Source organism: Catellatospora sichuanensis, assembly GCF_007483665.1.
Classification (GTDB): Bacteria; Actinomycetota; Actinomycetes; order Mycobacteriales; family Micromonosporaceae; genus Catellatospora; species Catellatospora sichuanensis.
Genome location: NZ_ML660188.1, coordinates 170,225 through 283,672 on the forward strand (window position 1 = coordinate 170,225; position 113,448 = coordinate 283,672).

Genomic DNA, 113,448 nt, shown 5'->3' on the forward strand with positions numbered 1-113,448 from the left:
TCGGCGAGCTGGCGGCGGGCCCGGGACAGCTCCATGGCCAGCCGGATCAGCCGCTGCTGCGGGCCGTCGTGGATGTCGCGCTCCAGCTTGCGCAGGGCCACCGCCTCCGCCGACACCGCCGCGGCACGGCCCTCGGTCAGGTCGGAGATGCGCCCCTGCAACTGGGCCAGCCGGGTCAGCAGCATCGAGGCGAAGCCGGCGTGCAGCGCCGCCACGCCGCGCTGCACGCCGTACACGGTGAGCAGGGCGAACACGCCGACGAGGGTGTTGAACACGGTCCGGGTGGACTCGTTGTCCGCGCCGAGCAGCTTCTCGATCACGATGTTCTGGCCGTCGGTCTCCGGGACGAACCGGCCCCAGATCCAGTACGTCAGCCCGCCGAGCACCATCGCCCACCAGGTCACGGTGAACACGAACGCGATGATCGCCACCGGCAGGTTGAGGATGCCGTGGAGCAGGTCGAGCCAGCTCTGGCCCTGGCGCAGCGGGTTGGTCATCCGGCGGATCCAGCCGGCGCCCTCGGGTGCGGCCTGGTAGCGCGGGCGGGGCACCGGGCGGCCGTACAGCTTCTGCAGGCGCAGCCGCTCGATGTCGGCGAAACCGCGGGCGACCAGGAGCGCGGCGGCGAGCACGGCCACCCCGATGAAGAAGGTCACCAGGGTGCCGACGCCCGCGGCGAACAGCGCCACGCACAGCGCGAAGGAGGCCACCGCGAGCGGCAGACCCAGCAGGTTGTACGCGGCGTCGAGCCCGAGGCGGCGAAGGATCGTCATGCCGCAGACGTTATGCGTCCGGCCGGCCCGTTCCCATCCCGCTGCCCGCCGACGTGATGGTGGGGACAGCCCTACCGTCACGCCCGGACCGGTCCGATGTCAGCGGCGGGACGTAGGCTGCCGCCGTGGCACGGTTCGATGAGGTCAAGGCGACGTTCTGGGACACCGCGGACAGCCCGATGACGCTTCCGCCCCTGACCGACGAACTGCTCCGCGAGGCGGAACGGGAACTCGGGGTGACGCTGCCGTCGTCGCTGGTGGCCCTGCTGCGGTTGCGCAACGGCGGGGTCGTGGCGGACGCCTGGAACGCGTTCCCGACCGACGAGCCGACCTCTTGGGCGCCGGACCATGTGCCGTTCGAGCACCTGGCCGGCATCGGTCGCGACGACGACACGATCACTCTGTTCGACAACGCCTACCTGGTGCAGGAGTGGGAGCTGCCGTCGCCGGTCGTGCTGCTCTTCGGCCACGGGCACTACTGGGTGGCGCTGGACTATCGCGCCCGCGGCGTACCCGCCGAACCGTCGGTGACCTGGCTCGACCCCGCGTTCGGCACCGAACTGCACCTCGCCGACGACTTCCGTGCTTTCATCTGCGGGCTCACCCGCAGCGACGACTTCGACGACGAGGACGACGGCTGAGCACCGCCGAAACCCGCACGACGCGCGGCCGGCGTACGGCCATCATGGTCCGATGGATGCGGATCAGGTCGAGGTGCTGTTCATCGGCGGTCGCTCGGGCGTCGGCAAGTCGACCGTCGCCGCCGAGGTGTGCGCCCAGCTGGAGGCGGCCGGGATCGCGCACGTCCAGCTGGAGGGCGACTTCCTCGGCCAGGTCTTCCCGCCGCCCGCCGGGGACCCGGACCGGTCCCGGATCGTGCTCGACAACCTGGCCGCGATCTGGCGCAACTTCGCCGCGCTCGGCTACCGACGGCTGGTCTACACCAACACCGTGAGCGTGCTGTACGCCGACGAGCTGGCGCAAACGCTGGACGCACCGGTGCGGATCGTCCGGGTGCTGCTCACCGCGTCGGACGAGGTCGCCAACGCGCGGCTGGCCGTCCGCGAGCTGGGCGGCGGCCTCGACGTGCACATCGCCCGGAGCGCGCGGGCCGCCGCACGGCTGGACCGCGACGCCCCGGCCGACGTCATTCGGATCGGCACCGACGGCCGGTCGGTGGTCGACATCGCCGCCGACGTGGTCACCGCGACCGGCTGGTCGGCACCCTGACCCGCCCGAGCGGAGAGGTCCGGCCCGACGAGGGCTGCGCGGGACCGCACACCGGCCTGCGGCGGCTACGAGGCGTGCACGCCCCACTGTCCGCGGTGGATGACCTCGCCGGTGCCGCGGCGGCGCTGAGCGACGTGGGAGCCCTGGGCCGGGGCGTCCTCGGCGCGGTAGCCGATGCAGATGCCGCCGATCGGCACGTACTCGGCCGGGATGCCGAACTCGGCGCGCAGCGCGTCGGTGTGTGCCGGGACCTCCTTCACCGCGTCGAAGTCGGGGCCCTGCTGCGGCATGATGCCGAAGAAACAGGCGCTCAGGCCCTCGTCCACTGCGGACAGCAGCATCATCAGCGAGGCCATCCCGGTGTCGATGTGCCAGTAGGGCACCGGCCAGCGGGCTTCGGCCTGGTCCTCCCAGCCCTTGTCCGGCTGGGCGTACCGGGCCAGGTAGGCGGCCTTGTGGGCCAGCGGGATGACGACCAGCGGGGCGAGCTGCATCGTGGGTGTCTGCGCCTTGCGGGTCGGCACGAACGGCCAGAAGCGCGCCCGGTCGGCCGGGTCGGTCAGCGCCAGGAATGCCCAGCCCTGCGAGAACCCGGCGGAGGGCGCGCGCAGCGCGCTGGCCAGGATGCGCTCGACGACCTCGGGGCTCAGCGGCCGGTCGGCATAGTGGCGCACCATCCGGCGGCGGCGGATCACCTCTTTGAACTCCATGCGGCGAATTTTGCCACGTGACCTGCGGCGGCGTCCGCCCCCATGATCGTCGCACCGGGCCAGGCCCGGTCGGTACGCTACTGCGTGAGGGCACCCATCGAACGGGAGTGGTCGTGGTCGACGAGACGGATCTGGCGCACCTGCGGCGCTGTGTCGAACTGGCGGAGCTGGCACTGTCGGTCGGCGACGAGCCGTTCGGGTCGGTGCTGGTCGACGCGGACGGCCAGGTGCTGTTCGAGGACCACAACCACGTCGCGTCCGGGGACGAGACCCGGCATCCGGAGTTCGAGATCGCCCGGTGGGCAGCCGAGCACCTCACTCCGCGGCAGCGCGCCACCGCGACCGTCTACACCTCCGGCGAGCACTGTCCGATGTGCGCGGCCGCCCACGCCTGGGTCGGCCTCGGCCGCATCGTGTACGCCGCCTCGTCCGCGCAGCTCACCGCCTGGCGCAACGAGATGGGCCTGCCGTCCGGCCCGGTCCGACCGCTGCCGATCCAGGAGGTCGCGCCGGGCGTGCCGGTCGACGGCCCGGCCCCGGAACTCGCCGACGTGATCCGTGGACTGCACCGCAGGCTGCACGCCGTTTGAGCGTCAGGACGGGCGCCTTTGGTCGGGGCCGTCACACCGGATACGTCAGTGCCCGACCGGCCAGGGCCGGAAGGTACGGGCGTCGAAGCGGCGGATGGCGGCCGGGTCGCCGCAGACGAACAGCGCCCGCCGACCGGCCACCTCGAGTTCGCAGAGGTCCACCACGTAGAAGTCGGCTCCGCAGTCGATCGGCTCGCCGACCGGTTCACCCGTCGCGGCACGGTACCGGTGCAGTTTGTCGTCACAACCCACCACGAGCAGGCGGTCCGCGCCCTCGCCGGTGAGCAGCGCGGCCAGCGGCACCTCCCCGAAGTACCTCGTCTCGCCGATCTCGTCGCCGGTCAGCGCGTCCCACCGGCGCACCGTCTGGTCGATGCTGCCGGTGACCAGCTGGGGACGTCCCTCGACGAGGTACGCGACGATCCAGCGGATCGGCCCCTGGTGCGCCGCGATCTGCCGGCCGACCTTGCGGCCCGTGGCGGCATCCCACCGGTGCAACCGGCCGCTCGCGTCCCCGCTGGCGATGTGCCGTACGCCGTCGACGGCATAGACGGCCAGCGCGTCCACGGACACATCGTGGCGCAGCGGCTCGGCGATCTCCCGTCCGGTGGCGGCGTCGTACCGGCGTACCAGCGCGTCGTGACCGCCGAGCAGCAGCACCGTACGCCCCGCGTCGGCGTAGGAGGTGATGGCCTTGATCCAGCCCCAGTCCGATTCCGGCAGTCTCCGGGCGCGCGTCGCCTGCCTCCGGGTCGCCAGGTTCCACTGCCGGACCAGCCACTCGTCGTGCGTGGTGACCAGTCGCGGGCCGCCCGCCGCCTGGTAGACGTGCGAGGTCAGGAAGGTGGAGTACCAGGACGTCTTGCACACCCCGAGCCAGCGGCGCGGCACCACGGTGAAGCCGGCCGCCGGCGTGCCGTCGAGCGCGTCGATCAGGTGCACCTCATGCCCGGGATCGTTGGTGACCCGTACCAGCACGGGCCGGCCGGCCACCTTCGCACCGAACAGCCGCACCCCATGGACGTTGCTGCGATCTTGGGGCACCGCGAACGGTTCCCCCAGCTCATACCCCGTCACGTCCGCCTGCTCTCTGCTCGCTGCCACGCTCCGGAACGGGCCGCCCGGCCGGGTTCCGGAGCGTGAAGCTACCAGCCGACCGGAACGGCCGTATCGTGCCCGTCCATGGCTCTGTTCCTGCCCGGTCGCACCAGGTGCGCGGCGTGCCGCGAGGTCATCGGCCACGACGACGAGGTCGTGATGTTCCCGCCGGGCCTGTTCGCGGACCGGTCCGTGCTGGCACGGTTCAACGACGCCAGCGCGCACCGCGCCTGCCTGACCGGTGACGAGCTGTGGCTCGAGGCGCTGGAGGCCCGGGATTTCTTCCTCAGGGACCCGGTGGCGTTCATACGCAGCCTCGAAGACCGCTGACGGCCGTCAGCTCATGTGGGAGCCGATGGTGTGCGGGGTGAAGCACGCGCCGTTGCGGGTGATGAGCCCGTCGGTGCCGACACCTTCACGGATGCCCATGCCCGCCGGTTCGCCGTCGATCATCCAAACCCCCAGGACCGGGTGGTACGGCCCGCCGGGTCCGTCGAAGGTCGGCAACTCCGCCAGGCCTTGGACGATCATGCCGGCATCGCCGTAGTCGCCCCCGGTGCTGGCCAGCACGGTGCCGTCACGGACCAGTTCCACGTTCGCGCCTTCACGGGACCAGATCGGTTTGCGGGCGTAGCTGGTCATGTCCGCGGGCCGCTCGTCGGCGAAGTAGGCGGGCAGCAGCAGTTCGCGGTGCACCGGGTCGTCGCGGTACAGCTCCCACAGCACCGGCAGCAGCGCCTTGTTCGACCACAGCGCGGCCGTCCACGGGGGCTCGATCCAGACGGTGCCGCGTTTGGTGGGATCGGCCATGTTCGCGAAGATGGGCCGGCCGCCCTCCTCGTGCCACAGCCACTCCCACGGATACAGCAGGAAGATGACGTCGATCGGGGTGGCGGGTGCGCCCTTGCTGGGCTCGTACACGATGCGCCCGTCGGCCATGTCGACGCCGATCTGCGCCACCTCGATCAGCTCGACCGGGTAGCCGGCCTGCCGGGCGGTCTCGGCGAGGTAGCCCGCGTTCATCAGGTCCTCGCCGGAGGCCTCGGTGCCGTCGTAGGCGAAGTACACCGTGGGACGCTGCGGAAGCCAGGGGCGGGCGGCGACGAGTTCGGCCAGGTTGCGCCGCCAGGCCTCGATGAGGCGCTCGTGCACGCTGGTCCACTGCCGGTCGTAGTGGTGGGTGTGGCCGGTCTCCTCCAGCCACCGCCACTGCACCACCGCCGCCTCCAGCAGCGACGTCGGCGTCTGCGCGTTGTACTCCAGCAGCTTCGGGGTGGTGCCGCGGCCGCCGTACCAGATGTCGAAGCGCCCGTAGACGTGCGGCGAGAAGTCGGGACTCTGCCGGGTGTGCGCGTGCGTGCCGAACAGGTCCTTGTCGCCGTGCGTCCAGGTCTGCGGGCTGTTGTCGTACCAGGTGCGGATGACCTGCTCGTGCACGTACTCGGGCACACCGGCGCGGCTGAGCAGGCACGTCGCCGGGGTGCACACCGAGGTCAGGTAGGCCTCGCGGCGCACCGCGGCATCGGTGCGCGGGCAGCCCTCGACGATGCGGTCACCGGCGGCCACGCACATGTGGTGCAGGGTCGCGGCGGCCTGCTCCAGGGTCAGGATCTCGTCGAGGTCGAAGTCGTAGAACGGCCCCTCGCGCCAGTACGACGCGACGGTGCCGTCCTCGGACACGGTGTCGTTGAACACCAGGCCGAGTGAGCGGTTGGTCTCCGCCCACCCGGGCCTGGGTGTGCCATGGTCGATGCGGCGCACCGCTCAGCTGCCCGCGGTGGTGCCGGAGCCGGTGCCGCCGACGATGCCGGAGCGCACGGTGCTGCCGTTGGTGATCCGCGACGGCAGGCCCCAGTCGGACCGGGCTGAGCTGTCGCCCGCGTTGAACATGTCACCGCCGGTCGGCACGCGCTGGCCGATGCGAAGGGTGCGCGGGTATGCCGTGGAGTAGGCGAGGTAGTAGGGCCAGTCGGTGGCGTACGCGCGGGTGCCGTCGCACTCGATCGGGTCGACGATGACCTCGTTCTCGTCGACGCAGTAGAAGACGTAGGTGTCGTCGTCCACGGGCTGCACGACGACCGGCTGCGGCGCGGCGGTCGTGCGGATCGGCGACGGCTTGGCGGCCGGGGTCGGGCTCAGCGAGGTCACCGGCGTGGGCGACGGCACGACCACCGGCTGGGGCTGGTACGAGGGCTGCTGGTAGTCGACCGCGCTGGGCTGGTAAACCGGGTCGTCCGGGGCGTCCGAGCCGAGCCCGCAGGCGGCCGAGCTGCCCGCCAGTCCCAGGAACGCTGCGCCCAGCATCACGCTGCGTGATCTGAGCCGTACGCCGTCTGCCATGTCTGCTCTCCCCGTGTCCCGGATGTGGGCCATCACTGTGACAGGGGCCCGCAAGCCGATCAAGGTTGGCTTAGGGTGGTCCGAATGGACGACAAGCCTGTGCAGCTGGCCGTGGTGATGCTGGTGAACCGTGAAGGCGAGCTGCTGCTGCAGCTGCGCGACGAGCACGCCCCGCACTTCCCGAACATGTGGGCCCTGCCCGGCGGGCACATCGAGCCTGGCGAGACCCCGGAGCAGGCCGCGCCGCGCGAGCTGATGGAGGAGGCGTCGCTGCGCCCGGACCAGCCGCTGCGGTTGTTCCTGGTCCAGCCGGTGCCCGAACACCACCGGGTGAAGCACTACTTCTACGGGGTGACCTCGGCGGTGCAGGACGACGTGGTGCTCGGCGAGGGCGCGGCGATGGTGTTCACGCCCGTCGACCAGGTGTTCGCGGGACGCGAGTTCACCCCTGGCACGGCCCGGGCGATCACCGACTTCCTGGCCTCCCCCGAGTACGCCGAGCTGCGGGCGCAGGCGTGAGCGCGAACCGGTTCCTGTACCTGGTCCGCCATGGCGAGGCGAGCGCGGACGGGCGGCTGACCGACGCCGGGCGGGAGCAGGCCCGGTTGACCGGCGAGCGGCTGGCGTCGGCGCCCTTCACGTCGGTGCAGCACAGCCCGGTGGAACGGGCGGCGCACACTGCCGCTCTGATCACCGCGCACCTGCCTGGCGTGCCCGTCGAGCAGTCACCGCTGGCCGGCGACTACGTGCCGTACGTGCCGCCCGCGGCAGAGCTGCCCGCCTTCGCGAAGGGTTTCCTCGACGGATACTCCCCCGCCGAGATCGCCGCGGGCGCGGCCCTGATCGAGGCCGCGCAGGCCCGCTACACGGCTCCCGCCGAGCGCGATACGCACGAACTGGTGGTGACGCACAACTTCCTGATCGGATGGCTGGTGCGGCACGCGCTGGATGCTCCGCCCGCCCGCTGGATCGGCATCAACCAGGCCAACTGTGCGATCACCGTGCTGCTCTACCGCGCGGACCGGCCGCCGTCGCTGGTGTCGTTCAACGACATGGCGCACCTGCCCGACCGCCTGCGCTGGACCGGTTTCCCGCCGAGACTGCACGTCTGATCCTGGACGCGGGGCTGGCGTTCGATCCATGGCAACCACTAACCTGCCCCCGGAGCGTGCAAGCTGCAGGCGGAGAGGGGCGGCGTCATGGACCGGGCCCTGCGCGGACCGAGCCGGCGCTGAGAGGTCTGGCGGATCGTCGTGTTCTGCATCCATTTCACGCCGCGTGACCTCATGCAAACGCGGATCGTCACCGCCCCGGATCCGCTGTGGGAGATCACTCTCAGCTCCCACCTGCTCGCCCGGCGAAACGAGGATCCGCTGCTGCTGGGCTGGCATCGCGCCGCGTCGCAGTCGCTGCGGGCCGGGACTGCGCTGCGCGGGCGCGCCGATCTGTTCCTCGGCGTCAACTGGTCGCACGGCGACTTCCCCGACTTCCTCACCCCGGGCCCGCGCGAGGGCGGCGTCGACGACGGGCTCGACGCGATCGGCGGCACCTGCCCGCGCCAACTGCGCCGCGATGTGGCGATGGTCGCCGCCGACCGCGGGACGCTGCCCGCGGCGGCCCAGGCCCTCGGCGCGGGGCAGGCGACCGCGCTGCGCGAGCTGACCACCGGCATGCGCGACTACTTCGAGGCCGTGGTCCAGCCGCAGTGGAACTGGGTGACCGCCTCCTTCGCCGCCGACCACGCCTCGCGTTGCCGCGCGGTCGCCGCCGGTGGTCTCGCGGCGCTGCTCAACTCGTTGCATCCGTCGATGAGCTTCGAGGACGGCGTGCTGCGCATCGCCGACTATCCCCGCGACCGGCACCTGCACCTCGGCGGCCGGGGCCTGGTGCTGGTGCCGTCGTTCTTCAAACGCAACACCCGGCCGATCACGATGATCGACGACGCCCTGCCGCCGGTGCTGGTGTACCAGGTCGACCGCGGGGCGGGGTTGCTCGCCGTCCGCCACCAGGAAGCGCTGTCCGCGCTGGTCGGCCGGACCCGGGCGGCGATCCTGGAGCTGTGCGCGGAAGGCGGCTCGACCAGCTCCATCGCCGCGCGGCTGAACCAGTCGCCGAGCACCGCGAGCGAACACCTGGCCGTGCTGCGCCAGGCCGGGCTGGTGTACAGCGAGCGGCGGCGCAACAGCGTCGAGCACCGGCTCGCCCCGCTCGGCATGGCGCTGCTGGAGGGCAGGCCCGGCCAGCCCGAGCAGTGACCGGCGGGCGGGCTCAGGTCGGGCGCGGGGTGGCGAACAGCAGCGCGAGCAGCACCGGGAACTCCAGATACGCGTGGTAGCTCGCGAGGGCCTGGTACATGGTGCGGCCCTGACCGTAGTCGACTCCGAACAGTACGCCGAGCACGAGCGCCGCGGCGATGCCGAGCGCCCACGGGCGCCACCCGGCCAGCCAGGGGACGCGCTGCTCGAACGCCGCCACGGCGTCGGGTGCGTGGCGCGGCAGGAAACCCAGCCACACCACATAGTGCATGGCCTGCAGGAACGCGAAAACGGCGAGAAAGCGCAGCCCGGCGGTGGGGCCGGGTGGGCTGACCGGTGCGGCGATGGCCTGCGGCGTGCCGGCGAACTCCACGACCGCCGCCGAACCGTCGGCCAGCAGCGGGTCGAACACCCCGGCCAGCAACAGCGCGGGCACCACCAGCACCCAGCCGAGTTGTGCGGCGCGGAACAGCGTGCGGTCGCGTCCGCCGAGCCTGCGCGACCACTCCCACAGGAAGAACAGCGGCACCACGTTGTGCAGGTGGGCCAGGACCACGAAGTGGTACGCGGGCCAGGTCAGCGACACCGCCGCCGCCCCGGCCAGGCCGACGCCCGCCGGCAGCAGCCACCGGCGCGGCACGGCGTGCCACACCCCGGCGGCCAGCACGCCGTAACAGAGCACGATCTCGGGCCCGCGCAGCGCCAGCAGGCGGCAGAACACGATCGCGGTGACCAGCGCCAGCGCGGTCCACAGCAGCCGTCCGGTGAGAATGTGCGCGAACCTGCCCGCGACGTAGCGCAGCTCCAGCACGTTGTGCAGCACCCCGAACGCGATGAGCCCGAGCACCGTCGTCGCCAGCGGGGCCCGCAGCGCCGCGGCCAGCGCCACGGCGGCACAGGCGGCGAATCCGAGGGCGAGGCCGGTCGCGCGCGGCGGCGCGGGGGTGCGGGCGGCGGGCAGGGTGGCTACCGTCATCCGATGCTCCGTTACCCGGCCGCGCTCGCGCTGACGCTGGCCGTCGAGATCCCCGTGTACGCGGCCGCGCTGCGCTGGGGCTGGGCGGCGTCGTGGCGCCGGGCGGTGCTGTGCGCGCTGGGCGTGAACCTGGCGACGCATCCGCTGCTGTGGTGGCTGCTCGCACCGTGGACGGCGCGGGCGGCGTACCCGCTGGTCCTGGTCGGCGCGGAGCTGGTGGTGTGCGGCGCGGAGGCGGCGCTGCTGGCCTGGTGGCTGGGTCGCCGCGACCCGCTGCTGGCCGTGCTCGCGATCACCGCGAACGCCGCCTCGGTGTTCGCCGGGCTCATTTACGCGAGCGCTTGACCAGCACGACCACCAGGACGATCGCGGCCACGACCGCGAGCATGCACACGCAGACCGCGGCCAGCCCGAGGCCCGTGTACTCCGGGGGAGGGGCGGCGTCGGCGAGAATTCTCGGCATCGGTCCAGTATCGCGATCGCGGCGCGGCCGTCCACCGGCCGAACGTGGCGTCCACGATGGCCGGTCGCCGCGACATCCGCCCGCGGGCCGCAGCGCGCGCGGGTGGATCATGTGATCAGATGAGCCATGGGTGACGGGTGGCGCGAGGTGGCGCGCGAGGTGGCGGACTGGCTGGCCGAGCTGCGGCCGGACGGCGCGTTGACGGGATACGACCCCGGCGCGCGGCCCGACGCGGCGTGGATCCTGCACGCGATGTACGAGTGGGAGTCGGGTTCGACCCAGACCACCCACCACGACCTGCGGCGCAGTCTGCTCGACGCGCATCTGGTCGAGCCGGAGCTGGTCGGCGGGATCAACCTCGACGAGTGGGGTGTCGTCGACACCGGCGGGGCGGTGGGCCGCTCGCAGCACCCGGGGCCCGGCTGGCGGCGGCTGCGCTGGGCCGAGCTCGCGGCGCGCACCGACGAGCCGGTCGTGCCGCCCGGCAGCGCACCGGATTTCCGGAGCCTGCCGGGCTCGCATCCGGACGGCAGCTGGCCGGCCAGCATCGAGCCGCCTGCGGAGGGCTCGCTGGACCGGGAAGGCTGGGTGCGCCTGGTGGACCTGCTGAGCGCCTGGTCCGGCCCGGACACACCGTGCTTCGCCTACATCGCCCGCGGCGCGGCGCCCGACCAGGAGCCGCATGTGCTGGCCGGACCGCTCGGCGAGGCCGCTGTGCTCTACGACGACGAGCGCGGCAGCGGCTCCCCCGCGAACCTGTGGCCCGCCGACCGGTCCTGGGTCACCTGGTCCGACTGGGACCTGTGGGGCACCAAGGTCGCCGGCCCGCCCGCCCTGATCGAAACCCTGCTCGCGGACCCGGACCTGGAAGCGATACGCCTGCCCTGGGCTTGACCCGGTCAGGGTTCGGTGACCTCTATCGCGGCGGCGGGGCAGTTGTAGGCGGCCTCGCGCACCGCGTCGTACTCGGACTCGGGCGGTTCGGCCTGGCGCAGCACGACCAGGCCGTCGGCGTCGTCCTGGTCGAAGACCTCGGGTGCGGTGCGTACGCAGTTGCCCGAGCCGCAGCACGCGTCCCGGTCGACGGCCACCCGCAACGGTGCGCTCACCACGTCACCGGCAGCCGTTGCACCCCGAACACGACCGCGTCTCGGTAACGGACGTCGTCGGGGGCCACGGCCAGGGCCAGGCCCGGCAGGCGGGTGATCATTTCGGACAGGGCGATGCGCAGCTCCGCGCGGGCCAGCGGCTGGCCGATGCACTGGTGGATGCCGAACCCGAACGCCATGTGCTGGTGCGAGCCGCGGTGCAGGTCGAACTCCTCGCCGTCGGGGAACACGTCGGCGTCGCGGTTGGCGGCCGACAGCAGCGCGATGACGCCCTCGCCAGCGGCGATGCGGTGCCCGCCGACCTCGGTGTCGGTCACCGCGACGCGGGTCAGGCCGGTGCGCACGATGGTCAGGTAACGCAGCAGCTCCTCGACGGTGTCGTCGATCAGCTCGGGCCGCTCCCGCAGCTGGCGCAGCTGCTCCGGGTGCTTCAGCAGCACCAGCGTGCTCAGGCCGATCATGTTGGAGGTGGTCTCGTGGCCGGCGATGAGCAGCAGCACGGACAGGCCGACCAGCTCCTCCTCGGTCATCTCGCCGGTGGCGACGCGTTCGGCGGCGAGCCGGCTGATCAGGTCCTCGCCGGGTTCGTCGCGGCGCGCGGCGATGAGCCGGGTCAGGTAGTCGCGCATCTCCTCGATCGCGTCGCGGACCTGCTCGGGCGGGCTCGACCAGGCCAGCAGGATGCGGCTGCGCTCCTGGAAGTAGTCGTGGTCGGCGTACGGGACGCCGAGCAGGTGGCAGATCACCATCGACGGGACCGGCAGCGCGAAGTGCTCGACCAGGTCGGCGGGCTGCCCGCCGGCGCGCATCGACTCCAGCGCGACGACGACGGTCTGCCGGATCAGCGGCTCCAGGGTCCGGATGTGCTTGATCATGAACTCGGGGGTGAGCATGCGGCGGAACTTCGTGTGCTCGGGCGGGTCCATCCGGATCAGCGAACCGTCCGGGCGGCGCGGCATGTCCTCCGGAATCGGCCTGATCAGCGGGAACCCGGGCCGGGTGAAGTCGCTGGAGAAGTCCGCGCTGCGCAGCAGTTCGCGCAGGTGCTCGTGCCGGGTGAACAGCCACGCCTGCTGGCCGGTCGGCAGCTGCACCCGGCCCACCCCGTCCGCGCCGAGGTCGGGCAGCAGCGGTTCGAGCCCGGCGTTGCCGAACGGATACGTCGGGACGTTCGTAGCCAGCGTGTCGGACATGTCAGACTCCCCCGTCGAACCCCCAGGACCTCTCCAAGTTACTAGGATTTGCCCCGTTTCGAGGAGTTCTGGCCGACCGGCCGGCTGGTCAGGGGACCACGACCACCGGCCAGCGGCCCTGCTTGACCAGCCGGGTCGCCACCGAGCCGACGAACCGGTGCCCCGCCTGCGCGGACGCCCCGACGACCAGCATGTCCGCCTTCAGCTCGTCGGCGGTGGCTCGCAGCTCCGCGTACGGATCACCGCGGCGCACCACGAACGAGACGGGCAGGCCCATAGAGACGGGCAGGCCCATCTCCTCAGCCGCTCGGCGCACCTGTTCCCGCAGCTCCCCGGCCAGCTCCTCGGCCGTCTCCAGCGCCGCCACGGCGGCCTGGCCGTAGACCGCGGCGACCAGCCCGGCCGACTCCCCCACGAACACCACCGCCAGGCGGCTGCGCTGGCGGCGGGCCAGCCCCGCGGCGTAGGCGGCCGCCCGCTCCGAGGGCGGGCTGCCGTCCACGCCGACCATGATCACGCGTGGTCCGTCGGTGCCGCGCTCGAAGGCGCACGGGGCGGCCGCCGGGCCGTAGTGCTCGGCGCGCTGCTGCGGGATGTCCACGATCCGGCCCGTCCCGCTCAGGCCCGGCCCAGCACCGGGGCGGACTCGGCGAACCCGGCCGCAGCGGCGGTCGGCGCGTACGGTGCCGTGGTGGGCAGGTCGCCGGGGACCGGCCCGAACCCGTTGGGCACCCGCACCGCGGTCGGCGCGTAACCGTACGACCCCTGCGGCGACCGCTCGCCGGCCTGCGCCGGCACCTGGGCGTTCGGCACCTGGCCGTGGGCCGGCGCGGGAGCCGCCATGCGGGTGTCGCCCTGCGACGGCCACGGGGCAGACGGCGCGTAGGCGAACGCGGGTGCCGGGACGTGCAGGTGGGCGTCGACCCGGGACGGCGTCGGGGCGGCAGGCGGGTAGGCGTACACCGGTGCCGGTGTGTGGGAGCGGGCGTCGGCGTGGGACGGCGCCGGTGCGGCGGGCGCGGGGACGGCCGGCGCGGGCGCGGGGGCCTCGGCGCCGGAGCGCAGGGTGATGTCGGGCAGCAGCAGTGCGGCGATGACGCCGACCGCGCCGATGGCCGCGGAGATGAGGAAGATGTGGCCGGTGGCGTCGCCGTACGCCTCGCGGACGATGGCCTGGGCCACCGGCGGCAGAGCATTGAGGTTCAGCGAGCCGCCGCCTGAGCCCGCAGGCAGGCCGGCCGCAGCCAGGTGCTCGGCGATGATCGACTGGACCCGGTTGGCCAGCGCGGCACCCAGCACCGAGACGCCGATGGTGCCGCCCAGCGAGCGGAAGAAGGTCACCGAGCCGGTGGCCGCGCCCAGGTCCTTCATGGCGGCGGTGTTCTGCACCGCGAGCACCAGGTTCTGCATGGTCATGCCGACGCCCAGGCCGACGAGCAGCATGCCCACGCTGATCACGGTCAGCGGCGTGGCGTGGTCGATGAACGACAGGCCGAGGAACCCGGCGACCAGCACGATCGCGCCGGTGACGATGTACGGCTTGACCTTGCCGGACTTGGTCACCATGCGGCCGGTGACCGTCGAGGAGATCAGGACGCCGAGCATCAGCGGCATGGTGAGCAGGCCGGCCTCGGTGGGGGTGTAGCCGCGGCCGATCTGGAAGTACTGGCCGAGGAAGACCGAGCCGCCGAACATGGCCATGCCGACCGCCAGGCTGGCGAGGATGGACAGCGCGGGGACCCGTTTGCTGATCACGGTGATCGGGACGACCGGGCTCTCCGCCCGCAGCTCCACCCACACCGCCGCGGCCAGCACCAGCAGCGACGCGCCGACCATGGCGAAGGTCTGCCAGGACAGCCAGTCGAACGAGTTGCCGACGAACGACACCCAGACCAGCAGGGTGCTCACCCCGACGGCGATCAGGGTCGCGCCGAGGTAATCGATCTTCGCCTTGACCCGGGGCCCGTGGGGCAGGTCGAGGGTCAGCCACAGCAGCGCGAAGGCGATCGCGGCGATGGGCACGCCGATGAAGAAGCACCAGCGCCAGCCCAGCCACGAGGTGTCCACGATCAGGCCGCCCAGCAGCGGCCCGGCCAGCGTCGCCACGGCCATGACGCCGCCGAGGTAGCCGTTGTAACGGCCCCGCTCGCGCGGCGGGATCATCGCCGCGATCACGATCTGCACGAGGGCCTGCAGGCCGCCGACGCCGATGCCCTGCACGGCGCGGGCGGCGATGACCTGGCTGGTGTCCTGGGCGAAGCCGCTGAGCAGCGAACCGATCACGAAGATCACGATCGCGATCTGGACCAGGAGTTTCTTGCTGAACATGTCCGCCAGGCGCCCCCAGACCGGGGTCGTCGCGGTGGCGGCGAGCAGGGTCGCGGTGACGACCCAGGTGTACTGCGTCTGCGTGCCGTTCAGCTCGCCGACGATCCGGGGCAGCGCGGTCGACACGATGGTCGAGCTGATCATGGCGACGAACAGCACGAGCAGCAGCCCGCTCAGGGACTCCAGGATCTCGCGGTGGCCCATGCGCAGGTGGCGGGGGGTATGGCCGGGGTTGCTCATGACATCGAATATGACACTCAATTTGCGCAGTGTGCAAAGTTTCCCGATGTGCATTCCACCACGGCGCCCGGTATCGTCTCCTGCTCGTGGAGCCGACGACGACCCTGCGCGAACGCAAGAAGGAAGCGACCCGGCAGGCCCTGCACGACGCCGTGCTGCGCCTGGCCGTCGAGCGCGGCCTGGACGCGGTGACCGTGGACGCCATCGCCGACGAGGCCAACGTGTCGCGGCGCACCTTCTCCAACTACTTCGCCAACAAGGAGGACGCCCTCCTGTACGGCGACCGGGTGCGCGTCAACGCGCTGCTGGAACTGCTGCGCGCCCGCCCCGCCGAGGAGTCTCCGTGGCAGGCCCTCACCAACGCGGCGGTGACCCACTTCGAACAGATCGGCGAGGTCGACCCGAACTGGGTCGCGCAGACCCGGCTGCTGCGCCGCCACCCGTCCCTGCTCGCCCAGCAGGCGGCGGCCCAGACCTTGCTGGAGCAGGAACTCGCCGTGGAGGTCGCCGCGCGCGACCCCGGCCATCCCGACGAGCCGATGCGCTCCCGGGTGCTCGCCGCCGTCTTCATGACCGCGCTGCGCACCGTGTTCGGCCTGTGGGTCGAACAGGGCGGCGGGACCGCCCTGCCCGTCGCCGTGCGGGCCGGGCTGGACCGCGCCGCCGAGCCGTTCGCATAGCCGCATGCGTCCCCCGACATCGGCCGTCCGGGATCGGCATTCAGCAAACTTTGCGCTGTGTGCAGCATTACGAGTCGCTCGACAAGCGACCCGCGAGCGGTATGGTCCGTGATCGTGAAGGCTCTTCGCCGACGTAGCGCGCCGAAGGCATGCCGACGCCTGGCCCGGCCGTACCGGTCCCCGCGCCGGCAGGTCGCGGCACCCCGGGAGCGGGCCGTGGTGCGTCGGGACCCGCGCCCTCCCGCCGTGTCGGAGCAACCGTCGCCGGAGGGCTCCAGACCCTCCACGCCCCGCTGGCGACGCTGGCTGCGCAGACTGCTGCCGGTCGTCGTGGTCGTGCTGGCGCTGCAGACGGTCCGCGATCAGATCCCCGGCCTCGCCCAGATCGAGCCTGTCGTGGCCGACGGCGAGCTGGCCTGGATCGGGGTCGCGCTGCTGGCCGAGATCCTGTCGATGTCGCTGTTCGCCCGCCAGCAGACGAACCTGCTCAAGGGCGTCGGGGTGCACGCGGGGCTGGGCGGGGCGCTGGCACTGGCATACACCCGCTCCGCGCTCTCGATCAGCATGCCCGCCGGCACGGCGGTCTCCGCCGCGTACGCCTTCCAGCGATTCCGCCGCTGGGGCGCGAGCCGCGAGGCGGCGACGGCTGTGATGATCATGTCTGGCGTCAGCTCGTTCATCTCCCTCGCACTGCTCTATGTCGCGGGCTACCTGCTCATCTTCCTCGCCTCGCCCGTGTCGACCTGGCGGGACCAGCCGGTGCTGACCCTCGCGGTCCTGGCCGTCAGCGCCGGCACCGCCGGCCTGCTGGTGCGCCACCGGCTGCGGGCCCGCGCCTCGCTGACCATCGACGGGCCGGTGGACGAGGAGGACCTCGACTTCCTGACCACCGCCCCGGACCCGGCCGCCGACGACTCCGGACGGCCCGTACGCTCCGGCCTCGTCCGCACGCGACTGCGGCGGCTCGGGCAACTGCTGCGCGACGTGGCCGCAGTCGCCGAGAGCATGCCGCGACGCCACCGCACCACTGCGCTGGGCCTGTCGGCGCTCAACTGGCTCGCCGACCTGGCCTGCCTCGTCGCCGTCGCGCAGGCCTTCCACCTGCCGCTGGACCTGCTCGAACTCGGCACGATCTACGTCGCCGCGCAGCTGGTCCGGCAGATCCCGATCACCCCCGGCGGCATCGGCGTCATCGAGGCGACCCTGCTCGCCGCGCTGACCGCCGCGGGCGCGGAACCGGCCGCCGCCGCGGCGACCGTGCTCGGCTACCGGCTGCTCTCCTGCTGGCTGGTCATCCCCGCCGGCCTGACCACCTGGGCGTTCCTGCGCCGCGCCGACCGCCGCACGCCCGCCGAGCCGGCAACGGCGCCCGAGGCCGGATCGGCGGCGACAGGTCCGGTTCAGGCGACGGCAGCGGTGGCGACGGCTCCCGCAACGACGGTGATCGCGGCAGCCGGGGCGAAGGCCGGCGCGGCGAAGGGCTGACGCACCGCCTCACCGGCGCCCCCGCCCCGGGCAGGCCGGCAGGTGTTCGTGATCAGCGGCCTGGTGCTGTGACGGCGACCGCGTCGCCGTCGGGCGCGGACGACGCCCGCCACGCCCACCGGCCCAGCGCCAGCACCGTGAGCACCTCGAAGACGGCCAGGCCGCGCTCCACCGCCCCCAGCGGGATGACATCCCACCACGGCCGTCCGGTGTACGGCGTGAGCAGGTATGCGCCGGCGATGACGCCGAAGAAGGCGAGGGCGGCCAGAGCCGGGATCGCGGTCAGCCAGACACTGCCCCGCCACCGGCGCTCCCGCCGCCACATGACGGTGACCAGCAGTGCCCCGAGCGGCAGGCTGAGGAACGCGACCAGGCTGGCCATGCGGTGAATGGTCCCGTGCGTCGACGGCCCGACCGACCAGTCGTGTTTCGGGAAGTACACCACCGCCGCCAGACCCGCCGACCACAGCAGCAGCCCGAGCGCGGCGAACGACGCGGGCCGCACCAGCCGGGCGTACGCCAGCGCCGCGAACACGGCCAGCGAACCCGCGGCGAGGATCAGCACCCCGAGGTTGAACACCCAGCCGGTCTCGTAGTAGGCGTACTCGCTGATCGTCCGGCGGATCGGGCTGACTCCGGCCGTCGGCGGCAGCACATGCAGTGCGGACACGGCCAGCACCCCGGTCACGACGGCGGCGACCCCTGCGGCGGCGAACGTTCGGGTGAGGGAGACGGTCGGCATACCCCGATCATCCCGCATCGGCCACGCGGCGCCGGTACCTCAGCCGATCCTCGGGGACCTGCATGGCCACCAGCGCCCCCAGGCCGGCGAGCCCCGCGACGCCGAGCAGGTATCCCGCCCCGGTCCAGCTCTCGAATCCCTGCCCGTCCCTGACCCGCAACCAGCCCAGCCGGTCGGCGTACGCCGTCACCCGGTCCCCCGCGACGAGGTCGTGGTCGGCGTGGAACCAGACGTCGCCGAGTTCTTCGCCGGTGTCGGCGGCCTTCAACCGGACGAGCTGCGGACCGGGCCGGTCGAACCCACCGGGTAGGTCTGCGGCGACGACGGCCTCGATCGGGCGGACCGTGACCCCGTCGTACCACGGCGGAACCAGCACCAGCGCGGACACGAACACCAGGAGCGGGCCCGACGCGGCGAGCAATCCCCACCGGTCGTGGATGTCGTCGGGCGATGTGTCGCCCACGCGCATGAGAAACGGCATCAACATGGCCACGACGAACCCGGCCGCTCCCAACGGGATGGCCAGCCACAGTCGGCTGCCGTATCCCGCGAGCGCAGCGAGGGCGGCGACGGCGGCACAGCCACCGACTGCCAGGACCGGCCGCACCAGCCGCCGTACCAACGGATATCGATCAGTGCCCACCCCTCGATTCTCGCCCCACCCGTCCGACGGCACCAGCCGACGCCGTCTGCCCTGACTCAGGCGAGGAACGGTTCCGTGGCGTCGGCCTCCGCGGGAGCCGCCCGGCCCGATCGCCACGCGAGCAGTCCAGCACCGACGGCGAGCACGGCGCACACGGGCCAGAGCGCGGCCGGGGCGACGCCGTAGAGCAGCGCGCCCAGCGGAGCCGCCAGCATGGTGCCGCTGGTCGCCGCGCCGCTGTAGAGGCCCTGGTACTGGCCGGTCAGCTCGGCCGGGGCGCGGTCGAGCACGTGCGCGGTGGCGGTGGTCTTGTAGAGGATCTCGCCGGCGGTCAGCACCACCATCGCGGCGATCACCACGGCCGCGGTGGAGCCGAGGCCGAACAGTGCCATGCCGACGCCGACCAGGGCGTATCCCACCGCGACGATGCCCGCCGCGGGCAGCCGCCGCAGCAGCATGGTCACCGGGATCTCCAGCAGCAGGATGAGCCCGGAGCCGACGGCGAGCACGGTCGCGTACACGGTCAGCTGCTGGCCGTTGTCGCGCAGGTAGACGGGCAGCGTCGAGTACAGCTGGCGGTAGACGGCGTCGACCACGACGATCGCGGGCAGCAGCATCAGCAGGCCGCGGTCGGCGAGCACGCTGCGCCACAGCCCGGCGGGACGGTCCCCGGCGGTCGTGGTCTGCCGCTCGGGTTCGGCCCGCAGCAGCGCCGCGGTGACCGCCCGGACGGCCAGGATGACCAGGCCGTCGATGACGAACAGGGCCGTGAAGTGCTCCACCGCGAGCAGCGCGCCGACCGGCGGTCCGATGACGCAGCCGGCGTTGAACGCGGCCCGGCTGATCGCGACGGCCCGCCGCCGGTCGCCCGCCGGCACGGCCAGCGCGGTCAGCGCGCCCTGCGAGGTGCCCGCGGTCGCGCCGCTGTACCCGAGCAGCGCGGTCGACACGGCGAGCAGCGCCACCGGCGTCCACGGGATGAGCAGGGTGACCACGCCGGCGACGGTGGAGGCGAGCAGCATGACCCGGCGGTGGCCGTACCGGTCGCCGAACCGTCCTCCGGTGAAGTTCCCGGCCAGCAGCCCGACGCCCAGCGCGCCGCTGATCAGCCCGGCCTGTTCCAGCGTCAGTTGCCGCGGACCGGTGAGGTAGAGGAACAGGAAGGTGAAGACGAAGGATCCGGCGGCGTTGACGAACCGCCCGACGGCAAGGATCCACACGACCCGGGGTATGTCACGCACGCACGCACCCTAGAACGCGTGATCATGCTCGTGCAAAGGCGTTACCACCGTGCGAATGGATCGCTCCCGCACTCGACCCGGTCGCCTACTGTGCACCCGGCCCCGTTTCCCCGTCCGAAGGAGACCCCGTGCACATCTCTGCGCATCTGGATGTCGACGTCGTCGCCGTGGAGACCGACGACCAGTTGTCGGTGCTCATCGAGCTGACCGCGCCACCCGCCCCGGCCACCGCCGGCCCTCGGCCGCCGCAGACGCTGGAGGTGGTGCTCGACCGCAGCGGCTCGATGCGCGGCGCGCGGCTGGAAGGCGCGAAGACGGCGCTGATCGGGCTGATCGACCGGCTCGACCCGCAGGACAACTTCGGGCTGGTCGCCTTCGACGACCGGGTCGAGCTGACCGTCCCGGCCGGGAAGCTGACCGACAAGCTCGCGGTCAAGCGGGCGATCGCGGAGCTGCAGGCGCGGGGCAACACGGATCTGTCCGCCGGCTACCTGCGCGGGCTGCAGGAGGCCAAGCGGGTCGCCGGGGCAGGCGGGGCGCGGCTGCTACTGGTGTCGGACGGGCACGCCAACGCGGGCGTCACCGATCCGGAGGCGCTCGGCGGCGTGGCCGCGAAGGCGTACGCGGACAAGGTCACCTCGTCCACGCTCGGGTTCGGACTGGGTTACGACGAGCGGCTGCTGTCCGCGATCGCCCGGGGCGGCGTGGGCAACGAACTGTTCGCCGAGGAGGCCGACACCGCCTCCGCGCAGATCGCCGGCGAGGTCGAGGGGCTGCTGTCGCAGACCGCGCAGGCGGCGTCGCTGCAGATCACGCTGTCGCCCGAGGTACGGGCGGTGCAGATCGTCAACGACCTGCCGGTGACGGCGACGGGCAAGACCGTGCTCGCCGAGCTGGGCGCGTTCTACGCCGACGAGACTCGCAAACTGCTGCTGGTGTTCGACATCCCGGCGATCGCCGCGCTCGGCCTGGCCCAGGTCGCGACGTGCGAGTTCACCTGGGTCGAGCTGCCGGGCCTGACCCAGCACACGGTGACCGTGCCGCTGCACGTCAACGTGGTTCCCGGCGACCAGGCCGCGGGCCGGGTCCCGGACCCGGTGGTGCGCACCGAGCTGGTGTACCTGCGCGTGCAGGAGGCCAAGCGCCGGGCCTCGCGGCACCTGAGCGCGGGAGCGTCCGACGCGGCGCTGGGCGAGATCCGCCGGGCGCAGGGCGCGGTGACCGGCGCGCTGGCCGACGCGCCCGACTACCTGCGCGCCGATCTGGACGAGGAGGTCTCGTCGCTGAACTACCTGGCGCAGCAGACCGAACGCGGCATGATCGCGCGGGCGGCGAAGTATTCGTCCTCGGATTCGTCGTACAAGTCCCGCAGCCGCGGCCGGAACCTGCCCCCGGCCGCACCCGACCGCACGAACGAGCCGCCGTCGGGTGAGCCGCCGACCCGCGGCGGAAACTGACCACCGGGCGCAGCACCGGCACCGCCCCGCCGGAGGGGGTGCCGGTCAGCTGCTCGACAGCACGATCACCCGGTCGATGGGCGGCATGACCTGCTCCTTGTCGGGGTTCAGGACCACACCGTGCTCGTCGCCGCTGTCGGTCACCCGGTAGCCGATGGCGACCTCCCCGCGCCGGGCCGCCGCGGCGACCACCGTCGCGAACGTGATCGTCACACCCGCCCGCAGGTAGTAGCTCGCGGGACGGATGTAGATCTCCGCGCCGTCGGCGTCGAACAGGTCCGCGAAGACCGACTCCAGGTGGCGGTTCTCCGAGATCTGCGTCATCAGCAGGCTCACCAGCTGCTCGCTCACCACGAAGTCGTCGGCCTTGGTCAGCTGGGCCAGGGCCCGGTCGCGGTCGTCGCGCATCTCGCTGACGATCGAGCCGGGCCCGCGCCCGGCCAGGATGTCACGCAGGTGCAGCAGGGTGACCAGCACCCGCGAGTCGGCGGTGAGCGCGTCCAGGTCGTCGTCGGACAGCACGATGACGTTCTGGTACGACGCCACGTCCAGGGTCTCCAGCACCCCGCGGTCACGGGTGTCGCCCGCCTTCGACCGGATCACCAGGCGGCGCAGCCGGGGCGCCAGCCGCCCCACGGCCGGGGTCGCGTCCGCCCGGTCGGTGACCACGTCCACCGTGGACCCGGCCGCGACATACACGTCGAGCTGCTCGACGATCCGGGCGGCGCGCCGGTTCCAGCCCAGGATCAGCGTGCTCTCCGGGGCGGCGGGGCCGCGTACTCCGTGCACGATCGCGGTGTCGTCGACGGCGAACGGCGCGGGTGCCAGGGTGATCATCGAGTCGTCGCGCGCCAGCAGCACGATCCGGTCGCCCGGGCTGATCACGGTGCCCGGCGGCGGGTTGAGCACGGTCTTGCCGTCGGCCAGCAGCAGGCCCAGCGGGCAGCACTGCTTGTACGCCAGCAGCGCCTGCGCGAACGGCCGCCCGACCAGGCTCGGCTCGACGGTCATGTAGATCTCGTCGCCGCCGAAGTCGAACAGGTCGTGGTAGACCACCGACAGCTTGGACTGCCGGGCGGTCTGCACGATGAGCCGCGCGCCGATGTCGTCGCCGTCGAGCACGACCGCGTCGCCGCCGGCCAGCTTGGCCACGGCCCGGTTGCGGCTGTCGCGCACCGCCGCCACGACGTGGTGCGGGCGGCCCCGGAACGCCGGGCCCTTGTTGATCGCGAGCAGGGTCTTGAGCACGTACGCGTCGGCGTCCTCGGCGCTCGCGCCGTCCGGGGCCAGCACGATGATCGACCGGGCCTCGTTGAGGTTGACCATCTCCAGGTCCTTGAGGTCCAGCGGGCTGCCCGTGCGGAAGATCAGCCGGGTACGGCCGGTGTCGCCGATCCGGTGCTCGACCCGGTCCTCCATGGTGACCTTGTCCTGCTCGGCCAGTACGACCACGGCGGCGCGGCGGCGGCTCGCGTTCGCCTCCACCATCTCGGTGATCACCGTGTAGATCTGGTCGGACCAGCCGAGCACCACGGTGTGGTCGCGTTCGAGCACCGCGGAGCGGCCCTTGCGCAGCTGCTCCAGGCGGCGGTTGATACCGCTGGTGAGCAGACCGATCAGCGCGCTCGCCACGAAGATGCCGCCGAGGGCCAGCACGAACCAGAACGGCAGCACCACCCACCCGTCATCGGTCGGCGCAGACAGGCTGAAGGCGGTGACGAAGGTCTTCCACAGCAGCCGCAGCGGGTCTTCGCCCGCGCCGGCCGGGTCGACGATCTCGATGGCCACCGTGACGACGAGGACCAGCCCGAAGGAGGCGACGGCGAGCCAGCCGATGAGCCCGGTGGTGCCGCGCGACATGGTGTTGTCGAACCAGTAGCGCAGCCGGGCGCGGAGGCTCACCTTACGGGCCATGAGCTGGAATTCCTTTGAACGCAGGGAGGGGGCATGCGTTGCGCTCGATCCAGGTGCGCGCTCACTCTAATGGCGGCTGTACGCGTTACGCGGCGGGGTGCCTGACCGGCCGGTAACGACGGAGCGGGCCGGTGCCCGTGGCACCGGCCCGCTCGCCCTTCCCTGCAATCTACGGCTGCTGCACCAGCCGGAACGACTGCGCGCCGGTGCCGTTGCAGGCGTACTGCACGAGCTGGACGCTGTCGGCGATGGACGCGGCGGGCACGTCGAGGCACTTGCCGCTGTTGCGGTTGACCAGGTGGTAGTAGCCGCCGCCCTCGGCGACGGGCTGCCACTGCTGGTTGAGGCCGCCGCTGTAGGTCCACAGCTGGATCGGCGCGTTGTCGGCCGTGGACACGTTGGTCACGTCCAGCGAGCGGGCGCTGTTGAGGCGGCTGTCGAGGTGGGCGTACCCGCCGGTGGTGGGCTGGAAGCGGAACTGCTGCGCCGTGGAGTTGTTGCAGGTGTACTGCTGGATCGCGGTGCCGTTGGCCGACGCCGCGGCGCGGGCGTCGACGCACTTGCCGCTGTTGCGGTTGACCACGCTGTACCACGCGGTCGGCGAGATCGGCCCGGATGACGCCGACGGCGCCGGGGAGGCCGAGGGGCTGGGGCCGGTGGTGGCCCCGCCCAGCCACAGCAGGCCGTCGATCAGCCAGCGGTTCTGCACCTCGCTGGCGAAGGTCGAGGACAGCCGGGTGTTGGTGCTGTAGTTCATCGCGTTGTGCCCGAAGTTCGCGTACAGCATCCGGTAGTTGCGGTTGGTCCAGATGAGCGGGTGGTAGCCGCTGTACCAGGTCTGGTTCGGGTCGGTGCCGACCGGGTAGCTGCCGGGGTCGATCGAGGCCAGGATGTCGATGCTCGGGTTGTTGCGCAGGTCGTTGCGCCACGAGTACCACTCGCTGACCGCCGAGGTCCAGGTGGCGGGCAGCCGCGAGGTGGACGGGTGGGCGCGTTCGGTACGCATGGTGACGCTGGTCGGTCCCCAGGTGTTGGAGACGAAGGCGCCGGTGCCCAGGAACGTGTTGTAGTACCAGCTCCAGGTGTTCGGATCGGTGTTGAACGCGGCGACGTGGAAGCCCATCCACGCACCCCCGTTCTGCATGTACTGCTGGAACGCGGCCCGCTGCCCGGACGGCGGTGCGTCGTCCAGGAACATGATCACCTTGTACTGGGCGAGGTTGCCGGTGTTGAGCCGGCCCCAGTCGGTGGTGGCCTCCCAGGTGAAGTTGTGCTGTGCGGCGGCCTGCGGGAACCAGACCAGCGCCTCCTTGTCGAAGTCGATGTGCGCGGCGTCCCAGGTGCCGTTGTAGAAGGCGAGCACCTTGAACGCGGGTGCGGCCTGCGCGGTGCCCGGGCCCGCGACGACGGTGGCGGTGATCGCGGTGAGCAGGGCGGCGAGCGCGGCGAGCCACCACCTGGCGGCGGCATGCAGAGTTCTGGACACGACGGTTCCTCCGGTTTCGTGCATAGCGGGCCGAGGAACGGGTTCTGCCCCTCCAGGACCACCTGGTGAAACCGTTCGTAAACATTCTTAACTGAACATCCGTCGATAGGCAAGATTGGTTTCCTATTCGGAGCGGCCGTCCATCCCGTGAGGAGACCTCACCTCCGGGTCACCGCAGTGGACCGGCGGCGCTATCCTTGCGGCTCGTTGGTGGATCATCGGGATTCAGGAGGGCAGATGGGCGGCACGGCGCACGACCCCGTACCCGACGTCAGTCCGCTGACCGGCCACGATCCCCGCACCCTCGGCCCGTACCGGCTGCTCGGGCGGCTCGGCAAGGGCGGCCAGGGCGTCGTCTACCTCGGCGCCGACGGCAGCGAGCGCCGCGTCGCGGTCAAGACGATCAACGTCGACCTGCAGCACAACCCCAAGGCCAAGGCGCAGTTCGCCAAGGAGATCGCCGCCGCCCGGCGGGTCACCCCGTTCTGCACCGCCCAGATCCTCTACGCCGAGATCGACACCGAGCTGCCGTACGTCGTCAGCGAGTACATCGCCGGACCGACGCTGCACAAGCAGGTCCGCGACCACGGGCCCCTCGCCGACAACGCGCTCTACCGGCTCGCCGTCGGCACCGCGACCGCGCTCGCCGCGATCCACCAGGCCGGGATCGTGCACTGCGACTTCAAACCCGACAACGTCATCCTCGGCGGCGACGGTCCGCGGGTCATCGACTTCGGCATCGCCCGCGCGCTCGGCGCGGAGACCATGTCCGGGCACGTCATGGGCACCGTGCCGTACATGGCCCCGGAGCGCTTCCACAACGTGGACGTCGGTCCGGCATGCGACATCTTCGGGTGGGCCGCGACCATCGGGTTCGCCTCGTCTGGTCGCGGCCCGTTCGGGCACGACTCGATGGCGACCGTGATGGCGCGCGTGCTGTCCGAGCCACCCGATCTGGACAACCTGTCCGGGACCCTGCGCGAACTGGTCGTCGATTGCCTTGCCAAGGACCAGCAGGCCCGGCCGACCGCGCAGCAGCTGCTCATGCGCCTGCTCGGCCACGAGGCCACCCCGGCCGCGCCGGTGCCGCTGGTCGAGGCGCTCCAGGAGGGCAGCGACGCGGCGACGGCCCTGCTCCAGCCGGGCCACGACTCCGCCACCGCCACAGCGACCGCGCCGACGGCGACCGCCCCCCAGCCGACCGTCACGGCGACCGCCGCACAGCCCGCCGCGCCGACCGTCACCGCGCCCCGCCTGCCGACCGATCCGAACGCGGCGCCGCCGCAGGCCCCTACGGTGCCGCAGCCCTCGGCCACCAGGACCGCGCCCCAGCCCACCGCGATCACGCCGCAGTCGGCGGGCGGACACGACCAGCACTCGCCCGCGCCGGGCGGGCGGCAGTCGGCGTCCGTAGGCCGGGCGTCCCGGTCGCGGCGGCTGTTGCGGCAGGTCGGCGACCCGGTCGGCATCGCCACCGCGCTCGTGCTCGGCGCTGGCGGCTTCGCGGCCGGTTACGTTCCCTCCGCGCAGACCAGTACCGGAGCGGTGGTCGGCGGGGGCGTGCTCGTCGTCGTCTACCTGGTGCGCCTGTTCACCGCCGTCGCGCTCGACGACGGCGCACCCGGCCCGGCCGAGCGCTGACCCCACCGCGACACAGGAGGAATGCCATGGCCTCGCGCCGGACCCAGAGGTGGCTGCCGGTCGCCTTCGCCGCGACCGTCGGCTTCGCCCTGATCGCGGGCTCCTACGTATACGTGTCCGCCGTGGCCGGTGACCGCAGCGACTGCGTCGCGCTCGACGTCGTCTCCTCCACCGAGAAGAGCGACCTCGTCGAGGACCTGGCCGAGCGCTACAACGGCAGCAGACGGCGCTTCGACGGCCGGTGCGCCGACATCGCCGTCACCGGCATCACCTCCGGGCAGGCCATGGAGGCACTGGCCGGTGATTGGACCGCGCTGTCCGGCAGCCGTAGCCCGCGGCCGCAGGTGTGGCTGCCGACTTCGACGCTGTGGACCGGGCAGCTTCAGTTGCTCGACCGGGCCAACAAGCGCGAGGAGCAGACTGCCGGCGAGTACGAGTCGATCGCCAACAGCCCTCTGGTCATCGCCATGCCCGCCACCAAGGCGCGGTACCTGCAGCAACAGGGCGCACTGGGCTGGGGCGACATCCTCGGCATGTCCGGCGAGAAGGGCTGGGCCGAGTTCGGCAAGCCCGAATGGAAGCGGTTCACCTTCGGCAAGGACAACCCGAACCTGTCCACCTCGGGTCTGGCCGCGACCATCGCGACCTACTACGCCGCGACCAACACCTCCAGCGACCTGACCGCCGCCGACGTGCGCGACCCGAAGGTGACCAGGTTCGTGCGCCAGATCGAGGCGAACGTCTCGCACTACAGCGACGACGTGGTCGACCTGCTGCGCGCACTGGCCGCCGCCGACCTCGCCGAGGTCGACGGGAACGCCGCCGGCTCCGACCTGAGCGCGGTCGTCACCCAGGAGGAGCTGGTCTACCTCTACAACACCGGCGCGCTGAGCGACAATCGCAAGCCCCGCGAGCCGCTGGTGGCGCTGTATCCGAAGGAGGGCACCTTCAACCTCGACCACCCGTACGTGGTGCTGCCGCAGGCCAGCGACGTACAGCGGGCGGCCGCCGCGGACTTCCTCGCGTTCCTGCAGGACGAGCCCCAGCAGCGGGAGTTCGCCGCGATCGGGTTCCGCGACCACGAGCAGGCCGCGTCCGACGAGTTGGTCCGGGTCGTGGGGGGAAAGCAGGCCGCGGGCGTCTACTTCGACCCGCCGTCGCCGGAGGTCGTGCAGGGCATCAAGACGAGCTGGGCGACCCTGCGCAAGAAGGCCAACATCCTGATGGCGGTCGACGTGTCCGGCTCGATGACGGCCAACAAGGTGACCGACACCAAAACCCGCCTCCAATACGCGACGGACGCCGCCAAGAACGGCATCAAGCTCCTCAACAGCGAGGACCGGGTCGGGCTGTGGGCGTTCTCCAACAAGCAGGGCGGATCGTCGCTGCCCTACCGCGTACAGCTGCCGCTGTCGCGACTGGACGACCGCCAGTTCGGCGCGAAACTGGACACGATGCGCTCCGGGGGCGGCACCGCGCTGTACACGACCATCCGTGCGGCTCACCAGCACATGCTCGAGAACTACGACCGCAACCGGATCAACGCGGTGGTGGTGCTGACCGACGGGGAGAACGAGTACCCCGAGGACAACGACTTGGCCAAGCTGCTGCGCGACATCGAACTCGACCCCGACCGGCCGGTGAAGGTGTTCTGCATCGCCTTCGACGAGGCCTCCGACCTGCCGACCCTGCAGAAGATCGCGGCCGCCGGCGCGGGCAAGGCGTTCGACGCCAAGGACCCCGAGAAGATCGACGAGGCCTTCGTGAAGCTGCTCAGCAGCTTCTGACGAACACACCGGGGCCGACTTCGCGCCACCCTCGCCATCGGCACACCACCGCCTGTACGGCCTTCAGCGGCGGTGCCTTGGCACCACGCTGCCCGGTGCGCCGGCCGGCGCCACCGCCGAGCAGACTTGCGGAGTTTCGCCACGCCGATACGACGATTGCGGCCACGCGTCATCGAGAATGGACAGTAGCCAACAACTCGACTCTGCTCGATCACGATCGATTCCGAAAACGCCCCACGCGGCCGACACCGCGTGAACACGGGTCACCCACTCCTCAGAGACGGGCACCGATTCTGATGATTGAGACGGCTTCCGGCCAGATCGTGACGTTCTACTCCTTCAAGGGCGGGACGGGCCGCACCATGGCGCTCGCCAATGTCGCCTGGATCCTCGCCGCCAGCGGCAAGCGGGTGCTGGTCGCGGACTGGGACCTGGAGTCACCCGGGCTGCATCGATTCTTCAGGCCCTTCCTCAGCGCGGAGGCCGTCCGGAAGGCGCCAGGCGTCATCGACATGGTCCGCCAATACGAGGACCAGGCACGCAACAACACGCAACGTCCATCGGACTGGCTGATCGAGTACGCCAAGGTGTCGCACCTCGCTTTTCCCGTGCAATGGGAGTTCCCCAACGGCGGCAGGATCGACTTCCTCGCGGCCGGCAACCAGAACACCTATTACGCGGTCGCCCTCAGCGGGCTTGACTGGGACACCTTCTACAACCGCCTTGACGGCGCGGACTTCTTCACCGCCCTGCGAGCGAACATGAAGCAGAACTACGATTACACCCTCATCGACAGCCGCACCGGCCTGAGCGACGTGGCCGACATCTGCACCCTCCACCTGCCGGACACGCTCGTGGACTGCTTCACCTTCAGCGAGCAGGGCATCGACGGGGCGGCTGAGGTCGCGACCCAGGTGGCCATGGCCCAGCAGCCACGCAAGATCCGGGTGCTGCCCGTTCCGATGCGTATCGACACGGCCGAGAAGGAGCGGGCCGACGCCGGGCGCCGGCTGGCCAAGCACCGCTTCATGGACCTGCCGGTGCTGCCCACCCCCGAGGATCGCGCCGAGTACTGGAGGACCGTGGAGGTGCCCTATCGGGCCTTTTACGCGTACGAGGAGATCCTGGCGACCTTCGGTGACGTTCCCGGTTCTCCGAACTCCATGCTCGGCGCCTACGAGAAGCTCACCGCGTACATCACCGACGGCCTGGTGGACCACATGCCGCCGATGGAGGAGGCGGTGCGCATACGCGAACTCGAACGATTCAAGCGGCGGGTGGAGACGCACGAGATCCTTCTGTGTTACAGCCCGCGCGACGAGGTGTGGGCGGAATGGATCGAGAAGCTGCTCGTCGCCGTAGGGCTCAGGGTGAGCCTCGCCGGCAGCGACACCGTCGCCGTGCCCTCGGACCAACCGGGCCGGCGCAGACTGTCGATCATCTCGTCGGACTACCGGGCGGCTCCGGTGCTCCCCGAGCCCGTGGGGCAGGCCGCGCCGCTGGCGGTCTACGTCGCCGACGTGCGTGCGTGGAGCAGCGTGGCGCTGGAAGACTCGGCGTTCATCGCGGGCCATTCCGCCGCTGATGCGGCTGCCCGCGTCCTGCGCCTGGTCGGACGCCCTCCCGGCGACCAGCTGGCGTCGGCCAGGATCCGGTTCCCCGGCGAGGCCCACCGCGTGTTCAGCGCGCCCGCGCGCAACCCGCGGTTCACCGGCCGGGACAGCGTGCTGCGTGACCTGCGCGCCCAGCTGCGATCTGCGGGTTCGGCCGTCGTGCTGCCGGTCGCGGTTCAGGGCCAGGGCGGGGTGGGCAAGACCCAGCTCGCGTTGGAATACGCGTACCGCTTCGGGGCCGCATACGACGTCGTCTGGTGGGTTACCGCCGACCCGCCGCAGTTCGTCGACTCCGCGCTGCTCGAACTCGGTGATCGGCTCGGCGTCGGCTTCGACCCCGGCGCGACCGACAACATTCGCCACGTCCTGCAGGCGCTCAGCGGTGCCGAGCACTCCGGGCGCTGGCTGCTGATCTTCGACAACGCCGAGGACCTCGCGCGGGTGAGCCCCCTGCTACCGCACGGCGGTGGTCACGTGCTGATCACCTCCCGCAACCGGGACTGGAGCGACCGGGCACAACCGCTGCACATCGACGTCTTCAAGAGGGAGGAGAGCGTCGCCCACCTCCGGCTCAGGCTTTCCTCACTCACCGCGGACGAGGCGGAACGGATCGCGACGGCTCTCGGCGATCTTCCCATCGCCATCGCCGCCGCCGGGGCGCTCCTCGCGGAGTCCAGCACCCCCGTCGCCGATTACCTTCGCGCCGTCGAGGACGGCACCGCCACCACGCACTCGGTCCAGACGACGTGGACCCTGTCGCTGAACCGGCTGGCGGAGCGGTCCCCCGCCGCGTACCGCATGTTCCAGCTGTGTTCCGTGCTCGCTTCGGAGGTCGCGTTCGACCTGCTCAACAGCGACCGCATGGGGCTCGCGCTGGCGTCGACCGAGCCGGCCATGTCTGACCCGCTCATGCGGGGCGTCCTCACGAACCACCTCAACAAACTTGCGCTGATCAAACTCGACACGCACTCGAAGCAGATCCACGTCCACCGCCTCCTGCAGCAGATCGTGCAGGAACGCATGACACCCGAGGAGCTGATCGACACCCGGCACGAGGCGCACCTCATCCTCGCAGCCGCCCGGCCGGACGGCTCGGTCGACGACCCGAAGAACTGGGAGGCCCTCCGCCTGCTCTGGCCGCACCTGGTGGTTTCCGAGGCGGTCACCTGCACCGACGCGAAGGTTCGCCGGCTGCTGATCGACCGGGTGCGCTTCCTCGACCAGAGCGGTGAGCCCCGTGAGGCGGAGAGTCTGGCCGACCGGATTTCCGCAGACTGGCGCCGGCGCCTGGCCGACGACACCGAACCCGACACGGGGCTGCAGCACCAGCTGTTGGAGCTTCAGTTCAACATCGCCAACATCCTGCGCGCCACCTCGCGGTTCCAGGCCGCACGCACGCTCGACGAACTCGTCCTGGACGAGCAACGCCGACTGCTCGGCGCCCACCACCCGCAGACCCTGCGCACGAACGGCAGCCTGGCCGCCGACCTGCGCGGGCTCGGCGAATACGCGGCCGCTCTGGAAATGGACCGCGTCCTGTATGACGCCTGGGTCGATGTATTCGGCGAGCACGACAACCTCACACTGAACGCGTCGACCAATTTGGCGGTCTCCCTCCGGTTGATGGGCGACTACCAGGCGGCCCTTGAGCGCGATCAGACAACCCTCCAGAGCAAGCAAGAACTACTGGGCGAGGACCATCCGGCCACCCTGCACTCGGCCTCGTGCCTGGGCCGCGACCTTCGCGACGCGGCCAGGTACGCCGAGTCGGTCAGCCTGCTGCGGAGGGTGTATGGCGACATCGTCGCCAACCGCGGACCCGACCGCGTCGAGGCCTTCAACGCCCAGACCAACCTGGCGGTGTCCGTCCTGGCGGCCGGTGACGCCACCGAGGCGCTCACGCTGCTGCAATCGGCCTACGAGCAGCTGCGCTTCAGTTTGGGGCCGGACCACCCGCAAACCCTGGCCTGCCGGCTCAGCCGTGCGCTCACACTGCTCGCCACCGGCCATAACAGGGCCGCGGAACTGGAGCTGCGAACCATCGTCACGTCTTTCAGCGCATTGCTCGGTGAGGAGCATCCGCACACCCTGATCTGTATGAGCAACCTCGCGGCGGTCTGCCGCTCGACCGGCAACGCCGACGGCGCGCGGGAGTTGGCCCAGCGGGCGGCCGAACACCTCGCCCTGAAGCTTGCTCCCGACCACCCGTTCACCCTGGCCGCACAGATGAACCACGCGGTGTGTCTGGCCGAGAACGACGACCTGGCCAAGGGAGCCGCGCTCACTGCGGACACGCTCACCTTCCTTGCCTCGACGCTCGGGCGACGACACGCAGACACGTTGCGCTGCCGGGCCAACCTCGCGCTGATGCGGCAGGCACAGGGCGGCACCGGCTCGGATGCCAGGCCGGATCCTGTGATCAGGGAGCTGGCCGATGCGATCGGCGATCAGCACCCCAGCGTGCAGGCTCTTCGCCTGGGCACATACGTGCACCGGGTGGTCGACCCACACCCGTACTGATCGATCGTCCGCCCGCGCGGCTCGGCAGCTCGCCGGGCCGCGCAGGATTCAGTCAACGGTCGGCCGTCGATCGAACGCTGGCAGTCGCGTGAACAGTGTGTCGGTCAGCCAGTCACCAGCGCGCGGCCTGCTGCCCCGGGAGCGCGGAGACCAGTGTGGACGTCTCCGCCGGCTCGTCGGCACCGGCGAGCGACGCCGCTGCGGCATCGGCGACCAGCTGCGGGATGCGCTCGGCGGGCACGGCGGGCGAGAGCAGGTAGCCCTGCATCAGCGAGCAGCCCGCCGCGCGCAGCTGCCGCCGGGTCTGCGCGTCCTCGATGCCTTCGGCGACGGTACGCAGCCCCAGGGTCCCCGCGAGCGCGATGACCGACGACACGATCGCGCTGTCGTGCTGGTCGGAGGTCATGCCCGAGACGAACGACCGGTCGATCTTGATCTCGTCGAGCGGGATCATCCGCAGGTGCTGCAGGGACGAGAACCCGGTGCCGAAGTCGTCCAGCGCCAGGCCGACCCCGAGGTCGCGCAGCTGGTCGATGGTCCGCATGGCGCGGGCCGGGTCGGCCATCAGAGCGCTCTCGGTGATCTCCAGCTGCACCAGACGGGCCGGTACGCGGTGCTCGGCCAGCCGATCGCGCAGCCGCGCGACGAGGTCGTCGCGGAACAGGTCCCGGATGCTGACGTTGACCGACGTACGCAGGTCGAGGCCCGCCGCCCGCCAGCGCCCGGCCTGGGCGACGGCGTCGTCGATGATGCGGTCGGTGAGCTGGTGCATCACCGGCGTGTGCTCGACGACCGAGATCACGGTGGCGGGCGAGACGGGCCGGCCGGTCGGGTCGGTCCAGCGCAGCAGTGCCTCCACACCGACGATCCGGCCACTGACCAGGTCGGCCTGCGGCTGGTAGTGCACGGCGATGCGTTCGCGGTCCTCGGTAACGATGGCGTGGCGCACCTGGTCCAGCAGGGCCAGGCGCTGCGGGTGCCGGTCGGTGCCGGGGCGGTAGAGGGCCACGCAGACGTTGTCGCGCTTGGCCTCGTACATGGCGATGTCGGCGTGGCGCATCAGGGTGGCGAAGTCCTCGCCGTGCTGCGGGCTGACGGCGACCCCGACCGCGGCCGTGACCTCGACCTCGAGGCCGCTGAGGCGCACCGGGCCGTTGACGGCGGCGCTGATGCGCTGGGCCGCCAGCAGTGCCCGGTCGGCGTCGGACTCGTCGAGCAGTACGCCGAACTCGTCCCCGCCGAGCCGGGCGACCAGCGCACCGGTCGGCAGCCCGCCGCGCAGCCGCTCCGCGACTGCGGTCAGCAGCTGGTCACCGGTCTCGTGGCCGAGCGAGTCGTTGACGTACTTGAAGCCGTCGAGGTCGAGCAGAAGCAGGGTCGGGCCCTGGCCGTGGCGCAGCGGCTCGGCCAGCGCCTCGGTGTACGCCGACTGCAGGCTGGCCCGGTTGCCCAGGCCGGTCAGCGGGTCGGTGAGCGCGGCTCGCTGGCGTTCGGTCGACAGGCGCGCCATGCGCTCGACCGCGTACAGCGGCATGATCACCAGTGGCACGAAGCCGAGGCTGACGTGGCCGGTGACCGCGAGCACGGGGCTCAGCATGGTCAGCGCGCCGAGGTGTACGGCCGGGTCGCGCATGTTCGTCAGGCGTTCGCGCAGGCTCTCCGGCGGCTGGGCGCGGCCGCCAGCATGCGCCGTGCGCGGCTGGGTCACCATGACCAGCCAGCCGTAGACGGCCACGAAGGCGAGCGCCGCGCCGGCAACGGCGAGGGTGTCGTTGATCAGGTCGGCCGAGGTCACCGTGTGGAACGGGTCGGGCTCGCCGACCAGCAGCACCAGGTATGCGGCCCCGAAGGCGGCGGCGTAGCGGGCGGCGCCGAGCACGGCGTCGCGCCATGGCTGCCGGGCCCGGATGGCGATCACGGCCACGGCCAGCGTCTGGACCACGATCGCCGGGCCGAGTTCCCAGCACAGCAGGATCGCGAAGGTGAACACCAGGGACGGGCTGATCACCGCGCCGGTGGCCTTGCCGGAGGCCGGCAGGTAGGTGACGGTCGCGGCGGCCAGCGCCAGGAACGTCATCACCCAGAACGGGGTCTTCTCCATGGCGAGCGGCACTTGCGCCAGGGTCACGGCGGCCAGCACTACTCCGGTCAACGTCAGCACGGCCGGCACCATCGCCGGTCGTCGGATCAGGGGCAGGCCGCCCACGGCCAGTGGCGTCACATCGCCCTCCCAAGGCACCTTGCGGGCTGAGATCACACGAGCCGCCAGCCTAACCGACCAAAACGGGAAATCTGAGTATTCTGCGCTTTACTCAGATTTCTCCCACATCCTCGTTTCTTCGGGAATGCCCTCCGGACGGAGATCACGCCGGGTCGGGGCGTGACTGGAGCAACAGCGGCCACAGCCGTACGGCAGGTTCGTCACCCGCGCTCCCCATCAGCCCGATCGGGCGATTCACGCGGGATGCCGGATGCGCCGGGTCAGCTGTCCTCGATCAACCTGTCGAGGCGGCGTACCAGGGCGGCGTGCTCGTCGGCGAGGCGCCGCACGCGGGCGGTGTCCCGCGGGTCGAGCGTGCGCCGCAGCTCGGCGACGGCTTCGAGCTCGTGTTCCCACTGCGACAGCCGGCCGGCGTCGGGAGCGGGGCGGCCTTCCTCCTGCTCGATCAGGACGGAGTAGCACACGATCGCGATGCCCATGATGTCCAGGGCGGTCTGGTGGCTCACCGCCAGCCCTGCCGGCAGGGCGCTTTCCGGCGCGTTGTGCGCCACCGACTCGGTCACCGACACCTCCATGTCGACCGGTGCGCCGCACGGATGATCGGCCACCGTGCTGGACGATACGCCCTGCCCGGAGCGCTGCGGCAGCAGCATCGATCATTCGGCGAGCGAGATCATCCGGGCCGCCGCGGCAGGCCTGGGACCGGTGGCAGGACACTTGCGCCGGACCGCCGCCCGCGCCGGACCGGGAACACATGACGGCCGACGGGCGGTCTCACCGGCGGATCATCGGCATCGATTGACATCACGATGGTGGCCGCGTAGGTTGCGGCGGAAAGCGCTTTCCATTTCGTGCGGCGTCCCGCTGGGACGCCGACGCCCCACAGAGTGGAGCCGACACATGTTCATCACCGACCTGCTCCGCCGCGCCCGATGGCGGCCGGTGGCGACCGCCGCCGCCGGCCTGGCCCTGGCCACCGCGATGGCCACGCTGACCTTCACCGCCACCGCCGCGGCGGCCACGCTCTACGCCGACGACTTCGAGGACGGCAACTCGGCCGGCTGGACCTCCTCCGGCGGGAGCTGGAGCGTCGCCACCGACGGCAGCAGGGTGCTGCGCCAGTCCGGCACCAGCTCGGACGCCCGCGCACTGGCCGGGTCGTCGTCGTGGCGGGACTACACGGTCACCGCCCGGGTCAAGCCCACCGCCTTCAACGGGGCCAACCGCTTCACCGCCGTCATCGCCCGGGCCCAGTCGAACACCAGCTACTACTACCTGGCCCTGCGGTCCAACCACACCGTGGAGCTGAAGAAGCTGGTCGGCGGCTCGTCCACCACCCTGGCCACCGCTTCGGCCACCGTCACCACCGGCGCTTGGCACACGCTGTCGCTGTCGGTGTCGGGCACCGCCCTGCGCGGCACGGTCAACGGTGCGATCGTGCTGACCGCCACCGACGCCCAGTTCGCCACGGGGGGCATCGGTCTCGCGACCTTCTACGCCGCCGCGTCCTTCGACGACGTGACCGTGTCCGACAGCGCCGCGCCCTCCCCCAGCGCCTCTCCCCCGGCCACGCCTTCGCCGTCGAGCAGCCCGTCGGCCCCGCCGTCGGCCAGCCCGCCACCCGTCGGCGCGATCGTGGTGGCCGAGGACGGCAGCGGCCACCACACCACGGTGCAGGCCGCCGTCGACGCCGTGCCCGCGAACAATACGAGCCGCGTCACGATCAGCATCAAACCCGGCACCTACCGGGAGCTGGTGACGGTGCCCGCGAACAAGCCGTTCGTGTCGTTCGTCGGCACCACCGGCAACGCCGCCGACGTCGTCATCACGTACGACAACGCCAGCGGCACGCCCAAGCCCGACGGCAGCGGCACCTACGGCACCACCGGCAGTACCTCGGTGATGCTGGAGGGCAACGACTTCACGGCCCGCAACCTGACCTTCTCGAACACGTTCGACGAGGCCGCCCACGACTACAGCGCCGAGCAGGCCGTCGCCGTGACGACCCGTGGTGACCGCCTGGTCTTCGACAACGTGCGGATCCTCGGCAACCAGGACACGCTCCAGCCGAGCTCCCCCAACGCGGCGACCGTCAGCCGGGCCTACTACCGGAACTGCTACATCGAAGGCGACGTCGACTTCATCTTCGGCCGCGGTACGGCGGTCTTCGACCGCTGCGAGATCCGCTCGCTCAACCGCGGATCGACGAGCAACAACGGGTACGTCACCGCGGCCTCGACCACCATCACCAACCCGTACGGCTACCTGTTCACCCGGTGCACGCTGACCGCACCGGCCGGCGTCGCCGCGCAGAGCGTCCACCTCGGACGGCCGTGGCACCCCAGCGGCGACGTCAACGCGATCGCACAGGTGCTCCTCCGCGACTCCGTGCTGGGCGCCCACATCAAGGACGCCCCGTGGACGGACATGTCCGGCTTCTCCTGGCGGGACGCCCGGTTCTTCGAGTACCGCAACACCGGGCCCGGCTCCACCGTCACCGCGGACCGGCCACAGCTACCCGACGCGGACGCGCCGCAGTTCACCGCACAGGCATACCTGGCCGGCAGCGACGGTTGGAACCCCGTCAGCTGACTCCCGGGCCCCGGGCTCCTGATCATGCCTGCGGCGAGGCGTGGTCGGCCCGGGGTGTGTGCCCGCCGGAATCCCCGGCGGGCACACACCGCCCGGCTGACGACGACCGTCCGCCGGGCCAGCGGCGGATCAGAAGGTCAACGGCCGCAGGAAGTCGTCGACGGCGGCGCGGAACGCGGCCGGCTGCTCCACCCAGGGGTGGTGTCCACAGCGCTCGATGACGGTGAACTCGGCTGACGGGAAGAGCCGGGACAGCGCGCGCACCGGAGCCAGCCCGGCGCTGCAGTCCTGCGCTCCCGCGAGGACCAGCACGGGCGCGGCGACCTCGCCGAGGCGCCGCGCGAGGTCTGCCGGCGGTTCGACGCTGAAATACGCCCGGTTCGCCGCGAAGCTGTACAGCGCGGTCGCCGCGTGGACCTGCTCCAGCTCACCCCAGGCGGCGTAGCCGAGCGGGGCCACCTGCCGGTACCACGCGTTGAACCCGGCGTCGTCATGGCTGCCGGGCCCGGTGGCCCAGGCCGCGACCGCGGTGTCGAAGACGGGGTCACCGCGCCGCGCGTCGATCAGCGCCGGGGTGTCGGACGGCTCGTCGACCAGGTAACCGGCCGGCGGCGTGACCAGCACCAGTCCGGCGAGCCGGTCCGGGAAGCGCGCCGCGTAGCTGATCGCGAGCCGGGTGCCCGCCGAGTGGCCCAGTAGCACCATCCGGTCCAGGCCCAGCTGGACGCGCAGCTGCTCGATGTCCTCGGCCTGTCGCCAGAAGGACGCCGTCTCCGCGGACTCCGGCAGCGGGGAACGTCCCACACCGCGCAGGTGGGGCAGGATCAGCCGCCGGGCGTCGCCGAGTCCGGCCAGGTCGCCCAGGTATCGCGGATGCATGGCCGCACCACCGGCGAGCGCGACGACCGGCGGTCCGCCGGCTCGGCCGTGGTTCAGCTCGTCGTAGTGCAGCATGGCTCCGTCGGAGCCGAAGTAGGTCGTCATAGGTGATTCGCCTTCCGGGATGCCTCACGGGCGCCCCGACGGCCACCTACGTCAGATGGACCGCACTGCCTGGCGGAGGGGGAGCACCCAGCCTGATGTCGCGTTGATGGGTCTCACCTCCTCGAATCGGTCGCGTGAGCGGTGACGTTACCAGACGATCATGCGGTGGTCTCGGCCGCGGCAAGCTCGGCGACGATGTCCAGGTGGCCGGCGTGACGGGCGTACTCCTGCAGCAGGTGGAACAGGACGCGCTCCAGGGTGGGCGGCTCGGCCCCTTCCCAGCGCTCGCTGGGGCGGCCCACCGTGGCCAGGTCCGTGGCCAGGACGACCTCGCGGGTGTGCTCGCCCTGCGCCAGCAGCACGGCGACCAGCTCGGTCACCGACTCGGACGGGTCGACGTGCCAGCGGTCGTCGCGCCGGTCGCCCCACGGGTAGCCGACGTCACGGCCCTCGAAGCCCCACGCGATCCACCGCAGCTCGACGAAGCGCAGGTGTTTGAGCAGCTCCACCGGCGTCCAACCGGATACGAGCCGGCTGCGGCGCTGATCCGCCTCGGACATCTGCTCGACGGTGGTGATCACGGTGGCCCGGTAGTGGTCGAGGTAGGCGGTGAACACCTCGTTGCGGGAGCCGATCGGCGCGGTCGGGCTGGGCGGGGAGTCGGTCACCCGTCGAGTATGCCGTCAACCGCCTGCGCTCCCCCAGGCTGCGGATCTCGACGCGCCGTCGACGGCTGGGACCACCGGCGACGCGAACCGTGCCGCGTGCGGTGTGCCGGTCGTGAGACATCGGCACACCGCACGGGACCAGCCCTCGTACGTGACGCGGATCCGGGATCAGAAGACCGGGACGCCCTCGCGCACCAGGCGCCAGTTCTGCTGGAAGAAGTCGGCCGGGTCGATGGAGCTTTTGGCCTGCGCCCAGTCGATGAGCAGCTGGCGGATCTCCTGCTGCTCGTTGTAGACCTGCGTCTTGACGATGCCGGGGAAGCCGCCGCCGCCGCTGCGCCGGTAGTTGTTCACCGCCACCACGAACTGGTCGGTGTCGGCGACCGGGGTCGTCGTACCGGCGTGGTTGAGGACCGTGATGCGCTGGCCCACCGGCTTGCTGATGTCGATGTCGTAGTCGACGCCGGAGAACGTGTCGTAGTTGTAGTCCGGCACGCCCGGCTCGCTGATCGCGGCCGGGTCGACCGGCGCGCCCGGGGCGAGCGTCCGGAAGTACTTGGCCGAGAACTCCAGGTAGGCCCGGACCTCGGCGCCGGTGAGCACCACAGCCTCGAGGGTGTTGTCGTAGATGTACAGCCCGGCCAGGTCCTTGATCTTCACGTCGCCGGCCGGGAACAGCGCGGTACGGCTGAACGGCGCGGAGATCGACAGCACCGGCAGCCCGGCCTGCGGGGTGCCGACCATGGCCGCGGCCACCGTGTCGGTCTGCACCTTGTTGATGAAGTCGAGAATGGGGGTGTCGACGTAGCGGGACTGCTCCGCGGACAGTTCCACCACCGAGGTGGCGACCACCTGGTTGATGTAGGCCACGGTCTTGTCGTGCTGCGCCTTCACCGCAGCGACGACCTTCGGGTCCTCGACGACGGTGTTGGTGTTCAGCATGGTGGCGTGCTTGGCGGTGACCTTCCAGCGGCCGCGCTCGCGGCTGAGCGTGAAGTCCATCCGGGTCACCCGCTGGCCCCACTTGGACGGCTCGGTAAGCAGCACCAGCTCGCCGGTGGTCTCGTTGGCGACGAACTTCTCCACGACCTCGTTGTGGGCGTGGCCGAACAGGATCGCGTCGATGCCGGGCACCTGCTGCGCGATCAGCGCGGTCGGGTTCTCGTTCGGCAGCAGGTCGCCGTAGCTGGACACGCCGTTGTCACCGCCGTGCGCGGAGATCAGCACGATGTCGGCGCCGTGGTCGCGCATGATCGGCACGTACTTCGCGGCGGTCGCGATCATGTCCTCGAAGCGCAGCTTGCCCTCGACGTTGGCCTTGTCCCAGATCGCGACGCCGGGGTTGGTCAGGCCCAGGATGCCCACCCGCAGCGAGGGCGCGCCGTGGCCCAGCGAGACCTTCTTGATCACGTACGGGGTGAACGCCGGCTTGCCGGAGCGCGCCTTGACCGCGTTGGCGGCCAGCGCCGGGAAGCCCAGCTGGCGGATCCACAGGTCCAGCAGCGGCAGCCCGTAGTTGAACTCGTGGTTGCCCAGCGTGATGGCGTCGTAGTCGATGACGTTCATCGCGCGGGCCATCGGGTGCCGCTCGCCCGTCGACGTGATCGGCTCCTGCTTGGCGTAGAACGTCGCCAGCGGGGTGCCCTGGATGGTGTCACCGGCGTCGAGGACCAGCGTGGCCTTGCCCTTGCGCTCGGCACGGATCTGGTTGACCAGGGTGGCCACCTTCGCGACGCCGACGTCGTTGTGCGCGCTGTCGTCGTACTCCTTGTCGCGGTAGTAGTCCCAGTTGAAGACGTTGCCGTGGGTGTCCGAGGTGCCGAGGACCGTCAGGTCGTAGGTCTGCGGCTGCCCGTGCCCGGCCGCCTGGGCCGGGGCGGCGGCGACCAGCGGTCCCGCGACGACGGCCGCGGCAGCGCCGGTGAGCAGCTGCCGCCGCGACGGCATACCGGAGGGGGAGGTCATGTCTCGCGCCTTTCCATGGGGGTCGCGCCCGGTGGGGCGCCGCCCCGCACCCTAACCAAACGGGTGAACCCGTGCCAGCCGATCGACGAAGATCACAACCTTGACACGAGTGGCCCACGCGCCGGCCGAGGCCGGGTTACGGTGCACCGATGGAGCAGCGCATCAGCATCGTGACGCTCGGGGTCGCGGATCTGGCTCGGGCCCGGGCCTTCTACGAGCGGCTCGGCTGGCGGGGCCAGGAGATCGAGCAGACCGTGTTCTTCCAGACCGGCGGCATCGCGGTGGTGCTCTGGGGCCGGGACAAGGTCGCCGCCGACGCCGGTGTCGCGGACCCGGGCGGGGACGGGTTCGGCGGTGTGTGCCTGGCACACAACGTGCGCACCCGCGCCGAGGTCGACGAGATCATGGCCGTCGCGGCCGAGGCCGGGGCGGCGGTGACGAAGGACGCCCAGGAGACCTTCTACGGTGGCTACGCGGGCTTCTTCGCCGATCCGGACGGCCACGTCTGGGAGATCGCCCACAATCCGGGCTTCACGCTGGGCCCGAACGGAGAGCTCGTACTGCCCGACTTCGACCGTCCCGCGGACTGACCTGCCGCGGCCGGACGCGGTGACGCGCCCGGCCGCGCCCGGAGTCAGAAGGCGATGAACCCGTACAGGGCGAGGTGGTTGGACTTCGTGCTGCCGACGGTGTGGCCGATGGGCGAGGACTGCACGGTGCCCCTGATGAACAGGTAGTCGATCTTGCTGGAGCCGTTGGTCGCCTTCGTGCCGTAGCCGTTCATCCCATACGTGCTCAGCGTGCTCGCCGGGATGCCGGTGCGGTTGGCATCGATGCCGACGATCCGGATCGTGGAGGCGTTGAGCAGGCTGGTGGCGTCGGCGCCGAGGTGGATGCCGGTGCTTCCGATGCCCTTGTCGCCGGCGCCCGCGCAGGCGTTCTGCCGGTTCTCCTGCGGCAGGTGCATGGTCGCCACGAACACGCTGGTGCCGGTCGCCTTGACGGTGAAGCGGGCGGCGATGGCGCTGGTGCGCTTCCACTTCCACTCGTTGGTGCTGCCGTCGTCGTTGTTCGGCGGCTTGTACAGGGTGCACCCCGCACCGTTGCCGTAGGCCGTGCCCGGCTTGAGCCAGCCCGCGCTCCAGTACGCCGACACGTCGCCGGCGGCCAGGCTCAGCCGCTGCGTGTTGTAGATGATCCCGTTGGTCTGCTTCTTCTTCAGGTCGCCCAGGGACTGGTCGTCGCACCGGTGGGTGCTGCCCCACGGCTCCGGGTCGTCCCAGACCACGATCGCCTTGTACGTGCCCGCCGGGTAGCCGAACTTCGCCGACAGCTGGTCGGCGTAGGCGGAGGCCTGCCCGGTGCCGCGCACCTGCTGCACGATGAGGATGTCGGGCGCGACCACGCCGGCCGTGCCGGTGCGCCCGGCGTCGTCGACCAGCATCGAGGTCAGGTGGTCCGGGCCGGAGATCCGGGTACACGAGCCGTCGGCGTTGTTGGTAACCAGGTTCTCGATGTTGTTGTTGTAGACCCGCAGCACCCGGTCCGCGACCGCCGCCGCCGGGGCGGGCGAGGCCGGGCTCGGCGCGGCCGACGACGCGGCGGGGCTCGCCAACCCCGCGGCGATCAGCACCGCCGCCAACCCTGTGACCTGCACGAACCTACGATGACGAACCGGCATGGGGCTTCCTTCCCACCGACGGACAGCCGACCGGCTCACGATGACGGCATTGCCTACATTCGCCCTACATCGGCGCTACAGGCACGCGACCGGGACGAAAGTCGCCGGTGACCCGCGGCATCACCGTGGCGATGTCCGGGGTGGCGGATAACCTGGTGCCCCGATGGGCATTCACGGCACGGCGACGGACCACGCGGGGGCGGCATGACCGCGGGGCTGATCGGGCGTGCCCACCCGTCGGCGCTGCTGCGTGACGAGGTCGCCCGTGCGATGGCCGGGCACGGCGGGCTGGTGCTGGTCGCCGGGGAGGCGGGCATCGGCAAGACGTCGCTGCTCACCACGGCGATGGCGCAGGCCCGCGCCGCGGGGGCCCTGGTGGTCGCCGGAACCTGCTGGGACGGCGACAGCGCGCCCGGGTTCTGGCCGTGGACGCAGGTGCTGCGGGCGGTCCGCCGCGGCGTCGGCCAGGCCGACTGGGCGGCGGCGCGGCAGGCCGCCGGGCCGGGCCTGTCGGTGCTGCTCGGCGAAAGCGGCCCGGACGACGGCCTGCCGGCGCTGGACGGCGAGTTCCCGCTGTTCGACGCGGTCACCACCGCGTTCGTCACCCTGTCGCAGCGCCACCCGCTCGTGGTGAGCCTGGACGACCTGCACTGGGCCGACGCGGCGTCGCTGCGGCTGCTCCGGTTCGCCGCACAGCACACCTGGTCGGAGCGGGTGCTGCTGCTCGGCGCATACCGCGACGTCGAGGTGGAGGCGGCCGGCCACCCGCTGCGGGAGCTGATGCTGCCGCTGTCGGTCAAGGCGACCACCGTCACGCTCACCGGGCTGGGCCGCGACGAGGTCGCCGAGCTGATGGCGCGGACCGCCGGGCAGGCCCCGGACCCGACCCTCGCGGCCGAGGTGCATCGGCGGACCGGCGGCAACCCGTTCTTCGTGGAGCAGACGGCGCGGCTGTGGCACAGCGGCGGCGGCGCGACCGCGGTCGCGCCCGGGGTGCGTGATGCACTGTCCCGACGGCTGGCCCTGCTCCCGGCGGACGTCACCAGGCTGCTGTCCGCGGCGGCGGTGCTCGGCCGGGAGTTCCCGCGACCGGTGCTCGCGGCGACGGCCGGGATCCCCGCGGCGGAGGTGGACCGGCTGCTGACGCAGGCCGAGGAGGCCCGCCTGGTCGCCGCACTCGGCGCGGGACGGTACGGGTTCGCGCACGACCTGGTCCGCGAGGCGCTGCACGACGGGCTGGCCGAGCCTGCCCGGCAGGAGCTGCACGCGGCGGTGGTGCGAGCGGCCGAGGCCGCACCGGAGCTCGCCGGGCAGGTGCTGCCGGCCGACCTGGCCCGGCACGCGTACCTGGCGGGCCCGCTGGTGGAGCCGGAGGTCGCGGTCGCGCGGCTGCTCGCGGCGGCCGCAGATGCCGGTGACCGGCTGGCCACCGACGAGGCGATGGCGCACTACCGGCGCGCGCTGGCGCTGGTGCGCGAGCCCGTCCGGCGGGTACGGGTGCTGATCGACCTGGGCCGCAGTGTGTACCACCTGGGCGACAAGGACGAAGGCTGGGAGCTGTTCGAGCAGGCCGCCGCGCTGGCCCGGGACACCGGGGACGGGGAGCTGCTGGCCTGGGTGGCGCTCATCGTGCACCGGCACGGCCGCAACGGCGACGCGCACACCGGGCTGCGGCAGGGGCTGCTCCGGGACGCGTACCGGGCGCTGATCGGCGACGGCGCGGAGGCCGCGACCCCGGCGCAGCTGGCGCAGAGCCTGATCATCCGCACCGAGGTGATCGCCCGCGACGGGCGCGACGACGAGGCGCTGATGTTCAGCCTGTGGGCACGCCACGACATCAGCTGGGGGCCCGGCGGCGCGCGGGAGCGGGAGGCGCTGACCGCCGAGATGGAGGAGGTCAGCCGGCGCTCGGCCGACACCGGCACCGAGGCGCTGGCCGCGTCGTTCCGCTGGGTGGCGCTGCTGGAGATGGGTGACCCGGCCTACCTGGACCAGGTGCGGGCGTTCGTGGCGGCGGCCGAGCGCGACGGCAGTCTGCGCATGCGGATCTCGCTGCTGGTCGACCAGGCCGTCGTCGACACCGCGCGGGGCCGCTTCGCCGAGGCCGAAGACCTGCTGGCGCAGCTGCGCACCAGCGAGGGGCATCCGCACGCCGACTTCACGTTCATGCAGTACCACCTGGAGTGGGCGCTGGCGATGCAGCGCGGGCAATTCACCCAGGCGGAACGCCTGCTGGCGCAGCTCAACGCACAGGACCACCCGTACCTGCCGCTGGTCCAGGCGATCACCGCGGTCGAGCGCGGAGACACGGCCACCGCGCTGCGGCTGGTGGCGACCGCCGAAGCGCTCAGCGCGCACGACCCGTACCCGACCTCGGTCACCCGGCTGTGGCTGCGCCTGCGCGCCCAGCTGGCGGCGGCGACGGCGGATCCGGACCGGTGCGCGAGCGCGCGGGAGGCGCTGACGCCGTATCGCGGCGAGTGGGCGGTGTCGCTGTGGGGCTGTGACGTCAGCGGCCCGCTGGACTTCTGGCTGGCCGAGGTCGACGCGGCGGCGCGGCGCTGGGACGATGCCGTGGCCGGATACACGGCCGCAGCCGAATCGGCCGACCGGATGCAGGCCCGGCCGTGGGCCGTGCGGGCCCGTGCGGGCCTGGCCCGCGCTCTGTCCGGCCGGGGCGCGACGGGTGACGCGCAGACCGCCGCCCGGCTGCGGGACGAGGCCGTCCGCGAAGCCGCCGCGCTGGGCATGTCGCACCTGTCCGTGGCCGCCCGAGGTGCCGGTGCGGGCGACGTGGCGAACGCGCCCGTCGGCATGGACGGCGAGGTCCCCGGCACCCGGCCCGGGGACGCCGCCGCGTACGAGTTCCGGCGGGAGGACGCCACCTGGCGGCTGCGGTACGCGGGCCGCACCGTGCACCTGCCCGACGCCAAGGGCCTGCGCGACCTGCACGAGCTGATCAGCCACCCCGGCGCGGACATTCCGGCGGTCGAGCTGGCCGACCCGCCGGGCGGCGCGACGGTCCTCGCGGCCCGGCGGATGGGCGCCGACCCGGTGCTCGACGAGACCGCGAAGACGCTCTACCGGCAGCGGCTCGACCAGCTCGACGACGAACTCGACGCCGCCGCCCGGCGGGACGACGCGGGACGGCGGGCGGCGCTGGAGTCCGAACGCGAGGCCCTGCTCGCGGAGCTGCGGGCGGCCGCGGGGCTGGGCGGGCGCACCCGGCGGCTCGGCGACGACGCCGAGCGCGCCCGCAAGGCGGTCACCGCACGCATCCGCGACACGCTGCGACGGCTCGACGAGCTACACCCGGAGCTGGCCGCGCACCTGCGCGCGAGTGTCTCGACCGGGAACGCATGCGGCTACCACCCGGACACGGCTCTGCCCTGGCGGCTGTGAACGCCGCCAGGGCAGACTTGTCAGCTGCGGCGAGGAGCACCGCCGGGGGCCGTCACTTGCGGTTGTACCGGTGCATGGTCAGCGCGCCGAACACCGCGGTGCACACCGCGCTCGCCACCAGCACCCACGTGATCGCCCCGGCGTCGGGAGCGCCGGCCATCACCGAGCGCACCGCCGCGACCAGGTGGGTGATCGGGTTGACGTCGACGAACGCCTGCAACCAGCCGGGCATCGTGAGGGGTTCGACGAACACGTTGCTGAGGAAGGTCAGCGGGAACAGCACCAGCATGCTGACGCCCATCACCGATTTCTCGCTGCGCAGGATGAGGCCCAGCCAGGTCCAGATCCAGGAGAACGCGAACGAGAACACCACCAGCAGGCCGATGCCGGCCAGCACGCCCATGACGCCGCCGCCGGGCCGGAAGCCCAGCACCAGACCCACGCCCACGATGACGACCGCGGCCAGCACGTAGCGCAGTACGTCGCCGAGGATCATGCCGACCAGGGCGGCGGGCCGCCATACGGCCAGGGTGCGGAAGCGGTCGAAGACGCCCTTCTCGATGTCGGTGTTCAGGCCGACCCCGGTGTACATCGTGATCATGACGACGCTGGTGACCATGATGCCGGGCAGCAGGTACTGCAGGTATTCGCGCGGCGAACCGGCCAGCGCGCCGCCGAACAGGTACGTGAACATCAGCGTCATGATGATCGGGAACATCGTGACGTCGAACAGCTGCTCGGGCACGTGCTTGATCTTCAGCATGGCGCGCCAGCCGAAGGTCAGCGACGCCGACACCGGTCCGGGCCGCCTCGGCTTCTCGCCCGGTGCCAGCACCGCGGCGATGGTCTCGGCCGACGGCGTGTAGGCCGTCGTGTCAGGTGCGACGGTCGTGGTGCTCATGCCTTCTCCTCGCTGCGCTCGTCGGCGGCACGGTTCTGCGGCCACATGATTCGCTCGCTTCGCTCGCTCATGCCTTCTCCTCGTTGCGCGCGGCCTTGTCGGTCAGGGCCAGGAACACCTCGTCGAGGCTGGGCTGGCCGAGGGAGAACTCGTCGACGACGATGCCCGCCCCGGCCAGCTCCGCCAGTGCCCGCGAACCCGCTGCGGCGGCGTCCACCGCCGCACCCGAGCCGCCGACCCGCGCGGTCAGCGCGACCGGGTCGGCCTCCTGCTGCACGGTCGTGTCCAGCACCTTCGCCAGGATGCGCTCCGCCTCCGGCCGCTGGGCGGCGTCGCGCAGCCGCAGGTGCACGGTGCCCGCCCCGATCGAGGACTTGAGCTGCCCCGGCGTGCCCTCGGCGATGACCTTGCCCTCGTCGATGACCGCGATCCGGCCCGCGAGCTGGTCGGCCTCGTCCAGGTACTGCGTGGTCAGCAGCACGGTGGTGCCCTGCGCCACCACCGCCCGGATGATCTCCCACACCTGGTTGCGGCTGCGCGGGTCCAGGCCCGTCGTCGGCTCGTCCAGGAACAGCAGGTCCGGGGTGTTCAGGATGCTGGCGGCGATGTCGATGCGCCGCCGCATGCCGCCGGAGTACTTCTTCACCTGCCGGTCGGCCGCGTCGGTCAGCCCGAAGGCGGCCAGCAGCTGCGCGGCGCGCTCGCGGGCGGCCGGTTTGCGGTAGCCGAGCAGCCTGCTCAGCAGGATCAGGTTCTCGGTGCCGGTCAGGTCCTCGTCGACGGACGCGTACTGGCCGGTCAGGCTGACCCGGGTGCGCACCGCGTCGGCCTCGGTACGCAGGTCGTGCCCGAACACCCGGGCCTCTCCCCCGTCGGGGCGCAGCAGGGTGGCCAGCATGCGCACCGCCGTGGTCTTGCCCGCCCCGTTGGGCCCGAGCAGTCCGTACACCGTCCCGGCGGGGACCGCCAGGTCGAGCCCGTCCACCGCCCGGGTCTTGCCGAATGTCTTGACCAGCCCGGATGTCTCCACCGCCAGGCCGGTTCGGTTCACCGCCATCAGATTCCTCTCGTCCACCACGTCATCGGCCGGATCGCACGGTGCACCGACCCCGCCACCCTGATGGCGCCAGACGCCCCGCCAGATCAGATCTGGCGGGGCGTCCGCGCCGCCGTCATCGGGTCAAACCGAGGACCCGCGGCTCGTGGATGCGGGTGGCGGTCAGCCGAAGGCGCGCAGTTCGTAGATGCGGGTCGCGATGTCAGTGTTCTGGGTGGGTGTGACAACGTTCAGCCGGACGTAGCGGCCGCTGACGCCGACCGGGTGAGTGCTGGTGGCCGCGGTGTTGGCGGTGGCGCTGACGGCCTGCGTCCAGGTCACCCCGTCGGCGGACACCGAGATGGTGAACGCCCTGGTGTTGAGGCTCGCCGACTCACCGCCGGCCTGGGCGTGCGCCACCTCGAACCGGTTGATCGCCCGCACCGCGCCGAGGTCGACGCGCAGCCAGGCTCCGGTGACGGCCGAGCAGAACTTGTCGGTGTTGCCGCCGTTGACGGTGCCGTTCACGGCCTTCTCCGGGCCCTCCGCCGCCTGGCACGCGGTGGTGCCGGTCGCGGGGCGGCCCTGTGCCAGGTTGGTCCCGACGCCGACCGGCGGGCTGACGGCGACGTTGTCGAAGGCGGCTGCGGCGTTGAACACCCGCAGCCCGGTCGCGCCCGTCGGGTAGGTGCCGTCCGTGACGTTGATCTTCGGGGTGGTCATGTCGTCGACGTACACCTTGAGGGAGGATCCGACCGCCGTCACCCGCAGCCGGTAGGTCGTGCCCACGGCCACGGTCATCGCCGTGGCCTGCAGCTGAGTCCAGTTGTTGTTGACCCGGCCGAGCACGACCCGGCCCGCGGGGCTGATGCCCGCGTAGTAGCCGGTGTAGTTGTCGGCGCCCGTCGCCGCGTTGGTGACCCGGAAGACGAGTCCGGCGTCGCCGCCGCCCGAGGTGACCGCGACATCGGCGTCGTAGGTGAAGTTGCCGAAGTTGGTGTCCAGCAGGGCCTTGCCGCCCAGCGAGTTCGCCGCCGTGTAACGCCCGCCGGTCGCCGACCAGGAGCCGCCGAAGGTACGCCAGCCCAGCGCGTTGTTGTCGGCGAAGTTGTCGCGCACCCGCATGGTCACCGGGGCGATCGTGCCGTCGGCGTTGAAGACCATCCGGTCGTACGCGAGCTGCCGGTGGTTGCCGTCGGTCTCGCTGAGCGGGCGGCGGTGGTAGACGATGTACCAGGTGTCGGTGCCGGGGATGTTGACCACGGAGTTGTGCCCCGACCCGCGGGCCACGGCCGCGTCCTGGGCGAGCACCTTGCCGAGCCGGGTGAACGGGCCGAGCGGCGAGTTCGCGATGGCGTACGCGACGGAGTAGTCCGGACCGGTCCAGCCGCCCTCGGACCACATCAGGTAGTACTTTCCGTTGCGCTTGAACATCTGCGGGCCCTCGACGTAGCCCGCCGGAGTGATCTCCTTGTAGACGCTGCCGTCGGTGTGCGTGCCGAGGCTGATCATGTCGGCGTTCAGCTTGACCACGTTGGCGTGGCCCCAGCCGCCGTAGAACAGGTAGGCCTGGCCGTCGTCGTCGATGAAGACGTCCTGGTCGATGGGCTGCGCCCCGTTCTGGAACTGGGCGATGAGCGGGCGGCCCAGCGCGTCGGCGTACGGACCCTGGGGCTGGGTCGCCACCGCCACGCCGATGCCGCCGAGGCTGGCGTTGTTCTGGATGTCGTTGGCCGCGAAGTACAGGTAGTACTTGCCGTTGCGCTGGATCGGCGCGGGCGCCCACATGGCGTACGACGCCCAGGAGACGTTCGCCTTGGTCAGCACGTTGGCGTGCTTGGTCCAGTTGACCAGGTCGGTGGACGAGAACGCGTCGAGATAGGTCTGCTCGGCGTAGCTCTTCGAGGTGGTCGGGAACACCCAGTAGCGGTCGCCGTAGACGATCGTGTCGGGATCGGCGTACCAGCCGTCGGTGAACGGGTTGCCGGCCTCGCTGGTGGTGTAGTCGGGCGGTGCGGCCGTGGCTGCGGGCGCGCCGAGCAGCGTGGCGGCGAGGACCGCGACCAGGGTGGTGGCGGCGATACGGCCGGGGCGGTTGCCCATCGGCTCTCCAATCAGTGGGTCAGGCCGGCTTCGTTCACGTTCAATCCCAAATCAACGAAACCGAACACATGGGAACGAGAGTGGCCGCCGTACCACCGGCCACCAATATACGTCCACACATGGCGATGCGACGATGCGGCGGGTGGATCCCGGGTGCCGCAGGCGAACCGGCGATTACACCGATGCAGACGGCGGGGCGGCGCTCCGATGCTCGTTGGCACCACGCAATTCGTCCCCACGGAGGGCTCCCTCAATGCGTATCCGCCAACGTCTCATCTCCGTCGGCGCGGCCATGGTCGCCGCCGCGGCACTCGTGGTCGCCCCGGCTGCGCCCGCGAACGCGGCGACCAGCACACCGGTGATCTTCGTGCACGGATTCATCGGCAACTCGTCGAACTGGACGACGGCGCTGTCGGTCTTCCGGGCCGGCGGTTTCACCAACCTCTACACCTACGACTACAACTGGGCCGGCTCGAACCAGCTCAGCGCGGCCGGGCTGCGGGACAAGGTGAACCAGGTCAAGGCCCAGACCGGCGCGTCGAAGGTCGCCATCGTGAACCACTCGATGGGCGGCCTGGTCACCCGGTGGTACCTGGAGGAGATGGGCGGTTCGGCCAACGTCAGCCACGTCGCCTCGATCGCCGGCGCGAACCACGGCACCACCTATGCCGGCGCGTGCCTGATCAACGCCTCGTGCATCGAGATGTACCCCGGCTCGCTGTTCCTGATCGACCTGGCCGACGGGGACGAGACGCCCGGCACCGGCAGGTACCGCACCTGGTACTCGGCCTGTGACGGCATCATCATCCCGTACACCAGCACCCGGCTGGACGGGGCGACCAACACCAACGTGCTGTGCGAGACCCACCTCGGGTTCCTCACCAACACCAGCGTGCTGACCCAGATCCGCGGTTTCATCGCGGCCTGACCGGCACGCCGACGCTCCCCGCCCCGGGGGCGGGGAGCGTTGGCGTGGCCGTTCGGAACGTCGATCGAGACCATGCCCGCGTGCAGCCGTTCCTCGGCAGACATCCGCCGCCCACACCCTCTCCGACCAGCCGCATCGGACTGTCCCCCCGCCGGTGACTCCTCCATATTAGAGGCCGGGCTCCGATTCGGTCGGCCCGCCATGGGGCGGTGCCGACCCCGCCCGGACCGGCTCGTCGATGATCGCTTTACGCTTGCGCGATGACGGATCGCATTTCGGACATCGTGACAGGGCTACCGCAGCTACGCAGCGTGAACGACCTGTGGCACCTGGCCGAGCGCCGGCTGGCCGCGGGCGATGCCGCGTTCCTGGGCGACCTCGGCGTCGCGCTGACCGAACGGTACGGTTCGGAGACTCGCGACGTGTGGCAGTACGGCTCGGTCATGGACCAGCTCCTGCGGCTGCTGGCGCTGACCCCGGGTGCGGCGAACGTCGCCCAGGCCGCACGACTGGCGGGCGGGGGCGGCCGGGCGCGGACCCGGTACACCGCCGTGCTGCTCGCCTGCGGGAAGGCGCCCGCAGAGCTGGCCGGCGTGTTCTCCGGCGGCGGCGTGGGCGGAGGCGGCACGGAGGAACTGCGCGCCTGCCTCGTGCACGAGCTGGTACTGCGGGGGGTATGCCTCGACGAGACGCCGGCGATCGCCCGCTGGGCCGCGTCACCGCACTGGCGGCACCATCCGCTGGGCAGGCTGCCCCTGTCGCTGACCGCGCTGGAGGCAACGCCGCCGATGCCCGGCTACCACCTGTCGGGCAGCAGTCACGGCATGCCGGAACGGCCCGCGGGCGGGCACCGGATCCAGGCCGGAGCCGAAAACCCCGCGCTCGACGTCGTCGAGGTCACGACCGCGGAGGACGACGAGGCGATCGGCGCGGCGGTCGCGGGCTGGTTCGCGCACTCCAACGGCCGCCACGAGGCACGCGTCTACGAACTGGCCGGACCGGCGACGCCCGAGGACGTCGCCGCCGTGCTGCCCACCCTTGACCTCGCCTGCCTGCGCGATGCCGATCCCTTGCCCGGGCTGGTGCCGTGTGCGCCCGAGGCCGTGTGGCGGATGCTGTTCGTGTCCGCTTCCACCGGCGGGGCGTACGGCGGCGGCGAGCACGGCGCCTACGGACGGCTGGCCGCGTGGCGGTCGCTGGGCGGGCTGGCCGGCTGCCCCGGCGACGACCCCGCGGAGATCGAGCCGATGGCGCTGGCCTGCTCGTGGTTCGGCCTCGACCCGTTGACCGGCTGGTTCGCGGACGTGGCCTGGGACGTGACCGCCGTCGCGCTGGGGCCCGACCGGCGTCGGCTGGCCGTACTGGCCGCCACCGACACCGACTGACACCGTGTGCAGGTCAGGCCGGGTCCAGGATGAAGACCGGGATCTCGCGGGTGACCTTCCGCTGGTAGTCGGCATAGGTCGGGAACGCCTCGACCGCCCGGTCCCACCACTCCCGGCGCTCGTCCCCGGTGGCCAGATGAACCGTGTACGCGCGGCGGACCGGACCGTCCTGCAGCATGACGTCGGTGTTCGCGACCAGGTTGTGATACCAGTCGGGGTTGCTCGGCCGCCCGCCGACCGACGCGACCAGCGCGTAACTGCCCTCATGTTCGACCCGCATCAGCGGCGTCTTGCGGATCTTCCCGGACTTCGCGCCGCGCATCGTCACGACGACGACGGGCTTGCCCATGATCGTGGTGCCCTTCGTGCCGCCGCTGGCCTCGTAGGTCTCGACCTGCTTGACGGACATGTCCCAGGTCCCGGGAACGTACTCCCCTGTCAGCTCCATTAGCCACACTTTAGGCGGCTCGCCGGACGACGGTCGCGCGGCCGGCGAACCGGCCGCGCGATCGTGTCAGGGACAGTGTCCTGCCCGGTGCTACAGGGCAGTGCCGCCTCACGGTGCGGTCACGGCGGGGTGCGTGGGCCGCGAGTCTGCTCCCGACGGTGTCGCCACCACATAAAACTGCCGTAAAGGCCACTCATGTTCATCAACGCGACAGCGTAGGGTGAAGGCATCGCCTGGGTCCCCCGGTCGCTGGCGGCTCTGCCGCCGACCGTTCGCCCCCTTCGGCCCCGATTCTGCGCACCGGCCGGACAGACGAATTCCCCCGCCCCGCGCCCCGGCGCGACACGGAGGGTCCTGTCACACCCCGCAATGTCCGAAAGGTCGTCATGACCACATTCGCACCCCTCACCTCGCCGCTGCGTCCGCCCGAGCACCCCGACCGTTGGCACCCGCGCCGCCGCTCCGCGACCGCCGGGATCGCACCGTTCCGCCCCCACGAGCCTGATCCGCTGCTCGTACAGCTCAAGGCCACACCGGCCGGCAGCACGGCCAGGTCCGACGCCCGCAGCCGGGCCATCGAGTGGTATCTGCCGATGGCGGGCCACCTCGCCCGCAGATACCGCCATCGTGGCGAACCCCTCGACGACATCACCCAGGCCGCGCTCATCGGGCTGATCAAGGCTGTCGACAGGTTCGATACGGGCCGTGGTCTGCCCTTCGCCAGCTACGCCTTCCCCACCATCATCGGCGAGATCCGGCGGCACTTCCGCGACACCACCTGGGAGATCCGCGTGCCGCGCCGCGTGCAGGAGCTCTACCGCGACCTGGCCGTCACGACCGAGGACCTGACCGGCGAGTTGCGGAGCACGCCGAGCACGGCCCACCTCGCCGAACGGCTCGGCGTCAGCCCGCAGGACGTAGGCGCCGCCCGCCTGGCCGCCAACGCCTACCGGACGCTGTCGCTGGACCAGCCCGCGCCCGACGGGGACGGCGACCGTGACGGCGGACTCGGCGAACTGCTCGGCGTCCGCGACCCCGCCCTGGCCGCGCTCGAGAACCGGATGTGGCTGCGGCAGCGGCTCGCGGTCCTGTCTCCGCGCGACAGGCGCATCATCACCATGCGATTCGACGACGAGCTGACCCAGACACAGATCGCCGCCGAGCTCGGCGTCTCCCAGATGCACATCTCCCGGCTGCTGGCCCGTTCGCTGGACCGGCTGCGGCAGGCGGCATGACCCTCACCGCCGTCCGCCCCGCCCTCGCCGACTTCGGCCAGCCCCAGATGCGCGGCCGGCTGCACGTGTACGCCTTCTTCGCCGCCGTCGTCGGCGGCACCGTGATGGCCGGGCTGGCCGCCGCCCGCCCGGGTACGGCTCCGCTGGTCAGCACCTCGATCTACGGGGTGACGGTGTGCGCGCTGTTCGGCGTCAGCGCGCTCTACCACCGCCGGGTGTGGACCCCGCGGGGTTACCGGATCATGCGGCGGCTCGACCACGCCATGATCTACATTTTCATCGCGGGCACCTACACGCCGCTCTGCGTCCTGCTGCTCAGCCCGGCCGAGGCGACCGTGTTGCTGGCGACCGTCTGGACCGGGGCACTGGCCGGGGCCGTCATCGCGACTCGCTGGCCGCACGCGCCGCGCTGGGTTTCCGCCCCGCTCTACCTGATCCTGGGCTGGGCGGCGGTCCCCGTGCTGCCCGACTTCCTGCACGCGGGCGGGGCGGCCACCCTGATCCTGCTCGCCGTCGGCGGGATCGGCTACAGCACCGGCGCGGTCCTCTTCGCCCTGCGCCGCCCGAACCCCTGGCCCGACGTGTTCGGCCATCACGAGTTCTTCCACGCCTGCACGGTGATCGCCGCGGCCTGCCACCACGCAGCCATCTACGTCGCCCTGTTCGCCTGAGCGCGGCCCGGGTTTGCCCGAACACCACGCCGGCCGCCGCGAGCGCGCCTAAAATGATCTCCATCTGCGTCGGCCGCGGCCCGATCGGGGCAACGCGACAGCGGTCCGGCGGTCCGAATCACCGAACACACCGACCGGCAGCTGCCGGGTCAGGAAATGTCGCCGCGAGGAAGGCGGAACCCGATGGCACCGTCACCCGACCCCGGAGCCGACGCCGCGCAGCTGATGATGGGTGCCGTGCCCGGAGCCGCCGCGCTCGGGCGCGGCCCGGTCCCGGACGGCGACCACTCCCGGCACGAATACCACCACCCGGCCGCGGGCTGGGGCGCTGCGGGCAGCGTCGGCAAGGTCCTGCTGCGCTCCCCGGAGCCGGTGGAGGGCATCCGGGCGCTGCTGGTGATGAACCATGAGGACGGCGGCTTCGACTGCCCCGGCTGCGCCTGGCCGGACGACCCGACCGGGCTGCGCCTGGACATCTGCGAGAACGGCGTCAAGCACGTCACCTGGGAGATGACCCCGCCGCGCGCCGACCGGGACTTCTTCGCCGCGCACCCCGTCGCCGAACTGGCGAACTGGACCGACTACGACCTCGAGGCGGTGGGCCGGCTCGCCGAGCCGATGACCTACGACCCGGACACCGACCGCTACGTGCCGATCTCCTGGGAGGACGCGTACGCCCTGGTCGGCAGCACCCTGCGCGGCCTGGACAGCCCGCACGAGGCGGCGTTCTACACGTCCGGGCGGCTGAGCAACGAGGCCACGTTCCTCTACCAGCTGTGGGTACGCGAGTTCGGCACGAACAACCTGCCGGACTGCTCGAACATGTGCCACGAGGCCAGCGGCCGGGCGCTGACCGCCGCCATCGGCTCGGGCAAGGGCACCACCGACCTGGAGGACTGGGAGCAGGCCGACGCGATCTGGCTGATGGCCGACAACGCGGCCAGCAACGCGCCCCGCATGCTCACCTGGCTGGCCGAGGCCGACCGGCGCGGTGCGGCGCTGGTGCACATCAACCCGCTGATCGAGGCGGCATCGCGCCGCACCATCGTGCCGCACGAGTTCGTCGACATGGCCACCTTCCGCACCACCCGCACCGGCACCCGGAACGTCCAGGTCCGCATCGGCGGCGACCTGGCCCTGATGCGCGGGGTCGCCAAGGCCGTGCTCGAGGCCGCCGACAGTGATCCGGCCGTGCTCGACCGCGACTTCATCGACGACCACACGTCCGGCTTCGACGCCTACCGCACGGCCGTCGAGGCGACGTCCTGGGCCGACATCGTGCAGGGCTCCGGCATCACCGAGGCGGACATCCGTTCGCTGGCGAAGTCGTACCTGGACTCGCAGCGCGTGATCATCGCGTGGTGCCTCGGGCTGACCCAGCACGAGCACGGCGTGGACACGGTCCGCGAGATCACCAACGTGCTGCTGCTGCGGGGCAACATCGGCCGTCCGGGAACCGGACCCTCGCCCGTACGCGGGCACAGCAACGTGCAGGGCAACCGGACCTGCGGCGTCAACCACCGGCCGAGCGCGGCCTTCCTGGACCGGCTCGCCGAGGCGTGCGGCATCGATCCGCCGCGCGAGCACGGCCTGGGCACGGTGGCGGCGATCGAGGCGATGCAGCGCGGCGAGGTGAAGGTGTTCGTCGCCCTCGGCGGCAACTTCGCGCTGGCCGCGCCCGACCTGCCGCGCACGTTCGAGGCGCTGCGCAACTGCGACCTCACCGTGCAGGTGAGCACCAAGCTCAACCGCAGCCACGTGGTGCACGGGCGGCGCGCTCTGATCCTGCCCTGCCTCGGCCGGTCCGAGCGCGACCAGCAGGCTGCCGGGGAGCAGGGCGTCACCGTCGAGGACTCGATGGCGATGGTGCACATCTCGTACGGCATGAAGGATCCCGCGTCACCGCACCTGCGCTCGGAGTGTGCCATCCTCGGCGGGCTGGCCCGGGCCACCCTGCCGGACAGCCGCACGCCCTGGCAGGACTACGTCGACGACTACGACCGCATCCGCGACACCATGTCGCGGGCGCTGGAGGGGTTCGAGGACTTCAACGCCAAGGCCCGCCGTCCGCACGGGTTCCGCCTCGCCCAGCCGGCCCGCGAGCGGGTGTTCCTGACGCCGTCGGGCCGGGCCGAGTTCTGGTCCGGGCCGCTGCCCGACGACGTCGACCCGGGCGAGGGCCGCTTGACGCTGACCACGGTCCGCTCGCACGACCAGTTCAACACGTCGATCTACTCCAATGACGACCGCTACCGCGGCCTGCGCGGCCTGCGCACCGTCATCTTCATGAACGAGGACGACATGCGCGCCCGCGGGCTGGCGGAGTTCGACCTGATCGACGTGACCAGCTTCTCCCGGGACGGCACGCAACGGACCGTGTTCGGCTACCGCGCCGTCGGGCACCCGATCCCGCCGGGCAACGCGGCCGGATACATGCCGGAGCTGAACGTGCTGTGCGGGCTCGCCGACGTCAGCACCCAGAGCGAGCAGCCGGTCACCAAGCACCTCGTGGTCGAGGTGACCAAGCAGGCGACCACGGTTCCCGTCACGGCTGGGGGGTGAACGCGCCCGGGTTGCGGACGGTCCACTCGAGCAGGGGCTCCAGCGCGTCCATCAATTCGAGGCCGCGGGGCGTGGGCGAGTAGAGGATCTGCACCGGCGTGGTGGGGATGACCTGGCGCTCGATCAGGCCGTACTGCTCGAGTTCGCGCAGGCGCTGGGTCAGCACCCGGTCGGAGATGCCGTCGGCGAAGGCCCGGTAGTGCCCGAACCGGCGGGCGCCGCGTCGGCCGGCCAGCATGATCATGCCCACCCACCGGCGGCCGAGCAGTTCCAGGACCGGCTGGAATCCGCGGCAGGCGGCGTCGCTGGCGTCGTGGTGGTCGGGCACGTAGGCGGAGAGCTTCGTGGTCACTTACCCATCGTAAGTAGCTAACCCGGGTTTTGCCCACTCGCGCGGACCCACGCCAAGCTGGTGGATACGCGGTGATCAAGGCCGCGCTGCGGGTTCGGCGGGATCGCCGGCCGCCGGTCACGGGAAGAAGGACCACGACATGCTCATCCAGGTCATCAACGGCTCGACCCGCGAGGGACGGTTCAGCGAGCGGATCGCCCACTGGGTGCTCGGCTTCGCACGGCAGTACGAGGGGGTCGAGCTCGAACTGGTCGACCTGCGCGACCATCCGCTGCCGTTCTTCGACGGGGCCGCCCCCATGTGGACCCCGCGGCAGTACGCCAACGACGAGGTGGCCCGGTTCGGCCGCACCGTGGACCGCGCCGACGGCTACATCATCCTGGCCGCCGAGTACAACCACGGCTACTCGGCCGTGCTGAAGAACGCCATGGACTGGACGTACGCGGAGTGGCACCGCAAGCCGGTCAGCTTCGTCGGCTGGGGCGGCGTGGGCGGCGCCCGGGCGATCGAGCAGCTGCGCCAGGTCGTCGTCGAGTTCGAGATGGCTCCCCTGCGCCACGCGGTGCACATCGCCCCCGACCTCTATCTACCTGCCCGCGACCAGGCCGACCCGACCGACACCGCCGTGTTCGCGCCCGCCGAGCCGTTCCTGAAGCTGCTCACCGACGACCTGCTGTGGTGGGCCGGGGCGCTGCGTACCGCGCGCACGGGCGACGCGGACTGACCCGGCCCGCACGGCCGGCGCCCGCCGACGGGAAGGCGGCGCCGGCCGCGCGCCGCACCGACGCCGGCCCGTGGCAGTGACGTGCCGTGGCGGTGGTGCCCGACCCGGCGTCCTGGCGGAAATGCCATCATTCACCCCGTGCACAGGCAGCTCAGGACACCGGTCCGCACGCTCGTGGTGCTCGGCCTGCTGGCACTGGGCGGGGCGGCATGGATCGTCGCCGGTTCCGCCGAACCCGACGAGACGCCTGACTCCGAGCGCATCGTGCGGGCCTACCTCGATGCGCGCTGCGGCCGTCCGGCTCATCCGCACACAGGGTGGCAGCTGTATCCAGTACGCCAACATCAGGACCGGGTGACCGGCCGCCGACGCTTGACCTGAACCGAACTTGAGCTTCTAGGTTGCCTCCAGGGCCGCGGTGAAATGGACGGCGCTGCCCCTCAAGGAGGTTCACATGACCGAGCAGACCACCCACCCTGAGATCCCCGACCGGTACCGCTATGCCGTGATCCCGCACATCATGGTCGATGACGCGGCCGCGGCGATCGACTTCTACCGGCGGGCATTCGGCGCCCGCGAGGACATCCGGATCGACGCCCCGAGCGGTGGCATCCTGCACGCCGAGATCACCATCGGGCGGTCGGTGCTGATGCTGGGCGACGCGAGCGTGGCGGAGGCGGAGGGCGGTTCCTTCGCCGCGCCGACCTCGCTCGGCGGGGGCACGTCCGTCACGCTGCATGTATATGTGCCGGATGTGGACAGTTTGGCCAAGCAGGCAGCGGCGGCCGGCGCCGAGATCCTCCAGCCGCCCAAGGACATGTTCCACGGTGACCGCACCGTCATCCTCAAGGACCCGTCGGGCCACATGTGGGTGTTCCTCACCCATGTCGAGGACGTTCCGGAGGAGGAGTTGCGCCGTCGCCTGGCCGCCGTCGGGTGACGGGTGACGGATCGCCATGCCCCGGTTCGCGGGCTGGGGCCGAGTCCGCGAGGCGGGGCGGGGCGGGGCGCGGCGATGTGCCCCGCGCGCCGCAGGAAGGCGCCCGCGCGGGGCCCACGGGTCACCGATCGTCGTCGCCCTTGCCGTGGCGATCGCCGCCGTGGTCGTCCCCGGCAGCGTCGTCGGAACCCTTGCCACGGCCGCCGTGGTCGTCCCCGGGAACGTCGTCCGAACCCTTGCCGCGGCGGCCGTGGTCGTCGTCCGACGCGCTGGGGCGCGGCCCCGGCGATCGCGACGGTTCCGGCACGGCCGACGGCGAAGGTGCGGTCGGCGTCGACGGTGTCACCGCCGGCGACGGGAAGGCGCCGCTGGACGGCGTGGGACGTGGCCGGTTCACCGTGCCGGGATCGTCGGACGCCGCCGCCACGGCGGTCGCGGCGGCCACCGCGATCGCGGCCGTGCCGATGCCGATTACCAGTGCTCTGCGCATGATGCGGTCTCCTTCTCGTCGGTCTGCGAGTCAGAGTGCCGATCGGTGCGATAGCGGCGCGCTACGCCGACCCTAACGTGCGCCTAACTCTGCCGCCGTGCCCAACTCCACCGTGCCCAACTCCACCGTGACCAGCGCGCCGTGGGGCGTGGCGTCGCCGACGGTGAGCCGCCCTCCGGACGTCTGGGCGGTCTGCCGGGCGATGTCGAGGCCGAGCCCGCTGGATCCGGCGCCGCTGGCGCCGCGGCGGGTCGGGTCGCCACCCCGGAAGCCCGGTCCCTCATCGGCCACGGTGAGCACCGCACCACCCGGCCGGGCCGCGAGGCGCACCGTGAAGGCGGTGCCGGGCGGGGTGTGGCTGAAGACGTTGCCCAGCAGCGCGTCCAGGCACGCGCTCAGGTCACCGCGGCCGACGGCGACCGGCAGCGGGCCGGCGGCCGGCACGACGGTCATCGCCCGCTGCTCGTCCTCGGCGAGCACGTGCCAGAACGCGACCCGCTCCGCGACGACCTCGGCGGCGTCGCAGGAGCCCGGCCCGCTGCCGCGTCGGCGCGCGCCTTCGATGAGGTCGGTGACTGCCTGATTGACGGCGGCGACCTGCTCACCCACCCGCTGAGCCTCCTGCGGATCGGTCAGTGCCTCGGCTTCCAGGCGCAGCGCGGTCAACGGTGTGCGCAGCCGGTGCGACAGGTCGGCGACCGCCTCGCGCTCGGCCCGGACCAGGTGCTGGATGCGTTCGGCCAGGTGGTTCAGCGCACCCGCGACCGCGCGGACCTCGGGCGGCCCGGTGACGTCGGCCCGGGCTTCCAGCGTGCCGTCGGCGAGCCGGTGGGAGACCCCGGCCAGGCCGGTGATCTCCCGCACGATGGTGCGGGCCAGCCGGTCGGCGACGGCGATGCCGGCGCCGAGCAGCACCACGCCGAGCAGGGCGAGGATCAACCACGCCTGAGGTACGCCGTGGCGCAGTTCCGCGGACGGCACGAGGGTGCGGATGACGGTGGTGCCCTGGGCCAGTCCGACCGCGATCAGGATCTCGCGGCCGTCGTCGCGGGCCACGGTGATGCTGTTGCCGAGTGCTGCCAGCCGGACGCCGTTGGTGCGCGGCGAGGGTGTGCCGAGCACGGTGCCGTCGGGCAGGAAGACGGTGAACGGCCGGCCGGAGCGGCCGGCCGCCTCCTGCACGGCGAGGTCCAGGGCGCGCCGGTCGCCGGTGGCGATGACCGGCACGAGCGCCTGGGCCTCGGTGGTGGCCGCGATCACGGCGCGGTCGGCCGCGACGGTCTGGACGAGCAGGGCCAGCGGGAGCAGGAACGCGGCGAGGACCAGCGCCATCGCCGCGGCGACGAGCAGGGCGAGGCGTCTTCTCATCCGCTGGTCTCGGGGGCGCTGAGGCGGACCCCGACCCGGCGGACGGAGTGCAGGTAGCGGGGTTCCTGTGCGGTCTCGCCGAGCTTGCGGCGCAGCCAGGACAGGTGCACGTCGACGGTCTTGTCGCCACCGGAGTAGGGCAGCCGCCACACGTCGGTGAGCAGGTCGCGTTTGCTGACCACGGTGCCCGCCCGCGCGGCGAGGTAGTGCAGCAGGTCGAACTCGCGCGGAGTGAGGTCCAGCACGGTGCCGGCCAGGAACGCCTGCCGGGCCGCCGCGTCCACCCGCAACTCGCCGACGACGACGGCGCCGTCGGACGCGCAGCGCTGCTCGGTGCGCCGCAGGACCGCACGGATGCGGGCGTCGAGCTGCGCCGCGCCGAAAGGTTTGACCACGTAGTCGTCGGCCCCGGCGTCCAGCGCCCGGACGATCTCGGCCTCGTCGCTGCGAGCGGTCACCACGATGATGGGCACGGAGTCGATCGCGCGCAGCATGCGCAGCATCTCCCGGCCGTCGAGGTCGGGCAGGCCCAGGTCCAGCAGCACGACGTCGGGCCGCTCCGCGACGATGGTCCGCAGGCCGTCCATGGCGGTCGCCGCCGACGCCACCGCATGCCCGCGCTCGGTGAGCGCACGGATGGCGGTCGTACGAATCGTCGGATCGTCTTCCACGATCACCACCTTGGCCATGGCCTGACGGTAGCCGAGCGCGTGGCCACAGCCCCAGCGCGGGCGCGTCCATAGCCGGCCCTTAGCCCACCGTTAACCATCGCGCGGGCATAGTGGGCCCATGCGCAGAAGCACGATGGTGATGGCGGCCGGATGGCTGGTGGCAGCAGTGGTCACCGCCGCGGTCGCGGTGGCGGGCGTGGACACCATCGGCGCGGGCCTGCTCGGCGGGTCCGCCCAGAATCCGGTGCTCAGCTCCGACGACGTCGATCGGCTCCTCGCCGACGAGCAGGGCCCGAGCCCGAGCACGCAGCCGGACCCCGCGGTCTCCGTCTCCGCGCCGACGGGGCAGCCGTCCGCGAGTGCCGCGATCCGCGCGCTGACCACCCCCGGCGGTGTGGTCCACGCGTCCTGCGCCGACGGCGCCGTGACGCTGACCTCGTGGAGCCCGGCCCAGGGCTTCCGCGCCGACGACCCGGAGCCCGGTCCGGCCGCCGAAGCACGCATCAAGTTCAAGAAGGACAAGAACGAGATGCGCGTCGTGGTCACCTGTGCGGGAGGCCGACCCACCGCCCGGGTCATCCCCGACGACGACTGACGCACGTTCGGCGCACCGGGCGCCATGTCGGCCGGATGGGGCCCGGCGCGCGTGCGACGGGTGGCCGATCAGCCCGTGCCGGCGCGGAACCTGAACACCAGGTCGGACCAGCCGGTGTCGGCCACGCCCTCGTCGAGCGCCGCGCTGATCACGCGTTCTTCGTAATTGAAGTGGGACTCCATGATCGCCGTCAACCCGTCGAGCTCACGCCCGATGACCTCGAGAGCCGGGTCCTGCGAATGAGCGGCTTCGGCGGCGAGCCGGCCCACCCGGGACAGGATCGACGTGATCAGGCCGTGGTCCTCGACGAGTTTGGCGATCGTCGCGGCGAGATCGGGGCGTTCGTCGAGCAACCGGTCGAACATCCCGGCGTCCTCACCCTGGTGGTGCGAGGTCAGCGCGGCGCAGAACGCCAGGCAGTGCGTCACGAGCACGTCTCGGCCGAGGTCGCGGCGGGTGATACCCGACCTGATCTCCTGGATGTGTCGCCGTAGTTCTTGATGGGCTTGCGCGAGCTGCGAGCTCAGGGCGACCGCACGGTCGCCGTCACGGGAAGCCACTGGTGGCCGGTCCCTTCGGTCCCGCACCTCCATGCCTGACGCCGTCCGCCACCGGCACGCGATGCTGTCGCCATCCGATCATGGAACGCGCGGGAACCGCAACTCAGGACCGGCAGGTGTCAGCGGCCGGGGGCGCGCTTCTTCACCTCCTGGATCACCCAGCCGTTGCCGTCCGGGTCGCTGAAGGTGGCAAAGGAACCGTAGTCGGCGCGGGTGGGGTGCGGGCCGGATTCCCGTGGCGAGTCCGCGGGGTGCACCACCCCGCCGCCGTCGTGGCCGTGGAAGAACAGCCCTCCCCCGTCGTGGAACACCTCACCCACGGCGATGCCGCGGCCGACCAGCTCCGCGCGGGCCTGCTCGACGTCGGGGACGATGAGGTAGAGGCCCTGGGACGAGCCGGGTGCAGCGGTGGTCACCCCCTTGCCGATGATGATCGAGCACTCCGAGCCGGGCGGGGTGAACTGGATGCACCGGTAGTCCTCGCTGACGACAGCGTCGATGTCCAGCCGGAATCCCGCCTTTTCATAGAAGCTCTTGGCCCGGTCGACATCGGCGACGGGAAGCACGACGACTTCGAGTTTCAGGTCCATGCGCAGGTCCTTCTTCCTTGGCTCGGTGGATCTCCATCTCGATAACCCACCGGACCGGCCAAGGTGACGTTCGGCGCGCGTGCCGACGGCCACGCTGCGCCACCGGACGCGCCCCGCGCACCGCTGACGGCCCATGGACCTAACGGCCGGCCGAGGTGCCGAGCTCCTTCGCCATGATCTGCTCGCGGTGCACGCCGTCGGGCATCAGGTCGCCGACTTCTGCGGTGAGGTGGAAGCCGTTGCGCCGGTAGAGCGCGGCGGCGGCCTCGTTGCCCTGCGCCACGGCCAGCTTCAACACGTCCGCGTCCAGCTGCCTGGCCCACTGTTCCACCGCCGCCAGCAGCCGGTCTCCGACCCCTCGGCCCCGGGCGTCGGGATGCACCCACATCGAGATCAGCTCCACCACGCCGCGGTCGCCGGTCGGCACGCCGCTGGCCATGCCGACCGGGCGACCCTCGGCCAGCGCCACGATGTTGTACGAGCCGGGAATCTCCAGCCGTCCGCGCCACCGTTCGCTGCGGTCGCCGTCGCCCTGCCAGTCCGCCAACCGGGACCCGAAGGCGTACGGCGCCTCGGCCAGCGCGGCAAGCCGCAGTTCCCGCCAGATCTGCCAGTCGTCCGAAGCCAGCACTCTTAACTCGATCATGGCGAGCAGTCTGCCTCCGGTCATGAGCAGCCGCCACCACCTTTGGCGCGTGTCACCGGAACCCGCGACGTTCGGCTCCGCACGGCATCGCATCGAGCGCGAAGCGACCCGGAAGTGCTCCGAAACTTTCGGCTCATCATCTCCCATCGCGATCGTTACGATGAGGTTTCCGAGCTGGTGTCACACATCGGGTCGGCCACGCGGCATATACCGCCTGGCAAAACTCTCTCAGGAGATTCGGCGGACCACAGAAGCCTATCGATAGTTTCCGGAAGTTGTTGACAGCCAGACGATGCCGGGCAAATACTTGCGCCATCGACGGAGCTCAACCCCGTCGATCCGGGTCACCCGATCTGCCCCTGCGGACGTCGAGCGCACGACGACCGACAAACCCCGCTGCGTTGTACGACGCCGACGCGCGGTGGCCTCGTCCTGACCGCCGACTGCCCCGCTGGGTCGTATCGCGCTGCCCGGCCTCCCCGCCGGCCTTCAACGAGGAGGAAGTACCCATGAACGACGCACCCGCTCCACGGACCAGCCGCAGACGCGGCCGCACCAGGCTGCTGCTCGGCGCCGCCTGCATCGCGGCGATGGTCGCGGCCTCGACGATGCTGCCCGGCGCCGCCAGCGCTGCCGTGACCTCGAACCAGACCGGCACCAACAACGGCTACTTCTACTCGTTCTGGACCGACAGTCCCGGCACGGTCTCCATGGAGCTGGGATCCGGCGGCAACTACAGCACCTCGTGGAGCAACACCGGCAACTTCGTCGCCGGCAAGGGCTGGAGCACCGGCGGACGCCGGTCCGTCACCTACTCCGGCAGCTTCAACCCGTCCGGCAACGCGTATCTGACCCTCTACGGCTGGACGACGAACCCGCTCGTCGAGTACTACATCGTCGACAACTGGGGCACCTACCGGCCCACCGGTACATACAAGGGCACGGTCACCAGCGACGGCGGCACCTACGACATCTACCAGACGACGCGGTACAACGCCCCCTCCATCGAAGGCACGAAGACCTTCAACCAGTACTGGAGCGTGCGGCAGTCGAAGAAGACCGGCGGCACCATCACCTCCGGCAACCATTTCGACGCCTGGGCCGGTAAGGGCATGAACATGGGCAGCCACAACTACATGATCATGGCTACCGAGGGCTACCAGAGCAGCGGCAACTCCAACATCACGCTGGGCTCCAGCGGTGGTGGAGGCGGCGGCGGTGGTGGTGGTGGAGGCGGCGGCGGTGGCAGCTGCACCGCGACGCTGTCGGCAGGCCAGCAGTGGAGCGACCGCTACAACCTCAGCGTCTCGGTCAGCGGCGCCACCAACTGGACCGTGACGATGAACGTGCCCTCCCCCGCCAAGGTCCTGTCCACCTGGAACATCAGCGCGAGCTACCCGACCGCCCAGCAACTCGTCGCCAGACCCAACGGCAGCGGCAACAACTGGGGCGTCACCATCCAGCACAACGGCAACTACACCTGGCCGACGGTCTCCTGCAGCGCCGGTTGACCCCACCCTCCGACACGCACCAGCGGCGCGGCGGCCCACGGCCGCCGCGCCGCAGCACGTCGTCGACCGCGTGCCGTCAGCTCGTACGCAGCCGCGCCACCAGGTCCCCGGCGCGCCGCCACCAGTACTCGTACCGGCCCGGGAACAGGTTGTTCAACGTGTCGAGGCGCTCGAACGCCTCGTCCGCGTAGGTCAGGTCGTCCTCGGCGTCGCCGATGAGCAGGCACACGTTGGCCAGGGAGCCCGCGACCAGCAGCGGCGCGTGCCCGGCGTACTCGCGCAGGATCGGCTCGGCCCGACGCGCGGACCTCGCAGCGTCCGCCCGGCGTCCCTGCGCCAGCAGGACCTCGGCCTCGGTGGACAGCGGCATCGCCCAGCGGCGGCGCTGCGCTGCCGTCACCGGCTCGCCGTCGAGTTGCCGCAGCACGCTCATCGCCTCACCGACGGCGGCGAGGGCCTCGTCGAGGCGTCGCATCCGGGTCAGCGTCGTGGCGTAGTTGCTCAGCGCGGTGGCGAGCAGTTGTCGCGCGGGCCGGTCGGTCTCCGCGCGGGCGAGCGCGATCGCCTCCGTCTCGGCGGCCTCGGCGTCGGCGAAGCGGCCGAGCAGGGTCAGCGACGTGCCCCGCAGCACCAGCAGCTCGATCTCGATCTCGCGGTGGGAGCCGGGGGCGGCGGCCCGCAGCGTGTCGAGGGCCTGGCCCAGTGGCGCCAGGGACTCGGCGGTCCGGCCGAGGTCGGCCAGCGCCGCGCCCCGGTTGAGCAGCAGCGGCACCCGTCCCACCGCGGACAGCACCTCCGGTGCGGTCTGCTCCAACTCGGTGAACAGCTCCAGGGCCTGCTCCACTGCCGCCAGGCTCTGGGCGGCATGGCCGAGCTGGCGCAGCACGAAGCCGCGCAGGGACATGAGTTCGGCACCCAGCACGTGCACCAGCTGCGACTGCTGCACGGCGGGAGAGCGCCAGGCGTCCTCGGCTGCGTCGAGCTCCCGCAGCGCGGCCGGACGGTCCGGCTCCAACTGCACGGCCAGCCAGCGGGCCATGCACAGGCGGACCCAGACCAGCATGGTCGCGCCGTCGTCGCCCTCCAGCACGTACTGGGCGGCCAGCTCGCGGGCCAGCCGGAGCGCGCCGGCGTGGTCGCCGAGGCTCGCGAGCCGCTGCGCCGAGGTGAGTGGGTCCTGCTGCACCCGCCCAGCGTCCCACACCATGATCGCGGAGGGCGTTGCGCGCCCCTCATACCTAGAACTAGTATGCATAGCAGTTCTAGGTATAGGCGGTGTCCTCGTGCACATCACGAAAGATCTCGTCGCGGCCTCGGCGACCCCCCTCGTGCTAGGCATCCTGGCCGAGGGCGAGAGCTATGGCTACGCGATCCTCAAACAGGTGAACGAACTGTCCGGCGGCCATCTCGAATGGACCGACGGCCTGCTCTACCCGCTGCTGCACCGGCTGGAGCGGCTGGGTCACGTCGAGTCGACCTGGCACTCCCCGGTGGAGGGGCGGCGCCGCAAGTACTACCGCATCACCGACCAAGGCCTGAAGGAGCTGGCTGAGCAGCGCCGCCAGTGGGCCGCGGTCGTCGACACCCTGCGCGGCGTGTGGAACGCCGGCACGTCGCTGCGCCCGATCCCCGCACCGGCCTGGGGTGTGACCGGATGACCGTCGACAGTAACAACGACCTCGAAAAGCAGATCGCCGAATGGCGCGCCTACATGCGCCGCCGGCGGGAGCTGCACCAGACCGACGCCGAGGAGCTGGAGGACCACCTGCGCGGCCGGATCGCCGACCTGACCGAGGCGGGCCTGCAAGCCGACGAGGCGTTCCTCATCGCCGTCAAGCGCATGGGCAGCCTCGACGAGCTGTCCCGTGAGTTCGCCCGGGAGCACTCCGAGCGGCTGTGGAAGCAGCTGGTGCTGACCGGCGACGACGGCGGCGCGCCCAGTGCCGCCAAGCGGCGCGAGCTGCCGATCATGATCGCCTGCGCCGCCGGGGCGGCACTGGCCATCAAGGCGCCCGGGCTGTTCGGCGTCGACATGAACGACGACGACAGCGGCTTCTACCTGCGCAACATGGGCCTGTTCGCGCTGGCGCCGCTGGCCGCCTACTTCGCGTGGCTGCGTCGCGTGCGGCCGGCCGTCGTCGGCGTACTGGTCGCGCTGTTCGCGCTCGGCGCGGTGGCCGTCAACGCGTACCCGATGGGCATCGACACGCAGACCATCGTGCTGAGCACGATCCACCTGCCGATCGCCCTCTGGCTCGTGGTGGGTGTCGCCTACACCGGCGGCGACTGGCGCTCCGACCGCAGGCGGATGGACTTCATCCGGTTCACCGGCGAATGGTTCATCTACTTCGTGCTCATCGCCCTCGGCGGCGGCGTGCTGACCGCGTTCACCGTCGGCACCTTCTCCGCCATCGGCCTGAATGCGGAGACGTTCGTCGGGAACTGGCTGGTGCCCTGCGGCGCCGTGGCCGCGGTCGTGGTCGCGGCGTGGCTGGTCGAGGCGAAGCAGAGCGTCGTGGAGAACATGGCCCCGGTGCTGACCCGGGTGTTCACCCCGCTGTTCACGGTCACGCTGCTGGTGCTGCTCGGCGCCATCGCCTGGACCAGCAACGGCATCGACGTCCAGCGCGACGTGCTCATCATCTTCGACCTGCTGCTGGTCGTGGTGCTCGGCCTGCTGCTGTACGCCATCTCGGCCCGCGACCCGGCAGCCCCGCCCGGCGTCTTCGACAAGCTGCAACTCGCCCTCGTGGTCAGCGCGCTCGTCATCGACGTCCTGGTGCTGGCCGCGATCACCGGCCGGATCACCGAGTTCGGGTTCACGGCCAACAAGACCGCCGCGCTGGGTGAGAACCTGGTCCTGCTGGCCAACCTGGCCTGGTCGGCGTGGCTGTTCCTCGGCTTCGTCCGAGGCCGGCTGCCCTTCGGCCGGATGGAGCACTGGCAGACCCGCTACCTCCCGGTGTACGCGGCCTGGGCCTGGATCGTCGTCCTGGTGTTCCCGCCCCTGTTCGACTTCGCCTGACCGCGGTCCACCACCACACATGAACGCTCGATGGCGCGGCACACTGCGGCCGCGCCATCGAGCGTTCGCAGGCGCGAGACGGCCCGCCGACGCCTAAGCCGTGGTGTCGTATCCATACCAGGCCGACGCGTCCAGGACCTGCGCGGGAGTCAGCGGGTCGCCGAGCAGCGTCACCATCGTGTCGTTGCGGCCCTGCCCGCTCGGCACCTGCTCGTCGCCGTCGCCCGGGGAGTAGGCGCGCCCGCGTCGGGTCAGCCACGCCTCCCACAGCCGGTCCACGTTGCAGTGGTTGAGGTAGAACAGCGGATCGTTGGGCGAGCTGCCCGGACCCATGTCGCCGCCGACCCATACGTGCACCCGGTTGTGCATCTGCGGGCTGCCCGCCTGGCCCACCCGGCGCGGGTCGATCCAGCCCTCCACGCGGTTGCGGAACCCGTCGGAGCTGACGTCCCAGGGCGCGCTGTCATAGCCCAGCCCGTCCTCCAGAACCCACTTGGCATCCTCGGCGGTGGGCAGCCCCGGCACGTCGGTGTCGGTTCCGGCGTTGCGCTGCAGCGGCCGCGGCGCGACCGACCACAGCTGCGTGCCGTAGCCCACCAGCCGCACCCGCATCGCGGCCAGCGGGCCGCTGACCACGTCGCCGCGCGCGTCACCCAGCGCCGCCGCACCCCAGAGCGAGCTGGCGTGCTGCTGGTCGGTGGGCAGCCCGCCGTCGACGGTCCAGTCCCAGTAGGGCAGGCCGGCCTCCGGGTCGCCGGTGATCCGCTGGAGCTGCTGCTCCAGCCGCAGCAGGTACATCCGGTGCCAGGGCAGGAAGATCGGGCCGCCATGCGCCAGGTTGCGCATCGGGCGCGTCGGGCTGCTGGGCATCTGCATGGCCACGAAATGCCACAGCACGAACAGGTCCCAGGTGGTCAGCTGCTGGTCGACGCCGTACAGGCGGAAGCCCGGAATGGACGGCGACAGCAGCTGGTTGAGCTGCGAGGTCGTGTAGCCGGACGGCTCGGCGTTGAGCGCGACGACACCGGCGAGGAAACGCTCGCGCGCGGTGTCGGAGGTCTGGATGTTGGCGCGGACAGCGGTCACCGGTGCCCCTCCCCCTGGTGCTGGTGCTGGTCGTGGTCGTGGGACTGCTGCGGCTGCGCCGGGACCGGCGCGGCCGGAAGCGGGCGGTCAGCGTGCTGGTGGTCGGTGCCGTGCTCGTGCTCAGCGCCCTGCTGGTGGCCGGTGCCGTGCTGGTGGTCGGTGCCGTGCTGGTGGTCGGTGCCGTGCTGGTGGTCCTTGTCGTCCACGCAGCAGGTCGCGCCGTTGCCGCAGTGCTCGCCGTGCTCGCCGATCAGGCAGCCGAGCTCGTCGACCGCCGGCGGCTCGGTGCCGAAGTAGTCCAGGACCCGCTTGCACATGTCGATCGCGGACGGCAGGGCGTACTGGGGCAGCCCGTGGTAGTGCACCGCGCCGTTGTCGAGGACCTCCAGGCCGCCCTCGAGCGGCTGGCCGTCGATCGTGATCTTGTAGGTGGTCTCGATCCGGATCTCCCGCCCGCGGTGCACCGCGGTGCGCACCGACGTCGACACTCCGTCCACGCCGTGCGCGTGCCCGTGACCGGCCACCGACGGATCGGGCAGCCCGTATCCGCCCGCCTGCAGCGCAGCCGTGAACCCGGCGGGCACCGGGCCGTCGTCCTTCGTGAAAGTCACTGTTCCTCCACCGTGCTGCCGCAACGCCCGGGCGAGCACCGCCGCAGGCCAACGCACTGTGGCACCCCGACAGAGCCCCGACAACGGGTCGACGGCATTCCGACAAACACAGCGTCCCCACGGGTGATCAGGGCAGTCACAGCCGCGTTGTGGCGTGCGGCCGAAATCAGGCGCGTGTGGTCAAGACGGCGGCGTCGAGGATCCGGTGCCAATCCGGCTCTGCCAGCGGCCGGGCCGCCAGCGAACCCATGCCGGCCATGGCGTGCAGCAGACGTTCCCGCATCGTCGTCTCGGGAGTCCCGGTGCCTTTCGCCATCCGCGCGGCCTCGGTCGAGAATCGCGCAGACCGCGAGAACTGCAGCAGCGAGTCCGGCAGCGCGGCGGGCACCGCGGGCGCCCGACCGTCACCCTCGACGAGTTCCACGATCAGGCCGGCGCCCAGTGCGGCGGCGAGATTGCTCACGGCGGACAGTGTCGGGTTTCCCCGCCCGTTCTCCAGATTCGCGATGTAGGGCACGGAGAGTCCGGCGTCCGCGGCGATCGAGGCGATCGTGCGGCCGGCCGCCGTACGGCGGCTTCGGAGCCGTGCGCCGAGATCCTCTATTCTCACAGAACACATCTTGCCACATAGTGTTCTATAGAAATATAGTCCGCAGCCATGTGGCCGAACGTGTTGCGCAACGCGAACTTCCGGCGCCTCTGGACAGCCTCCACGATCGACTCTTTCGGCTCCTGGCTACTGGTGATGGCGGTGCCGCTGCAGGCCTTCATCCTGACCGGGTCGGCGATGTCGACCGGACTCGCCATGGCCGTCCAAGCACTGCCCGCCCTGGTGATCGGGCCTTGGGCCGGCCTGATGACCGACCGATGGCACCGCAGGAAGATCCTCGTCGTCGCCAACCTGGCGAGCGCGGCCGGTGTGGCCCTGATGGCACTGGCCACGGTCCCCGACCGGCTGGCGTTCATCTACGTGGGCCTGCTCGTGGAGAGCGTCGCGGTCTGCTTCCTGCGGCCCGCGCTCGCGGCGGTTACCCCGGCGGTCGTGGGCGACGAGTCCGACCTCGCCTCGGCCAATGCCCTCTCGGCCTTCGTCAACAGCGCCTTTCGGATGCTCGGTCCGCTCCTGGGCACCTATCTCGTGGCCACCGGCTGGTTCCAGGCCGTGGTGCTCGTCGACGTCGCGAGCTACCTCGCCGCAGCCGCGATCATCGTGCGTGTCGCCGGCATCCCCGCCGCCCCGCCGAGCGGGAACATCAGGCGGATCACGAGCGAACTGCACGCGGGACTGCGTCACATCGTCCGTACGCCGCTGCTGCGCGGCCTGCTGACGACCAGCGGGATCTACTGGACCGCGAACGCCGCGCTCACCGCGTTGCTGATCCCCTTCGTCGCCGACCGGCTCCACGCTTCCGGCCAGACCCTCGGCCATCTCATCGCAGGTCTGGGCGTCGGCTATCTCTGCGGGTCCGTGATCAGCAAGCCCCTGATCTCGCGGTACGCGACCCGCACCGTGCTCATGGCCGCGTACGCGTCGGTGGGCCTCTGCTTCGTCGTGATGTTCACGTCGACGACGCCGCAGACCGCCGTCATCGCCGTGACGTTGTGCGGCGTGCCCGGGGCGGTGGCACAGATCGTCACCGGGCTCCGCGTGCAGACATCGACCCCGGACGACGTGCTCGGCCGGGTCTCGGCCGCGTTCTACGCCGGCGACTCCACGGCAGCGGTCGCCGGCGCGCTCCTCGCCCCGGCCGTCGTGACGTTCGCCGGGCTCGGCACAGCCCTGATCGCGTTCAGCGCCATGGTGCTCGCCACGGCAGCCGTTGCCGCGGTCTTGCTGCCGCCGCCCACGTCGCCGAACATCTGGCCGGTGTCACCGCTGCGCGAAGGCGCCGGCCGCTCGACCGCGGCCGAACGCATGCGCGACGGCTGACCGCAGGCCCACCGGACAGGCAGGTCGCCGGTCCGCTGGTCCCGTGCCACCGCCCTTTGCGCCATACCCGCCGCCTGTGCGCTCGCAGCTGCGGATCATATTCCCAGAGCCACGGCTGCGCCCAGGCACAGGAGCGTGCCGCCCGTGAGCAGTTGCAGCCTGCGATGGACGGCCGGCTTCGACACGAGGGTGCGGCCGCGGTTCACCGCCCAGGTGAACAGCACGTACCAACCGGCGGTGACCAGTGCCCAGAGCACGCCCAGGGCGATGCTCGAAGCGAACACCGGTCCCTCCCGGGTGAGGAACTGGGGCAGCAGGGAGATGGCGAACACGCCGGCTTTGGGGTTGCCGATGTTGGTGGCCAGTCCGGCGGTGTACGCGCCCCAGTAGCCGCGCGCGTTGGTCTCCGGTGACGGCGCCGGGCCGGTCGACGGCCGCCGCCGCAGGGAGCGCAGCGTGTTGATGCCGAGCAGGGCGAGCACGACGCCACCGGCGAGTCGCAGCAGGGTGTAGGCGTCAGGGTCGGCCAGCATGACGGCCGACAGCCCCGCGGCGGCGGCGACGGTCCAGGCGAGCAGGCCGGTGCAGGTGCCGGCGATGCTGGCCCAGGCCGTGCGGGGACCACCGTGCAGGGTCTGGCGCAGCATGAGCGCTTGTCCGGCACCGGGCAACATGGCCAACAGCCAGGTGGTGCCGATGAACAGCGGAAGATGCGTGGGCATGGCTTCACGATGGCAAACAACCAGCATGCGAAGAAGTCAAAGATCACGCCCGCTGCGTTAAAATTTATTAATGCCCTTAGGTCCTGACGCGCTACGGCTGCTCGCGCTGATCGACCGCCACGGGTCGCTGGCGGCGGCCGCGCAGGCGCTCGGGCTGACGCCCGCGGCGGTGACGCAGCAGGTGGCCAAGGCCGAGCGGGACTGCCGCGCGCCCCTCGTCCGCCGCGGGCCACGGGGAGCCACGCTGACCGAGGCCGGGATGGTGCTGGCGCGGCACGGCCGGGTCGTCGACGAGGCGACCACCGGAGCCGCGGCCGAACTGGACGGCCTGCTGGGACTGCTGTCCCTGCGGCTGCGCATCGGCGCGTTCCAGGCCGCGGCGCTGCGCGTGCTGCCGCCCGCGCTGACGGCCTTGCGGCACCGGCACCCGGCCACCGACCTTTCGATCATGGACATCACGTCCGAGCGCGGGGTTCCCGCCGTGGCCGCGGGCGAGATGGACGTCGCGGTCGTCGCGTCGTGGGATCAGCCGCCCGTACCGCCGGACCACGTCCGGCTGCACCCACTGCTGACCGACCCCATGGTGGTCGTCCTCCCCGATGATCACGAGTTGGCGCGGGACGCGGCGCAGTCCGCGATCGATCTCGGCCGACTGCGCGACGAAGCGTGGGTGACGATCCGCGCGGGTCACGCGGCACGCTCCCAATTCGACCGGGCCGCCGCCAGGGCGGGCTTCGTGCCCAGGGTGCGTTTCGAGACCGAGTCCTATGACGTCGCGCAGGCGTTCGTGGCCACCGGCGTCGGTGTCGCCCTGGTGTCGCGCCTTGCGCTGACCCACCTTCCCGGCACCGTCCACCGCGAGCTGACCGGATCAGGCCTGAGCCGCACCCTCTACGCCGTGACCCTGTCCGACCACAGCATCACACCCATGGTGGCGACGTTCCTGCGGTTGCTGCACGACGTCGCCGACGACATCACCGGCTCATGGCCCGCGACACCAGACGGGCCAACTGTTTGACGCGGTGCGATCGGGGCAGCCGCCATGGTCGAGGCGGACGCCGAGCGCGACCCGTGCCGGCCCGGTGCCGGCCCGGTGCCGGCCCGGTGCCGGCCCGCCGCAGGTCGTCTCATGTGGTGCTCGAGCCCGGTGCAGGGGTCTCGTTCCGGGCCGGCCGCGCGATGGCTGCGGGCACCTCCGGATCTTCGTCAGCGTCGGGTGACGCCGCCGCGGAAGTCACGGCCCCTTCGCCCGACGTGGCCTGCGAGGCGTCGTCGGTGAACTTGCCCGGCGTCTGGGCGAGATCGTGCTGGACGTGCTCCACGCCGTCGGCGGAGGGCTGCCCGGCGGGTCCGCCGGTGCCGGAGCCGCCCTCGGCGACGTCTCGCTGCGTCGTGTCCCTGTATTCCTGAGTCATGGCGGAGTCCTCTCTCTGCACGGCAGGTAGGCCTCGGGCGCGCTGCGGGCCCACCCACCCCGCCGAGCGTCCGCTCCCCCGGTTTCGTCGTCCGTCCTGTCGGCTGTGTGTTCCCCTGTAATCGCATGTCAAACGCATCGTCGGAGTCGCCCGTGGTGAGGGCGAGCTGCCCCTGGCCGCGGCAACGAGGCGACAGTCGCCCGGGTCTGCCGAGCCGGCAGCATGCCGACGGAAAGGATCGCGCCCCGCGGCTCCACGTTGCCCAGTGCAATTGGGCGTAATCGAGTTTGTGCAGGTCACGGTTGGGTAGCGTGCATTCAGACTGGTTCAGGCGCTTCTCCGTAGCCGGGTTCTCCGGGGCACCAGCCCACTGTCGGCGACGGAGCCCGGCCGTCGAGCTGAACGGAGCACACCATGACCACAGCCCGGCAAGACGTCATCGACACACTGGTCGGCCAGCATCAGCAGATCAAGTTGCTGTTCGCCCAGGTCGAGTCCGCCACCGGCGAGCACAAACAGGAGCTGTTCACCGAGCTCGTCGCCACGCTGGCGGTGCACGAGACCGTGGAGCAGCAACTGGTGCACCCGCTCGCGGAGCGGGAACTGCCCGACGGGCCGCAGGTCGTGCCGTCTCGCCTGGCCGAGGAGGACGAGGCGAGGCAGGTGCTCTCGGACCTGTACGCCCGGGGCGTGGCGGACTCCGGGTTCGACGTGCAGCTCGCTGAGCTGCGCGACGCAGTGGCCGCCCACGCCGAGGCGGAGGAGGAACTGGAGTTCATGCGGCTGCGCGAGGTCACCGACCCCGCCGAGCTGACCCGCATGGCAGCGATCGTGCAGGCCGCGCAGCTGCTGGCCCCGTCGGCCTCCCCTCCTGACGTCGCCGCCGACAGGTCCCGGTCCCTGCAAGGACCGCCTGACGAGGTGTTCGACCGGGTATCTGAGCTGCTCGCGCAGTCGGCAGGGGAAGACGAGGTGCGGTCATGACGGCCAGGCAGCGCAAATCGACGGGTGCCGACGCAACGGTCTCGAAGAAGGCAGCGAAGCAGGCGCGTGCCGACGCACCAGTCCCAAAGAAGGCAGCGAAGCAGGCGCGTGCCGAAAAGGCGACCACGGCCGCCAAACGCACCGCGGCGCCGCCTTCCGCCGCCGGTGCCCGCAAGGTCGCGGGTTCCACGACGGCGCCTGCCGCGAAGACGTCCCCGTCGCGGCGGCCCACGGCCAGGAAGGGCGGCGCCCAGGTCGCGGCAGCCAAGGCGGCACCGCGGGCGAAGGCGGTCCCGGCGAAGAAGGCCGGCTCCCGGCTCGCCCCGGCTGCGGTCGCCGAGGCGCTCGCCCGCGCCGAACGAGGAGCTGCCGCCGAAGCCGCGCCGGGCGGCGAGGCCAAAGTGGCGCAGCTCGACACCCATCGGATGGCCAAGCTCGACACCGAGCTGACCACCGACCAGGGCATCGGCGTCGAAGACACCGACAACACGCTGCGCGCTGGCCCACGCGGGCCGAGCCTGCTGGAGGACTTCCACTTCCGCGAGAAGATCATGCGCTTCGACCACGAGCGCATCCCCGAGCGGGTGGTGCACGCCCGAGGATCCGGCGCGCACGGCTACTTCCAGCCATACGACAATTCGCTGGCCCGGTACACCGCTGCCCGCTTCCTGACCGATCCCGGCACCCGCACCCCGGTGTTCGTACGGTTCTCCACGGTGCAGGGCTCACGCGGCTCGACCGACACACCGCGCGACGTCCGCGGGTTCGCCGTGAAGTTCTACACCGACCAGGGCAACTTCGACCTCGTCGGCAACAACATGCCGGTGTTCTTCATTCAGGACGGCATCAAGTTCCCCGACGTCATCCACGCGGTCAAACCCGAACCGCACCACGAGATGCCCCAGGCGGCCTCGGCCCACGACACCTTCTGGGACTTCGTGACACTGCAGCCGGAGACCATGCACCACGTCATCTGGCTGATGTCGGACCGGGCCATCCCGCGCAGCTTCCGCACCATGCAGGGCTTCGGCGTGCACACGTTCCGGCTGGTGGCCGCCGACGGCACGCGTACCTTCGTCAAGTTCCACTGGACACCGGTGGCGGGCGTGCACTCCCTGGTCTGGGACGAGGCGCAGAAGATCTCCGGCAAGGACCCCGACTTCAACCGCCGCGACCTGTGGGAGTCGATCGAGGCGGGCGTCTACCCGGAGTACGAGCTCGGCGTGCAGTTGATCGCCGAGCAGGACGAGTTCGCCTTCGACGACATAGACCTGCTCGACTCCACGAAGCTCGTCCCGGAGGAGGTCGTGCCGGTCGTGCCCGTGGGGCGGATGGTGCTGGACCGCAACCCGGACAACTTCTTCGCCGAGACCGAGCAGGTCGCCTTCTGCGTGCAGAACGTCGTGCCGGGCATCGACTTCACCGACGACCCGCTGCTGCAGGCGCGGCTGTTCTCCTACCTCGACACCCAGCTGACCCGGCTCGGCGGGCCCAACTTCGCCCAGATCCCGATCAACCGGCCGCTCGCGCCGGTACGCAACCACCAGCAGGACGGCTTCCACCAGGACGACATCCCGCTCGGCCAGGCCAACTACCATCCGAACTCGCTCGGCGGCGGCTGCCCGGTCGTGCCGGGCGCCGGCGGTGGGGCGTTCGTGCACACGCCGGAGCACGTGGACGGGATCAAGGAGCGAAAGCGGTCGGAGACCTTCTCCGACCACTACAGCCAGGCCACCCTGTTCTGGAACAGCATGGCCGCCTGGGAGAAGGAGCACATCGTCGCGGCGTACCGCTTCGAACTGGGCAAGGTCGAGCACCTGCACATCCGCGAGCGTCTGGTCGAACATCTCAACAACATCGATCATCAGCTCGCGGTCGCGGTGGCCGCCGGAATCGGGGTGGCGGCTCCGGCCGCCGGGCCGCCCAACCACGGCCGGATGTCTCCGGCGCTGAGCCAGGCGAGCCTGCCCGGCAGCAGCGGTGTCGTCGGCCGCAAGGTCGCGGTGCTCGTCGCAGACGGCGTAGATGCCGGCGTGGAGACCGTTCGTGACGCCCTCACCCTGGACGGCGCCGTGGTGGAGCTGCTCGGCCTGGTCGACGGGACGGTGACCGTGTCGACGGGCGGCGCGCTGCCGGTGACCCGGGCGATGAACACCGTCGCCTCGGTGCTCTATGACTGCGTCGTCGTCGCCGACGGCGATGCAGCAGTGGATCTGCTGGTCAACGACGGCTGTGCGGTGCACTTCGTCGCCGAGGCGTACAAGCACGGCAAGGCGGTCGGCGTGCTCGGGGTCGGCGACCGGCTCGTGCAGGCGGCACGGCTGCCGGTGTACGAGGCGTCGGACCGGGTCGCCGGGCCGCCCAGCAAGCCCGCGGCCGGCGCGCTCGACGGGGTCGTCTTCCTCGCCCCCGGCAAGGTCGCCGACGGCACGTTCCTGACCGAATTGTCGGCCGCCATCGCGGCGCACCGCCACTTCGACCGCCCGGTCGAGGGCATCGCCGCCTGAGGCGAGGGATGTATGCCGGCCGAGGGCCCTGGCGTGATGATCGTCCGGTGCGGGTGCGGGCCGTGTGGAGAGGCACGGTGCTGGCGGACAGCGCGGACACCGTCAGCGCCGACGCCGTCGTGTATTTTCCCGCGAAGGACGTGGCCTGGCAGTATCTGCGTCCCAGCGCCAAGCGGACGATGTGCCCCTGGAAGGGCGTCGCCGCCTACTACACGGTGACGGTCGGCGACGTCGCCGACCGGGATGCGGCCTGGACCTACCACCGCCCGTGGGCGTCGGCCCGCAGGCTGCGGGGCCGGGTGGCGTTCGGTGGCGACGTCACGATCGAGACGACCCCGATCCGCCGGGATCGGTGAGCGTCGTCGCGGCGACCTGCGCCGAACGCTTGGGCCGCACCCGGCGGATCAGACCTCGACGGCCTGCCGCCGGCCCCGAACGGGCACGTTCTCCAGCCGCATCGGGCCGACGGCCACGACCGGGTGTCCGGCCGCTCGCAGGTTCCCGTCTTCGATGTCGAGGCCGAGCAGGGTGCGCAGCACGAGCAGCACCGAACCCGCCGACCAGGCCTGGGGAGACGACGGGGTCGGATACTCCACCGGCCGCTCGCCCTGGCGGTCGAAACCCGCGAAGACCTCGGGCAGCCGGTATCCGAACGCGGCCGCGGCCTCGAGCAGGTTCACGGCCAGCCCGGCGGCCTGTTCGCGGTGCCCGTAGCGACGCAGGCCCTCGGCGATGATCGCGGTGTCGTGCGGCCACACCGTGCCGTTGTGGTACTCGATCGGGTTGTAGCCGTGGTCCGCGCTGGACATGGTCCGCACGCCCCAGCCGGAGTGCATCGTCGGGTCGAGCAGCCGCGCGACCGTGGCCTCGGCGTGCTCGTCGTCGACGATGCCGCTCCACAGCAGGTGCCCGATGTTCGAGGTGGCCGCGTCGACCTGGCGCTTGTCGCCGTCGAGGGCGAGCGCGAAGTGGCCCCGCGCGGGGATCCAGAAGTCGGTGTTGAACCGCTGCCGTAGCGCGGCGGCTTCCTGTTCGAGCCGGTCGGCGAGGTCGGGGTCGTGCCAGAACTCCCGGGCCAGGCGTGCGGTGCGCAGGCGCGCATCGTAGGCGTACCCCTGGATCTCGCAGGTGGCGATCGGCGCGCGGGCGACCCGCCCGTCGGCGAACATGATCGAGTTCCAGGAGTCCTTCCAGCACTGGTTGGCCAGGCCCTGCGGGGACCGGGTGCGGTATTCCAGGTAGCCGTCGCCGTCGGGGTCGCCCGGGCCCTGCATCCAGGCGACGGCGGCGCGCGCCGCCGATTCCAGGCGGTGGACCAGTTCGGTGTCGGCCGTCCACCGCTCGTACTCCTCGAGCAGGATGAGGAACAGCAGTGTCGCGTCGTGCGAGCCGTAGTAGGGGCTGTGGGGCGTACGGCCGGTAGCGGTCAGCTCGCCGTGCCGGAGTTCGTGCGGGATCTTGCCCGGATCGGCGTCGCGGAAGTCGTCGACCTGCGTCGCCTGCACCATGGCCAGGGCTTTCAGCGTCGTCTCGGCGAGCCGGGGGTGGAACGGCAGCGCCTGGTATGCGGTGATGAGGCTGTCCCGGCCGAACAGGGCCATGAACCAGGGCGCGCCGGCGGCCGGCACCGAGTGCGCACAGCCCCGGATCGGGTGGAAACGCAGCGCGGCCAGGTCCTGCAGGGCATGCCGGTAGGCGTGCCGGGCCGGGTCGAAGGTCGTGTGCAGCACCGGGGCGTCGTCCAGCCACTGCTGCATCGTCTGCGGCATGTCCGGCTCCAACCGCCCGAACCCGCCGTGCCCCACCCGCAGCTTGTGCTCGCCATCGTTGTCTGAGCAGGTCACGTCGATGCAGGTGGTCCAGGTGCCACGGGCGGGCAGCCTTATCGCCCACCGCATGCCCGTCGGCTCGAGGGTGCCGGGCTCGGAGAAGGCGACCGTCGTCGCGCGGGTGAAGTCGCCGTTGCGGTACCCGAAGGTGACCGTGTCCGCGTCGACGGCGGCGGTCACCTGCCTGGAGCCGATCTTGCCGTCCTTGACCTCGAAGATGTCGGCGAAGTCGGCGCCCAGCGACAGCTCGAGGACGAGTTCCCGATCCTCGTCGCTGAAATTCTCCAGGACCAGGTCCTCGTGCAGGCCGGTGGCGACGATGCGGTCGCGCCGAAGCGACAGCGTCGGATTGACGCCGACACTCACCGAGGGCAGCGTCGCGTGGATGCGGGCCGAGTAGTACTGGGGCGTGTCGTAGCTGAGCAGGTGCAGTTCCGCGCCGTCGAGGGTCAGCCGCCATGACGACAGGTGCCGTGTGTCAGCGAAGTACAGGCCGTCCTCGGCTCCCTCGGTGTCGCCCAGCCCGTTCGTGGTGAAGAAGGTGCTGCCGTCGAGCAGTGCCAGCCGTGCTTGCGACATCGCCACCACCAGCCCTCGATCGGCCTCCGTTCACAGGCTATGCCCAGGCCAGCGCACTGCCGGGCCGGTCGCCGCAATCGGCGGGCGGGCAGCGGGAGATGAGGCCTGCGACTCACTCACCGAGTCGGCTTGCATAGTCATACGGTTGTGCGCATATACTTTGCAGGTGTCCAAGGTACTTACGTCCCTCCCTGTCGGTGATCACGTCGGAATCGCCTTTTCCGGCGGCCTCGACACCTCAGTAGCTGTCGCGTGGATGCGCGAAAAGGGTGCGATTCCGTGCACCTATACCGCAGATATCGGCCAATATGACGAACCGGACATCGCTTCGGTGCCCGGCCGCGCCACCGCCTACGGAGCGCAGATCGCCCGGCTGGTCGACTGCCGCGCGGCCCTGGTCGAGGAAGGGCTGGCCGCCCTGGCCTGCGGCGCGTTCCACATCCGGTCCGGCGGCCGCGCCTACTTCAACACCACCCCCCTCGGCCGTGCCGTCACCGGCACGCTGCTGGTGCGGGCCATGCTCGACGACGGCGTCCAGGTCTGGGGCGACGGCTCCACCTTCAAGGGCAACGACATCGAGCGGTTCTACCGCTACGGCCTGCTGGCCAACCCCTCCCTGCGGATCTACAAGCCGTGGCTGGACGCCCAGTTCGTCAGCGAGCTCGGCGGACGCAAGGAGATGTCCGAGTGGCTGCTCGCCCGTGACCTGCCCTACCGGGACAGCACCGAGAAGGCGTACTCCACCGACGCCAACATCTGGGGCGCGACCCACGAGGCCAAGTCCCTCGAACGCCTCGACACCGGCATCGAGATCGTCGAGCCGATCATGGGCGTGCGGTTCTGGGACAGCACCGTGCAGATCGAGCCCGAGGACGTCACGATCGGCTTCCAGCAGGGGCGGCCGGTGACGATCAACGGCAAGGAGTTCGGCTCCGCGGTCGACCTGGTCCTGGAGGCGAACGCCATCGGCGGCCGGCACGGCCTCGGCATGTCCGACCAGATCGAAAACCGGATCATCGAGGCCAAGAGCCGCGGCATCTACGAGGCGCCGGGCATGGCGCTGCTGCACGCCGCCTACGAGCGCCTGGTCAACGCGATCCACAACGAGGACACCGTCGCGGCCTACCACAACGACGGCCGCCGCCTCGGCCGGCTGCTGTACGAGGGCCGCTGGCTCGACCCGCAGTCCCTGATGCTGCGCGAGGCCCTGCAGCGCTGGATCGGCTCCGCCGTCACCGGCCAGGTGACCCTGCGGCTGCGGCGCGGCGAGGACTACTCCGTCCTCGACACCACCGGGCCCGCGCTCAGCTACCACCCGGACAAGCTGTCCATGGAGCGCACCGAGGACTCCGCCTTCGGCCCCGTCGACCGCATCGGCCAGCTGACCATGCGCAACCTGGACATCGCCGACTCGCGCGCCAAGCTGGAGCAGTATGCCCAGCTCGGCATCGTCGGCGGCGGCTCGCACCTGCAGGTGACCGCCGTCGCGCAGCCCGGCCCGCACACGCTGATCGGCGTCCTGCCCGAGGGCGGGGCCGACACGATCGCCTCACGCGGACACGCGCACGGCGACGACGAGCTGCTCGACAACGCCGCGATGGAGTCGGGCACCGACTGAACATCGAAACGGAGCAGCCGACCGCCGACCCGGCGGTCGGCTGCTCCGTTTCCGTCCGGTCCCGCCGGAGAGGTGCCAGCGCGGCCGCGGCCGCCCGACGCGACCGCGAAGCCTCCGCCACAGCGCTAGACTTCCGTCGCGACCCGCCGACACCCCTGGAGCGAAGCTTGTGACCGTGCCCGTCGTCATCGGATCGATCCTGCTGGCACTCCTGTTCGGAGCGCTGGGCGTGATGCAGGTCGTCGCCGCCCCGCCGGCTGTCGCGCGTGCCCGCCACCTCGGCGTGCCGCCGCTGCTGGACCGGATCGTGGGCGGCCTGGCGATCGCAGGAGCGGTCGGGCTCCTCATCGGACTCGCCGTCGGGCCCGTGGGCATCGCCGCCGCGGGTGGCCTGGTCCTGCTGATGATCGGGGCGCTCGGGTATCACCTGCGAGCCGGTGACCGCGGCAACGACCTGATGGCGCCGGTCGCGGTCGGCCTGATCGCCGCAGGCCTGGGCACGCTGCACGTGCTTGCCTACTGACCTGGCTCCGTGGCCGCGCCCGATCACGCATGACGGTTCTCGACGACGTGCCGGCGCCGCCGGACCCGACGTCGTCCGGCCCGGCCCGCGGTCTCCGCGGGACCAGGCCGGACCGCCTCAGCCGACGAGGGCGGCGGGCAGCGCCGACCGGTGCAGCACCTCCAGTCGGGCGACCGCCCGGGTCAGCACGACGTACAGCCGCTGCTGCCCGCGGGGTTCGGCGGCCACGATGTCGGCGGGCTCCACGACGATGACATGGTCGTATTCGAGTCCTTTCACCAGGCCCGCGGGGACCAAGGTGACGTGGGGCGCGTCGACCAGGGGCCCCAGCGCCCCGACCGTGTGATCGGCGGCTACGACGGCGACGCTGCCCTCACGCGGAGCGGTGCGTGCGGCCTCACGCACCGCCGCAGCGAGGTCGTCGACCTGCCGCACCGAGAGTTCGCCGCCGGGCCGGTACGACTGTGTCGGCGCGATGCCCGGGGCCAGCATCCGGGCCGCGTAGTCCGCGAGGACCTGCGGCACCCGGTAGCCGGTGCGCAGGTCGAGCATCCGCGAGTCCCGCCGGTCGAGCCGGGCCAGCAGCTCCTGCCACGACGCGGCGGCCAGCGGATGGGTCGCCTGGCCCAGATCGCCGACGATCGTCATCGAGGCGTACGCCGCCCGGCGCGCGATCATGCGGCACTCCATCGGTGACAGATCCTGGGACTCGTCGAGGATCACGTGCGCGTAGTCGTCCCAGGTGGCCGGTTCATCCTCCGGCTCGGGGACCGGCAGCGGCTCGGCGAGCACCGGCACGTAGGCGTCCTCGCCGTACGGGTCGTAACCGTCGATCCAGCTGACCACCTGGTGTCCTTCGCGCAGGATGATCGCGGCGGCCCAGCGCTGCGCGGCGGCGGTCGCGTCGTTGTCGATCGCCTGTCCGGCGACGGCCATGGGGGTGGGCAGTCCGGGCGCGTACAGGCTCCAGCCGTCGTGCAGCCCGCAGCTGAGCGCGAAGGTGTCCACCGGCTGCGGGCCCATGGTCAGTTCCCGCAGCCGGGCCGGCTCGGCTCGGGCCGCGGGGGCGGCGGGCGGTTCGCCGAGCAGTTCGGTGAGTTCGTCGAGCAGCGGCACGTCGTCGATCGACCAGTCGGCGCCGCCGCGGTACGACGCGGCCAGGGTCTCGGCCGCGCCGTCGCCCAGCACGCCGCGGACCCGGTCGGCGTCGCCGAGCCACGCCAGCACGTCCGGCGGACTCAGCCGGGGCCACCACGCGACGAGGAAGCGCCGGAACTCGGAGCGGTCGCCGACATCGTCGACGAAAAGTTCCCGGTCCAGGTGCTCGCCCTCGACCTCCGCCCACAGCGCTTCCAGCAGCGCCTTCGCGGCGACGGGCCGGGCGGTGTTGGGCAGTGTGCTGCTCGCCGTGGCCATGGTGCGCACCCGCTCGCGCACTGCGGACAGTTCGGCGGACCCGAGCTTCAGGACCTGGCCCGCGTACACCAGTTTGAGCTGGTCCGGCGCGGTCGGCGGGGCCTGCCAGATCAGCTCCCCCAGCACCGCGTCCATGCGGGTGCTGCCCTTGATCTCGGCCACCGGCGCGGGATCGCGGCGAGTGGCGGTCACGCCCTCGACGAGTTCGCCGATGGCGCGCAGGTGGATGCTGTCCTCACCGAGGGCGGGCAGCACGCGGCTGATGTAGTTGGTGAAGACCGTGGAGGGTCCGACGACCAGGACCCGGCCGTCGGCGAACCGGCCCCGGTCGGTGTAGAGCAGATACGCGGCGCGGTGCAGCGCCACCTGAGTCTTGCCGGTGCCGGGCCCGCCGGTGATGAGCGTGACGCCGCGGGCGGGTGCCCGGATCGCCTCGTCCTGCTCGCGTTGGATGGTGGTCACGATGTCGCGCATCTGCGGGCCGCGGGCGCGCTGCAGTGCCGCGAGCAGCGAACCTTCACCCAGTACGCGCAGCTCGCCGGCGTCGTCCGGGCACAGCAGGTCGTCGTCGAGGTCGACGACGTCGCGGCCGCGGCTGATGATGACGCGGCGGCGGACGACGCCGAGCGGTTCGCCGGGCGTCGCCCGGTAGAACGCCGCCGCGGCGGGCGCCCGCCAGTCGATCAGGAGCGGTTCCCGGTCTTCGTCGCGAATGCCGAGCCGCCCGATGTGGTAGGTCTCGCCGTCGTCGAAGTCGAGGCGGCCGAACACGAGGCCTTCGGCTTCAGCGTCCAGCGCGCGCAGCTTGCCCGCCGCGTGGTGGACCATCGCGTCGCGTTCCACGAGTCCGCCGGCCGGTCCGGCGGCGGCCCGCCCGTGGCCCTCGCGGGCCAGCTGTCGGGCCTGGGCGCGCATGGCGTCGGCGCGGTCGTAGACCCGGTCGACGACCTGCTGCTCGCCGGCGATCTCCTGGGTTCTTGCGTCAGGCACAGTGCTCCCCGATGAGTGGGCAATGGGGTTGAGTGACGAGCATATGTGCGGCTCAGCGGACAAAGATCGTCATTCGGGCTGATTCGATACGGGCCATGCGTCGGTTAGACTTGAACCGCGGGAGGGACAAGCGAAGAGCTTGTACACCTCCCGTCGCTGTATCCGGTGACGCGCCTCGGACAGCGCGGGCAGGGCGCGCCGGGCCTCGTGGTGTCGAACCACGCCAGGGTGCACAGCCTCGCCGATAATCATTTCCGTGAATATTTCCATCGGGGCGCTCTGCCGCTAAGGTCAGGACACCGATTGAGGATCTTTCGGTCGGCAGCGCGGAAATCACGCGCAATCATGGGGAACCGGAGGGGTGGGCAGATGCGGGGAATCCCGGTCGCCTCGCTGGTCATCGGCATCGCGTCCTCGCCGGCCGAACGCCGCCACCTGGCCCGGACGCTCGGCGGGAGCCCCGCCCTGCTGATCGTGTCCAGCGTCGAGCAGGCCCGCGAGTTCCTCGGCGTTACCGAGAAACCCCCGGTCACCACCGTGCCGCCACTCGCAAGGACCGCGACAGCGCACGCCGCGGAGCCCGCGCCGGCGGTGCCCTCGACTCACCTGGCTGTCGACTCCGACCGGCGGGTGCTGTGCTGGCGCGGCCGGGAGGTCGGCCTGACCCGCCTGGAACACGCCTTCCTGATCTGTCTGACCGAGACGCCCGGCCAGGTCTGGACCTACGAGCGGCTGCACCTCGAGGTGTGGGGCAACAAGCACCTGGGCCGCGGCTCCGACATGCATTCGGTGGTGCGGCGGGTGCGGCGCAAACTCGCCCGGCTGAACGCCTCGGTGACCGTCCACGCGGTCCGCGGGGTCGGTTTCCGGCTCGCCCCGGTCTGACCGCCGCGCGGGACGCCGCGTCCGTCCCCAGGTGTCGCCGACACCGGACATGGTCCGGCCCGCCTGGTCGTCGACCAGGCGGGCCGGATCACCTAGCGGTCAGGCGTCAACACCGGATGGGAGACAAGGCGAAGTCCTCCACCGTGGGTGTGGTGGTGTTGATCCTCGTCTGACGGGTCTGGGGCTTCCAGCCGTCCTTGGCGACGATCAACGTCAGCGGGTTGTTGCGGCGGTCCATCCAGTAGGCGTACTTGCCCTGGGCGTCGGTGGCGAAGGTCCACGAGTTCGCCCACGAGTCGACCTGGACCACCGCGCCGACGATCGGCGAGCCGACGCCCTGGCAGCTGGTCCCGGTGACCGTGCCCAGCAGCTTGCCCCAGGTCTTCGGAGGCGTCACGGTCATCGTGACGGCCACCGGCGACACCGGGTAGGGCGTGTTCTCCTTGATCCCGACCGAGGCGGTGTAGGTGCCGGGCTGGTCGACGTTCGCCGTCATCGTGACGGTGACGGTGACCTTCGCGCCCGGTGCCAGCGTGACGGCGGTCTTGTCGACCGTAAGCCAGCTGACGTCGGCGGCGGCCGCGGCGCAGCCCTCGAGCCCCGGCAGCACCTCGCTGTCGGGCATCGCACTGAAGTTGCCCGACGAACCGCCGATCTTGTAGAAGCCGCACGCCGCGCCGCCGCGGTAGCGGGCGGTGTTGGCGTTGGGCAGGTTGGACCACGACCCGGTGGCCGGGTCGTAGGCGAAGCCGGCGTTGGTGATGGCCCCGCCCTGCGAGCCGCCGACGACCAGCAGCTTGCCGCTGGCGACGGCGAAGGAGCTGGCCCAGCTGTCGGTCGGCGCGTCGGCGATGGCCGTCCAGCTGTCGGCACCCGGGTCGTAGGCGTAGCCGGCCTTCTGCGCGGCGGTTCCGTCGTTGCCGCCGGTGCAGTAGACCGTGCCGTCGATCCCGCCGCAGGAGGCGAACGCCACCGACTTCGGGTAGTCGGCCACGGCCGTCCAGGTGTCGGTGGCCGGGTCGTAGCGGACGACGTCGTTCGACATCGGGGTGCAGGCGGCGGTGGTGCAGCCGCCGATGGCGTACAGCTTGCCGTCGGCTACCGCCTGCCCGGCCGCGGACCGCGGCGCGGGGTTGTCGGCCTTCTCCGTCCAGGCGTTCGCCGCCGGGTCGTACGACCAGGTGGTGGCATCGGGGCCGGCATCGCCCCAGCCGCCGGTCGCGATGATCTTCCCGCCGACCACGCCCACCGCCATGGCGTTGCGGGCGCCGGGCAGGTCGGCGATCGCCGTCCAGGTCTGGGCGACCGGGTCGTAGACGAAGTTCTTCGTCGTGGAATCAGTGCCGTTGCTACCCGCGATCGAGTACACCTTGCCGTCGAGGGTCACCACCCGGTTGTCCATCACGTTCGCCGGGTAGTCGGCGATGTCCGTCCAGGGTTCGGCCTGGGGGCCGACCGCGGGGGACGCCGCGTTCGAAGACTTGCCGGACGACTTCGCGGCGAACGACGTCGGCGCGTCGAGCCGCTGCTCAGGAGCCCCGGCACTGCCGAGAACCTCCTGCTTGGTGGTACGTGACCCGTCGGCCCGGAGCAGTTCGAATCCGCCCTCGCGCTCACTGAACTCGACCTCGACCGGCGCACCGCCGGTGTTGGTCACCGTGAACGTCTTGGCGGCCGTGCCGGTCGGCATCTGGACCGTGGCGCTCAGCGCGACCGGAGCCACCTTCAGCCGGCCGGCCGCGAGCTGGTAGTTCGCCGCGGTCGCCCAGTCGGGCTGCACGTCGACCTGCTTGCTCTGGCTGACGTAGTTGCCGGCCCGCGCGGTGAACGGGTGCGTGCCGGTCAGCGACGAGAACAGCCAGTAGAAGCCGTCCTCCAGCGCCGGGTCGTCCGGTGTGGCCGCGGTGACGGCCTTCTCCGACGGCCGGGCGTCGCTGGTGACCGTCGCGCCGTTGACATAGCTGTTGTCGTTCTTGTCACGGACGTTGCCGACCACCAGGCCGCCGTCGACCGGAGCGCAGGTGACCTGGCTGCCGATCAGCACGTTGTCGACCTCCCACCACCACTCGTACGACGCGTCGTAGTAGTGGAAGCGGACCTGGACCTGGGCCTTGCCCGCGGCCTGCGGGATCGGGAGCTCGGTCGTGCGCGGCCCGCGGAAGTCGGCCGCCTGCCGGAGCACGTTCGTCCAGGTGGCACCGCCGTCGAGGCTGAGGTCGACGTCGGCCCGGTCCGAGCCCAGATGGTTGAAGTCCTGGTTGAACCGGATGACCGGAGCCGTGACGGCCGTCAGGTTGACCACGGGGCTGACCAGTGAGGTGTCCTGCGCCCCGCCGAGCCCGTAGTCGTCACTGTCGATCATGGCGAAGTTGCCGCTGCCGCCGGTGAGGTTGCCGCGGTTGCCGTCGTCGGTGAACTTCCACACCTGGCCGGTGCCCGCGTTGTCCACCACGGACCAGCCGGCCGGCACGGTCGTGCCGTCGAAGGTCTCGTACTCCCCGTCCGAGCCGAACCCGTAGCCGGGAGCCGCGGTACAGGTGGCGGCGTTCACCGGCACCGCGACGTTCGCGGTGACGTTGCCCGAACCGACCACGACCTGCTTGGTGACGGTCTGGTAGCCCGGATACAACGACTCGACCTTCAGGCTGTACGTCGCCCCGGCCGGGAGCTTGACGCTGTAGCGGCCGTTGACCGGAGTGGTGTGGTCGTAGACGCCGGACGGGCCCTCCACGGTGACCTTCGCGTACAGCGGCCAGCCGTGCCCGGAGCCGTCGGTGACCGAACCACTGACGTTCACGCTGGGCACCGGGCTCAGTGCCACGTCGACGGTCGTGGTCACGCCGTCGGTGACGGTCGCCGACCGCGTCACGCCGGTGTACCCGAACAGCGCGACCGCGACCTGGTAGTCACCGACCGGGAGCAGGGTCGAGAACTTGCCGTCCGCGCCCGTGGTCACCTCGCGGCCGACCGAGCCGGTGATGGTCACCGTCGCGCCGGCGAGCGGGCTGCCGGTGGACGCGTCGGTGACGGTGCCGGCGAGGGTGCCGGTGTCGCCGATCGGGGCGGAGTTGAGCAGCACCAGGGCGTCCAGCCGGCCTTCGCCGTAGACGTTGTTGTCGGCCGCGGTGCCGCCGCACTGGGCGTCGGCCTTGTCGATCGCGGCGCCGTTGAGCAGCGCACGGGTCGCGTCGATGTCGCCGACCAGCGCCGGGGCCGCCGACCACAGCAGCGCGATCGCACCCGCAAGGTGCGGGGCGGCCATCGAGGTGCCGCTGATGCTGGCGTAGCCGTCGCCCGGCACGCTGGAGCGCACGTTCACCCCGGGCGCGGAGATGTTGGGCTTGATCTCCCCGCTCTGCCCGGTGCCGCGGGACGAGAAGCCCGCGATGTTGTCGTTGACGTCGTACGCGCCGGTCGAGTAGTTGCTGATCCGGCTGCCCGGCGAGCCGCTGGTCTGGCACGCGGATCCGTTGTTGCCGTTGGACCAGGTGCCGAAGATGCCCGACGCGGCCCAGGCCAGCGTCACGTCCTCCATGAACGGGTCGTTGGAGGGCAACTCGCTTCCCCACGAGTTGTTGATGATGTTCGGGCGCTTGGCCGCGTTCGGGTTCTGGCCGTTGAGGTCGGTCGGCTCCAGCATCCACTCGCCGGAGGTGACCAGCGCGGCGTCGCTGGGGCAGCAGCCGTTCGCGGCTATCCACTTGACGCCGGGGGCGACGCCGATCTGGTTCGCGCCGTCGGCCCCGGCCATGGTGCCCATGGTGTGGGTGCCGTGGCCGTCGTCGTCGCAGGGCGTGTCACAGGTGTCCGCCGCGTTGAACCAGTTGTAGTTGTGGTCGAACGTGCCGTCGCCGTTGTTGCCGCGGTAGGAGGCGACCAGCGCCGGGTGGTCGAACTGGACCCCGGTGTCGATGTTGGCGATGGTGACGCCCTCGCCCTTGACGCCGTACTGGGACCAGACGTCGTCGGCGTTGATGTTCGCGATGCCCCATTCGAGGGCGTTGACGGTCTGCTCATCGGTGCCCTTGGTGGTCTCGGGCACCTTGTAGGCGATCGGGGCGTAGAGCCCCTCGACCTCGGCGTGCGCGGCGAACTTCTGCACCGTCGCCAGCGAACCGCTGCTCACCTTGATGGCGTTGGACGCCCAGAACGTCTGGTACTTCAGGCCCGCGGCGTCCAACTCGGCCCGGACCTTGGCCTGACTCTCGGCCGCGGTCTTGCGCAGGGCGTCCGCGACCGCGGTGCCGCGCTGGGTCCAGTCCTTGATGGCCTGGGCCTTGCTGAGGTCGGCCCGGTCGGTGAACCGGATCCAGAAGTCTCCCTCGCTCTTGGCCTGGAGCTGCTTGGCGAGCTCCGGTCGTATCTTGTCGCCTACTGCGGTTCCGGCCCCCGGCGCGGCCGACGCGCCGGAGCCGGCCGCGGCCACGCCTGTCGCGGCGAGGATCATCGCCGCACCGGCGCTGACCAGTGATCTGGCTGCGCGCCGCCGCCATGGTGGACGTCTGAACATCGGTGCTACCTCCCTCAGAACGACCCAGAGTGAAACGAGCCATGGTGAGGGTGCAGGGGGAACCGTCGCGACGAAGCGAACCGACGAACCCCCTCCATGCCCACCCAACAAAACCGCGCGGGTCACGCCGGTTGCCCGTTTGGACACTATGATCGAGCAGAAAGGACGATCAATAACTTGACGTGAGCAACTTGTCGCTAACGGTTGCCAGGTTGGCGACGCGCTTGCCCATCACTGTCAGGACAATGACGAGAGTGGGCGCAAGCCCACAGATCCCGGGCGGGTTGCGGTGACCGAGCACGAGGAAAGTACGGCGACGGGGTCCGATCCGGACGGCGGACCGTTCCCGCTGCTGATCGCGGTGGCGCCGTCGCCGGCCGAGCGGATCCGGCTCGCGGAGCGGCTGGACGGCATCGCCCCGCTGCTGCTGGTGGCCGACCTCGACGAGCTGCGCCGGCTGATCGCGGCTCCGCAGCAGCGCGCCGAGACCGCGGCCGCGGCGGCCGACACGTCGCTGGTCATCGACTCCGCCCGGTCCACGGCACGCTGCCGCAACCGCGAGATCGACCTGACCCGGCTCGAGCTCGACCTGCTGACCTGCCTGACCATCGAGCCGGTCCGGGTCTGGAGCTACGCCGAACTGCACCGCTCGGTGTGGCAGGACGAGGGGCTCGACCGCAAGTCGGACGTGCAGTCCGTGGTCAAACGGCTGCGGCACAAGCTGCGCGAGCTCGGCACCGGTGCCACCATCGACGCGGTGCGGGGAGTCGGGCTGCGGCTGACCGATCGCCGGCAACCGCGGATCGGGCGCGCCTGATTCCTGCCTTAATTGGGCAGCGTCGATGGCCGGTCGGATCCCCGACATTGCCGGTCCGCGCCGCCGGGCGGCCGGTGCTGGTCCGCCCGAAATCGGAGGTGCGGCCCGTTCATAGAATGGCGTTCGGCTGCCGCCGCAGCCCATACCGTCAGGAACGCCGATGGTCGTTCGGAGAGTCGGCAGGCGACCAGCCGTCCCCACCGATGAGCAGATCCGGGAATTGCACGAACGGTTCGCGCCCACCCCGGAAGCCTTCGACCTCGTCTACACCCACTGCCGGATCGTCTGCGCGGTGGCAGAGCAGCTGCTCGACGGCCGACGCTCGGCGTACGACGTCGACCTCGTGCGGGCGGGCAGCCTGCTACACGACATCGGCGTCTACCGCCTGTACGACACCCACGGCCGGCTCGACCACCGCAACTACGTCCGCCACGGGCTGCTCGGCCACGACCTGCTGCGCGAACTCGGCTTCCCGGAGGCGCTGTGCCGGTTCTGCTCCCGCCACACAGGCGTCGGGCTCACCCGCGAGGACGTGCTGCGTCAGCGGCTGCCCCTGCCCGCCGCCGACTACGTCGCCGAGACCGGCGAGGAGCAGCTCGTCATGTACGCCGACAAGTTCCACAGCAAGACGACCCCACCGAAGTTCGTGACCGCGGCCGCCTACACGGCCGATGTGCGCCGGTTCGGCGAGGACAAGGCCGACCGGTTCACCGCGATGGTGGCGCACTACGGCGAGCCGGACCTCACCCGGCTGGCAGACCAGCACCAGCACCCGCCGGCCGCTGACGGAGTTTCGCCACTCGGCGCAGGATCGCCACGGCCGCCCGGGCCGGACTGAGGTCCGTGGTATCCAGCGTGAACAGGTGCGGGTCGGACGGGACGTGCGCGTCGGTTCACGCGGTCGCCGTCACCGTGTCGAGCTCGGCGAACAGTTCGGTGGGAACCTCGCAGCCGGCTCGGTCGGCCAGCGTGACCCAGTAGTCGCGGCCGCAAGTCCAGGCGGCGGCGACCGCCCCGGCGACCGCGTCGGCTTCGGCCACGGTGACGGTGACGGTGACGGTGACGGTGCGGCGTAGCACGCCGACCACCTCGGCGCCGAGGTCGGTCTCCGCCCGGCGTGACGGTGTCAGCCAGTGCTCGGTCCGGCCTTCGGCGAGGCGGGCCATCCAGAGCAGATACCGCTGGGCGTGTGACAGCGCATCGACGGCGCGCAGCAGCTCGCCACGCTGCGCGACGTGGTGGGCCAGGATGAGCCAGTTGCGTGGGAGCCGAACTCGTTGACGATCAGGTGCCGGATGGGCCCGATCCGGTCGAGCCAGGCCCGATGATCGAGCACCTCGGCCTGATCCGCCCCGAAGAACAGCCAGAACTCGACATCGCTGTGGGCGTCGCCCACGCCTTGCGCGAACGAGCCGTAGGTGAGTGCGGCGACGAGATCCTCGTCGCCGAGACAGAGTTCCCGGACACGGGTGATCAGATGTTCTTGCGGCAGCACCCGGCGACCTTAACCACCCCGGCACGATCTCGCCTGCCTGTTTCCGGCGGCCGTGCCTGCATTAACAGGTGAGCGCAGTGGCGTCAGGCTCCGCGCGGAGACAGCGCGGGGTCCGTGGTCGGCAGCTGCCCGCGCGCCTGGGCGACCGCGTGTCCGCGCTCCGATTCCGGGAAACGGTCGAGGCGGGCGCGCACCTCGGCCGCCTCGACATCGGCGCCGAAGAGTTCGGTGCCCGGTTCGAAACGTACGCCTTCGGCCAGCGGACCGGCGACGACCGGGTCGAAGCCGAGCGCATCGACCAGCGCGGCGACCGCGGCCACGTCGGCCGGGCCGTCGCCCGCGATCGCGACGGCGGTGCGTCCGGCAACGCCTGCGGGCCGGGCCTGGTCCTCGATGTCGTGGTAGCCCACGTGGTTGAACGCCTTCACGACGCGAGCCCCGGACAGGAACGCCTGCACCGTCTCGCTGGAGGACGTACGCGGATCGGTGAGGTCGTCGCGGCTGCCGTCGATCTCCCACCAGTAGTTCATGGCGTCGACGACGAGCTTGCCGCGCAGCGCGTCCGCGGCGATGCTGCGGTACCTGCCGAGCGGCAGGGCGAGCACGACGATGTCGGCGCGGGCCGCCACGTCGGCGGCGGTGGCGGCGGTCGCGCCGGGGGTGAGCACCTCCACGGTCAGCGCGATCTTCGCGGGGTCGCCGGAGCCAGCGATGAGCACCCGGTACCCGGCGGCCAGGGCGAGCCGGCCGAGGACCGTGCCCAGTTTGCCCGCGCCGAGGATGCCGAGGGTCCGGGGACCTGCTTGAGGGGTGTCGTCCATGTCGTGTCCTTCGGTGTCTGGGCCTGCCGACGGGTCAGCCGGCGAGCATGTCGCGGACCATGGGGATCACCTTCGCGCCGTACAGCTCGACGGCGCGCAGGCGGGCGCTCACCGGCTGCGCGCCCGCGGTGTAGATGAGGTCGAACCGGCCGACGCCGAGCGCGCCGACCGTACGGGCGATCTTGCGGGCGACGGTCTCCGGCGAGCCGATGTAGAGGGACCCGTGCTCGACCTCGGCGTCGAATTCGGCGCGGCGGATCGGCGGCCAGCCGCGCAGGGCGCCGATCCGGTCGCGAATGACCCGGTAGTGCGGCCAGAAGATCTCCTTGGCCTGCTCGTCGGTGTCGGCGACGAAGCCGGGTGAGTGCATGCCGACCGGGTGCGCGGTGGTGCCGAGCTGGCCGGCGGCGCGCCGGTACAGGTCGATGTAGGGGGCGAACCGGCTGGGCTGCCCGCCGATGATCGCGAGCATGAGCGGCAGGCCGTAGCGTGCGGTGCGCACCACCGACTGCGGCGAGCCGCCGACGCCCACCCAGGTGGTCAGGCGGCCCGACTCGGTCTTGGGGAAGACGTCGGCGTTGCGCAGCGGGGCGCGCACGGTGCCGCTCCAGGTCACCGGCTGCTCGTCGAGCAGCTTGACGAAGAGGTCGATCTTCTCCTCGAACAGCACCTCGTAGTCGGCCAGGTCGTAGCCGAACAGTGGGAACGACTCTGTGAACGAGCCACGGCCGAGGATGACCTCGGCCCGGCCGTGCGCCAGGGCGTCGACCGTGGCGAAGCGCTGGAACACCCGGACCGGGTCGTCGGAGCTGAGCACGGTCACTCCGGAACCGAGGCGGATGCGCGAGGTGCGTGTCGCGATGCCGGCCAGCACCGTCTCCGGGGTCGACACCGAGTACTCCGGCCGGTGGTGCTCGCCGACGGCGATGGCGTCGACGCCGAGTTCGTCGGCGAGCACGGCTTCGTCGACGACCTGCCGAATCGCGGCGGCGTACGAAACCGGTCGGCCGGAGTCGTCGTCCGGCACGTCGCCGAAGGTGTCGAGGCCGAACACGGGATCAGACATGGGTGGGCTCCTTCGTGAGCAGTTCCCGCACCCGCGGGGCGACTTCACGGCCGAACAGCTCGATGCTGCGGGCGCGGGCCTCGCGGGGCAGGCGCATGATGTCGTACTTGAGGTCGAAACGGCTGATCCGCAGGTCGCGGGCCATGGTGGCGATCTTCTGCGCGACCGTCTCGGGCGAGCCGACGAACAGCGCTCCGCCGTCGAGTTCGGTCTCGTAGCGTTCGCGGGTCGGCTGGTAGAAGCCGCGTTCACGGGCGAGCTGCGCGACGACCGGTTGCCAGTGGCGCCACCAGGTCTCGACGGCCTCTTCGTCGGTGTCGGCGACCAGGCCGAGCGAGTGCTGCCCGATCGGCAACGCGGGATGCCCGAACTCGTCAAGGGCGCGCAGATAGAGCTCGACGTTGCCGGCGAACCGCTGGGGCCGGCCGCCGATGATCGCCATCATGAGCGGCAGTCCGTGGCGGGCGGCGCGCAGCACCGAGTTCGGGCTGCCGCCCACGCCGATCCAGGTGGGGATGCCTCCCTCGGGCATCCGGGGGTGCAGCCGCTGCGCGGTCAGCGGGCTGCGCACGGTGCCCGACCAGGTGACGGTGTCCTGGCGCTGGAGCCGCATGAACAGGTCGAGCTTCTCCTCGAACAGGCGCTCGTAGTCAGCCAGGTCGTAGCCGAACAGCGGGAACGACTCGGCCGCCGAGGCCCGGCCGAGGACGAGCTGGGCGCGGCCGCCGGACACGGCGTCCAGCGTCGAGAACTCGTGGTAGAGCCGCACGGGGTCGTTGGTGCTCAGCACGGTGACGGAGGTGCCGAGCCGGATCCGCTCGGTGGCTCGCGCGATGGCCGCGAGCAGCACGGGCGTCGCGGAGTCGGTGAAGCCTTCCCGGTAGTGCTCGCCAACGCTGAACACGTCGAGGCCGACCGAGTCGGCGAGCTGCGCCTCCTCGACGATCAGCCGCACGGTCTCGGCGTCACTCAGCACCCGGTCGCCGTCGGTGGCCAGCTCCCCGAACGAATTGAGGCCCAGTTCGAATCCTTCGGTCGTCATGGTCTCCCCTGCCCCGGTCCCGGCCGCACACCGAGCGCGGCTGATTGACATGTCAATTATGTAGGCCGGTATGATTGACATGTCAATCGGAGGCGGAATGATGCAGGACACACCACGGCCACGCCGGGCACGCCGGCTGCCCACCACCGAAGAGCTGCGGATCTGGCGGGACTTCATCGAGACGGCCGAAACCCTCAGATCCGAGCTCACCGCACGCCTGCAGAGCGAGTCCTCCCTGTCGTCGGGCGACTATGCGGTGCTGCTCGCCCTCAGCGAGGCCGAAGGACACCGGATGCGCTCCTCCGACCTCGCGTCCCACATCGACTGGGAACGCAGCCGCCTCTCGCATCACCTGGGCCGGATGGAGCGCCGCGACCTCATCCGCCGCGAGGAGTGCGCCGCCGACAGCCGCGGTGCCGAGATCGTGCTGACCCCCACCGGCCTTCAGTCGTTCCGGCAGGCCACGGTGCCGCACCTGAGTGCCGTACGGGAACTGTTCGTCGACGCGCTCACGCACGAACAGCTGATCGCGGCGGGCGACCTCGCCGCCACGCTCCGGGCCCGCCTCAGCGTGTCGGGCCGGCGGCGAGGTAGCGCCGCACAGACGAAAGCCGCCCGATCCGACGACGGCTAGTGTCCCGGGCGGATCAGCGCCCTTTCTCCCAGACCGGGACAGAGGGAAGTCCGCGTTCGGCCCGGGCCAGATCGGTGAGCTCCTGAACCAGTGCGGTCTTGTGACCGGAGTAGCCGGGCAGCCCGGCGATCTCCCGTTTGAGCCGCGCGTACCGCTCCGCGTCGGCGGAGTGCCTGCGGAGATGGTCGCGCAGGATGCGCTGGTTGCGCGTGGGCCAACTCTCCAGGGTCACGACGTGCAGGATGTGCGTACGGTGCTCGTCCCGCTCACGGACGTAGAGGAGCCGATCTTCCATGCCGTTGTGGTGGCGCCGATAACCGAGTCGCTCGACAGCGGCGTCGTCCACGCAGTCCAATGAGGTCACCGCGGCCATCAGGTCGATCACCGGCTTCGCGGCGAGGCCGGGAACGGCGGTCGAGCCGATGTGCTCGATCTCCAGGATGACGCGGGGCAGTGCCGCACGGAGTTCGGTCATGGCCGCTTCCGCCATGGCCGGCCAGGCCGAGTCGTAGTCGACGATCACGGTCTCACGTTAGCGCGATCGACATGACCGTACTCGGCCCTGGCCGCCATCCCATTGCGAGACGGCACACTAGCTGGCGCGGACGAACGTCGCGACGTGGCCTCGGAACAGCACGGTCAGCTCCCCTGCCCCGAAAACGTCGGCGAGAGTCTGCTCGCACCAGCCCCGAGCCTCGCCCCGGGCACGGACATCGGCGCGGACGGCCCAGTCGGCGTTGACCTCGCTGAGCGCATACCGCTGATAGGTCTGCCTGGTCATCGGCAGTGCCACCACCTGGTGCCGCGACTCCAGCAGCCGCAGGCCGGGCTCGGTTCCGGGCAGGTCGCGCGGATCGAGCGGCCGCCACCCCGGCGGCCAGGGAAACCGCTGCTCGAAGCGGGCGAACCAATCGCTCAGCGCCGGCCCCTCCGCAGCATTGCGCGCCTCGCTGAAGTCGTACACGACCAGTCGGCCCGCCGGGGTGAGCACACGCCGCAGCTGTGGCAGCGACCGGGCCAGGTCGGTGTAGTTGAGCGCGCCGGCCGCCGTGACCGGGTCGAACGACGAGTCGGGGAACGGCAGCGCCTCGGCCCGGGCGACGGCGAACGACGCGCCGGGCGCGACCGCCTCGCGATGGGCGAGCATGGCGGCCGCCGGTTCGACCCCGATCACCTGTGCGGCCAGCGGCCGCAGCGCGGCGGTCGACACCCCGGCGCCGCAGCCGACGTCCAGCGCTCGCCGGGCCGTGCCGGTCACGCCCGAGGCGGCCAGCAGGCGGTGATGCACCGCGGGCCGGTCGAAGGCATAGCCACGAGCCAGTTCGGCGCTGTCGTAGACACCGCTCATCGGCATGCTCCAACGGCCGCCGACGCCACCTGACCTGACCGCACGGACACCATTGCAGCACAACGAAGGCGTCAGCGAGGTCCGGAGCGGACTCGACGACGCCTTCGGCACAACCGATTTCGCGGCACAGGACTTCGCCGGCCTTCGGCGGCCCACGGGCCCGCAGCGGAGGGACCGCCGGCACGGGGAAAGCGCGTGGCCGGACCCGTGTGCCGGGCCCGGCCCATCACGTCACTGCCGGTGGGATCGCGCCGCCACGGCGCGGCGGATACCGAAGGCCAGCGCGGCGGCCTTGCCCAGCGGCGTCGCCGACGCCTCGGTGACCGTGTTCGCGACCTTGGCGATGTTCGCCGCGGCCGCCGACAGCGGCCCGGTCACCGCGTCGACCCGGACCAGCTGGAGGTTGATGCCGTCCAGTGTGGTCTGCACCTGCCCGACGGTGGTGTTCACACCGTCGACGGTGTTGTTGACGTTGTCCAGCAGCGGACCCGTCTTCGCGGTGACCTCACGGATCATGTCGGTGGTCGCGTCGACGGTGCGCCGCAGCCGCAGGATCGGCACCGCGAGCACCAGCACGAGCATCGCGAAAGCTCCCGAGGCGACCAGCGCCGCGATCTCCGTACCCGACATCTGCGGCTACTTCTTCGACCCGGCCGAGTTCCGGCCGATCAGCCAGCCGATGAGGAACACAGCGGCCCCGGTGGCCCACGGCGTGGGGTTGCGGCGGATGCTGGCCAACAGGTCGCGTCCGGCGCTCTCCCACTCGTCGGCCGTGTGCGGAATCCGCTCGTTGACCGCCGACAGGGCTTCCGTGGCCGCGTCCTTCGCCGCCACCGCGGTGTGGCTGACGTTGGCCTTGAGCTCGCCGGCACCGGCGGCCAGGGCGTGTCCGGTGTCGATCGCCGCCTGCTTGGCCTCCGCCGCCTTCTCGGCGACGGCGGCGGAGGCCGTATTGAGCGCGTCCTGCGCGCCGGCGATGGCGTCGTCCTTGCTTGGCATGTCGTCTCCCCTTCGAGGTGTGGTGATGGCGGACCGATACCCGGCCGCCCGCTCCTTATGCAGTGGCGGTCATTCGGTCGCGGCGGCGCTCGCCGGCTCGTCGCCCGGCAGTGGCGCCGCGGGCGGGCGGCGCAGCGCGGCGAACCGGCCGAACAGTCGGCGGCCCGGCCATTCGCTGGCCGATCCGAGCACCGTCAGCAGCGCGGGGGCGAGAATCGACCGGACGATGAACGCGTCGATGAGGATGCCCACCGACAACGCGAACGCGAGTTCCCGGAACGGGCGCAGCGGCACCAGAGCCAGCAGGCCGAAACTGACCGCGAGGGTGAACGCGGCGATGCGGATCGCGTGCGCCGACTGCGGCAGCGTGATCGCGAGCGCTTCGCGCAACGGGCGTCCGCGGGCCTCCTTCCAGGCCGGGCCGATGCCGAAGATGTTGTAGTCCGAGCCCAGCGCGACCAGCAGCACCGCGGCGGCGAACGGTACGTAGAAGGTCAGTCCGTCGGCGCCGAGGACGTCCTGGAACAGCCAAGTGGTCGCCCCGAGCGTGGCCCCGATGGCGAGCACGCTGCAGGCGAGCAGGCCGATGGGTGCCACCAGTGCACGCAGGAACAGCATGAGGAACAGCAGATTCGCGACGAGTGCCGCGAGCGCGATACGACCGAGGTCCTGCTTGGTCTGGTCGACGATGAGCTGCGCGATGGCGGTGTCGCCGCCGAGGCTCGTCTGCACGTCGGTCAGCCCCACGGCCCGCACGAGGCCGGGGAGGTCCTGCTGCAGCCGGGACAGGGTCTGCACGGCGCGGGCGCCGAGCGGTTCGTCGGACAGGATCAGCAGGTAGCGTGCCGCGGTGTCGTCGGGAGTGCGGAACACGTGCAGGTCCTGCGGGACGATGTCGTCGCCGGGTCCGAGCACGGCGGCCACCCCGGGCACCTTCCGCAGCGCCTGCTGCAGGCCGTCGAGTTCCTTCTCCTTCGCGGCCACTCCCGGGCCTTCCAGGAGCAGTTCGGTCGGTGACAGGATGCCCTCGGCGAATCCGGTCTGGGCCTGGGCGGCGGCCTGGCGGGTCGGGTGGTCGGCGGGCAGCGCCTCTACGAACGACACGCCCAGGGCGAGGTCACGCACGGGCAGCGCGGCCGCGACCAGGCCGCCGACGCACAGCAGCAGCACGGGTGCGGCGACCCAGGGCCGGGTCAGCAGCCGTGACCAGCGCCCGCTGCCGACCTCCGGTGCCGCGACGGGTTCGGTGGACGCGCCGCGCCGCGGCGACCACAGCACCGCGCGCCCCAGGATGGCCAGCAGCGCGGGCACGAGGGTGACCGCCACGACCATGCCGATGAGCACGGCCAGCGCCATGCCGGGCCCGAACGCCCGGAACGCCGCCGATCCGGCGACCACCAGCGCGCCGGTGCCGGCGGCGGCGGTCGCGCCGGCGGTGGCGATGATGGGGGTGAACCGGGCGGTCGCGTGCTCTGCCGCCTCCAGCCTGCCCGCACCGGAGGCGAGCTGGGTGCGGACCGCGGCCAGGTAGAAGACGACGTAGTCGGTGACCACGCCGAGCAGCAGCGCCACCAGCAGCGGCTGGGTCTCCTGCGGCACCGGCACCCCGAGCCGGTCGGCGAGCGCGCCGCCGACGTGCAGGGTGAGCACGATCGCGACCCCGGCCACGCCCAGGGCGAGCAACGGCGCGATGAGCGAGCGGAACGCGATCGCGACGATGAGGAACACGGCCGCGACGGTCACCGCCTCCAGCCAGGGCAGTGTCGACAGTACGAGGTCGCCCTGCTCGACCCGGGCCGGAACCGAACCGGTCACCCCGACGACGGCGTCGTCGGCGTCGTAGTGTGCCGCCACGAACTTCTCGGCGGCGGCCAGCTGGCCGGCGAAGGTGACGTCGGGTGCGGTGAACAGCATGGTGATGACGGTCGTGCCGTTCTCCTGCGAGCCCGGCATCAGCTGCAGTGTGTTGGTCACCGGCACGGCGGCGAGGATGGGCGCGGCGTCGGGAAACCTGCCCTCCGTCACGTCGCGGGCGCGGGCGACCGCTTCGGCTTGCACCGACAGGGGCAGTCCGTCGGGGTTGCGCTGCACCACCGAGACCCGGCTCAGCAGCGGAAACCCGAACTTCTCGAAGGAGCGGACCTCGCTGCGCACCGCGGCGTTGTCGGCCGACACCAGTTGTCCGAGGTCGCTGCCGCCGTGGCCGATGGCCGGCAGGTACAGCACCGACGCCGCCACGGCCACCGCCCACAGCGCCACGACGACCCAGCGCAGCCAGACCACCGAAATCGCGTAGTACTCCAGCAGCCGGCTCGGGCGCCAGCGGCTGCGCGCGGGCATGTCCACACCCGACGGTGGCGCTGCCCCGCTCACGGGTGCACCCGCTCGGCGACGACCGGGTCCGACTGCCTCATACGCATGGCGTTCCTCCTGTGACGGCACCCGTCGAGCCGCCTCGCGCAGCCGCAGGGGCCGCTTCGCGCGGGGCGGTTCGGCAGGCGATGGGATTTCGTGAGTCGGGTACCCGGCCGGTTGCCCGGCAAACGGCGGCAGTCCGGCGCACGTCGGCCGGCCTCCGGACGCACGTGGGCACAGGCCGGGTTAGCGGCAGCCGGGCCCGCGGTATGGCAGGAGCATGACTCAGGATGCCCAGCCGGCGAAAACCGTGACCGCGCCGCCGCCCGACGCCGGCCCGCGCAGTCCCACCCAGCTCAGCCTGCGGTCCTGGTGGAAGGTGCTGCGCCGGACCGCGAAGGAGTTCGACACCGACAGCCTGCAGGTGTGGGCCGCGGCGCTGACCTACTACGGCGTGCTGTCGCTGTTCCCGGGCATCCTCGTGCTGGCCGCGGTCGTCGGCCTGTTCGACGACCGGCTGGTCGATGACGTCCTGAACGACGTCACGCCGATCATGCCGACGGCGGTGCGGGAGGTCTTCACCGCCGCGCTCGACAACGTGCAGGCCAACGACAGCAAGGCGGGCATCGCCGCGATCATCGGTCTGGCGGTGGCCATGTGGTCGGCGTCGGGTTACGTCGACGCGTTCATGCAGGCGTCCAACGCGATCTACGACGTGCCCGAAGGCCGGCCGTTGTGGAAGCGGCTGCCGATCCGGCTCGCGGTGACGCTGGCGACCGGTGTGCTGCTGGTCGCGAGCGTCCTCATCGTCGTGGTGAGCGGCCGGCTGGCCGAGGCGCTCGGCGGTGTGCTCGGCCTGTCCGGGCCGGTGGTGGCGGCTTGGCAGATCGGCAAGTGGCCGGTGCTCATCGCGCTGATCGCGCTGCTGTTCGCGATCCTGTACTGGGCCTCCCCCAACGCGCGGCAGGGCGGCTTCCGGTGGATCAGTCCCGGCGGCCTGGTCGCCGTCGTGCTGTGGATCGCCGCCTCGGCCGGATTCGGGTTCTACGTGGCCCACTTCGGCTCGTACGCCGAGACCTACGGCAGCCTGGGCGGCATCATCGTGTTCCTCATCTGGCTGTGGATCTCCAATCTGGCGATCCTGTTCGGCGCCGAACTCGACGCGGAACTCGAACGCCAGCGCGCCATCGCCGCGGGCCATCCCGCCGACAGCGAGCCCTACCTGCAGATGCGGGACAGCTCCGCGCTCGATCACGGCGACAAGGAGCAGCTCTGACCTGCCGCCCCGTCACAGCCGGAACAGCAGCCGCCACCTCGACCGGCCCGGTTCACTGTGGAGGTAGAACCCGTCCGCGACCTCCGCGGCGATCTTGAGTCCCCAGCCGCCGCCCCCCTCGCGGGCGGCGGCCGGGGGATTTGCGGGAACGAAGGTGCCGGTGTCGACGACCTCGCAGACGACGCTGCCGGACTCGGGCCAGACCCGGATGGTCCCGCCGGACGGCGTGTGGCGCAGCGTATTGGTGGCCAGCTCGCTCACCGCCACCTCGAGCGCGGCCGCGCGGGCGGGTGCCAGGCCGGCCGCGCGGGCGGCCGCGCCGGCGAACTGCCGGACCGCCGAAAGGTCGTCAGGGCCGGCGAAGGTCGCCGATGCCGCGTACGGCGGAGGCGGCCTGAACGGTTCTGGTGCCTGCAGCATGGGCCCTCCGGCCGCCCGCCCGTACCGGTCCCGGTGACCGCCGAGCTACCGGGTGCGAAGACCGGCGACGGCGGCGACCCGAGGGAAAGCCGACATAGCGGGCAGCGTCCGTGACGTTCATTCACCCGGATATCTGCTTCCTACCCCGCAGGCGGCCGCACGTAAACACCGGTGCGAAACGGATCCCGGGCCGCCACGCCGATCACTCCGCCGGTTCGTCGCAGAGATGGCCGTAGACACCCGAGACCTGCAGCACGCGCAGCGCCATACCGCTGAGATTGGTCAACCGAAGTTCGCTGCCGGACGCCACCACCTCGTCGCGGGCGACGACGAGAGTCCTGATCCCCGACGAGTCGATGAACGTCACGGCACACATGTCCACGGCCACCGCGAGTCCCGGCCGCCGACACCCCGCCGAGACCAGCAACTCGCGCAGCTCATCGACAACGGCGAGATCTATTTCACCCGTGAGGCCGATCCGGACCACGGTGCCGTCGCACTCGACATGGTGGCTCAGCTGGGAGGTCACCCGACCTTTCTAGCACAGCGGCCGGGTGTCCGGCCGTCCCCGAATCAGCGCGGTCGCGCTAGGGCTTCGCCTTCTTCGGCTTCGGTTTGCCATGCGGCTCGGGGGCGCCGACGGGCTTCCGGGCCACTGGTGTGGGCTCGGCCGCGGGCACCGGCGAAGGAACGGTGCTGAACACGTTGACACTGCTCTGGCAGGTGGTGCCGTCGAGCGCGAACTCCGCCGGAGCAGCGCCCGAAACTCTCCCGGTGCCCGCGAGCCCGATGGCGACCGGGCTGCCCGCGGCGAGGTCGACGTGCCCGGTGACGACGGCCCGGTGACCGTCCTGCCGGACCGTGCCCGGCCGGTCGCCTCTCACCTGCCAGCCGTCGACGGTGAAGGTCAACCGCCATGGCTGGGGGTGGTCGTGTGCGGTGCTGACGGCGAGGGATGCGGTGTACTCGGCTCCGACGACGTGGATCTGCAGACCGACCTGGCAAACGTCCGGTGGCGTGGGCACCTGGGTCGCGCCGGCGATGTCCGCGAGTCCCGTGTTGAAGACCAACGCGCCCACCAGACCGGTGACGGCGACCACGCCGGCCGACAGCCCCACGCGCCGACGTGCGGGCATGGCCCGGACCGAAGCGGCCAACCGGCCGGCCACGCCGGCAACCTTTTGCGGGTCGCGCCGGGTGAGTTCGACCGGCAGAGCCAGCAGGCGGGTGTGCTCGTCGGCCTCTGCCGACCGTGCAGCGCGGAGTTCCGGCACGGTCCAGTGGTCCAGGCCGGCGGCGATCTCGGCCGCAGTGGGCCGGTCGGCGGGATTCTTCGCCAGGCAGCTCAGGCATAGCTCCATGACCGCCGCAGGCATGCCCGGCACCACCGGGAGCGCGTCCGGCGGGCTGAACACGTGTTGGCGCAACCGCTGCGCGGGTGTCGCGAGGTCCCATGGCAGACGACCCGACAGGCAGCGGTACAAGACCATGCCCAGCGAGTACACGTCACTGGCGGGTGTCACGGCGCTGCGCCCGGTGACACGTTCGGGCGCGATGTAGTCGACGGTCCCCAACAGCTCGTCGTCCTGGCCGTCGTCGAAGCCGGAGAGCACGCATATGCCGAAGTCGAGCACCTTCACCCCGGCCGCGGTCAGCATGATGTTGGCGGGTGTCACGTCGCGATGCACGATGCCACGCACATGGGCTTCGGCCAGGGCCGCGGCGACCTGCGCGGTGATCGACACCGCGTCCTGCCAATCGAGTCCGGACGCATTCTCCTGCAACGCCTGCCGCAGCGTGACGCCGTCCACCAGCTCCATGACGAGGTACGGCTGCTCGTGGCCGTGGAGCCGCTGCTGCCCGTAGTCGTAGACGCTGGTGATGCGCGGATGGGTCAGGCCCGCCACGGCGAGTGCCTCGGCGCGCAGCAGTCGGAGGTTGTCCGGCTGCGAGGCCAGTATCGGCGAGAGCATCTTGACCGCGACCGTCCGGTGCAGAAGCTCGTCGAATGCGCGCCACACCACCGCCATCCCGCCGGCGCCGATGCGCTCGACAAGGCGGTAGCGCCGGCCGAGCACCACGGGTTGATCCATCACATTGCTGACCTACCCCTCTGCTCGCCGCGTTAACGTCAAGCCCGGCACCAGGACGCCGGCTCGGCTCCGCGACGGCGGCACACCACCGGAGGCGGCAGACCGGCGCAGGGCCCGGGACGAGTGTCCCGGGCCCTGCGCCACATACGGTTTCAGTTGGGGATCAGACGGCCGAACGGCCGCGCACCCCGGCGACCAGGGCGACGCCGAGTGCGGCGAGGCCGATCTGGAACACGAGCTCGATCCAGTCGATGCCGTCGGTGACGGCGACGCCGACCGCCTGCGCGATGGCGGTGCCGATGAGCGCGGCGACGATGCCGACGACGATGGTCAGCCAGATCGGGAGGTTCTGCCGGCCCGGGACGACCAGGCGGCCGAGGGCGCCGATGACGAGGCCGACGATGATGGCGGAGATGATTCCGGCGACGGTCATGACCAAATCTCCTTGTACGAAACGACGTTGCCTGACTACCGGTCGTGTGCCCACCGGCCCTGCCCGGTAAACAAACCTCACCGGCGCCGGCATCGGCACCGCGGCAGGACCGCCGCATCCGGCCTGTCGCTTGGCGTGCCGGCGCCTGCGTACGTTCTCCGTCACTTCGTACGCAGGCAGGCGGAGAGGACAGGCCGCCACCGACGACGATGGCGACCTGTCATGCAACGATGCGACCAGGCACTACGAGCCTGTGTCACATGCATCGTCAGACCCACACCCGGCTGCGTGGCACACCGACTCCGGTGGCGACCTGCCCAAGACCGGACCAGCCGCCGCGGCCGTCCCCGCCCCGGTTGAGCCAGACGATCACTGCACCGTTGTCTGCAACAGGCAGGTAGTCAGCCTTACGGTCCCCGTCGAAGTCGGCGAACCGGATACTGCTGCCGGGCACACCGACTCCGGTGGCCACCTGCCCGAGATTCGACCAGCCGCCGCGGCCGTCACCGCCCTTGTTGAGCCAGACGTTCACCGCGCCGTTGTCCGCAACAGGCAGGTAGTCAGCCTTACGGTCCCCATCGAAATCGGCGAACCGGATCCTGCTGCCGGGCACACCGACTCCACCGGCGACCTGCCCGAGATTCTCCCAGCCGCCGCGGCCGTCACCGCCCTTGTTGAGCCAGGCCGTCACCGCACCGTTGTCCGCAACCGTCAGATAATCGGCTTTACGGTCCCCATCGAAATCGGCGAACCGAACACTGCTGCCGGGCACACCGAATCCGCCGGCCACCAGCCCGAGACCGGACCAGCCGCCGCGGCCGTCACCGCCCTTGTTGAGCCAGACCGTCACCGCACCGTTGTCCGCGACCGCGAGATAATCGGCTTTGGCGTCGCCGTCGAAGTCGGCGAATCGAACACTGCTGCCGGGCACACCGAATCCGCCGGCGACCTGCCCGAAAACCGACCAGCCGCCACGGCCGTCACCGCCCCGGTTGAGCCAAGCGGCCACCGCGCCGTTGTCCGCGACCGTCAGATAATCGGCCTTGGCGTCGCCGTCGAAGTCGATGTTGCTGTTCCAGGTCGCCGGGGTACGGTTCCAGTCCAGCGGATTACATTGGACTGCCGGGTCCGCCGGCATGTTCGCGGAGTTCCAGGTCTGCACATTGGCGACCTGGCCGTCGAGGTGGCTTCCGAACGCAGCGGCGCCGGTCTTGACTGCGCCGACCCGGAACCCGCCGGTGCCGCCCCAGGTCGTGGCGTGGTTGATGCTGGCCGCGCACCCGCCGTTGATCCTCAACTGTGCCGACGACGGCTGCTGGAAGTGCACCGAGATGTGAGTCCAGGCGCCTAGCTGGGCGGTTTCCGGCGCGGCGACGGCGGTGTCCCACACCGGGCTCACGGCATCGGTCCGCGACATGGCGAACCGCCAGGATCTGTCGGACGGGTCGGTCCAGAGTTTGAACGCAGCGGTGTTGGTGCCGTCCTGGGACAGGACGACGCCACCGAGCGCGTCGAGTTTGACCCAGACGCCGACGTTGAAGTCGCCGTTCGTCGCGACCGCCGGACCACCGGTGGCCAGCGATCCGGAGACGCCATCGAGTTCGACAGCGGGGCTGTAGGTGCCTCCCGTGTTCCATGTCGCGCCCGCGGTGGCCGTCATGGGCAGTGCCACGCCGCTGAACACGCTGTCGGCGACAGTGGCGACGCTGCTGCCCGGAGTCGCACCGACGGGCATGTCGGCCATTGTCCAGGTGTGCGCGGCCGTGGTCGTGGTGATGGCGTTGAACCAGGTAGCGAGATCATCGGTACGTGCGGCCGTGACAGTGCTGTCGGTCCCGGCGGCGCCGGGGCACCCCGCCTGGCCCGCCCGGCTGAGTACGGCGGCGAGCTTCCCGTCAGCCAGGACGGGAGCGCCGGCCATGCCACTGCACACCAGCGGACCTGTACCGGCGACGAGCGTGCCGGCGCTGGTGGCGGTGAACGTGATCTGGGCGGTCTGCTGCTGGTCGGCGGTCAGGTCCGACGGTGTACGCCCGAAGCCGACGGCAGGCACATCAACCCCGGTCGGCGCGGCGGCAGCGGCCAAAGCCACCGGGGTGACGTCCGGCACCGGGGCAGCCAATCGGGCGAGGACCACATCGCGACCCGGACTCGGGCTCAGCCAGTCGACCGCAGTGCTCGCATGCCCGGGGAACACCACATGGTTGGCGCCGGCCGGTGGGCCTTCGACCAGCTGCGGATGGTTCGGGTCGTCGGCGAAACAGCTGGCGGCGCCGAGCACCCAGCGTGGCGCGACCAGGGTCACGGTGCACATCCGGTCGCGGGCGGACAGCTTGCCGACCGCCGCCTGCCCGCCGGTGACCGGCGCGGGGCCCGTCCCCACCCGCAGCTGCAGCAGCATCGTGGGCGAGGCGTCCGGGTCGGCGCCCAGTCCAACCTGGGTACTGCCGTCGGGGTCCACGTCGACGGTGATCTCCTCACCCTCAGCGCTGACGAGTTCGGCGGTCACCTCGTGGCCGGTGCCGGTCCGCTGGCCGTCCCCGCGGATCTCATACACCCCCGGGACCTGCAGGTTGAGCAGCCCGGATGAAGCCGTCACCTTGAAGCACACACGGCCGATGCCATCTGCGCCGATCGCCTCGTCGGTGGTATAGACCTTCAGCAAGCCGATGTCACCTTGCGGCGGCGTCGCGCAATCGGCAAGGACAATGTGCCCATCGCCGGAGATAAGCATGACGTTCTGGGCCGCCAGGATCTCCGCCGCCCCGGGGTACGGGTAGACACCATCGTCGACCAGAGACGGCGCGACGATCGGATCCGCCACGGCGGGCGCGGATCCGCCGACCACCGCCAAGGACATGACCAGCGCGGTGGCGGCTCCGTGCGCCACCAAACGCGACATAGTATTCATAACGAATAACCCCCGTGTTCGGTCCGTCCGGACCGCGGATGCAAGATCCGGCGCGCGGAACCTAACGCTCCAATGCAGAGATCGTCAAGGGCGCGCATGTCGTGATTGCCGCCGTGGCAACCCAGCCGCTGGGACAGGGCTTGCGTATTCGCCGACGACAGCCGTACACCTGATGGTGCCCCGACCCGGTCAGGGCACCTGGTTAGGCGAACCGCTCGGGCTGACCGGGGTGACCCGGTGGTGATCGTGGACTTGTCGTAGGGGGCCCACCGTCCGGCCTTACTTGAGCGGGCGCGCGATGCCGGTCTCGTAGCAGACGCGCCAGCCGTCGCTCTCGTCATACAGCACGTAGTGCCACAGTTGCGTCCGGCCGTCGGCATAGCGGACGTCGGCATTGACGTAGTAGCTCGTGGGAGCTTCCGAGAGATCCTGGATCACCACCTCGGTGATCTCGTAGCTTTCGATGTCGGGCTCGACGTGATAGCGGGTCCACTGGTCCAGCGGATACTTCTTCTGCTCACTCGCGCAGACCCACCGGTAGGCCGCCGGGTGGTCGCCGTCACGGAGCGCGTCGAGATAGGCCGTGGCGGCCTCGGTCATGCCCGCCTTCGTCCGCGGGTCGGCCCACTGCCGGTAGATCACCCACGCCGGGGTGCCCACGCACATCAGCAGGACGACGACGACCAGGCCGGGGACCAGCCCGCGTTCCTTCGGCTCCGCGGAGTCGGCCATGACGTCCCTTCGATCGGCGTTCGGCTATCGAAGGGTACGGCGGCACCGCCATCCGCCGCCCGCGCGGCTCAGGGCTCGACCAGGCCCTCCTGGTAGGCGAGCGCGACGAGCTGGGAGCGGTCGCGGGCACGCAGCTTGCTCAGCAGGCGGCTGACATAGGTGCGCGCGGTGGCCGGTGTGATGTGCAGTTCGTCGGCGATCTCGTCATTGGACATACCGCGGCCGATGTGGCGGAGGAATTCGCGTTCCCGGTCGGTGAGCCTGCCGACCAGCTCGGTGTTGCGGGGCCGGACGGCCGAGCGGGCGGCCGCGTCCATCACGCGCCGGGTGACCGCGGGTGAGAGCAGCGCGTCACCGGTGGCCACCACGTGCACGGCCCGGCGCAGTTCGTCGGGGTGGGTGTCCTTGAGCAGGAAACCGGCGGCGCCGGCCTGGATGGCGTCGAACAGGTGGTCGTCGGTGTCGAACGTGGTCAGCACCACGACCTGGGTGGCGGCCAGCCGCGCGTCCCCGGTGATGCGGCGGGTGGCCTCTATGCCGTCCATACCGGGCATACGGACGTCCATCAGCGCCACGTCCGGCCGCAGCTCGCGGACCAGCACCAGGGCCTGCTCCCCGTCGGCCGCCTCGCCGACCACGGTGATGTCGGGGGCGCGTTCGAGCAGGGCGCGCAGTCCGGCCCGGACCAGCTGCTGGTCGTCGACGATCACCACGCGGATCACGGCGTCTCCTCGACGGGCAGCGACGCGGCGACCTCGAAGCCGTCCCGGGCGGCCGTGGCGGTGAGGGTGCCGCCGATCAGCTCCGCTCGTTCGCGCATACCGGCCAGACCGTGGCCGCCGCCGGAACCGCCGTCCGCACCGCGGCCGTCGTCCTTGACGGTGAGGTCGAGCCGTCCGGGCAGGTAGCGCACGTGTATGTCGACCAGGGTCGCGTCGGCGTGGCGGACGGCGTTGGTCAGCGCCTCCTGCACGATCCGGTAGGCCGTGGCATCGACGACCGCCGGCAGGTCCACCGGACGGCCGTGCACGTGTACGGCGACGGGCAGCCCGCTGTCGGTGGTCGCGGCGGCGAGCCGGTCCAGGTGCGCCATGCTCCCGACGGGTGCGCGCGAAGTCTGCTCGGCGGGCCGGCGCAGCAGGGTGACCGTGGAGCGCAGCTCCTGGGTCGCCTGGCCGCTGGCGGACCGGATGACCGCGAGCGCGGAACGCGCGGCGGTGGTGTCGCCGTCGTCGAGGGCCTCGCGGGCGACGTCGGCCTGCAGCGAGATCACCGTGGTGGTGTGCGCGAGCACGTCGTGCAGGTCGCGGGCGACCTGCAGCCGCTCGTTCTCGATCCGGCGGGCGGCCTCCTGCCGGCTCGCCTGCAGCAGGTCCCGCTCGCGCTGGCGCTGCTGCGCGCTGCGCAGCTGCCGGTTGCGGACCCCGTCACCGAGGGCGATCGCACCTGCCATGATCGCCACCGACCAGGGCAGTTCGTAGCCGAACAGGTAGCCGAGTTCCTCGCCGTCGCGCAGCCGGAAGAAACTGGAACCCGCCAGCAGGACGGCGGCCACGCTGACGGCGAGCACGGTCCGGCCGTACTCGGCCGCCGAGTACAACGCGGCGGCGGCGGGCACGGCGAGCCCGATCGGCGGGTAGTCCGCGATGTAGTAGCCGGCCAGGCCGGCGGCGGTGGCGAGCAGGGTCAGCGCGGGGTGCTGCCGCCGGAGGAGCATCAGCAGGCCGAGGCCCAGCGCGAACAGGTAGGCGCCGAGGTCGGGGCCGCGTTCGCCGCCGACGTTCGCCGAGATGGCGACCGCGACGACCAACGTCACCACGGCGCCCAGGCAGCCGTCGAGCAGGAGCTGTCGTCGGCGCATTCCGGCAGCGTAACCGACCACGGCGCCGCCGAAGTCGGGCTCCAGGGGGAGCCTCGTGTCGACACCTGGGGTACGCGGGACCCTGACGCGTACGTCAGGAGTCGACAGGGTTTCCGTCGACTCCGCGCGGACGCCCCGGCGTCCTCGGCCCGCATACCGTCCACGGCCATGAGAACTCTCGGCATGGCCGTGCTCGGCCTGTTCCTCGGTCTGGTCGCGGGCGCGTTGCTGACCTCGGCCATCGCCCGGCCCATGGTCGACGGCGACGGCGCGCACATCCCCGTCGGCGTGGCCATCGTGCTGGGCATGCTGATGCCCGCGCTGGGCATCGCGGGCGCGGTGATCGCCGTGCTGGTCGACCGCAAGTCGCGGAGCGGCTCGTGACCGGCACGGCTGAGCCCGCCCGGCCGCCCGTGCCCGGCTGGGCGGTGTGGCCGCTGCGCGGGCTCGCCGCGGCGACGACCGGGCTCGTGCTCGTCCAGCCGGTGCTGGCGGGGCTGTTCGTGACCGGCGACGTCGGCATGCTCGACCTGCACGGCATCGCCGCCTCGTTCCTGGTCATGCTGGTCTTCTTCCAGCTTCTCGCCGCGATCCTGGTGTGGCGGCCGGGCCGCGGCCCGGCCTGGCCGATCGGCGCGTGCGTCGCCGCGTTCGTCCTGGTCGAGCTGCAGAGCGGGCTCGGGTACGCCCGCGCCGTGGCCGTGCACATGCCGCTCGGCGTGCTGTTGTTCGGGCTGTCGGTCGCGCTGCTCATCGGGGTGTGGCGACCGGGGCTGCGCCGCCGCCCCGCCCGCGCGGAGAAGGCCGCCCGATGAGTCCGGCCAGGCTGTCGCGGCGGGGCTTGTTCGGCGTGCTCGCCGCGAGCGCCGCGGCCACGGCCGGGTGCGGGGGCCTGCCCGCCGAGCGCAGTGGCGCGCCGCTGACCAGCAGGCTGACGCTGCCGCAACCGTTCACCGTCCCGCTGCCCCTCCCCCGCACCGCCCGGCCCGGTGCCGACGGCACGTACGAACTCGTCCAGCGTCCGGCCCAGGTCGAGATCATCCCCGGTCACCGCACCGAGGTGTGGGGATACGACGGCACGTTCCCCGGGCCGACGTTCGACGTGCGCGCAGGGCGGCCGGCGCGGGTGCGCATCGTCAACGAGCTGCCCGTGCCCACCACCACGCACCTGCACGGCGGTGTCACGCGGCCCGAGTTCGACGGCTATCCCACCCATCTGGTCGTGCCGGATTCGCTCACGGGGCGGTTCCATCCGGTCCACGGGCAGCATGCCGGACACGGGTCGGCGTGGAAGACGTCCCCGGGACGGTTCGTGCACGAGTACCCGCTGGATCAGCCGGCCGCCATGCTCTGGTATCACGACCACCGCATGGACTTCACCGCGCCGCAGGTGTACCGCGGACTGGCCGGCATGTTCCTCGTCCGCGACGACGTCGAGGACGCGCTGCCGCTGCCCCGCGGCGCCCGGGAGCTCCCGCTGCTGATCTGCGACCGCGCCTTCGAGTCCGACGGCGCGCTGCGCTACCCGGCCGTCGACCCGACGCTGCTCGGCGAACCGGGCGTGACCGGCGCGCACCACCAGGGGGTCGAGGGCGACGTGATCCTCGTCAACGGCGCGCCGTGGCCTGAGGCGGAGGTCGCCGCGGTCCGCCACCGGCTGCGGATACTCAACGCGTCCAACTCCCGCCGACTCGACCTGCGCCTGGACCCGCCGCCCCCGACGGGCAGCCCGTTCACCCAGCTCGGCAGCGACCTCGGCCTGCTCGCCCGACCGCAGCACCTGGACCAGGTCGTGCTGGCTTCCGCCGAACGCGCCGACGTCGTCGTCGACTTCGGGGCGTATCCGGTCGGCACGCGCGTGGTGCTGCGCAACCATCTCGGGGCCGGGCGGGCCCGCGACGTCATGCGCTTCCACGTCACCCGCCGCGAGGCCGACGACAGCGCGGTCCCGGCAGTGCTCGCCGACGTCCCGACGCTGTCGGCGGACCAGGCGGTGCGCAGCCGCCGGTTCGACTTCCGGCTCAGCGGGCCCGGCCCGCACGGCAAGAAGTGGATGATCAACGGGCAGCCGTTCGATCCCGGCGCCTCGCTCGCCTCCCCCGAGCTGGGCACGACCGAGCTGTGGACGCTCACTTCCGACTTCCACCACCCGGTCCACGTCCACCTCGGCCACTTCCAGGTGCTCAGCCGCAACGGCCGCACCCCGCGGCCGTCGGACGCCGGGTGGAAGGACACCGTCGACGTACGCCCGTACGAGGTGGTCCAGCTGCTGGTGCGCTTCGCGGGTTTCCGCGGCCGCTACATGCTGCACTGCCACAACCTCGAGCACGAGGACATGGCGATGATGGCCAACATCGACGTCGTCTGAGCGGCAGCGACCGGCGGTCAGCGGTGGATCGGGTCCCGCTCCGGCCGGGCCGACGGATGGTCCCGGTCCACGCGCAGGTCCCGCTCCAGGTCGTCCAGGAGTGCGCGCAGGTCCGCCAGCCGGCGGCTGATCACGATCCGGTCGACGTCGTCGGGCGCGCCGTCGGAGTCGAAGCCCGGCGCCGTCTCCTGGGGCTGCTCCAGGCGACGCGCCTCCTCCATCGAGTTGATGATCACGCCGACCAGGATGTTGACCAGCAGATTCGCCGTGATGAGCACGTAGCTGATGTAGAAGACGACCGTCCATGGCGACACCGCCATGCCCTGTTCGATGAGGTCCGGCAGGTTCTCCAGCGACAGCAGCACGAACAGGGTGAGTACGGCGCTGCCGATCGTGCCGTACTG

105 protein-coding genes and 1 pseudogene (2 of these 106 only partly in view) are annotated in these 113,448 nt (G+C 71.4%); 45 read left to right on the forward strand and 61 right to left on the reverse strand.

Annotated elements, in window-relative coordinates; translation table 11 throughout:
- Window positions 1-773, reverse strand: partial view of a sensor histidine kinase gene (locus FLL47_RS09680; protein WP_144120113.1) — the 5' portion only. Its footprint begins 487 nt before the window's first position; only the first 773 of its 1,260 coding nucleotides appear in the window; it begins with the start codon at window positions 771-773; its stop codon lies beyond the left edge, outside the window.
- A gap of 125 nt (window positions 774-898) precedes the next feature.
- Between FLL47_RS09680 and FLL47_RS09685 the strand changes: the two genes are divergently transcribed.
- Both FLL47_RS09685 and FLL47_RS09690 read left to right on the forward strand, forming a co-directional pair.
- Window positions 899-1,414 carry an SMI1/KNR4 family protein gene (locus FLL47_RS09685; RefSeq protein WP_144120114.1) on the forward strand — a complete coding sequence of 172 codons (516 nt, stop codon included), beginning with the start codon at window positions 899-901 and terminating at the stop codon, window positions 1,412-1,414.
- Between the two features lie 52 nt (window positions 1,415-1,466).
- Window positions 1,467-2,003, forward strand: coding sequence for an adenylyl-sulfate kinase (locus tag FLL47_RS09690; RefSeq protein WP_144120115.1), 537 nt, complete (start codon window positions 1,467-1,469; stop codon window positions 2,001-2,003).
- Between the two features lie 65 nt (window positions 2,004-2,068).
- On the opposite strand, the gene FLL47_RS09695 is transcribed toward FLL47_RS09690, so the two are convergent.
- Complete coding sequence (locus tag FLL47_RS09695) at window positions 2,069-2,713, reverse strand: nitroreductase family protein (RefSeq protein ID WP_144120116.1); 645 nt, start codon at window positions 2,711-2,713, stop codon at window positions 2,069-2,071.
- Between the two features lie 113 nt (window positions 2,714-2,826).
- Here FLL47_RS09695 and FLL47_RS09700 point away from each other — a divergent pair, with 113 nt between their 5' ends.
- Window positions 2,827-3,303, forward strand: a complete 477-nt coding sequence (locus FLL47_RS09700; protein WP_144120117.1) for a nucleoside deaminase — start codon at window positions 2,827-2,829, stop codon at window positions 3,301-3,303.
- A gap of 45 nt (window positions 3,304-3,348) precedes the next feature.
- Here FLL47_RS09700 and FLL47_RS09705 read toward each other — a convergent pair whose 3' ends face one another.
- Entirely contained in the window at window positions 3,349-4,380 is a 1,032-nt protein-coding gene (locus tag FLL47_RS09705) for a WD40 repeat domain-containing protein (protein ID WP_144120118.1), read from the reverse strand.
- A 105-nt stretch (window positions 4,381-4,485) separates the two neighbouring features.
- On the opposite strand from FLL47_RS09705, the gene FLL47_RS09710 reads away from it, so the two are divergent.
- Window positions 4,486-4,731 (forward strand): hypothetical protein, encoded by a 246-nt coding sequence (locus FLL47_RS09710; RefSeq protein WP_144120119.1) that lies wholly within the window; start codon window positions 4,486-4,488, stop codon window positions 4,729-4,731.
- Window positions 4,732-4,737: 6 nt separating this feature from the next.
- On the opposite strand, the gene FLL47_RS09715 is transcribed toward FLL47_RS09710, so the two are convergent.
- Both FLL47_RS09715 and FLL47_RS09720 read right to left on the reverse strand, forming a co-directional pair.
- Window positions 4,738-6,162 (reverse strand): glutathionylspermidine synthase family protein, encoded by a 1,425-nt coding sequence (locus FLL47_RS09715; protein ID WP_144120120.1) that lies wholly within the window; start codon window positions 6,160-6,162, stop codon window positions 4,738-4,740.
- A 3-nt stretch (window positions 6,163-6,165) separates the two neighbouring features.
- Window positions 6,166-6,741, reverse strand: coding sequence for a hypothetical protein (locus FLL47_RS09720; protein ID WP_144120121.1), 576 nt, complete (start codon window positions 6,739-6,741; stop codon window positions 6,166-6,168).
- Window positions 6,742-6,825: 84 nt separating this feature from the next.
- Here FLL47_RS09720 and FLL47_RS09725 point away from each other — a divergent pair, with 84 nt between their 5' ends.
- From FLL47_RS09725 to FLL47_RS09735, 3 genes are all read left to right on the forward strand, one after another.
- Window positions 6,826-7,260 (forward strand): NUDIX hydrolase, encoded by a 435-nt coding sequence (locus FLL47_RS09725; RefSeq protein WP_144120122.1) that lies wholly within the window; start codon window positions 6,826-6,828, stop codon window positions 7,258-7,260.
- Window positions 7,257-7,853: a histidine phosphatase family protein gene (locus tag FLL47_RS09730; RefSeq protein ID WP_144120123.1), complete on the forward strand. Its 597-nt coding sequence runs from the start codon at window positions 7,257-7,259 to the stop codon at window positions 7,851-7,853. Before FLL47_RS09725 ends, FLL47_RS09730 begins: the two co-directional genes overlap by 4 nt.
- A 174-nt stretch (window positions 7,854-8,027) precedes the next feature.
- Window positions 8,028-8,996, forward strand: a complete 969-nt coding sequence (locus FLL47_RS09735; RefSeq protein WP_144120124.1) for an ArsR/SmtB family transcription factor — start codon at window positions 8,028-8,030, stop codon at window positions 8,994-8,996.
- A gap of 13 nt (window positions 8,997-9,009) precedes the next feature.
- On the opposite strand, the gene FLL47_RS09740 is transcribed toward FLL47_RS09735, so the two are convergent.
- A complete protein-coding gene (locus tag FLL47_RS09740) occupies window positions 9,010-9,972 on the reverse strand; it encodes a hypothetical protein (RefSeq protein ID WP_246157719.1) in 963 nt (320 codons plus the stop codon).
- A 3-nt stretch (window positions 9,973-9,975) separates the two neighbouring features.
- Here FLL47_RS09740 and FLL47_RS09745 point away from each other — a divergent pair, with 3 nt between their 5' ends.
- Complete coding sequence (locus FLL47_RS09745) at window positions 9,976-10,317, forward strand: hypothetical protein (protein WP_144120125.1); 342 nt, start codon at window positions 9,976-9,978, stop codon at window positions 10,315-10,317.
- On the opposite strand, the gene FLL47_RS42775 is transcribed toward FLL47_RS09745, so the two are convergent.
- Complete coding sequence (locus tag FLL47_RS42775) at window positions 10,298-10,435, reverse strand: hypothetical protein (RefSeq protein ID WP_186315629.1); 138 nt, start codon at window positions 10,433-10,435, stop codon at window positions 10,298-10,300. The genes FLL47_RS09745 and FLL47_RS42775 overlap by 20 nt on opposite strands.
- A 126-nt stretch (window positions 10,436-10,561) precedes the next feature.
- Between FLL47_RS42775 and FLL47_RS09750 the strand changes: the two genes are divergently transcribed.
- Entirely contained in the window at window positions 10,562-11,329 is a 768-nt protein-coding gene (locus FLL47_RS09750; protein WP_144120126.1) for a hypothetical protein, read from the forward strand.
- Between the two features lie 5 nt (window positions 11,330-11,334).
- Here the strand turns inward: FLL47_RS09750 and FLL47_RS09755 are convergent, their stop codons facing one another.
- The 4 genes and pseudogenes from FLL47_RS09755 to FLL47_RS09770 form a co-directional block, all read right to left on the reverse strand.
- Window positions 11,335-11,544, reverse strand: a complete 210-nt coding sequence (locus FLL47_RS09755; protein WP_246157721.1) for a ferredoxin — start codon at window positions 11,542-11,544, stop codon at window positions 11,335-11,337.
- Window positions 11,541-12,737 carry a cytochrome P450 gene (locus tag FLL47_RS09760; RefSeq protein ID WP_144120127.1) on the reverse strand — a complete coding sequence of 399 codons (1,197 nt, stop codon included), beginning with the start codon at window positions 12,735-12,737 and terminating at the stop codon, window positions 11,541-11,543. Before FLL47_RS09760 ends, FLL47_RS09755 begins: the two co-directional genes overlap by 4 nt.
- 88 nt (window positions 12,738-12,825) lie before the next feature.
- The gene (locus tag FLL47_RS09765; RefSeq protein ID WP_246157729.1) at window positions 12,826-13,338 is read right to left on the reverse strand and encodes a universal stress protein; all 513 of its coding nucleotides are present in this window, start codon (window positions 13,336-13,338) and stop codon (window positions 12,826-12,828) included.
- A gap of 407 nt (window positions 13,339-13,745) precedes the next feature.
- Window positions 13,746-15,305, reverse strand: a pseudogene (locus FLL47_RS09770) (MDR family MFS transporter); the annotation flags it as partial.
- Between the two features lie 86 nt (window positions 15,306-15,391).
- Here FLL47_RS09770 and FLL47_RS09775 point away from each other — a divergent pair.
- Together FLL47_RS09775 and FLL47_RS09780 are read left to right on the forward strand one after the other, a co-directional pair.
- Window positions 15,392-15,985 carry a TetR/AcrR family transcriptional regulator gene (locus tag FLL47_RS09775; protein ID WP_246157731.1) on the forward strand — a complete coding sequence of 198 codons (594 nt, stop codon included), beginning with the start codon at window positions 15,392-15,394 and terminating at the stop codon, window positions 15,983-15,985.
- A gap of 246 nt (window positions 15,986-16,231) precedes the next feature.
- Window positions 16,232-17,470 carry a lysylphosphatidylglycerol synthase transmembrane domain-containing protein gene (locus FLL47_RS09780; protein WP_222106013.1) on the forward strand — a complete coding sequence of 413 codons (1,239 nt, stop codon included), beginning with the start codon at window positions 16,232-16,234 and terminating at the stop codon, window positions 17,468-17,470.
- A gap of 52 nt (window positions 17,471-17,522) precedes the next feature.
- Here the strand turns inward: FLL47_RS09780 and FLL47_RS09785 are convergent, their stop codons facing one another.
- From FLL47_RS09785 to FLL47_RS09795, 3 genes are read right to left on the reverse strand one after another with little or no spacing between them, the layout of a single operon-like run.
- Window positions 17,523-18,212, reverse strand: coding sequence for a DUF998 domain-containing protein (locus tag FLL47_RS09785; RefSeq protein ID WP_186315630.1), 690 nt, complete (start codon window positions 18,210-18,212; stop codon window positions 17,523-17,525).
- Between the two features lie 7 nt (window positions 18,213-18,219).
- Window positions 18,220-18,855, reverse strand: coding sequence for a hypothetical protein (locus tag FLL47_RS09790; protein ID WP_144120129.1), 636 nt, complete (start codon window positions 18,853-18,855; stop codon window positions 18,220-18,222).
- A gap of 56 nt (window positions 18,856-18,911) precedes the next feature.
- Window positions 18,912-20,096, reverse strand: coding sequence for an MFS transporter (locus FLL47_RS09795; protein ID WP_144120130.1), 1,185 nt, complete (start codon window positions 20,094-20,096; stop codon window positions 18,912-18,914).
- Window positions 20,097-20,224: 128 nt separating this feature from the next.
- Here FLL47_RS09795 and FLL47_RS09800 point away from each other — a divergent pair, with 128 nt between their 5' ends.
- Window positions 20,225-21,553, forward strand: coding sequence for a vWA domain-containing protein (locus FLL47_RS09800; RefSeq protein WP_144120131.1), 1,329 nt, complete (start codon window positions 20,225-20,227; stop codon window positions 21,551-21,553).
- 45 nt (window positions 21,554-21,598) lie between these two features.
- Here the strand turns inward: FLL47_RS09800 and FLL47_RS09805 are convergent, their stop codons facing one another.
- A complete protein-coding gene (locus FLL47_RS09805; RefSeq protein ID WP_144120132.1) occupies window positions 21,599-23,467 on the reverse strand; it encodes a CASTOR/POLLUX-related putative ion channel in 1,869 nt (622 codons plus the stop codon).
- Between the two features lie 169 nt (window positions 23,468-23,636).
- Window positions 23,637-24,953, reverse strand: coding sequence for a ThuA domain-containing protein (locus FLL47_RS09810; protein WP_246157734.1), 1,317 nt, complete (start codon window positions 24,951-24,953; stop codon window positions 23,637-23,639).
- 237 nt (window positions 24,954-25,190) lie between these two features.
- Here FLL47_RS09810 and FLL47_RS09815 point away from each other — a divergent pair, with 237 nt between their 5' ends.
- From FLL47_RS09815 to fxsT, 3 genes are all read left to right on the forward strand, one after another.
- Complete coding sequence (locus tag FLL47_RS09815; RefSeq protein WP_144120134.1) at window positions 25,191-26,594, forward strand: serine/threonine-protein kinase; 1,404 nt, start codon at window positions 25,191-25,193, stop codon at window positions 26,592-26,594.
- A 26-nt stretch (window positions 26,595-26,620) separates the two neighbouring features.
- On the forward strand, window positions 26,621-28,381 hold the full coding sequence (locus FLL47_RS09820) for a vWA domain-containing protein (protein WP_144120135.1): 1,761 nt from the start codon (window positions 26,621-26,623) through the stop codon (window positions 28,379-28,381).
- A 95-nt stretch (window positions 28,382-28,476) separates the two neighbouring features.
- Window positions 28,477-32,514, forward strand: a complete 4,038-nt coding sequence (fxsT, locus tag FLL47_RS09825; protein ID WP_246157735.1) for an FxSxx-COOH system tetratricopeptide repeat protein — start codon at window positions 28,477-28,479, stop codon at window positions 32,512-32,514.
- 112 nt (window positions 32,515-32,626) lie between these two features.
- Here the strand turns inward: fxsT and FLL47_RS09830 are convergent, their stop codons facing one another.
- Window positions 32,627-34,735, reverse strand: coding sequence for a putative bifunctional diguanylate cyclase/phosphodiesterase (locus FLL47_RS09830; RefSeq protein ID WP_144120136.1), 2,109 nt, complete (start codon window positions 34,733-34,735; stop codon window positions 32,627-32,629).
- A gap of 260 nt (window positions 34,736-34,995) precedes the next feature.
- Complete coding sequence (locus FLL47_RS09835) at window positions 34,996-35,343, reverse strand: hypothetical protein (RefSeq protein WP_144120137.1); 348 nt, start codon at window positions 35,341-35,343, stop codon at window positions 34,996-34,998.
- A gap of 292 nt (window positions 35,344-35,635) precedes the next feature.
- On the opposite strand from FLL47_RS09835, the gene FLL47_RS09840 reads away from it, so the two are divergent.
- The gene (locus FLL47_RS09840) at window positions 35,636-37,327 is read left to right on the forward strand and encodes a pectinesterase family protein (protein ID WP_144120138.1); all 1,692 of its coding nucleotides are present in this window, start codon (window positions 35,636-35,638) and stop codon (window positions 37,325-37,327) included.
- A 129-nt stretch (window positions 37,328-37,456) separates the two neighbouring features.
- Here the strand turns inward: FLL47_RS09840 and FLL47_RS09845 are convergent, their stop codons facing one another.
- The 3 genes from FLL47_RS09845 to FLL47_RS09855 all read right to left on the reverse strand — a co-directional run bounded on the left by FLL47_RS09845 (window position 37,457) and on the right by FLL47_RS09855 (window position 40,944).
- Window positions 37,457-38,311: an alpha/beta fold hydrolase gene (locus FLL47_RS09845; RefSeq protein WP_144120139.1), complete on the reverse strand. Its 855-nt coding sequence runs from the start codon at window positions 38,309-38,311 to the stop codon at window positions 37,457-37,459.
- A gap of 158 nt (window positions 38,312-38,469) precedes the next feature.
- Window positions 38,470-38,979, reverse strand: coding sequence for a mycothiol transferase (locus tag FLL47_RS09850; protein ID WP_144120140.1), 510 nt, complete (start codon window positions 38,977-38,979; stop codon window positions 38,470-38,472).
- A 168-nt stretch (window positions 38,980-39,147) separates the two neighbouring features.
- Window positions 39,148-40,944 carry a bifunctional metallophosphatase/5'-nucleotidase gene (locus FLL47_RS09855; protein ID WP_144120141.1) on the reverse strand — a complete coding sequence of 599 codons (1,797 nt, stop codon included), beginning with the start codon at window positions 40,942-40,944 and terminating at the stop codon, window positions 39,148-39,150.
- Between the two features lie 149 nt (window positions 40,945-41,093).
- On the opposite strand from FLL47_RS09855, the gene FLL47_RS09860 reads away from it, so the two are divergent.
- Window positions 41,094-41,534 (forward strand): VOC family protein, encoded by a 441-nt coding sequence (locus tag FLL47_RS09860; protein ID WP_144120142.1) that lies wholly within the window; start codon window positions 41,094-41,096, stop codon window positions 41,532-41,534.
- 44 nt (window positions 41,535-41,578) lie between these two features.
- Here the strand turns inward: FLL47_RS09860 and FLL47_RS09865 are convergent, their stop codons facing one another.
- Window positions 41,579-42,601 (reverse strand): hypothetical protein, encoded by a 1,023-nt coding sequence (locus tag FLL47_RS09865; protein ID WP_222106014.1) that lies wholly within the window; start codon window positions 42,599-42,601, stop codon window positions 41,579-41,581.
- Window positions 42,602-42,829: 228 nt separating this feature from the next.
- Between FLL47_RS09865 and FLL47_RS09870 the strand changes: the two genes are divergently transcribed.
- Entirely contained in the window at window positions 42,830-46,027 is a 3,198-nt protein-coding gene (locus FLL47_RS09870) for an ATP-binding protein (protein WP_144120143.1), read from the forward strand.
- 52 nt (window positions 46,028-46,079) lie between these two features.
- Here the strand turns inward: FLL47_RS09870 and FLL47_RS09875 are convergent, their stop codons facing one another.
- From FLL47_RS09875 to FLL47_RS09885, 3 genes are all read right to left on the reverse strand, one after another.
- Window positions 46,080-46,928, reverse strand: a complete 849-nt coding sequence (locus FLL47_RS09875) for an ABC transporter permease (protein WP_144120144.1) — start codon at window positions 46,926-46,928, stop codon at window positions 46,080-46,082.
- Between the two features lie 67 nt (window positions 46,929-46,995).
- Window positions 46,996-47,985: an ATP-binding cassette domain-containing protein gene (locus FLL47_RS09880; RefSeq protein WP_144120145.1), complete on the reverse strand. Its 990-nt coding sequence runs from the start codon at window positions 47,983-47,985 to the stop codon at window positions 46,996-46,998.
- Between the two features lie 162 nt (window positions 47,986-48,147).
- Entirely contained in the window at window positions 48,148-50,067 is a 1,920-nt protein-coding gene (locus FLL47_RS09885; protein WP_144120146.1) for a family 43 glycosylhydrolase, read from the reverse strand.
- Between the two features lie 253 nt (window positions 50,068-50,320).
- Between FLL47_RS09885 and FLL47_RS09890 the strand changes: the two genes are divergently transcribed.
- On the forward strand, window positions 50,321-50,995 hold the full coding sequence (locus tag FLL47_RS09890; protein ID WP_144120147.1) for an esterase/lipase family protein: 675 nt from the start codon (window positions 50,321-50,323) through the stop codon (window positions 50,993-50,995).
- 260 nt (window positions 50,996-51,255) lie between these two features.
- Window positions 51,256-52,380, forward strand: a complete 1,125-nt coding sequence (locus FLL47_RS09895; RefSeq protein WP_144120148.1) for a DUF6183 family protein — start codon at window positions 51,256-51,258, stop codon at window positions 52,378-52,380.
- Window positions 52,381-52,393: 13 nt separating this feature from the next.
- Here the strand turns inward: FLL47_RS09895 and FLL47_RS09900 are convergent, their stop codons facing one another.
- Window positions 52,394-52,828, reverse strand: coding sequence for a nitroreductase family deazaflavin-dependent oxidoreductase (locus tag FLL47_RS09900; protein WP_144120149.1), 435 nt, complete (start codon window positions 52,826-52,828; stop codon window positions 52,394-52,396).
- A 386-nt stretch (window positions 52,829-53,214) separates the two neighbouring features.
- Between FLL47_RS09900 and FLL47_RS09905 the strand changes: the two genes are divergently transcribed.
- The 3 genes from FLL47_RS09905 to FLL47_RS09915 all read left to right on the forward strand — a co-directional run bounded on the left by FLL47_RS09905 (window position 53,215) and on the right by FLL47_RS09915 (window position 57,296).
- Window positions 53,215-54,063, forward strand: coding sequence for a SigB/SigF/SigG family RNA polymerase sigma factor (locus FLL47_RS09905; RefSeq protein WP_144120150.1), 849 nt, complete (start codon window positions 53,215-53,217; stop codon window positions 54,061-54,063).
- Window positions 54,060-54,734 carry a PAQR family membrane homeostasis protein TrhA gene (gene trhA / locus FLL47_RS09910; protein WP_144120151.1) on the forward strand — a complete coding sequence of 225 codons (675 nt, stop codon included), beginning with the start codon at window positions 54,060-54,062 and terminating at the stop codon, window positions 54,732-54,734. Before FLL47_RS09905 ends, trhA begins: the two co-directional genes overlap by 4 nt.
- A 183-nt stretch (window positions 54,735-54,917) precedes the next feature.
- Window positions 54,918-57,296: an FdhF/YdeP family oxidoreductase gene (locus tag FLL47_RS09915; RefSeq protein WP_222106015.1), complete on the forward strand. Its 2,379-nt coding sequence runs from the start codon at window positions 54,918-54,920 to the stop codon at window positions 57,294-57,296.
- Here the strand turns inward: FLL47_RS09915 and FLL47_RS09920 are convergent.
- Window positions 57,280-57,648 (reverse strand): winged helix-turn-helix transcriptional regulator, encoded by a 369-nt coding sequence (locus FLL47_RS09920; RefSeq protein WP_222106016.1) that lies wholly within the window; start codon window positions 57,646-57,648, stop codon window positions 57,280-57,282. The two genes, FLL47_RS09915 and FLL47_RS09920, sit on opposite strands and share 17 nt — an antisense overlap.
- 139 nt (window positions 57,649-57,787) lie before the next feature.
- On the opposite strand from FLL47_RS09920, the gene FLL47_RS09925 reads away from it, so the two are divergent.
- The 3 genes from FLL47_RS09925 (at window position 57,788) to FLL47_RS09935 (ending at window position 59,312) form a co-directional block, all read left to right on the forward strand.
- Window positions 57,788-58,372 (forward strand): NADPH-dependent FMN reductase, encoded by a 585-nt coding sequence (locus FLL47_RS09925; protein WP_144120152.1) that lies wholly within the window; start codon window positions 57,788-57,790, stop codon window positions 58,370-58,372.
- Window positions 58,373-58,510: 138 nt separating this feature from the next.
- Window positions 58,511-58,753, forward strand: a complete 243-nt coding sequence (locus FLL47_RS09930) for a hypothetical protein (RefSeq protein ID WP_144120153.1) — start codon at window positions 58,511-58,513, stop codon at window positions 58,751-58,753.
- A 73-nt stretch (window positions 58,754-58,826) separates the two neighbouring features.
- Window positions 58,827-59,312 (forward strand): VOC family protein, encoded by a 486-nt coding sequence (locus tag FLL47_RS09935; protein WP_144120154.1) that lies wholly within the window; start codon window positions 58,827-58,829, stop codon window positions 59,310-59,312.
- Window positions 59,313-59,433: 121 nt separating this feature from the next.
- Here the strand turns inward: FLL47_RS09935 and FLL47_RS09940 are convergent, their stop codons facing one another.
- The 3 genes from FLL47_RS09940 to FLL47_RS09950 all read right to left on the reverse strand — a co-directional run bounded on the left by FLL47_RS09940 (window position 59,434) and on the right by FLL47_RS09950 (window position 61,859).
- On the reverse strand, window positions 59,434-59,802 hold the full coding sequence (locus FLL47_RS09940) for a hypothetical protein (protein ID WP_144120155.1): 369 nt from the start codon (window positions 59,800-59,802) through the stop codon (window positions 59,434-59,436).
- 72 nt (window positions 59,803-59,874) lie between these two features.
- Window positions 59,875-61,170: a HAMP domain-containing sensor histidine kinase gene (locus FLL47_RS09945; RefSeq protein WP_144120156.1), complete on the reverse strand. Its 1,296-nt coding sequence runs from the start codon at window positions 61,168-61,170 to the stop codon at window positions 59,875-59,877.
- Window positions 61,167-61,859, reverse strand: coding sequence for a response regulator transcription factor (locus tag FLL47_RS09950; protein WP_144120157.1), 693 nt, complete (start codon window positions 61,857-61,859; stop codon window positions 61,167-61,169). Before FLL47_RS09950 ends, FLL47_RS09945 begins: the two co-directional genes overlap by 4 nt.
- Window positions 61,860-61,959: 100 nt before the next feature.
- Between FLL47_RS09950 and FLL47_RS09955 the strand changes: the two genes are divergently transcribed.
- Window positions 61,960-62,436: a hypothetical protein gene (locus FLL47_RS09955; RefSeq protein ID WP_144120158.1), complete on the forward strand. Its 477-nt coding sequence runs from the start codon at window positions 61,960-61,962 to the stop codon at window positions 62,434-62,436.
- Window positions 62,437-62,504: 68 nt separating this feature from the next.
- Here FLL47_RS09955 and FLL47_RS09960 read toward each other — a convergent pair whose 3' ends face one another.
- The 3 genes from FLL47_RS09960 to FLL47_RS09970 all read right to left on the reverse strand — a co-directional run bounded on the left by FLL47_RS09960 (window position 62,505) and on the right by FLL47_RS09970 (window position 64,256).
- Complete coding sequence (locus tag FLL47_RS09960; RefSeq protein WP_144120159.1) at window positions 62,505-62,996, reverse strand: hemerythrin domain-containing protein; 492 nt, start codon at window positions 62,994-62,996, stop codon at window positions 62,505-62,507.
- Between the two features lie 119 nt (window positions 62,997-63,115).
- Window positions 63,116-63,586: a VOC family protein gene (locus FLL47_RS09965; protein WP_144120160.1), complete on the reverse strand. Its 471-nt coding sequence runs from the start codon at window positions 63,584-63,586 to the stop codon at window positions 63,116-63,118.
- 139 nt (window positions 63,587-63,725) lie between these two features.
- Window positions 63,726-64,256 carry a GNAT family N-acetyltransferase gene (locus tag FLL47_RS09970; protein WP_246157738.1) on the reverse strand — a complete coding sequence of 177 codons (531 nt, stop codon included), beginning with the start codon at window positions 64,254-64,256 and terminating at the stop codon, window positions 63,726-63,728.
- 485 nt (window positions 64,257-64,741) lie between these two features.
- Between FLL47_RS09970 and FLL47_RS09975 the strand changes: the two genes are divergently transcribed.
- Window positions 64,742-65,743, forward strand: a complete 1,002-nt coding sequence (locus FLL47_RS09975) for a glycoside hydrolase family 11 protein (RefSeq protein WP_144120161.1) — start codon at window positions 64,742-64,744, stop codon at window positions 65,741-65,743.
- Between the two features lie 76 nt (window positions 65,744-65,819).
- Here the strand turns inward: FLL47_RS09975 and FLL47_RS09980 are convergent, their stop codons facing one another.
- Window positions 65,820-66,929 carry a tetratricopeptide repeat protein gene (locus FLL47_RS09980; protein ID WP_144120162.1) on the reverse strand — a complete coding sequence of 370 codons (1,110 nt, stop codon included), beginning with the start codon at window positions 66,927-66,929 and terminating at the stop codon, window positions 65,820-65,822.
- Between the two features lie 97 nt (window positions 66,930-67,026).
- Between FLL47_RS09980 and FLL47_RS09985 the strand changes: the two genes are divergently transcribed.
- Window positions 67,027-67,401, forward strand: a complete 375-nt coding sequence (locus tag FLL47_RS09985) for a PadR family transcriptional regulator (protein WP_144120163.1) — start codon at window positions 67,027-67,029, stop codon at window positions 67,399-67,401.
- On the forward strand, window positions 67,398-68,768 hold the full coding sequence (locus FLL47_RS09990) for a permease prefix domain 1-containing protein (protein ID WP_144120164.1): 1,371 nt from the start codon (window positions 67,398-67,400) through the stop codon (window positions 68,766-68,768). The genes FLL47_RS09985 and FLL47_RS09990 overlap by 4 nt, the downstream gene beginning before the upstream one ends.
- Before the next feature lie 93 nt (window positions 68,769-68,861).
- Here FLL47_RS09990 and FLL47_RS09995 read toward each other — a convergent pair whose 3' ends face one another.
- The 3 genes from FLL47_RS09995 to FLL47_RS10005 form a co-directional block, all read right to left on the reverse strand.
- Window positions 68,862-69,854: a tyrosinase family protein gene (locus tag FLL47_RS09995; RefSeq protein ID WP_144120165.1), complete on the reverse strand. Its 993-nt coding sequence runs from the start codon at window positions 69,852-69,854 to the stop codon at window positions 68,862-68,864.
- Window positions 69,851-70,465, reverse strand: coding sequence for a hypothetical protein (locus tag FLL47_RS10000; RefSeq protein ID WP_144120166.1), 615 nt, complete (start codon window positions 70,463-70,465; stop codon window positions 69,851-69,853). Before FLL47_RS10000 ends, FLL47_RS09995 begins: the two co-directional genes overlap by 4 nt.
- A 166-nt stretch (window positions 70,466-70,631) precedes the next feature.
- On the reverse strand, window positions 70,632-71,075 hold the full coding sequence (locus FLL47_RS10005; RefSeq protein WP_186315631.1) for a helix-turn-helix domain-containing protein: 444 nt from the start codon (window positions 71,073-71,075) through the stop codon (window positions 70,632-70,634).
- Window positions 71,076-71,123: 48 nt separating this feature from the next.
- Between FLL47_RS10005 and FLL47_RS10010 the strand changes: the two genes are divergently transcribed.
- Entirely contained in the window at window positions 71,124-72,395 is a 1,272-nt protein-coding gene (locus FLL47_RS10010) for an MFS transporter (RefSeq protein ID WP_144120168.1), read from the forward strand.
- Between the two features lie 95 nt (window positions 72,396-72,490).
- Here FLL47_RS10010 and FLL47_RS10015 read toward each other — a convergent pair whose 3' ends face one another.
- On the reverse strand, window positions 72,491-73,117 hold the full coding sequence (locus FLL47_RS10015; RefSeq protein ID WP_186315632.1) for a LysE family translocator: 627 nt from the start codon (window positions 73,115-73,117) through the stop codon (window positions 72,491-72,493).
- Window positions 73,118-73,187: 70 nt separating this feature from the next.
- On the opposite strand from FLL47_RS10015, the gene FLL47_RS10020 reads away from it, so the two are divergent.
- A complete protein-coding gene (locus FLL47_RS10020; protein WP_144120170.1) occupies window positions 73,188-74,135 on the forward strand; it encodes a LysR family transcriptional regulator in 948 nt (315 codons plus the stop codon).
- A 109-nt stretch (window positions 74,136-74,244) separates the two neighbouring features.
- On the opposite strand, the gene FLL47_RS10025 is transcribed toward FLL47_RS10020, so the two are convergent.
- Window positions 74,245-74,532 carry a hypothetical protein gene (locus tag FLL47_RS10025; RefSeq protein WP_144120171.1) on the reverse strand — a complete coding sequence of 96 codons (288 nt, stop codon included), beginning with the start codon at window positions 74,530-74,532 and terminating at the stop codon, window positions 74,245-74,247.
- 414 nt (window positions 74,533-74,946) lie between these two features.
- Between FLL47_RS10025 and FLL47_RS10030 the strand changes: the two genes are divergently transcribed.
- Genes FLL47_RS10030 through FLL47_RS10040 form a run of 3 tightly spaced genes read left to right on the forward strand, consistent with a single transcriptional unit; the run spans window position 74,947 to window position 78,379 of the window.
- Window positions 74,947-75,516, forward strand: a complete 570-nt coding sequence (locus FLL47_RS10030; RefSeq protein ID WP_144120172.1) for a hemerythrin domain-containing protein — start codon at window positions 74,947-74,949, stop codon at window positions 75,514-75,516.
- A complete protein-coding gene (locus FLL47_RS10035; RefSeq protein ID WP_246157740.1) occupies window positions 75,513-78,023 on the forward strand; it encodes a catalase in 2,511 nt (836 codons plus the stop codon). The genes FLL47_RS10030 and FLL47_RS10035 overlap by 4 nt, the downstream gene beginning before the upstream one ends.
- Window positions 78,024-78,070: 47 nt before the next feature.
- The gene (locus FLL47_RS10040; RefSeq protein WP_222106017.1) at window positions 78,071-78,379 is read left to right on the forward strand and encodes a DUF427 domain-containing protein; all 309 of its coding nucleotides are present in this window, start codon (window positions 78,071-78,073) and stop codon (window positions 78,377-78,379) included.
- Between the two features lie 48 nt (window positions 78,380-78,427).
- Here FLL47_RS10040 and FLL47_RS10045 read toward each other — a convergent pair whose 3' ends face one another.
- A complete protein-coding gene (locus FLL47_RS10045; protein ID WP_144120174.1) occupies window positions 78,428-80,431 on the reverse strand; it encodes an amylo-alpha-1,6-glucosidase in 2,004 nt (667 codons plus the stop codon).
- A gap of 166 nt (window positions 80,432-80,597) precedes the next feature.
- Here FLL47_RS10045 and argG point away from each other — a divergent pair, with 166 nt between their 5' ends.
- Complete coding sequence (argG, locus tag FLL47_RS10050) at window positions 80,598-82,049, forward strand: argininosuccinate synthase (RefSeq protein WP_144120175.1); 1,452 nt, start codon at window positions 80,598-80,600, stop codon at window positions 82,047-82,049.
- A gap of 175 nt (window positions 82,050-82,224) precedes the next feature.
- Window positions 82,225-82,572 (forward strand): DoxX family protein, encoded by a 348-nt coding sequence (locus tag FLL47_RS10055; RefSeq protein WP_144120176.1) that lies wholly within the window; start codon window positions 82,225-82,227, stop codon window positions 82,570-82,572.
- Window positions 82,573-82,689: 117 nt separating this feature from the next.
- On the opposite strand, the gene FLL47_RS10060 is transcribed toward FLL47_RS10055, so the two are convergent.
- Window positions 82,690-84,978, reverse strand: a complete 2,289-nt coding sequence (locus FLL47_RS10060; RefSeq protein ID WP_246157742.1) for a HelD family protein — start codon at window positions 84,976-84,978, stop codon at window positions 82,690-82,692.
- Window positions 84,979-85,347: 369 nt separating this feature from the next.
- Between FLL47_RS10060 and FLL47_RS10065 the strand changes: the two genes are divergently transcribed.
- Window positions 85,348-85,863 (forward strand): winged helix-turn-helix domain-containing protein, encoded by a 516-nt coding sequence (locus FLL47_RS10065; RefSeq protein WP_144120177.1) that lies wholly within the window; start codon window positions 85,348-85,350, stop codon window positions 85,861-85,863.
- Between the two features lie 106 nt (window positions 85,864-85,969).
- Here the strand turns inward: FLL47_RS10065 and FLL47_RS10070 are convergent, their stop codons facing one another.
- Window positions 85,970-90,373, reverse strand: a complete 4,404-nt coding sequence (locus FLL47_RS10070; RefSeq protein WP_144120178.1) for a S8 family serine peptidase — start codon at window positions 90,371-90,373, stop codon at window positions 85,970-85,972.
- A 289-nt stretch (window positions 90,374-90,662) separates the two neighbouring features.
- Here FLL47_RS10070 and FLL47_RS10075 point away from each other — a divergent pair, with 289 nt between their 5' ends.
- Together FLL47_RS10075 and FLL47_RS10080 are read left to right on the forward strand one after the other, a co-directional pair.
- Window positions 90,663-91,190, forward strand: a complete 528-nt coding sequence (locus FLL47_RS10075) for a winged helix-turn-helix domain-containing protein (protein WP_144120179.1) — start codon at window positions 90,663-90,665, stop codon at window positions 91,188-91,190.
- A gap of 160 nt (window positions 91,191-91,350) precedes the next feature.
- On the forward strand, window positions 91,351-92,028 hold the full coding sequence (locus FLL47_RS10080; protein WP_144120180.1) for an HDIG domain-containing metalloprotein: 678 nt from the start codon (window positions 91,351-91,353) through the stop codon (window positions 92,026-92,028).
- 55 nt (window positions 92,029-92,083) lie between these two features.
- Here the strand turns inward: FLL47_RS10080 and FLL47_RS10085 are convergent, their stop codons facing one another.
- The 5 genes from FLL47_RS10085 to FLL47_RS10105 all read right to left on the reverse strand — a co-directional run bounded on the left by FLL47_RS10085 (window position 92,084) and on the right by FLL47_RS10105 (window position 95,614).
- Window positions 92,084-92,407, reverse strand: coding sequence for a hypothetical protein (locus FLL47_RS10085; protein ID WP_342780316.1), 324 nt, complete (start codon window positions 92,405-92,407; stop codon window positions 92,084-92,086).
- Window positions 92,317-92,685, reverse strand: a complete 369-nt coding sequence (locus FLL47_RS10090) for a hypothetical protein (protein ID WP_144120182.1) — start codon at window positions 92,683-92,685, stop codon at window positions 92,317-92,319. The genes FLL47_RS10085 and FLL47_RS10090 overlap by 91 nt, the downstream gene beginning before the upstream one ends.
- A gap of 83 nt (window positions 92,686-92,768) precedes the next feature.
- Entirely contained in the window at window positions 92,769-93,506 is a 738-nt protein-coding gene (locus FLL47_RS10095; protein ID WP_144120183.1) for an NADPH-dependent F420 reductase, read from the reverse strand.
- 34 nt (window positions 93,507-93,540) lie between these two features.
- Window positions 93,541-94,572: an LLM class flavin-dependent oxidoreductase gene (locus tag FLL47_RS10100; protein WP_144120184.1), complete on the reverse strand. Its 1,032-nt coding sequence runs from the start codon at window positions 94,570-94,572 to the stop codon at window positions 93,541-93,543.
- Entirely contained in the window at window positions 94,565-95,614 is a 1,050-nt protein-coding gene (locus FLL47_RS10105; protein ID WP_144120185.1) for an LLM class flavin-dependent oxidoreductase, read from the reverse strand. The genes FLL47_RS10100 and FLL47_RS10105 overlap by 8 nt, the downstream gene beginning before the upstream one ends.
- 79 nt (window positions 95,615-95,693) lie before the next feature.
- Here FLL47_RS10105 and FLL47_RS10110 point away from each other — a divergent pair, with 79 nt between their 5' ends.
- Window positions 95,694-96,248 (forward strand): MarR family winged helix-turn-helix transcriptional regulator, encoded by a 555-nt coding sequence (locus FLL47_RS10110; RefSeq protein WP_246157744.1) that lies wholly within the window; start codon window positions 95,694-95,696, stop codon window positions 96,246-96,248.
- Window positions 96,249-96,261: 13 nt separating this feature from the next.
- Here the strand turns inward: FLL47_RS10110 and FLL47_RS10115 are convergent, their stop codons facing one another.
- From FLL47_RS10115 to FLL47_RS10135, 5 genes are all read right to left on the reverse strand, one after another.
- Window positions 96,262-96,771 (reverse strand): GrpB family protein, encoded by a 510-nt coding sequence (locus FLL47_RS10115; RefSeq protein WP_222106018.1) that lies wholly within the window; start codon window positions 96,769-96,771, stop codon window positions 96,262-96,264.
- A 69-nt stretch (window positions 96,772-96,840) separates the two neighbouring features.
- Window positions 96,841-97,596 carry a class I SAM-dependent methyltransferase gene (locus FLL47_RS10120; protein ID WP_186315633.1) on the reverse strand — a complete coding sequence of 252 codons (756 nt, stop codon included), beginning with the start codon at window positions 97,594-97,596 and terminating at the stop codon, window positions 96,841-96,843.
- Window positions 97,597-97,827: 231 nt separating this feature from the next.
- Complete coding sequence (locus tag FLL47_RS10125) at window positions 97,828-98,226, reverse strand: DUF948 domain-containing protein (protein ID WP_144120187.1); 399 nt, start codon at window positions 98,224-98,226, stop codon at window positions 97,828-97,830.
- 6 nt (window positions 98,227-98,232) lie between these two features.
- A complete protein-coding gene (locus tag FLL47_RS10130; protein WP_144120188.1) occupies window positions 98,233-98,595 on the reverse strand; it encodes a hypothetical protein in 363 nt (120 codons plus the stop codon).
- A 69-nt stretch (window positions 98,596-98,664) separates the two neighbouring features.
- Window positions 98,665-100,935, reverse strand: coding sequence for an MMPL family transporter (locus tag FLL47_RS10135; RefSeq protein ID WP_144120189.1), 2,271 nt, complete (start codon window positions 100,933-100,935; stop codon window positions 98,665-98,667).
- A gap of 295 nt (window positions 100,936-101,230) precedes the next feature.
- Here FLL47_RS10135 and FLL47_RS10140 point away from each other — a divergent pair, with 295 nt between their 5' ends.
- Entirely contained in the window at window positions 101,231-102,226 is a 996-nt protein-coding gene (locus FLL47_RS10140) for a YihY/virulence factor BrkB family protein (protein WP_144120190.1), read from the forward strand.
- Between the two features lie 12 nt (window positions 102,227-102,238).
- On the opposite strand, the gene FLL47_RS10145 is transcribed toward FLL47_RS10140, so the two are convergent.
- The 8 genes from FLL47_RS10145 to FLL47_RS10185 form a co-directional block, all read right to left on the reverse strand.
- Complete coding sequence (locus tag FLL47_RS10145) at window positions 102,239-102,646, reverse strand: ATP-binding protein (protein WP_144120191.1); 408 nt, start codon at window positions 102,644-102,646, stop codon at window positions 102,239-102,241.
- A 202-nt stretch (window positions 102,647-102,848) separates the two neighbouring features.
- On the reverse strand, window positions 102,849-103,175 hold the full coding sequence (locus FLL47_RS10150; RefSeq protein WP_144120192.1) for an STAS domain-containing protein: 327 nt from the start codon (window positions 103,173-103,175) through the stop codon (window positions 102,849-102,851).
- A gap of 58 nt (window positions 103,176-103,233) precedes the next feature.
- A complete protein-coding gene (locus FLL47_RS10155; RefSeq protein WP_144120193.1) occupies window positions 103,234-104,739 on the reverse strand; it encodes a serine/threonine-protein kinase in 1,506 nt (501 codons plus the stop codon).
- A 163-nt stretch (window positions 104,740-104,902) separates the two neighbouring features.
- A complete protein-coding gene (locus FLL47_RS10160; RefSeq protein WP_144120194.1) occupies window positions 104,903-105,172 on the reverse strand; it encodes a GlsB/YeaQ/YmgE family stress response membrane protein in 270 nt (89 codons plus the stop codon).
- Between the two features lie 268 nt (window positions 105,173-105,440).
- Window positions 105,441-108,062: an FG-GAP-like repeat-containing protein gene (locus FLL47_RS43595; RefSeq protein ID WP_246157768.1), complete on the reverse strand. Its 2,622-nt coding sequence runs from the start codon at window positions 108,060-108,062 to the stop codon at window positions 105,441-105,443.
- Between the two features lie 300 nt (window positions 108,063-108,362).
- A complete protein-coding gene (locus FLL47_RS10175; RefSeq protein WP_144120195.1) occupies window positions 108,363-108,815 on the reverse strand; it encodes an Rv0361 family membrane protein in 453 nt (150 codons plus the stop codon).
- A gap of 68 nt (window positions 108,816-108,883) precedes the next feature.
- Window positions 108,884-109,537, reverse strand: coding sequence for a response regulator (locus FLL47_RS10180; protein ID WP_144120196.1), 654 nt, complete (start codon window positions 109,535-109,537; stop codon window positions 108,884-108,886).
- Window positions 109,534-110,676, reverse strand: a complete 1,143-nt coding sequence (locus tag FLL47_RS10185; RefSeq protein ID WP_144120197.1) for a sensor histidine kinase — start codon at window positions 110,674-110,676, stop codon at window positions 109,534-109,536. Before FLL47_RS10185 ends, FLL47_RS10180 begins: the two co-directional genes overlap by 4 nt.
- A gap of 168 nt (window positions 110,677-110,844) precedes the next feature.
- On the opposite strand from FLL47_RS10185, the gene FLL47_RS10190 reads away from it, so the two are divergent.
- From FLL47_RS10190 to FLL47_RS10200, 3 genes are read left to right on the forward strand one after another with little or no spacing between them, the layout of a single operon-like run.
- Window positions 110,845-111,060, forward strand: a complete 216-nt coding sequence (locus tag FLL47_RS10190) for a hypothetical protein (protein WP_222106020.1) — start codon at window positions 110,845-110,847, stop codon at window positions 111,058-111,060.
- A complete protein-coding gene (locus tag FLL47_RS10195; RefSeq protein WP_144120198.1) occupies window positions 111,057-111,491 on the forward strand; it encodes a hypothetical protein in 435 nt (144 codons plus the stop codon). The genes FLL47_RS10190 and FLL47_RS10195 overlap by 4 nt, the downstream gene beginning before the upstream one ends.
- Entirely contained in the window at window positions 111,488-113,044 is a 1,557-nt protein-coding gene (locus FLL47_RS10200) for a multicopper oxidase family protein (protein WP_144120199.1), read from the forward strand. The genes FLL47_RS10195 and FLL47_RS10200 overlap by 4 nt, the downstream gene beginning before the upstream one ends.
- 17 nt (window positions 113,045-113,061) lie before the next feature.
- Here the strand turns inward: FLL47_RS10200 and FLL47_RS10205 are convergent, their stop codons facing one another.
- A protein-coding gene (locus FLL47_RS10205) for an ion transporter (protein ID WP_144120200.1) crosses the window boundary here: on the reverse strand, window positions 113,062-113,448 show its final stretch. The gene runs 552 nt beyond the window's last position; 387 of the gene's 939 nt are visible here — the last part of the coding sequence; the start codon falls outside the window, past its right edge — the gene reads right to left on this strand; the stop codon is at window positions 113,062-113,064.

Bases quoted from the DNA above. Each gene is read 5' to 3' on its own strand.
- FLL47_RS09855 (WP_144120141.1), bottom strand. From the start codon at position 40,944: ATGACCTCCCCCTCCGGTATGCCGTCGCGGCGGCAGCTGCTCACCGGC.
- FLL47_RS10160 (WP_144120194.1), bottom strand. From the start codon at position 105,172: ATGACCGTCGCCGGAATCATCTCCGCCATCATCGTCGGCCTCGTCATC.
- FLL47_RS10110 (WP_246157744.1), top strand. From the start codon at position 95,694: ATGTCAATCGGAGGCGGAATGATGCAGGACACACCACGGCCACGCCGG.
- FLL47_RS09880 (WP_144120145.1), bottom strand. From the start codon at position 47,985: ATGGCGGTGAACCGAACCGGCCTGGCGGTGGAGACATCCGGGCTGGTC.
- FLL47_RS09935 (WP_144120154.1), top strand. From the start codon at position 58,827: ATGACCGAGCAGACCACCCACCCTGAGATCCCCGACCGGTACCGCTAT.
- FLL47_RS09785 (WP_186315630.1), bottom strand. From the start codon at position 18,212: ATGCCGACCGTCTCCCTCACCCGAACGTTCGCCGCCGCAGGGGTCGCC.
- FLL47_RS09720 (WP_144120121.1), bottom strand. From the start codon at position 6,741: ATGGCAGACGGCGTACGGCTCAGATCACGCAGCGTGATGCTGGGCGCA.
- FLL47_RS09945 (WP_144120156.1), bottom strand. From the start codon at position 61,170: ATGAGAAGACGCCTCGCCCTGCTCGTCGCCGCGGCGATGGCGCTGGTC.
- FLL47_RS10035 (WP_246157740.1), top strand. From the start codon at position 75,513: ATGACGGCCAGGCAGCGCAAATCGACGGGTGCCGACGCAACGGTCTCG.
- FLL47_RS09860 (WP_144120142.1), top strand. From the start codon at position 41,094: ATGGAGCAGCGCATCAGCATCGTGACGCTCGGGGTCGCGGATCTGGCT.
- FLL47_RS10045 (WP_144120174.1), bottom strand. From the start codon at position 80,431: ATGTCGCAAGCACGGCTGGCACTGCTCGACGGCAGCACCTTCTTCACC.
- FLL47_RS09760 (WP_144120127.1), bottom strand. From the start codon at position 12,737: ATGTCCGACACGCTGGCTACGAACGTCCCGACGTATCCGTTCGGCAAC.
- FLL47_RS09845 (WP_144120139.1), bottom strand. From the start codon at position 38,311: ATGACGACCTACTTCGGCTCCGACGGAGCCATGCTGCACTACGACGAG.
- FLL47_RS09900 (WP_144120149.1), bottom strand. From the start codon at position 52,828: ATGGAGCTGACAGGGGAGTACGTTCCCGGGACCTGGGACATGTCCGTC.
- trhA (WP_144120151.1), top strand. From the start codon at position 54,060: ATGACCCTCACCGCCGTCCGCCCCGCCCTCGCCGACTTCGGCCAGCCC.
- FLL47_RS10030 (WP_144120172.1), top strand. From the start codon at position 74,947: ATGACCACAGCCCGGCAAGACGTCATCGACACACTGGTCGGCCAGCAT.
- FLL47_RS09890 (WP_144120147.1), top strand. From the start codon at position 50,321: ATGCGTATCCGCCAACGTCTCATCTCCGTCGGCGCGGCCATGGTCGCC.
- FLL47_RS09840 (WP_144120138.1), top strand. From the start codon at position 35,636: ATGTTCATCACCGACCTGCTCCGCCGCGCCCGATGGCGGCCGGTGGCG.
- FLL47_RS09905 (WP_144120150.1), top strand. From the start codon at position 53,215: ATGACCACATTCGCACCCCTCACCTCGCCGCTGCGTCCGCCCGAGCAC.
- FLL47_RS09750 (WP_144120126.1), top strand. From the start codon at position 10,562: ATGGGTGACGGGTGGCGCGAGGTGGCGCGCGAGGTGGCGGACTGGCTG.
- FLL47_RS10145 (WP_144120191.1), bottom strand. From the start codon at position 102,646: ATGCTGCAGGCACCAGAACCGTTCAGGCCGCCTCCGCCGTACGCGGCA.
- FLL47_RS10080 (WP_144120180.1), top strand. From the start codon at position 91,351: ATGGTCGTTCGGAGAGTCGGCAGGCGACCAGCCGTCCCCACCGATGAG.
- FLL47_RS09970 (WP_246157738.1), bottom strand. From the start codon at position 64,256: ATGACCGGAGGCAGACTGCTCGCCATGATCGAGTTAAGAGTGCTGGCT.
- FLL47_RS10020 (WP_144120170.1), top strand. From the start codon at position 73,188: ATGCCCTTAGGTCCTGACGCGCTACGGCTGCTCGCGCTGATCGACCGC.
- FLL47_RS10100 (WP_144120184.1), bottom strand. From the start codon at position 94,572: ATGTCTGATCCCGTGTTCGGCCTCGACACCTTCGGCGACGTGCCGGAC.
- FLL47_RS09710 (WP_144120119.1), top strand. From the start codon at position 4,486: ATGGCTCTGTTCCTGCCCGGTCGCACCAGGTGCGCGGCGTGCCGCGAG.
- FLL47_RS09895 (WP_144120148.1), top strand. From the start codon at position 51,256: ATGACGGATCGCATTTCGGACATCGTGACAGGGCTACCGCAGCTACGC.
- FLL47_RS09815 (WP_144120134.1), top strand. From the start codon at position 25,191: ATGGGCGGCACGGCGCACGACCCCGTACCCGACGTCAGTCCGCTGACC.
- FLL47_RS10010 (WP_144120168.1), top strand. From the start codon at position 71,124: ATGTGGCCGAACGTGTTGCGCAACGCGAACTTCCGGCGCCTCTGGACA.
- FLL47_RS10135 (WP_144120189.1), bottom strand. From the start codon at position 100,935: ATGCCCGCGCGCAGCCGCTGGCGCCCGAGCCGGCTGCTGGAGTACTAC.
- FLL47_RS09745 (WP_144120125.1), top strand. From the start codon at position 9,976: ATGCTCCGTTACCCGGCCGCGCTCGCGCTGACGCTGGCCGTCGAGATC.
- FLL47_RS10015 (WP_186315632.1), bottom strand. From the start codon at position 73,117: ATGCCCACGCATCTTCCGCTGTTCATCGGCACCACCTGGCTGTTGGCC.
- FLL47_RS09950 (WP_144120157.1), bottom strand. From the start codon at position 61,859: ATGGCCAAGGTGGTGATCGTGGAAGACGATCCGACGATTCGTACGACC.
- FLL47_RS10190 (WP_222106020.1), top strand. From the start codon at position 110,845: ATGAGAACTCTCGGCATGGCCGTGCTCGGCCTGTTCCTCGGTCTGGTC.
- FLL47_RS10095 (WP_144120183.1), bottom strand. From the start codon at position 93,506: ATGGACGACACCCCTCAAGCAGGTCCCCGGACCCTCGGCATCCTCGGC.
- FLL47_RS10065 (WP_144120177.1), top strand. From the start codon at position 85,348: ATGCGGGGAATCCCGGTCGCCTCGCTGGTCATCGGCATCGCGTCCTCG.
- FLL47_RS10155 (WP_144120193.1), bottom strand. From the start codon at position 104,739: ATGGATCAACCCGTGGTGCTCGGCCGGCGCTACCGCCTTGTCGAGCGC.
- FLL47_RS10105 (WP_144120185.1), bottom strand. From the start codon at position 95,614: ATGACGACCGAAGGATTCGAACTGGGCCTCAATTCGTTCGGGGAGCTG.
- FLL47_RS09725 (WP_144120122.1), top strand. From the start codon at position 6,826: ATGGACGACAAGCCTGTGCAGCTGGCCGTGGTGATGCTGGTGAACCGT.
- FLL47_RS09695 (WP_144120116.1), bottom strand. From the start codon at position 2,713: ATGGAGTTCAAAGAGGTGATCCGCCGCCGCCGGATGGTGCGCCACTAT.
- FLL47_RS10125 (WP_144120187.1), bottom strand. From the start codon at position 98,226: ATGTCGGGTACGGAGATCGCGGCGCTGGTCGCCTCGGGAGCTTTCGCG.
- FLL47_RS09915 (WP_222106015.1), top strand. From the start codon at position 54,918: ATGGCACCGTCACCCGACCCCGGAGCCGACGCCGCGCAGCTGATGATG.
- FLL47_RS09690 (WP_144120115.1), top strand. From the start codon at position 1,467: ATGGATGCGGATCAGGTCGAGGTGCTGTTCATCGGCGGTCGCTCGGGC.
- FLL47_RS10025 (WP_144120171.1), bottom strand. From the start codon at position 74,532: ATGACTCAGGAATACAGGGACACGACGCAGCGAGACGTCGCCGAGGGC.
- FLL47_RS09820 (WP_144120135.1), top strand. From the start codon at position 26,621: ATGGCCTCGCGCCGGACCCAGAGGTGGCTGCCGGTCGCCTTCGCCGCG.
- FLL47_RS09990 (WP_144120164.1), top strand. From the start codon at position 67,398: ATGACCGTCGACAGTAACAACGACCTCGAAAAGCAGATCGCCGAATGG.
- FLL47_RS09870 (WP_144120143.1), top strand. From the start codon at position 42,830: ATGACCGCGGGGCTGATCGGGCGTGCCCACCCGTCGGCGCTGCTGCGT.
- FLL47_RS10120 (WP_186315633.1), bottom strand. From the start codon at position 97,596: ATGAGCGGTGTCTACGACAGCGCCGAACTGGCTCGTGGCTATGCCTTC.
- FLL47_RS10070 (WP_144120178.1), bottom strand. From the start codon at position 90,373: ATGTTCAGACGTCCACCATGGCGGCGGCGCGCAGCCAGATCACTGGTC.
- FLL47_RS10130 (WP_144120188.1), bottom strand. From the start codon at position 98,595: ATGCCAAGCAAGGACGACGCCATCGCCGGCGCGCAGGACGCGCTCAAT.
- FLL47_RS10200 (WP_144120199.1), top strand. From the start codon at position 111,488: ATGAGTCCGGCCAGGCTGTCGCGGCGGGGCTTGTTCGGCGTGCTCGCC.
- FLL47_RS09735 (WP_144120124.1), top strand. From the start codon at position 8,028: ATGCAAACGCGGATCGTCACCGCCCCGGATCCGCTGTGGGAGATCACT.
- FLL47_RS09885 (WP_144120146.1), bottom strand. From the start codon at position 50,067: ATGGGCAACCGCCCCGGCCGTATCGCCGCCACCACCCTGGTCGCGGTC.
- FLL47_RS10185 (WP_144120197.1), bottom strand. From the start codon at position 110,676: ATGCGCCGACGACAGCTCCTGCTCGACGGCTGCCTGGGCGCCGTGGTG.
- FLL47_RS09965 (WP_144120160.1), bottom strand. From the start codon at position 63,586: ATGGACCTGAAACTCGAAGTCGTCGTGCTTCCCGTCGCCGATGTCGAC.
- FLL47_RS09925 (WP_144120152.1), top strand. From the start codon at position 57,788: ATGCTCATCCAGGTCATCAACGGCTCGACCCGCGAGGGACGGTTCAGC.
- FLL47_RS42775 (WP_186315629.1), bottom strand. From the start codon at position 10,435: ATGCCGAGAATTCTCGCCGACGCCGCCCCTCCCCCGGAGTACACGGGC.
- FLL47_RS09940 (WP_144120155.1), bottom strand. From the start codon at position 59,802: ATGCGCAGAGCACTGGTAATCGGCATCGGCACGGCCGCGATCGCGGTG.
- FLL47_RS09805 (WP_144120132.1), bottom strand. From the start codon at position 23,467: ATGGCCCGTAAGGTGAGCCTCCGCGCCCGGCTGCGCTACTGGTTCGAC.
- FLL47_RS10140 (WP_144120190.1), top strand. From the start codon at position 101,231: ATGACTCAGGATGCCCAGCCGGCGAAAACCGTGACCGCGCCGCCGCCC.
- FLL47_RS09740 (WP_246157719.1), bottom strand. From the start codon at position 9,972: ATGACGGTAGCCACCCTGCCCGCCGCCCGCACCCCCGCGCCGCCGCGC.
- FLL47_RS10175 (WP_144120195.1), bottom strand. From the start codon at position 108,815: ATGGCCGACTCCGCGGAGCCGAAGGAACGCGGGCTGGTCCCCGGCCTG.
- FLL47_RS09955 (WP_144120158.1), top strand. From the start codon at position 61,960: ATGCGCAGAAGCACGATGGTGATGGCGGCCGGATGGCTGGTGGCAGCA.
- FLL47_RS09975 (WP_144120161.1), top strand. From the start codon at position 64,742: ATGAACGACGCACCCGCTCCACGGACCAGCCGCAGACGCGGCCGCACC.
- FLL47_RS09875 (WP_144120144.1), bottom strand. From the start codon at position 46,928: ATGAGCACCACGACCGTCGCACCTGACACGACGGCCTACACGCCGTCG.